This window comes from Pseudomonas sp. (assembly GCF_030698175.1).
Lineage (GTDB): Bacteria > Pseudomonadota > Gammaproteobacteria > Pseudomonadales > Pseudomonadaceae > Aquipseudomonas.
In genome coordinates, this window is the sequence record NZ_JAUYNT010000018.1 from 1 (window position 1) to 115,343 (window position 115,343).

Genomic DNA, 115,343 nt, shown 5'->3' on the forward strand with positions numbered 1-115,343 from the left:
AAGCCTTGTGCGCAGTGATGCGCAAGTATCTGACCGGCGTTTGGGCCTGCATCCAGCAGGGCGAGCGCTTTGATTCCAGCAAACTGTTCAGCAGCATTCACCAAGTGAAAGCTTGACCTCCAACAGAGTATCTACAAAAGCTGCACGCATAACTGCCTTTAAACAGTTGAATGCGGCGCCCGAATCAGCCGCAGCGCGGCAATCACCAAGGCAAACACGGCCAAGCTCGCGGTATAAAGCACCAGGGCCGGCAAGGCCAAAAACAAGCCAATAGCCGCCAAAACCATACCGATTCGAGCGGGGGCAAAGAACCCCAGCACTGCACTCACCAGCGCCGCCCAGGCCAACAGCCGCCAATGAATCATCAGTCCCAAGCCGCTGCGCAGCTGACATTCCCAGCGGCCGGCGGCCTCTGCGGCCTCAGCGCAAATCCCCACCCACTGGCTGTCTTCCATAAAGGCAAAGCGCAAGCCATAACAGGCCGCCAGCCAAAGTGACAACAGCAGCAATAAAAATAATGGCAAACGGCGTGACATAGGACTCTCCAGTAGGCAAAAACGCCGGCCAGCATAACCGCCAACCGTGTCGATGCAAGTAAATGCGCCAGTAAAGCCTGCAGGCCCCGCATGGAGCTGCTATAACGTCGAAAAATATACCCAGCTTGCCAGGCGGTGTGAAAACGTAGCGAGCGAAGGTTAGGCAAGGCAAAAACAGGCGAGGACGCGGAGTTTACGAGTTGTAAATGAGCAGTACTCGCTGCGCTCGCCCTCCGGGCCGCACTGAAGTGCGTTCAGCGGGCAAGCCGCTGTCCGAGCCTGTTTTTAACGCCGCATAACCGAGCGCAGTAGTTTTCACACTGCCTGTAGCGGCCCGTTTTGTGCTTGTGTCGGCGCTAGGCGATGTGAATACTTAGCCACCTCTACCTCTAATGAGATTGCCCCATGCTCCGGCCTCTAAGCCTTGCCGCGCTGCTCGCGGGCCTATCCCTGACTTTGTCAGTGCAGGCCGCCAGCATCGATGCCGCCAGTTACGGTTACCCCATCACCAATGCCTTCGAAGCGACCATTGCCGGCACCCCGCCGGAGCTACGCCCCGCGGTTGCCAACGACGAAGATATCGACCAAGCCGACTACCGGCTCAACCTGCAAGCGGCGCGGGCCGAAAAGATGCCCGATATCTTTTGGAACGTCGAAACCCTGCCTTACCGACTGGCCAAGCAAGAGGGGCCGGCACCGCTGATTTTTATCATTGCCGGCACCGGCGCACAGTTCTCCAGCGGCAAGCCTGAGTTCCTCAAAAAACTCTTCTACGCCGCCGGTTACCATGTGGTGCAACTGTCCTCACCGACCAGTTATGACTTCATCACCGCGGCCTCCCGACGTGCCACACCGGGCATTTCCAGCGATGACGCAGAAGATCTGTACCGGGTGATGGAAGCCATCAAGGCCGCACACAGCGACCTACAAGTCACCAGTTACAACCTGACCGGCTATAGCCTGGGCGCGCTGAATGCGGCGTTTGTCAGCCAGATCGACGACAGCAAGCACAGCTTCAATTTCAAGCGGGTGCTGATGCTTAATCCGCCCGTGGACCTGCTGACCTCGGTCGGCAACCTGGATCGCTTGTCGAGGGTGCAGTTGGACCTGCATGGCAAGCCGCCGTCGTTTGACATGCTGTTTGATCGACTCGCCCATTACTTCAAGGAAAAAGGCCGGATCGAAGTCGATGAAGCGCTGATCTTCGACTTTCAAAACTCCAAGGAGCGCCTGAGCAGCCCGGCGATGGCCTCACTGGTCGGCAGCGCCTTTCGCTTCTCGGTCGCCGACATCGTCTACACCTCAGACCTGATCAATAAACGCGGCCTGATTACCCCGGCAGACATGCAGATCGACTACAGCACTGAGCTGGTGCCCTTCTTCAAGAAGGCCGCCGCCTGTAATTTCCGCTGCTATGCCGAGCAACATTTACTGCCGCTCTGGCAACAACGCAATAACGGCGGCACGCTGGCGCAGCTGGATAAAGAGGTCAGTCTCTATGCGCTGGAAAACTATCTGAAAACCAGCGCAAAAATCTCAGTAATGACCAACGCCGATGACCTGATCCTCGGCCCTGGCGACCTTAGCTTTTTACGCCGTACCTTCGGCGAGCGGCTGACCATCTACCCACTGGGCGGCCATTGCGGCAACCTCGATTACCGCGTCAATACCGACGCCATGCTGGAGTTCTTCCGTGGCTAAGCATTTTTTCCTGAGCGCCCTGCTGCTGGGCAGCAGCTTGGCTAACGCCGCCCAAACCAGCGCACAAGCAAACGACGATGAAGGCTTTACCGCGCCCCTGCAAAGCCTGACGTTTATCCCAGGCTTGGATAACTTTGTCGCTGCCTCGGGCTCGGCCATGGATGTCTATGACCCATTGGAAACCTGGAACCGCGGGGTTTACCAGTTTAACTACCGCCTCGATCAGTGGGTCATGCTGCCAACCGTGCGTGGCTATACCTATGTCACACCTAAGTTTGTGCGCACCGGGGTAAGCAACTTCTTCAGCAACCTGGGCGATCTACCCAGCCTGGGCAACAGCCTGCTGCAATTTAAAGGTGAGCGCGCCATGCGCACCACCGCCCGGCTGATGTTCAACACCATTTTTGGGGTTGCCGGCATCTGGGACCCAGCCACCGCCATGGGCCTGCCAAAAGAGCGCGAAGATTTCGGCCAAACCCTCGGTTACTACGGCGTGCCTGCCGGTGCCTACCTGGTGCTGCCAGTGTACGGGCCGTCAAGCGTGCGAGACACCAGCGGGCTGGTGGTCGACACGCTAGGCGAGCAAAGCGCGAACTTCCTCAATGTCGCCGAAGAGAGCAAGCGACATTTGGAAATCAGCCTGCTGCGCGCCATCGACACGCGCTACACGACGCCCTACCAATATGGCCAGCTGAACACCCCGTTTGAATACTCACGGGTGCGCTACCTCTACACCGAAGTGCGCAAGCTACAGATCGCCGAGTAATCCCCCGCCAATAAAAACGCCGGCCTGATTAGGCTGGCGTTTTTGTGTCCATCACTCACTGCATTCAACCCCACGCTACTCGCTGACCACCAGCGGTGCGGGAGCCAGACTCTCGAGCCCGAGGAAATTCATCAACGCAGTTTTTTGTGCCATCGCATCCTGATACCCCAACTCAATCAGCTCGCTGCAATAGCCCGACTCAAACAACAAATAACTCAGCACCCCTGCACCACTGGCCTTGGTCGCCCCCGGTCCGCGCAAAAATATCCGTAGCGACTTAGGTAATTCATGCCGGTGCCGCGCCGCGATTTGATCCAATGGCTGGCTCGGTGCGATCACCAATACCTCGACCGGTTTCAAACCCAACCCACGCGGATGCAAACCCGAGGGGACCAAGCGACTCATGTGATTGAGCCGTTCCAGCAATTCGATGTCGCCTTCCAAGCTGTCAATAAAGGTGCTGTTCAGAATATGCCCGCTGATTTGCGCCAAACTCGGTGAGCGCGCGATTTTACTGCGCACCACCTCCGGCTGCGGCGCGCCAGACTGCGGATTACCGCTCACCCCCACCACCAACACCCGGGTGGCGCCCAAATGCAACACTGGGCTGATGGGGGCCAATTGGCGCACCGCGCCGTCACCAAAATATTCACGATTGACTTTAACCGGCGGAAAAATCAACGGAATGGCCGTACTGGCCATTAAGTGCTCGAGATTTAAGCGCGTCGGCACCCCAACCCGGCGGTGGCGAAACCAAGGATCGATGGTGGCGCGGCCCTGATAAAAACTCACTGACTGCCCGCTTTCATAGCCAAACGCCGAGACGGCCACCGCCCGCAATTTGCGCCGGGCCACGGCGGCATGAATGCCGGTAAAATCCAGCTCGCGGCCCAGCAACTCACGCAGCGGTGAGTTATCCAGCAGCGCCGCCGGTGCATCGCCGCCCAGACCAAATAGACTGTGGCCGATAAACCGCCCCGCCTGGCGCAGCACCCCTGGCCAGTCCGTGCGATACACCTGATGGCAATGAAAACCTTGCCAAACGGCGGTTAAGCGCCGCACGGCTTCGCTAAAATGCAAGGCCCCACAGGCCAAACCCACCGCATTGATAGCGCCCGCCGAGGTACCCACTATCACCGGAAAGGGATTGCTGGCCGGATCGGGGAGCAAGTCGGCAATCGCCGCCAACACCCCCACTTGATAGGCCGCACGGGCGCCGCCACCGGAAAGAATCAAACCGGTGACCGGCGCTTTGGGGGTAACGGCTTGATTCATGAATGACTCTCAGGGCTTTTTGCTCAGTATAGAAGCCGTCCATCGCCGCGCGCTTGGATAACTGCGAAGCACCGCTATTGCGTCTAACGACGGCGTTTTTTATAGAGTTTCGGCTCGCCAAACGGGCGGGTTTTAAAGCGTCGATGGGCCCACAAGTACTGCTCAGGGCACGCACGCACGGCCTGCTCGATCCACTGATTAATCCGCAGGCAATCAGCCTCTTCACTGACACCCGGAAAATCCTGCAAGGGCGGATGAATCACCAGCTTGTAGCCCGAACCATCGGCCAGACGCTGCTGGGTAAAGGGCACCACCCGCGCCTTGCCCAACCGAGCAAACTTACTGGTGGCCGTGACCGTGGCGGCATTCACCCCAAACAGCGGCAAGAAAATGCTTTGCTTGCGGCCATAGTCTTGGTCTGGCGCATACCAAATCGCCCGCCCGGCCCGCAGCACCTTCAGCATCGAGCGCACATCTTCGCGCTCGATGGCCGTGGCATCCAGATTCTGTCGCTCCCGTCCGCTGCGCTGGACAAAATCGAACAGCGGATTCTTATGCTGGCGGTACATGCCATCAATGGTGTGCAACTGCCCCAACAAATTAGCGCCAATCTCCAGGGTAGTGAAATGCAGCGCCATCAAAATCACCCCCTGCCCCTCGGCGGCGGCTTGCTGTAAATGCTCCAGGCCTTCAACCGTGCCGAGCCTGCGCAAGCGCGGCTTGTACCACCACCAACTCATGGCCATCTCAAAGAACGCGATGCCCATCGAGGCAAAGTTCTCGCGCACCAGGCGCTGCTGCTCCTGCTTGGACAACTGCGGGAAGCACAACTGCAGGTTGCGTTCCACGACCTGCCGGCGCGCCCGCGCAAAGCGATACATTAGCGCCCCCAACAACCGACCCAGCGCCAACAGCCAGGCATAAGGCAATTGCACCAACAACCATAACAACGCCAAACCCAGCCACAGCGGCCAAAAACGCGGATGCAGCAAAGCTCGACTAAAACGAGAGCGTTCCATGAAAAAACCCAAGCCCACAACAAAGTCGCGCATTCTACCTCGGCTTGCGGCTTGCCGACGTTATCGCTATAAGTCCTCGCCTATTTAGTTAGACTAGGGTCTGTTCCCGTTTCACTCGCGGCCGCGCCGGAGCCTGTTTTTGCGCGAGGCAAGGCACGAGGAGCGCGATTTGGTTGTTCCAAATGAGCGACGAGAAACGCCGCCTCGCGCGGGAAATGGCCCCCGCTGTTGTTGCAGGACTTGGCAAGGGAATAACCATTGCCTGCGTCCTGCGCCTAACCGGGGGTCATTTCTCGCGGCAACGCGGCTCGCGATGAAACGGGAGCAGACCCTAATTAGCAGCCCTTCAGCCTTTCTGTGCAGACCATGAGCCAAGCCGACCTCCTCGATCAAGACCCCGTATTTCAGCTCAAAGGCAGCATGCTGGCCATTACCGTGCTGGAGCTGACCCATAACGACCTTGAGCGCCTCGACCGTCAATTGGCCAGCAAGGTCAGCCAGGCGCCGAATTTTTTCAGTAATACGCCACTGGTGCTGGCACTCGACAAGCTGCCCGACGGCGAAGGCGATCTCGATCTCAGCGAGTTGATGACCATCTGTCGCCAACATGGCCTGAGCACCCTGGCCATCCGCGCCAGCCGCGCCGAAGACATCGCCGCCGCGCAAGCCATAGCCCTGCCCGTGCTGCCGCCCTCCGGCGCCCGCGAACGGCCGATTGAACTGGCTGGCGCAAAAGAGCCAGAGAAGCCACCTGAGCCACAATTGCAGCCGAGCAAAATCATCACCACGCCGATTCGCGGCGGCCAACAGGTGTATGCCCAGGGTGGCGATCTGATTGTGCTGGCCCCCGTCAGCGCCGGGGCCGAGCTGCTAGCCGACGGCAATATCCATGTCTACGGCCCGATGCGCGGCCGCGCCTTGGCCGGCATCAAAGGCGACCGCAGCGCACGGATTTTCTGCCAGCAACTTGGCGCCGAATTATTGTCGATTGCCGGCCACTATAAAGTCGCCGAAGACCTGCGTCGCGACCCACTTTGGAGTGAGCCGGTACAGGTCAGCCTGTCGGGTGACGTGTTGAACATCACCCGCCTTTAACGGATACTGCGGCCAATTTTAGAGCCGTATAAAAAACGTTATTCACAGCGTTTTTAAGCGGTTTTCCAGGGACACACGGCAACCACCAAGCCACATTCTGGCTGGCAACGTTACCGTTCAATCGACATTTGGGGTGAAGTACCTTGGCCAAGATCATCGTAGTTACATCCGGCAAGGGTGGCGTGGGCAAAACCACCACCAGCGCCGCCATCGGTACCGGTTTGGCCCTGCGCGGGCACAAAACCGTCATCGTCGACTTCGACGTTGGCCTGCGTAACCTCGACCTGATCATGGGTTGCGAGCGCCGCGTGGTGTATGACTTCGTCAACGTTATCAACGGCGAAGCCACACTGACCCAAGCGCTGATCAAAGATAAGCGTCTGGAAAACCTGTTCGTGCTGGCTGCCAGCCAGACCCGCGACAAAGACGCGCTGACCAAAGAAGGCGTCGGCAAGGTCATCGACGAACTGTCGAAAAATTTCGAATTCGTCATTTGCGACTCACCAGCCGGCATCGAAACCGGTGCCCACCTGGCCATGTACTTCGCCGACGAGGCGATAGTAGTGACCAACCCGGAAGTCTCCTCGGTACGCGACTCGGACCGCATGCTTGGCCTGCTGGCGAGCAAATCGCGGCGCGCCGAGCAAGGCGACACCCCGATCAAAGAGCACCTGCTACTGACCCGCTATAACCCTGAGCGCGTGCTTAAAGGCGAGATGCTTGGCGTCGAAGACGTGGAAGAAATTCTCGCCATTCGTTTGCTCGGCGTAATCCCCGAGTCGCAGGCCGTACTCAAAGCCTCCAACCAAGGCGTACCGGTGATTCTCGACGACCAAAGCGACGCGGGCCAGGCCTACGGCGATGCCGTCGACCGCCTGCTCGGCAAGGAAGTGACCCATCGCTTCGTCGATGTGCAGAAGAAAGGACTCATGCAACGCTTGTTTGGAGTTCGTGAATGAATATTTTTGACTTCTTTCGCGAACGCAAGCCGAAGGAAACCACCGCCTCGCTGGCCAAAGAGCGCTTGTCGATCATCGTTGCCCACGAACGCGGCCAACGCAGCCAGCCGGATTACCTGCCAGCCCTGCAAAAAGAACTGGTTGAGGTGATCCGCAAATACGTCAACATCGATCAGGACCAGGTTCAGGTCGCCCTGGAAAACCAAGGCAGCTGCTCGATTCTTGAGCTGAACATCACCCTGCCTGATCGCTAAGAACAGCCTTTGCAGTGATGCCTGAACAAAATGGCGGCCTTGATGGCCGCCATTTTGTTCCAGCCTCATACACCACCTGTAGGAGCGGATTTATCCGCGAAGCTTTTACAGGCCAAGAGCATCGCGGATAAATCCGCTCCTACCAAAGCCAGCCCAAACGCCCATGCCGCTCACCCAGATTGAAATTCTCCACCAGGACGCCGCCCTGCTGGTCATCAATAAACCAACCTTATTGCTCTCAGTGCCCGGCCGCGCCGATGACAATAAAGATTGCCTAGTGACGCGCCTGCAAGAAAACGGCTATCCCGAGGCACGCATCGTTCATCGACTGGATTGGGAAACCTCCGGCGTTATAGTCCTGGCCCGCGACCCCGACAGCCATCGCGAGTTGTCGCGCCAATTTCACGACCGCGAAACCGAAAAAGCCTACACCGCCTTGTGCTGGGGCGAACCTGCCCAAGACAGCGGCAGCATTGACCTGCCCCTGCGCTACGACCCGCCGACCAAACCACGGCATGTGGTCGATTATGAGTTCGGCAAACACGCCCTGACCCACTGGCAAGTGCTGGAGCGCTGCGGCCATTACAGCCGCGTCGAACTCACGCCCATCACCGGCCGCTCGCACCAACTGCGCGTACACATGCTCTCCATCGGCCACCCACTGCTGGGCGACGGCCTCTACGCTCACCCCGAAGCCCTGGCAGCCTACCCGCGCCTGTGCCTACACGCCCGCATGCTCAGTCTGACCCACCCCACAACGGGCGAACGACTGCGCCTCGAGTGTCCGGCACCGTTTTAGCTAGCGGAAGTGGAGAATGGGGAGTGGGGAGTGGGAAGTACAGCGATGCGGTAAACTGCGGGCATAACAGCCCGGAGTCTCGTATGCGCGATGAGTTGAACCAAGGCCTGATCGATTTCCTCAAGGCCTCACCGACCCCCTTTCATGCCACTGCCAGCCTTGCCCAACGCTTGGAAGCTGCGGGTTATTTGCGCTTGGACGAGCGTCAGAGCTGGGCAATTGAGGCCGGCGGCCGTTACTACGTGACCCGCAATGACTCCTCAATTATTGCCATTCAACTCGGTCTACGCTCGCCCCTTGAGGCTGGCCTGCGTCTGGTTGGCGCCCATACCGACAGCCCGTGTTTGCGGGTTAAACCCAACCCCGAGTTGCAGAGTCAGGGCTTCTGGCAGCTTGGAGTCGAGGTGTATGGCGGCGCGCTGCTGACCCCCTGGTTCGACCGCGACCTGTCGCTGGCCGGGCGGGTGACCTTTCGCCGCGACGGTAAAGTGGAAAGCCAGCTGATCGATTTTCGCAAAGCCATCGCCATCATTCCCAACCTGGCCATTCACCTCAATCGCGAGGCCAATCAGGGCTGGGCGATCAATCCGCAAACCGAGCTGCCGCCGATTCTGGCGCAGATTGCCGGCGATGACGGCGCCGATTTTCGCGCCTTGCTGGCCGAGCAATTGAGCCTTGAGCATGACCTCAACGCCGATGCGGTGCTCGATTACGAACTGAGTTTCTACGATACCCAGAGCGCTGCCGTGATCGGCCTGAACGACGATTTTATTGCCGGCGCCCGCCTGGACAACCTGCTCTCTTGCTTTGCCGGTTTGCAGGCGCTGCTAAATGCCGACAGCGAGCAAAGCTGCGTACTGGTCTGTACCGACCACGAAGAAGTCGGCTCCAGCTCCGCCTGCGGCGCCGACGGCCCGATGCTGGAGCAAGTGCTGCAACGGCTGCTGCCGACCGGTGACGGCTTTGCCCGCTGCCTGCAGAAATCCCTGCTGGTTTCGGCCGATAACGCCCATGCGGTGCACCCCAACTACGCCGATAAGCACGACGCCAACCACGGCCCGAAGCTGAATGCCGGCCCGGTGATCAAGATCAACAGCAACCAGCGTTACGCCACCAACAGCGAAACTGCCGGCTTCTTCCGCCATCTGTGCCTGGAAAACGAGGTGCCGGTGCAGAGTTTCGTCACCCGCAGTGACATGGGTTGCGGCTCGACCATCGGCCCGATCACCGCCAGCCGTTTGGGCGTACCCACCGTCGACATCGGCCTGCCGACTTTCGCCATGCACTCGATCCGCGAACTGGCCGGCAGCCATGACCTGGCCCACCTGGTCAAAGTGCTCAGCGCCTTTTACGCCAGCCCCGAACTGCCATAGCAGCATTCAAGGGCAACTCTTGGCGCAGGCTTCAACGTCAGTGGCGAAGGAAAGATCGATTTGCGGCGGCTTAATCGCCAGCGCTAACAAACCGGAATTACTCCGGCACTTCGACACTGACATGGATGGTGTCGTGGCGCCAAAACTCCAGGTCGCAGTCGATGATCCGGCCGTGCTGGTCACGGTTAACCCGGGTGATGCGCAGCGCCGGGCTGCCGATGGCCAACTTGAGGTTGCTGGCGGCCTCGGATTGCAAGGCTGTCGGCAGAATATCGAAGCGCACCCGACCGTAGTGAATGCCGTACTCACTGGCATACAGGTCGGTCAGCGACAGAGTCAGGTCGAACTCCAGAATCCCCGGGAAATACGCCGGATTCAGATAATGCTCAACGTACAACACCAGGCGCCCATCGATCCGCCGCGCCCGGCGAATCTGGTAAACGCTGGAGAATGCCGGCAACTCCAGCAGCGCGCAGACCTCCACCGACGCCGGCAGCAGCCGCGCGCTCAGCACCTCGGTGGCCGGCAGCCGCTCTTGCTCGCTAACCATCGCATGGAAATGGCTGCGCACCAGCGGGTTATAGGCCAGGCGTGGTGGCGACACGAACCAGCCACGACGCTCCTCCCGGTAGATCAAGCCCTGTGCTTCCAGTTGCCCCAAGGCCTCACGCAAGGTGATACGGGTGGTAGCAAATAATTCGCTGAGCTTGCGTTCGGCGGGCAACTTGCCGCCCTTTGGCAGCAAGCCATGCTCAATTTGCTCCTGCAGAGATCGGCAGATGGCGGTAACGGTTCGCGGCGCATCTTCGCGCATCAACATGACTCCATTCTGGAATAGACCAGCAGCTAAAAATGCCTAATCAACGGCTAATGTGACTATCTTATGCAGGGTAAATGACTGATAGATGACATAAATCATAATTAGCCTAGGCTAGGCCAGCACTGCCCTGAGTCTTCTCGCCAGTCTGGATAAATCTATCACTCAGACGCCACGGCCGGCCGCGGAAGTCGTTCAGCAAGGACGACAAACCGCCGGCTGAAATAATAGCGTCATCTGAAACGCTTAAATTGGCCCATGTATTGCTGATCTAGACCAATCACCCAACCGCAAAGGAGCTTCACATGAAACGCTTGCTACTGGCGTCACTGATGGGAACCGCCATTAGCCTGGCCACTCAGGCCATGGCTAATGATGTGGATATCAAGAGTCTCGAACAAGCGGCGCGCGGCGAAGGCGCGGTCAACAGTGTCGGCATGCCCGACAGCTGGGCCAACTGGAAGGATACCTGGGGCGATTTGGACAAGCTCTACGGCCTCAAACACATGGACACCGACATGAGCTCGGCCCAGGAAATCGCCAAGTTCGCCGCCGAAAAAGACAACGCCAGCGCCGACATCGGTGATGTCGGCGCAGCCTTTGGCCCGATTGCGGTGCAACAAGGCGTGACCCAAGCCTTTAAACCGAGCACCTGGGAGCAGATCCCGGCCTGGGCCAAGGACCCCGATGGCAACTGGATGCTGGCCTACACCGGCTCAATCGCCTTTATCGTCAACAAGCAACTGGTCAAAGACGTGCCGCATTCCTGGGCCGACCTGAAAAAAGGCAAATACAAGGTTGCGATCGGCGACGTCAGCGCCGCGGCGCAAGCGGTAAATGGCGTGCTGGCGGCGGCGATTGCCAACGGTGGCAGCGAGACCAATATTCAACCGGGCCTCGACCTGTTCGCCGAACTGGCCGAGCAAGGCCGCCTGGGCCTGTCTAACCCGACCATCCAGACCCTGGAGAAGGGTGAAGTCGAAGTCGGCATCGTCTGGGACTTCAACGGCCTGAGCTACCGCGACCAGATCGACCCAAGCCGCTTCGAAGTGCTGATTCCATCCGACGGCTCGGTGATTTCCGGCTACACCACCATCATCAACAAATACGCCAAGAACCCCAACGCCGCCAAGTTGGCACGGGAATACATCCTCAGCGACGCCGGCCAGATCAACCTGGCCAAAGGCAATGCCCGGCCGATCCGCGCCGAACACCTGACCCTGCCGGCCGAGGTGCAAGCCAAGTTGCTGCCTAACTCACAGTACGCCAAGGTGCAGCCGATCAAGGACCCCAAGGCCTGGGAAGTCACCGCCAAGGCCTTGCCGCAACTGTGGCAAGAGCACGTCATTATCAATATGCAATAAGCGATCGTAGGATGGGTTGAGCGCAGCGATACCCATCCTACGCATCCATCGAGAAGTCCATGAATCACAACGTCATCCTGGTTATTTTGGATGGCCTGAATTTTCAGGTCGCCCGCCACACCCTGGGCCACCTGCAGGCGTACTGCGCGGCTGGCCGGGCCACCCTGTATCAGTTGCAATGTGAGCTGCCATCGCTGTCGAGGCCGCTGTACGAGTGCATCCTCACCGGCGTAGCGCCAATCGACAGCGGCATCGTGCATAACGATGTGGTGCGCCTGTCCAATCAGCAGAGCATCTTCCATTACGCCCGAAGCGCCGGCCTGACTACCGCGGCGGCGGCCTATCACTGGATCAGCGAGCTGTATAACCGCGCGCCCTTTATCGCCGCCCGCGACCGCCACAGCGACACACCCGAGCTGCCGATCCAGCACGGCCACTTTTACTACGCCGACCACTACCCGGATTCCCACCTGTTCGCCGACGCGGAACACCTGCGCCTGCGCCACAGCCCGAATTTTCTGCTGGTGCATCCAATGAACATCGACGACGCCGGGCATAAATTCGGCCTCGATTCGCCGCAATACCGCAACAGCGCACGCAAGGCCGATTTATTGCTGGCCGAGTACCTGCAGCGCTGGCTGGATGCCGGTTACCAAGTACTGGTGACCGCCGACCACGGCATGAACAACGACCGCTCTCACAGCGGTCTGTTGCCCGAAGAGCGCGAAGTACCGCTGTTCGTGCTGGGCGACGCATTCAGCCACGCTGCCTGCGCCCAGCCCAAACAAACCGAGTTGTGCGGCACCCTCTGCACGCTGCTCGGCGCGGCCCACGACAAACCCCTGTGCAAGGATCTGCTTAAGTGAGTGCCCCACCCTCTGCCGGCAAACGCGGCCGCTGGCTGGCACTGCTGTGTCTGCTGCCCTTCGCGCTGTTTTTTTTGCTGTTTCAGATCGCACCGCTGGTCTGGGTCGCCGTCCACAGCCTGATCAGTGGCGATAGCTGGAGCCTGGCGAACTTTCAGAAAATCTTCGCCTCGCGCTTCTACCTGCAGGCCATCCAGCACAGCCTGCAGATCGCCTTCTGGTCGAGTCTGATCGGCATGTTCTTCGCCATTCTCGGCAGCTATTCGTTGCGCCAGGTCGACTCGAAACTGCGCGACTTCGTCATGGCCTTCTCCAACATGACCAGCAACTTCGCCGGTGTGCCGCTGGCCTTCGCCTTTATCATCCTGCTCGGTTTCAACGGCACCTTGACCCTGTTGCTCAAGCAGTCCGGGGTAATCAGCGACTTCAACCTCTACTCCAAGACCGGCCTGATCGTGCTCTACAGCTACTTTCAGATCCCTCTCGGCGTACTGCTGCTCTACCCGGCCTTCGACGCCCTGCGCGCCGACTGGCGCGAATCCGCCGCCCTGCTCGGCGCCAGCCCCTGGCAGTTCTGGCGGCATATCGGCCTGCCGGTGCTGGCGCCTGCGCTGCTCGGCACCTTCGTGATTTTGCTGGCCAACGCCCTCGGCGCTTACGCCACGGTGTATGCCCTGACCACCGGCAACTTCAACGTGCTGCCGATCCGCATCGCGGCCATGGTCGCCGGCGACATCACCCTCGACCCGAACATGGGCAGCGCCCTGGCCATGGTACTGGTGGGCCTGATGCTGGTGATCACCGCCGCCCAGCAGTGGCTATTGAAGAGGAGCTACCATGTCGCGCACTGATGCCCAACCGGCCGCCCTCTATCACCGCTTGGTGGTCTGGCTGCTGTTCTTGATTTTGCTGCTGCCGCTGGCCGGCACCCTGCTCTATTCGCTGTCGACCAGCTGGTCGGCGACTGTTCTGCCGGACGGCCTGACCTTTAAGTGGTACCTGGCACTGTGGAGCGATAGCCGTTTTCTCGCCGCTTTCGGCCGTTCGCTGCTGATCTGCTGCGCCGCCTTATTGCTAGCGGTAGTGCTGATTCTGCCGCTGCTGTTTGTGGTGCATTACTACTTCCCGAAACTCGACCGACTGATGAACATGCTGATTTTGCTGCCCTTCGCCGTGCCGCCGGTGGTGTCCTCGGTGGGGCTGTTGCAGGTGTATGGCTCGGGGCCGCTGGCGATGGTTGGCACGCCGTGGATTCTGATCGGCTGCTACTTCACCGTGGCGCTGCCCTTTATGTACCGGGCGATCACCAACAACCTGCAGGCGATCAACCTGCCGGACTTGATGGACGCCGCCCACCTGCTGGGCGCCAGCACCTGGCAAGCCGCATGGTTAGTGGTGTTGCCGAATTTGCGCAAGGGCCTGATGGTCTCGCTGTTTCTGTCGTTTTCCTTCCTGTTCGGCGAGTTCGTGTTCGCCAACCTGCTGGTCGGCACCCGCTACGAGACCCTGCAGGTGTACCTGAACAACATGCGCAACAGCAGCGGCCACTTCAACAGCGCCCTGGTGATTTCCTATTTCTTCTTCGTGCTGCTGTTTACCTGGGCCGCCAACCGTTTGAACAAGGACAAGTCATGAGTTTTCTAAGCATTCGCGGGCTGCACAAGCAGTACGCCGCGACGCCGATTTTTACCGACATCAACTGCGAGATCGCCCAGGGCGAGTTTGTCACCCTGCTCGGCCCCTCCGGTTGCGGCAAGTCCACCTTGCTGCGCTGCATCGCCGGCTTAACTGAGGTCAGTGGCGGGCAGATCATCCTCAACGGCCAGGACCTGGTGCCGCTCAGCCCGCAGCAGCGCGGCATCGGCATGGTGTTTCAGAGTTACGCGCTGTTCCCCAATATGACGGTGGCGCAGAACGTGGCCTTCGGTCTGCGCATGCAAAAAATCCCTAAGGACGAAACGGCCCAGCGGGTCGACGACGCCCTGGCCATGGTCGAACTCGGCGCTTTTGCCAGCCGCTACCCGCATCAATTGTCTGGTGGCCAGTGCCAACGGGTGGCCCTGGCCCGCTCGCTGATCACCCGCCCGCGCCTGCTACTGCTCGATGAGCCGCTGTCGGCGCTGGATGCGCGGATTCGCAAACACCTGCGCGAACAGATCCGCAGCATCCAGCGCGAGCTGGGATTGACCACCATTTTCGTCACCCACGACCAGGAAGAAGCGCTGGTGATGTCCGACCGGATCTTCCTGATGAACGTCGGCAAAATCGTCCAGAGCGGCGCCGCCGAAACCCTCTACACCGCCCCCGTCGATGCCTTCGCCGCCGGCTTTATCGGCAACTACAACCTGCTGGACGCAGACGCCGCCAGCCGTTTGTTGCTACGGCCAATCAACAGCCGGGTAGCAATTCGCCCCGAATCGATCCAGCTCGGCCAGACGGGCGCCATCGAGGCGCAGATTCGCAGCCACAGCCTGCTCGGCAATGTGATCCGCTACCGGGTGGAAGCGCGCGGCGTAGAGCTGCTGATCGACGTACTCAACCGTTCGGCCGCCGATCTTTACGCCAATGGCCAGCAGCTCAGCCTGACCATTTCCGCCGATGCAATCCGGGAGGTGGCGTGATGACCCTGGCAATTTTTGATCTCGACGAAACCCTGATCGACGGCGACTGTGCAAGCCTGTGGAGCGCCTATATGGCCAAGCTCGGCTGGGTCGATGGCGAGTCTTTTCTTAAGCGCGACACTGAACTGATGGCGCTGTACTCCGAAGGTTTGCTGGCCATGGAGGACTACATGGCCTTCAGCCTGTCGCCGCTGGTGGGGCGCACCGCTGAGGAAGTCGCCCATGTGGTTGAGCCCTTTGTCGAAGACATTATCGAGCCGTTAATCTACAGCGACGCCTGTAAAACCCTGGCCCAACACCGCGCCGCCGGTGACCGGCTGCTGGTTATTTCCGCCTCTGGGGTGCACCTGGTGGCGCCGATTGCCGAGCGCCTGGGCGTCAAAGAAGTGCTGGCCATCGAGCTGGAAGAACAGCACGGCTGCTACAGCGGCAACACCCAAGGCATCCTCACCTACCGCGACGGCAAGGTAAAACGCCTGCAGGCCTGGCTCGTTGAACAGGGCGAAAGCCTTGACGGCGCCTACTTCTACTCGGACTCGCGCAACGACCTGCCGCTGCTGTCGCAGGTTGACCAGCCACGGGTGGTCAACCCCGATGCAGCCCTAAAAGCCCATGCCGAGCAGGCGGGCTGGCCGATACTGAGCTGGCGCTAAACAGGCCGATTAGCCGCACTGCGACAGCAATCGGTTAGCATGGCGGGGTCTACTTTGTTTTGGCCCCCCTATGTCTTACGCCGTTTCGCCGGTCGGCTTTGTCCGCAGCTGCTTCAAAGAAAAATTCGCCATTCCGCGCCAGCCGCAATTGGCCCCGGCGGCCCGCGGCGTGCTGGAACTGCTCGCGCCCTTCGATCAGCCGCACGCCATTGAGGGCTTGGAACAGGTCAGCCATGTCTGGTTGCTGTTTCTATTCCATGCGGCGCTAGAAGCTCAGCCACGCTTGCGAGTAAGGCCGCCACGTCTGGGCGGCAATCAATCGCTGGGGGTATTTGCCACCCGCTCGACCCACAGGCCCAATGGCATCGGCCAGTCGGTGGTCAAGCTGGACAAGGTCGAGCCGGGACGCCTGTATTTGTCGGGGATTGATTTACTGGATGGCACCCCGGTGCTGGATATCAAACCCTATGTGCCCTACGCCGATTGCTTGCCCAGCGCCGTTAACCAGATCGCCGCCACGCCGCCCGAGCTGATTGCCGTGGATTGGAGCGCTGCGGCCTTAAGCGCCGCCCAACAACACGGGTTGCGCCTGCAAGAGCCGCTGGTGGCGCTGATAGAGCAATGCCTGGCCCAAGACCCGCGCCCGGCCTACCAGCAGCCAACTGCGGAGCGGCGTTATGGCACCCGCCTGTGGGATCTCCAGGTGCGCTGGCACTACCCCGAGCCGACGCGCATCTGCGTGCTGGAAGTGGTAGCGGAATAAGCGCAGGCCATAAACAAGGCTATGTCCCCGTTATGTGTTGCAAAGAACCCTTTCGAGAGAGGGAATTAGCCTTGATACCTGTGCCGTCTGCACCGGCCAATCGCGGATAAATCCGCTCCTACAGGGTTGGCCAGCCGATGAAATTATTACAGGTGCCGGGCTTGTGTAGGAGCGGATTTATCCACGAAGCAAGCGTGAGTACGCTGACCATCCTGCAGGGCCACAAGCGTTCTTTATCCCAAATTCATCTGGGTCGAAAACCAGGGGCTACGGGACTTGCGCTTTGCAACACATAACTGGGAAATAGCCATAAACAAGGGCTATGTCCCAGCTATGTGTTGCAGGCGGCTTTTGGTCGGATGGGTTGAGCTTAGCGATACCCATCGGTTGCCCGCGATGGGTATCGCCGCTACGCGGCTAACCCATCCTACAAATGCCAGACCTTAAGCAGTTAACCACCGGCGGGGATCAACACATAACGGGTACATGCCCATAAACAACTAACCCGCCATCGGCGGGTTGGTTGTTTATGCGAACAGCTTACTTCTCGACGAAGGCCCGTTCGATCAAGTAGTCGCCCGGATCTCCCATGCGCGCCGAAATCTTCAGGCCAAAGGCGTCCAGCACTGCGCTGGTCTCGTCGAGCATGCTTGGGCTGCCGCAGATCATCGCGCGGTCGTCCTGCGGGTTGATCGGTGGCAGGCCGATGTCAGTGAACAACTTGCCACTGCGCATCAAATCGGTCAGGCGACCCATGTTTTCAAACTCTTCACGGGTCACGGTGGGGTAATAGATCAGCTTTTCTTTCAGCGCATCGCCAAAGAACTCGTTCTTCGGCAAGTGCTCGGTGATGAACTCGCGGTAAGCCACTTCGTTCACGTAGCGCACGCCGTGAATCAAGATTACTTTTTCGAAACGCTCGTAGGTTTCTGGGTCTTGGATCACGCTCATAAAAGGTGCCAAGCCAGTACCGGTGCTGAGCAGGTACAGGTGCTTGCCCGGCAGCAAATCGTCAAGCACCAGGGTGCCGGTCGGTTTGCGGCTAACCATCACTTCGTCGCCGGGCTTTAAGTGCTGCAGCTGCGAAGTCAGCGGGCCGTTCTGCACCTTGATGCTGAAGAACTCCAGGTGCTCTTCATAGTTAGGGCTGGCGATGGAGTAGGCACGCATCAGCGGCCGCCCGGTTTCCTGCTGCAGGCCGATCATCACGAACTGACCGTTCTCGAAACGCAGACCAGGGTCACGGGTGGTTTTGAAGCTGAACAGGGTGTCATTCCAGTGATGCACACTGAGTACACGCTCGACGTTCAGGTTGCTCATGCAGCTCTCCTCAATCAATTGCCTGTGCCAGACAGGCACCATTGCGCGCTATTCTACGAGCAGCGACAATATCTGTTAAATGAATTATCAAGATATGGAATATCGGTTATATCGATATGCATTTTACCCTCAGACAACTCCAAGTATTCGTCGCCGCCGCCCAGCAGCAAAGCGTTAGCCGTGCGGCCGAATCCTTAGCACTTTCGCAGTCGGCGGCCAGCAGTTCGCTCAGCGAGTTAGAGCGCCAATCCGGCTGCCAACTGTTTGATCGCGCCGGTAAACGCTTAACCCTGAATTCCCTCGGCCATCAGTTGCTGCCACAAGCGGTGGCGCTGCTCGATCAAGCCAAGGCCGTGGAAGACCTGCTCAATGGCAAGAGCGGCTTCGGCTCCCTGGCGGTCGGCGCCACCCTGACGGTGGGTAATTACCTGGCCACCCTGCTGATTGGCCGTTTTATGCAGCGCCACCCGGAATGCCGGGTGACGCTGCACGTGCAAAACACTCAGCATATAGTGCAACAAGTGGCGCACTACGAAATTGATCTGGGTCTAATCGAAGGTGAATGCCAACACCCGGACATCACGGTCCAGCCCTGGGTTGAAGACCAGCTGGTGGTGTTTTGCGCACCCCAGCATCCGCTGGCCAAATGCGGCGAAGCCAGCATGGCGCAATTGGCGCAGGAAGCCTGGATCATGCGCGAACGCGGCTCGGGCACCCGCCTGACCTTCGACCAAGCCATGCGTCATCACCCGCAAGCGCTGAACATTCGCTTGGAGTTGGAGCACACCGAGGCGATCAAACGCGCCGTCGAGTCGGGCCTGGGCATTGGCTGCATCTCGCGCCTGGCGCTGCAAGACGCCTTTCGGCGTGGCAGCTTGGTGGCGCTGGAAACCCCAGAGTTGGACCTGACCCGGCAGTTTTACTTCATCTGGCACCAGCAAAAATACCAAAGCACCGCGATGCGCGAGTTTGTTCAGCAATGCCAGGCGCTGACGGCCGGGGTCAGCCGCAGCGATGAGATTGTCTTGGCTTCGATCGTTTAGCAGGCCGCTGAAAAACTACTGCGCTAGGCTATGCAGCGTTGAAATCGGCCTAAAAATGCTCATTTACAGCATGTAAACTGCGCTTTTTCGGCCGATTTCGCCTTGCCTAGCCGTCGCTCGCTACGTTTTTCAACGGCCTGCGGCAAATTACGGTAGCAGGATCACTGCCCACACACAGGCAATCAGGCTGAGGGCGACAAACTGCGCGGCGCTGCCCATGTCTTTGGCGTCTTTGGACAGTGGGTGCAGGTCCAGCGAGATACGGTCAATCGCCGCTTCAATCGCCGAGTTGAGCAATTCAACAATCAGCGCCAGCAAGCACACGGCAATCATCAGCGCTCGTTCGCCCCGGCTGACCGAGAAGAAAAACGTCAGGGGGATCAGCACCACATTCAGCAACACCAACTGGCGGAACGCCGCCTCACCGGTGAAGGCGGCACGCAAGCCGGCCATCGAATAACCGCCGGCATTGAGAATCCGCTTCAGACCGGTCTGACCTTTAAATGGCGACATAGTAAAAATAACCAAAAGTTGAGAGGCCGGCAGACTACCGGAAAAAGGCTCAAAAAAGCGTGAAAACCGCCGTCTTAACAGGCCGTTGAAAAATGTAGCGAGCGACGGCTAGGCAAGGCGAAATCAGCCGAAAAAGCGCAGTGTACGAGCTGTACATGAGCATTTGATTCGCTTTGCTCACCCCTCCGGGGCCGCGCTAAAGCGCGTTCAGCCTGTGGCTGTGAGGCTGATTTCAACGCTGCATAGCCGAGCGCAGTAGTTTTTCAACAGCCTGTTAAAGCACCGCAGGGCTGGCAGGTATGGCCTCCAACTGTTGCAACAACAGCGCCGCCTGGGTTCGGGTGCGCACCCCAAGCTTGCGAAACATCGCCGTCACGTGGGCTTTAACCGTCGCCTCGGAAACCCCCAACTGGTAGGCGATCTGCTTATTCAGCAAGCCGTCACAGACCATGGTCAGCACCCGAAACTGCTGCGGCGTCAAACTGGCCAAACCGGCACTGGCAGCCTTCGCCTCGGCCGACAAACTGGCGGCGGCTGAGCTTTGCGCCGGCCACCAGGTATCACCGGCCAGCACCGCATTCACGCCCTGCTGGATGCTTGGCAAGCTGCTGGATTTTGGGATAAAACCACTGGCGCCAAATTCCCGCGCGCGCACCACCACTGCCGCGTCTTCCTGCGCCGACACCATCAATACCGGAATCTGCGGATACTGCCCACGCAGCAACACCAAGCCAGAGAAGCCATAGGCGCCGGGCATATTCAGGTCGAGCAGCACCAGATCCCAATCGGTCTTCTGCGCCAAGCACGCCTCTAATTCGGCGATGCTGGCCGCCTCGACCAAACGCACATCCGGCCCCAAGCCCAGACTCAGGGCTTGCTGCAGGGCGCTGCGAAACAGCGGGTGATCGTCAACGATCAAAATTTCATAAGCGGCCACGGGCATTCCTATTATTTTTGTTAGGCAGTTGTCAGCCAAAAAGCGCTCGCCAGCATGCCGAGCACTGTCGGGGTGGTCAAGTATTCAACTTTAAGGCACAGTCGCAACCTTTGCCCACTGAGTTCTACCATGCCTAACCAAGCCCTGCGTGCCGACCTGTTGATGCTGCTCACCGCCATCATCTGGGGCTCGGCCTTTATCGCCCAACGTCTGGGCATGGACCATATCGGCCCCTTCCTTTACACCGGCCTGCGCTTTGCCCTGGCCGCCCTGGTGCTCTTGCCTTGGGTGCTGCGCCGCCCGAGCGCCGAGCAACCAGCCGCCGAACCCTGGCTCTATCGCGGACTGCTGATCGGTGGTGGCCTGATGGGGCTGGTACTGGCCCTCGGCATCAACCTGCAACAGGTCGGTTTGCTGTTCACCAGCGTCACCAATGCAGGCTTCATCACCGGGCTGTACGTGATTATCGTGCCGCTGATTGGCCTGTTCCTCGGCCATAAAACCGGCCTCGGCTGCTGGCTCGGCGCGAGCCTGGCGGTGGTCGGGATGTTTCTGCTGTGCGTGGGCGACAATTTTCAGGTGGCGTCCGGCGACTGGCTGCAACTGGCCGGCGCCTTCGTCTGGGCGACCCATGTGCTGGTGGTCGGAGTGTTCGCCAAACGCCACGATCCGCTGCGCCTGGCCTTTTTGCAGTTTGCCGTCTGCGCGGTGATTAGCCTGGCCTTGGCCTTGGTGTTTGAACCCATAGTGCTGGCTGCCATTATCGAAGCTGGCCCGGCGATCTTCTACGGCGGCGCCATCGCCGGCGGCATCGGTTACACCCTGCAAGTGGTGGCGCAAAAACACGCCATCGCCTCCCACGCGGCAATCATCTTCTCTCTGGAAGCGGTATTCGCCGCCCTGGCCGGCAGCCTGTTTCTGGATGAAACCCTGCAACTGCGCGGCTATATCGGCTGCACGCTGATGTTTATCGGCATGCTGATTGCCCAGTTGTGGCCAAGGAAAGCTGAGGCAGTAGCGCCTGACGCAGAAATTACTGCCCCCGCCCGATCAACACAGGCATGACCGAAACTGATTAATTACCGACAAGAAGCAGCCCCGATTATCGTTATTGCACTACGACAAAGGACTGCTATCGAGCCATAGTCGACAATCAGTTATGGAAAAGTAACCTGCCACCTTTTTCCATCCGCACGTCACGGTTAACGGAAAGATGGCATGCACATCGTTGCGCGCAAACAATCCTACTCACCTGCTGCGAGTCTGGTTACTGCGGAGGCGACGACCATCACAGCGATCAGTATTAGTACGACACCCGAAATCCGCTCCAGCCAAGGCAAGGCTCGTGAGAAACGATTGAGTACCGCTTTATTTCCAATCACAGCAGCCACCGATACGTCCCAAAGCAGCACTACGCTGAACATCCAGACGCTGTAAATTATCTTCCACTGCTCGCTGGTGTGGGTACTGCTCACCAAAGAGGCAAGACTGACATAGAACAGGGCATTCTTCGGATTCAGTACTCCCGAGAGAAACCCCATACCAACACCGCGCCACCACGAACCGCCCCAAGCAGAATAACGCTCTACACCGCCAGGAATTCTGACGATGGGACTGGTGCCTGCATGGCGGATGAACAGCCAGCCCATGTACAGCAGATACAGACATCCCACGAGCTGTATGGCGACAAACGCCGTACTGTCTGGGCGAAAGACAGATACCCCGCCGAAGGCCGCAACAATAAACACACCGTTTGCCAGCGCAATGCCCAGACATGCCCCAGTTGCCATCTTCCACCCGGAAGCCATTGAGGTGCGAGCAACGAGAAAAAAATCAGGGCCTGGCGAAATCAATGCCAGGAAATGCGCAGCGGCGATAATCAAAAACTGCTGCATGACTGTCCAACCTCCTAGGATGTAATCCATGGAAGTCTGCAAGCAGCCAAAGGTCTTGTATTGAAGAAAATTGCGCGGTGCTATGACCTATAGAGCCCAGGCGTCACACCAGCGTGCGCCTTGAAAACGCGTTGGAAATGGCTTTGGTCGGCAAACCCCAAGCGATAGGCGATATCGGCTAACTCCGCACCTTGACGCAGCCAATCGCGGGCCTGATTGATGCAGAGATTCAGTTGGTAGGCATGGGGCGTCATCCCGATTGACGTGCGGAACGCCCGAATCAACTGATAGCGACTCATGCCGGCCATTCGCGCCAGTTCAACCAGCGACTGCATACCCACCCGGTCGTGCTGCAGGCTATCCATAACGGTCTTAAGCCTGCGGCTGGCGAAGGCTGGCGTCATGGGCAAGGCAATCATGCCCTGACGGCTGCTATCGTAGTCGCCGATGAATTCAATGAGAGCAGTTTCTTTCTCATCCACGCTCGCGCCAGAGAACAAGAAGCTATTGAGTTGGCAAAATCTTAAGTAGGTGGAAATATCGCTGGTCAGCACCACACGCTCCTGTTTCCCGGCGCAGGACTCCAACTTGAGAGCGTCAAGCCATCCGGCATCCAGATGAAGCATCTGATAGCTCCATGCCGTATCGGGCAAGGGATTGCATGAGTGAACGCAAGCCGATGGCACGAACACCAGCGTTCCGGGCCGGATGAGCACCGGACCTCCTACCGCACCAATAAAATTACTTGTGCCTAAGTCAACCGCTCCGATGGAAAAGGTAGGGTGACTGTGCGGTTTGTAACACGCACGGCTATGGCATGCCCGCCGACTCTCTACATAGGGCATAGCTTGGTCACGCCAGAATTCAGTTTTTGTGTCCATGGGCGATGTAGAGCATTCGTTAGTGGTGAAGTAGGCGATGACTATCGCCACATAACCTAACACTGAACCACCACTAATTTCGTGGATGCATCTGACCGTCAACTATTGGCCGATTACAGCCTGTCACGAAAGGCCCGAACTGTAGTCAGCAACTGCATCGACAAATCAGTCCGCCACCACCGACAGATCAGCCGTAACAGCCTGCCCCGCCTGCCCCGCCTGCACAAACACCAAGGCCTTCAAGCCGCTGTCCAGGTTAATGTCGGCAAACTCCGGTGGGTTTTCCAGGCGCTCGGCAAATACCAGGCTCGGCGCTTGCGCCTGCATGCCCTCGATTAAAAACTCGGGGCCGGTGGTCGGGTCGTTGATGCAGGCCAGCACTGTGCCCTGCTCGCTGAGCAAATCGGGCAGACGGCGGAGGATTTTTTGATAGTCCTGAGTCAGGGCGAAGCTGCCCTTTTGAAAAGACGGCGGGTCGATGATGATCAAATCATAGGGGCCGCAACTCTTGACCTTGCCCCAGGACTTGAACAGCTCGTGACCCAAGAAACTCACCCGGCTCAGATCATGCTGATTGAGCCGGTGATTGTCGCGGCCACGGCTGAGCGCCGCGCGGGCCATGTCGAGGTTGACCACATGGCCGGCGCCACCGGCAATTGCCGCCACCGAAAAACCGCAGGTGTAAGCGAATAGATTCAATACCCGCTTGCCCTCGGCCTGGGCTTGCACCCAGCGGCGGCCGTAGCGCATATCCAGAAACAAGCCGTTGTTTTGCTTTTTGCCCAGGTCCAACTTGTAGTGCAGGCCGCCCTCGGTGATCAGCCACTCATCCACTGGCTCACCACACAGAAACTCGGTGCTGCTGTCGGGCAGGTAGCGGTGTTGCAGCAACAGATGTTGCGCGCCACTGCGCTGCCACTGCGGCGACTCGCTAAGGGCCAGCAGCATCTGTTTCAGCGCCAGTAATTCAGGCTCCGCCGGCTGGCGAAACAGGCAGACCAACAGCAGGCCTTGCAGCCAGTCGGCGGTGACATGCTCAAGCCCCGGCCAGCGCTGGCCACGGCCGTGAAACAGGCGACGGGTTTCGTTCGGCGGCGAGCTAAGCGCGCCGACTAATTGCTGCTGCAAGGTGGCGATGGCGTCGGTGTTCATGGCTGCTGCTTACTCATGGGTGAAGCCGATTGGGGCAAATTGCGCAGGGTATTGGCCGGCGATCCGGCAGGTTGCGCCTAGTTCGCTAGCGGCGCACAGAGGGCGCGCAGCCGCTGGTGCGCGGCATCCTCTAGGTCCAGCGGCAGGTAATTTTTGGCATTCAGGTAGTGGGTGGTGAACACCTCCAGATAGGCATCCAAGACCTCGCTGGCATGTTGCTCGCCGGCCAACTCCAGGCACAGCGCCGCCACCTCGCTGGTGCACAGGTGGTCATCGCGCTTGGAGCGGCGCAGGCGATAGCGCGACAGTTGCTCGGGCTGCAGGCTGAGCACCGGCAAGTGGGTTAAATACGGGCTCTTGCGAAACATCTTGCGCGCCTCCGGCCAAGTGGCATCCAGCAAGATAAACAGCGGCCGCTTGCCGGCCACCGGCAGCACTTGGGTGACCACCCGCTCGGGCGCGACAAACTCGCCGGGAAAGACCACGTAGGGCTGCCATTGCGGATCGGCCAGCAAGGCCAGCAACGCCGGATCTACCTCGGTGCGCGACCAGCCAAAGGCGCTGGTGTCAGTCACCAGATCGGCAATCAACCAACCGGTGTTGCTCGGCTTGAGTGGCTCGACGTCATACATGATCAGACACATGCCGGCACTGGTGGGCACTTGCGGGCGCAACGCACAGAGGCAATGGCTGAAGATCACCCGGCAATTCGGGCAACGCGGTGCCCGCGAGCCACGGGCGATAAAGGGTTTGACGCTGCGGGCCAAACGCTCGGCGCGTAAACGAGCCACCGCATGGCTCATGCCGAAACCTGCGAAAGGAGAAAAACGCTCAACATGGCAGCCTGGCCGAATCAAAGGGGCCGGCAGTTTACCAGAGCAGGTGCAAGGCAGCAGGCAAACGGGGGTATTATGCCGGCCCGTCGAACCGCCGCCATTATGGCCGGTCAAAGGACGCAACCTTTCTACGGAGATCCCCATGCACCGCTTATTCGCCCTGTTTGCCTTATGCCTAGTACTGCCAACCACCCAGGCTGCCTCGTTGAAAGACTTCGAGCTGACCAAGATGCTGGAGAAGGTGGCTAAAGAGAGCAGCGTTGGCACGCCACGGGCGGTCAATGAAGACATTCTTGATCAAGGCTATACGGTTGAAGGCAACGAGCTGATCAATTACCTCAGCGTTCGCGAAGGCCACGCTCAGCAGATGCGCACCAATGCGCAGAGCATGCGCAGCCAGCTGACCGCCAGCGTGTGCAGCAACACCGGCTACCGTCAATTACTGGCACGCGGGGCGGTGTTGCGCTACCAGTTCACGGTCTACAAAACCAACCTGCCGGTGGCCATCGAACGTTTCACCAAGAGCGATTGCGGCCTGAAATGATCGCGCTGCAAGATCAGCTTTTGCGTTGAGCCTGCTCGCTGCTGGCTTTGAGCTCGGCGAGCAAGGTTTCGATGTGCCGCGAACGCCGGATGCCACCTTCGAGGCGCCGCAGGCACTCTTCCTCCAGGCTGCTGGCATTACTGCGCGCCGCCTGCTGCAGCAGGCGGTACAGGTCCAGATCAATTTCCAGCGTAAGCTTTGGCATGCGCACTCTCCCTGTCTACTAACGACTTTTTAGTCTGCTGGCGCGGCGCCCCCCCCTAACGGTCGCGCGGCACGCTTAGCGCAAAGCGGCCGGATCACCCTCGCCCTGCACAGCGGCAATTTGCGCCGCAGATAACAGGCTGTCGAGGGGGACATTTCGCAGCTCCGCACAGGCCAGCAAAATATGCGCCCAAGTCGCGCCATTGGCAAACAGCATGCCGGCCTCATCCAGGGTGCCGCCGCGATTGCGATAACCGAGCACCACGCTGTTATTGGCATCCGGCAACAACGGCCACAGATGTCCGCGCGCCACCTCGGGACGCATATGGGTGAGCAACACCCGCAACTTATGGTCGCTGGGGAACAGCTGCTCACAGAGCACCGCACTGGCCAGCGTCGCCGCCTCCCAGTGATCGCGCGGCGCCCGAAAACGTCCCGGTTCCTGGATATACACCAACCGATAGGCATACCCGGCCGCGCGTAAATGCGAGGCGGCGCGGCGCATTTCGGCGAGCTGATAACTGCCGCTGGCCAGCAGCAATAACGGCTCACTACCGGCCAACTGTTCAACCAGCAAGGCGCCATCCACCGCCAATTGCTCGGCTTGCGCCTGGGTAAATACGGCCACCTGCTCACGCTTGGCAATTACCATGCAGGCCAGTTGCCCACGGACCTGGTAGATGCCGGGCAAGCAGGCCAGCACCGAGTTGTGATCGGCCGGGAATAGCACCCGAACCATGTCGCTCATCTCACCGAGCAAGGCTTCGCAAAAAGTGGTGTCTTGATGGGATTGCTGATTCTTGCCGTTTTCCCAGGTATGGGAGGTTGCCACCAAGGGCCAACCGAGCCAACCGGCCGGACGCCCGGCTTGTTTTTGCTGGCGGGCAAAAATCAGGCTCTGGCGCACCGCGCCGAGCATCTTCACGCAGAACGCTTCGTAACTGGCGACCAGGTTCAAGCCACCCTGATTAGCCAGGCAGGCCGACACCACCGCCTCCTCATTGAGCGCGGTGATGATCTTGCCATCCACCGCCTCCAGCTCACTCTCAGGCGCGCAGACCCGATGCTTCAGGGCATGCAGTACGCTGCACAAGCGATTGCTGGCCAGCTCATCGGGATTGCCCACCCGCGGGCGCAGCGCCGGATTGGCCGCGACCAAATCGACAAAGAAGCGATCCAGCGCCGCCATGGGTGAGCAGTCATCATTGCGATAAACCAGCGTCGGCAAGTGCGGCGCCGGCGGATGGCGAGTCGCCAACGGATTGTCCCGCTCCAGGGCGCGGCCAGCGCGGTGCTGCGCAAACAACTGACGCGCCGCCGCCAGCTCTGCCGGCGGTACCCACAGCGGCGCCACATGCTGATTAAACAGTGCCCGCACCGAAGCATCGCTATGCGGATTACCCGGTAATGGCAGGTTGTGCGCGGCATTGCTGCCGGCACCATAAAAGCCAAAACCTTTCAGAGTTTCGGCAATCGCGTAGGGCATCGGCAAGGGGTACTGGAGGATGCCGCCGTGCATTTCGTGCACGCGATGCGTCAAGCGCTGCTCCATCTCCCAGAGTGTGCAGACAAAGGCCGCCGGATCGCGGCCATCGAAAATCAGTGGATCAAAACCACAACCGCGTAAGTGCTGGGCAAAACCTTCAACGCCGGCATGGGTGCCCATTTCGGTGCGCTGCTCGATGCGCCGCCCGTTAGCAATCATCACCGGCAAGGCCAGGCCACAATCTTCGGCGCGCCACCAGCGCGGTATCCAATCGCTGCCGCGCTGCTCCTCTGCCGCGCCATCGGACAAAAACGCCACCAGGGTTTCGCCCGGCAACGGCAAGTGCGCGTACTGCAGTTCGGCAAAGCCGAGATAACCACCCTCGGCAATACCGCCGGCGGTATGCGGATTGACGTGACTGCCCAGCGGCGCCGACGGACTGCCATCCGCGCCTTGGGCGTAACCGTAAAAATCCGTCAGCAGGCGATTCATCCCGGCGCCACCGTCGCCGTAGCGCTGGGCCTGCTCGGGGTGCAAATTGCCGGTTAACAGGTTCAGCGCATCAATCGCCGCCACGCAGTGGCCCTGCCCCATCAACCAGCCACGGGTCTGGCCAGTCAGGGCATTGAGGCCCAGATAACCGGCATAGGCCGGCACCATATTCAATGCACCGCCGGTATGCCCCTGTGGCTCGGGCTTAAAATCCTCGGCGGCCAAAGGCACGCCATCCAGCCGCACTTGCTTGGCGTAGGTCATGTGTACCACCAGCCACAACCCGGTCACGCTTAGCCGGTCGAGGGCCTGCAACAGCTGGTAGACACTGGCCAGACCCGGCTGTTTACCGGCCTGCACCAGCTGATGGGCCAAGCGAAACACCGCCGCCTGCGTCTGCGGACTATGCTCAACGGGGCCGTAGCCCGCCTGCCAACTGGCAAACGCCGGCTCTTGTTGGCCGTGCTCAAGCAACTCGGCCAGACTTGGCAATATCTGCTGCATGTGCGGCGCCTCCAGAATCGCGGTACTGCAGTTTAGGCACAGCCAATTAGCCTTGATGCTGATATGCATCAATACCAAGCAACAGCCTTGGCGCAGTCTGTACAGACACACAACTTTGCGGAGGATCTATGGCCCTGCTCAGCTTTCTCGGTGCGACCCAGCAAGTAACCGGTTCCTGTTACCTGATCGAAACCCGCGACGGCTCCAAGGTGCTGCTCGAATGCGGTATGCGCCAAGGCCACCACGAGGCCGAAGAAGGCAATCGCGCGCCCTTTGCCTTCGACCCCAACAGCCTGAATACCGTGGTGCTCTCCCACGCCCACCTCGACCACAGCGGCTTGTTGCCGCGCCTAGTTGCCGCCGGGTTTCGCGGCCCCATCTTCGCCACCGAGGCCACCTGCGAGCTCTTGGAGTTGATGCTGCTCGACTCGGCCCACCTGCAAGAAAAAGACGCCGAATGGGAAAACAAATGGCGCGCCCGCTCAGGCCAACCGGCCATCACCGCGCTCTACACCGTCGCCGACGTTGAGCAAACCCTAAAACAACTGCGACCGTTGCCTTACGAATGCGAGCAACAGGTTGCCCCCGGTGTGCAGGTTACTTTCCATGAAGCCGGACACATTCTCGGCGCGGCCATCGTTGAGCTATTGATCGAGGATCACCACCTGCAGCGGCGCCTGGTGTTTTCCGGCGACCTGGGCAACACCTGCTCGCCACTGATGCGTGACCCGAGCATTTTGACCAAGGCCGATGTGCTGATGCTGGAATCGACCTACGGCGACCGCGACCATCGTTGCAGTGAGGACACCCTCGATGAGCTAGCTGAAATATTGCAGGCCGCCCATCGCGATGGCGGCAATGTGCTGATCCCTTCCTTTGCCGTTGGCCGCACCCAGGACCTGATCTACTACCTTGGGCGTTTTTATCAGGAAGGCCGCTTACCGCAACAGGTGGTGTTTCTCGACAGCCCGATGGCCATTCGCGCCAACGCGGTTTACTCCCATTACCGCGAGCAACTGGACCCTGCTGATCGTGCCCGCCTGGGCGCCAAAGGCGGCAAACGGGTGGAAGACTGGTTACCGATTTTACGCTGCACCGCCGACGCCGATGAGTCGATGGCGATTAACCGGATTAAAAGTGGCGCGATCATTATTGCCGGCAGCGGCATGTGCACCGGCGGGCGCATTGTCCATCACTTCAAGCACAACCTTTGGCGCCCCGAGTGCCACGTGGTCTTCCCCGGTTTTCAAGCCAAAGGCACCCTGGGCCGCAGCCTCGTCGACGGTGCCAGCAGGGTAAAAGTGCTGCATCAGCCGATTGCCGTGAAAGCCAAAATCCACACCTTGGGTGGCTTCTCGGCCCACGCCGGGCAATCCCAGCTACTAGACTGGGTTAAACACTTCGAGCATCACCCAGAGCTGTACTTGGTACACGGCGAGCTGGAAAAAATGCAGGCACTGCAACAGGTGCTTCACGAGAAGCTGAACTGGATCGCCAACATTGCTGAACCCGGAGAACAAATCGCACTCTGACACTGCGCCAAGATTAGGCGCTACAGGTGGCGACGGGTTCCCTCGCGCTACCGATAGCGCCAGCGCATAAGGAGTAGCTGCATGCCCTATTCACCCGACGATTTTCTATCGCGGCACTTTCAAGCCAGCGGCATCGACCTGAAAGACAAGGTCGAAGAACTGACCAATCTAGCCGTACCTCCCGCCAGCCCAAACTTACCCTTGTACCGTGAAATGCTGATGGCGGTGGCGCGCATGGCGCAAGCCGACCGCAACCGTTGGGACGCCAAGATCATGCTGCAGACCTTGCGCGAAATGGAGTACGCCTTCAGCCGATTGGAGCAGTTTAAACGCCGGCGCAAGGTCACAGTCTTTGGCTCCGCCCGCACCCATCCAGAACACCCTTTGTATGCCCAGGCCCATGAGTTGGGGGCCGCCTTGGCGCGCAACGAACTGATGGTGATCACCGGTGCCGGTGGCGGCATCATGGCCGCCGCCCATGCCGGCGCCGGACGCGAGCACAGCTTAGGGTTCAACATCACCCTGCCGTTTGAACAAGGTGCCAACGCCACAGTCGACGGCAGCGACAATCTGCTGACCTTCCACTTCTTTTTTCTGCGTAAGCTGTTTTTTGTCAAAGAAGCCGATGCGCTGGTGCTCTGTCCCGGCGGTTTTGGCACCCTCGACGAAGCGCTGGAAGTGCTCACCCTGATTCAAACCGGCAAAAGCCCACTGGTGCCGATCGTATTACTCGACCAACCCGGCGGCAACTTCTGGAAAAGTGCGCTGCAATTTATGCACGAACAACTGCAGGCCCATCACTACATCCTGCCCAGCGACCTGCAGCTGATGCGCCTGGTTTACAGCGCCGAAGAGGCGGTGGAGGAAATTGCCCGCTTCTATCGCAACTACCACTCCAGTCGCTGGCTGAATAAAAGTTACGTGGTGCGCATGAATCACCCACTCAACGAAGCGGCCTTGCTGACATTGGACAAAGAATTCAGCGACCTGTGCCTCACCGGCGGTTTTCATCAGCAGCCGGTGTGTGAGTCAGAAAGCGATGAGCCGGAGTTCTGCCACCTGTTGCGCCTGGCCTTTAACTTCAACGCCCGCGACCACGGCCGCCTGCGCGAGCTACTGGACTTTATCAACCTGCCACAGAACTGGGCGCGGAACGCTTAGTCAAATAACAGTTAAGCAATGGCCACCCCTGCACCACCGCGAGCTGACAAGCCTTGCTGAACAGTGGCCGGCTAACAGGCCATTTTTAATGGCTCTGTACCAGTTATGTGTTGAAACCTGTGGGTCGGTTAGGTTGTGCCTAGCAGCCTGTCGACAGGCTGCTAGGACGCGGTAATTCGTAGGGTGGGTTAGGCGCATGACCACGGGCTATTGGCTGATGCTTATTCAGTTGCGCCGTAACCCACCAGATGGAATCGGCCGATTACCGCTTGGTGGGTTACGTGGCGCCCATTTTTCGCAGTTGATGTGCTGACTCTGCTCTGCGCCACTAACCCACCCTACAAAATCGATCTGCAACAGCTCACGAGTACAGAGCCATTTTTAACGCCGTATTGGCAACGCAGGTAATTTTTCAGCGGTCGGTTAATCGTCAATGCCGCGCAACAAACGGCTGATCGAGTCCAGCGGATAGCCGCGATAGGCCAAAAAACGCCCTTGCTGCGCACGCTCCCGCGCATCCAGCGGTAAGTGCCCGGCAAACTTGCGTTGCCACACCTCACGCAGTTGTTCACTCCAATCGATTTCGGCCTCACGCAAGGCTTGCTCAATCACCTCGCGGGGTAAACCGCGCTGAGCCAGATCCTCACGGATGCGCAGCGGTCCTTGGCCGCCGCGGACGCGACTGGCCACGAAGCACTGCAAAAAACGGGTTTCGGACAGCAAGCCCTGCTCAGCCAAACGATCCAGCGCAGCCTCAATCAGCTCATCTGGCGCGCCACGCTGCCGTAACTTGCGGGTCAACTCGACCCGGCCGTGTTCGCGGCGAGCGAGTAGATCCATGGCCACCCGCCGCACCGCGACGGGGGTATCGAGTATCGCCGCCATCGCCTTGATCAGCTGTCGGCGTTGGCCAGTTCATCCACCGCGCTGGTGGCTTTGCCTGGCGTCGCAACGGCCAGCAGCTTGTCGCGAATCAGCTGCTCAACGGTGCGGCCGATCTCTGGATTGTCTTCCAGATACTTGGCCGAGTTCGCCTTGCCTTGACCAATCTTGCTGCCCTGGTAGCTGTACCAGGCGCCAGATTTCTCCAGGAAACCATGCAATACACCGAGGTCGATAATCTCGCCGTTACGGTAGATGCCCTTGCCATAGAGAATCTGGAACTCTGCTTGGCGGAATGGCGGCGCAACCTTGTTTTTTACTACTTTCACGCGGGTTTCGCTGCCGACTACTTCGTCGCCTTCCTTCACCGCGCCGGTGCGGCGAATATCCAAACGCACCGAGGCGTAGAACTTCAGGGCATTACCGCCGGTGGTGGTTTCCGGGCTGCCGAACATCACGCCGATCTTCATGCGGATCTGGTTAATGAAGATCACCAGGCAGTTAGCATTCTTGATGTTGCCGGTAATTTTACGCAGTGCCTGCGACATCAAACGCGCTTGCAGGCCGACGTGAATGTCGCCCATCTCGCCTTCGATTTCAGCTTTGGGCACCAAGGCTGCCACTGAGTCGATCACAATCACATCGACAGCATTGGAGCGCACCAGCATGTCGGTGATTTCCAGTGCTTGCTCACCGGTATCCGGCTGCGACACCAACAAGTCATCGACGTTGACGCCTAATTTGCCGGCGTATTCTGGGTCGAGCGCATGCTCGGCATCGACGAAGGCGCAGGTGCAACCGAGCTTTTGCGCCTCGGCAATCACCGACAGGGTCAAGGTGGTTTTACCCGAGGACTCTGGGCCGTAGATCTCGACGATCCGACCACGTGGCAAACCGCCAATCCCCAAGGCAATATCGAGCCCCAGCGAGCCGGTAGAAATGGCCGGGATGGCCTGACGCTCATGGTCGCCCATGCGCATCACCGCGCCTTTACCGAATTGCTTTTCGATCTGGCCCAGTGCTGCAGCCAAGGCGCGCTTCTTATTCTCGTCCATTGTAATCCTCACGTGATCAAGAGGGCCGGTCGGCCACTAACAACTGTATATGTAGACAGTATTATTCCACAGGGCAAGTCGCACGCCTAGCCCTCCTCGGGTTTTTCTCCAGCCGCCAGTCGAATCAGCCCAAACAAAGCCGCCGCGACTGTTTGCTCGCGCACCGCTTGCCGATCCCCGACAAAGTGCCGGCACTGAGCATACAACTGCTCGCCATCGGCCCAGGCCAGCCACACAGTCCCAACCGGTTTATCGGGCGTGCCACCGTCCGGCCCGGCCACGCCACTCACGGCCACCGCAAACCGCGCGCCGCTCATCGCTTGCGCACCAAGCGCCATGGCGCTCACCACCTCGCAGCTGACGGCGCCAACTTGCGCAAATAGCTCGACGGGCACGCCCAGCTGGCGAGTCTTTTGTTGATTGGAATAGGTCACAAAGCCGGCTTCAAACCACGCCGAACTGCCGGCCACCCGGGTAATGGCCTCGGCAATGCCGCCGCCGGTGCAAGACTCCGCCGTGCTGACCTGGGTTTTTAATACCTGTAACTGCTCGCCCAAGCGAGTGGCCAGTTGGGTTAGCCGATCCATACGCGTCTCCGGGGTTAAAGCTGCAAAGGCGATACCGTACACTAGCGCCTTTTGCACGCAAGGCCCGGCAATGAGTCAGCACGACCTCTCCGCACACACACCCATGATGCAGCAATACTGGCGACTGAAAAGTCAGCACCCTGAGTTGCTGATGTTCTATCGCATGGGCGACTTCTACGAGATTTTTTACGAAGACGCCAAGCGGGCCGCCAAGCTGCTGGACATCACCCTGACCGCACGCGGGCAATCCGCCGGCCAGGCAATTCCGATGTGCGGGATTCCTTATCACGCCGCCGAAGGTTACCTGGCCAAGCTGGTCAAACTCGGCGAGTCGGTGGTGATTTGCGAGCAAATCGGCGACCCCGCCACCAGCAAAGGCCCGGTGGAACGGCAAGTAGTGCGCATCGTTACCCCAGGCACCGTCAGCGATGAGGCGCTGATGGATGAGCGCCGCGACAACTTAATCGCCGCCGTGCTGGGCGATGAGCGACTGTTTGGCTTGGCCGTGCTGGACATCACCAGCGGCAACTTCAGCGTGCTGGAAATTCCCGGCTGGGAAAATCTACTGGCCGAGCTTGAGCGTCTCAATCCGGTCGAACTGCTGATCCCCGATGATTGGCCGCAAGGCTTGCCGGCAGAAAAACGCCGTGGCGTGCGCCGTCGTGCACCTTGGGACTTTGAACGGGACTCGGCGCTTAAAAGCCTCTGCCAGCAGTTTGCCACCCAAGACTTGAAAGGCTTTGGCTGCGAAAACCTGACCCTGGCCATCGGCGCCGCCGGCTGCCTCTTGGCTTATGCCAAGGAAACCCAGCGCACCGCCTTGCCGCACCTGCGCAGCCTGCGCCATGAGCGGCTCGACGATACCGTCATCCTCGATGGCGCCAGCCGGCGTAATCTGGAGCTGGACGTCAACCTGGCCGGCGGGCGCGAGAACACCCTGCAATCGGTGGTCGACCGCTGCCAGACCAGCATGGGCAGTCGCATGCTCAGTCGCTGGCTGAATCGCCCGCTACGCGACCGCGGCGTGCTTGAGGCGCGGCAAGAATCGATTGCCTGCCTGCTGGAGCGCTATCGCTTCGAAACCCTGCAACCGCAGCTGAAAGAAATCGGCGATCTGGAGCGCATACTGGCCCGCATCGGCCTGCGCAACGCCCGCCCCCGCGACTTGGCGCGCCTGCGTGATGCACTGGCCGCGCTGCCAGAGTTACAGCAGGCCATGACCAGCCTGGAAGCGCCAAATTTAAGCGCGCTGGCCCTGACCATAGCCACCTACCCGGAACTGGCCGCACTGCTCGCCAGCGCCATTAACGACAACCCTCCGGCGATTATTCGCGACGGTGGCGTGCTGAAAACCGGCTACGACGCCGAACTCGATGAATATCAGGCCCTCAGTGAAAACGCCGGGCAATTTTTGATCGACCTGGAAGCGCGCGAAAAAGCCCGCACCGGCCTGGCCAACTTGAAAGTCGGCTACAACCGCGTGCACGGCTATTTTATCGAGTTGCCGAGCAAACAGGCCGAATCGGCGCCGGCCGACTATATTCGCCGGCAAACCCTGAAAGGCGCCGAGCGCTTTATCACCCCAGAGCTGAAAGCCTTTGAAGATAAAGCCCTGTCGGCCAAGAGCCGCGCCCTGGCGCGGGAAAAACAACTGTACGACGCCTTGTTGGAGTTGCTGATTGGCCATCTGGGCAGTCTGCAAGACAGCGCCGCTGCGCTCGCCGAGCTGGATGTGCTGAGCAACCTGGGCGAGCGCGCGCTAACCCTGGATCTCAACCGCCCCCGTTTTGTCGATGAACCCTGCATGCGCATCCAGCAAGGCCGCCATCCGGTGGTCGAACAGGTGCTGAGCACGCCCTTTGTGGCCAACGATCTGGCGCTGGATGATGCCACCCGGATGCTGATCATTACCGGGCCGAACATGGGCGGTAAATCCACCTATATGCGCCAAACCGCACTGATTGTGCTGCTGGCACACATCGGTAGCTTCGTGCCGGCGACCAGTTGTGAGCTGTCACTGGTCGACCGCATCTTCACCCGTATCGGCTCCAGCGATGACCTGGCCGGCGGGCGCTCGACCTTTATGGTCGAGATGAGCGAAACCGCCAATATCCTGCATAACGCCAGTGACCGTAGCTTGGTGTTGATGGATGAAGTGGGTCGCGGCACCAGCACCTTCGACGGCCTGTCGCTGGCATGGGCGGCCGCCGAGCAGCTGGCCAAATTGCGCGCTTACACCTTGTTCGCTACCCACTATTTTGAGCTGACCGTGCTGCCGGAAAGCGAGCCGCTGGTGGCTAACGTGCACCTGAACGCCACCGAGCACAACGAGCGGATCATCTTCTTGCACCACGTGCTGCCAGGCCCGGCCAGCCAGAGTTATGGCTTGGCCGTTGCGCAGCTGGCCGGAGTGCCAGGGCCGGTGATACTGCGGGCTCGCGAGCACTTGGCGCGCCTGGAAACCAGCAGCCTGCCCCACGAGATGGCGCAGCAACACGGCAGCACGCCAGCCAAGCCGCTGCAAAGCGATCTTTTTTCCAGCCTGCCGCACCCGATTCTGGATGAATTATCTAAACTCAATCCCGATGATATGAGTCCACGGCGCGCGCTGGAGCTGTTATATACATGGAAGACGCGCATCTAACGCTATTGCCGACAAGCTGTTAGAATCGCGCGCACTTTTATAGATGCTTCGGCCTTTTAGCCTGGTGCCGCGAGCCATCAAATTGCCGAGCTGAGCAGTCCCAAGCAAATTGGGCTGCTTAGCCGTCGCCTGAGGAGAAACCAACCATGACCTTCGTCGTCATCGACAACTGCATCAAGTGCAAATACACCGACTGCGTAGAAGTCTGTCCTGTGGACTGCTTTTATGAAGGCCCGAACTTTTTGGTCATTCACCCAGACGAGTGCATCGACTGCGCGCTTTGCGAGCCAGAGTGCCCTGCCCAGGCAATTTTCTCCGAAGACGAAGTGCCGGAAGAGCAGCAAGAGTTTATTGAGTTGAACCGGGATCTGGCCGAAATCTGGCCCAATATCACCGAGAAGAAAGAAGGCCTGACAGACGCCGAAGAGTGGGATGGCGTCAAAGACAAGCTGCAGTATCTGGAACGCTAGTCACCCAGATCACCAGTTCGATTGCCAAAAGGCCCGCTCTAAGCGGGCCTTTTGCTTTTCTGCGGGCAAAAAAAGGGGCGGGGATTACCCGCCCACTTTTATCCCTACTCCCTTTATCTCCTACTCCATCATCCTGATGAGTCGCATCCTGCAACGTCCTGATCCGCATCCTTGCTGACCTGCACCTGTCCCTTGGCACAGGTGAGATAGTAGCTCGCCTGGCTAAACCAGCAAGCTCACTGAAAACACCTAAACGTCATCATAATAAAACTAATAACCCTTATATATCAGTATGTTATGCAAATAACGATTAAAAACACTCTAGCTTTTTAAGTCCATTACGACCAATACCTACACGACCTGTAAGCAAAGGCTTACACGGCCACACATAAAAAAGTCCCACAATCCAGACTGTGTGAAAACCCTACTGGGAGCTCGCCAAGTGATCGCACCAATGGATGGGTAATTCGTTTTTCAAGAAATACCAAAGCTAACTCCGTAAAAGCAAACGCCCCGAACCAGTCGGGGCGTTTGCTTTTGGACCGCAGGGATGCATATTCACCAGCCTGCGAAGCCTGGCTTGCTTTAATCAAGTGTCCCGTTACTTGAACAAGGACTCACTCGATAAGCCGTTTTTTTCCATGATTTCGCGCAAGCGCTTGAGCGCCTCCACTTGGATTTGCCGAACCCGCTCACGGGTCAGACCAATCTCCCGACCGACTTCTTCCAGCGTGCTGCTTTCATGCCCGCGCAGACCGAAGCGACGCACCACAACTTCGCGTTGTTTTTCGGTTAAATCAGACAACCACTGATCAATGCTCTGAGACAGATCATCATCTTGCAGCAGTTCGCACGGATCGGTTGGGCGCTCATCGGTAAGCGTATCCAGCAAGGTTTTATCCGAATCCGGCCCGAGTGAGACATCGACCGACGATACCCGCTCGTTCAAGCCGAGCATGCGTTTAACCTCGCCTACCGGTTTTTCCAACAGGTTGGCAATTTCTTCGGCTGAGGGTTCGTGGTCGAGCTTTTGTGTCAGCTCGCGGGCGGCACGCAGGTAGACGTTAAGCTCTTTGACCACATGAATCGGCAACCTGATGGTACGGGTCTGATTCATGATGGCGCGCTCGATGGTTTGACGAATCCACCATGTCGCGTAAGTCGAAAAACGAAAACCACGCTCTGGGTCGAATTTCTCCACGGCTCTAATTAAGCCAAGGTTGCCTTCTTCAATTAGATCTAACAGTGAAAGACCGCGATTAATGTAGCGTCGGGCGATTTTCACCACCAAACGCAGATTGCTCTCGATCATCCTTTTACGCCCAGCCGGATCGCCCTTTTGCGCCAAGCGGGCAAAATGCACTTCCTCTTGCGGGGTGAGTAATGGGGAGAAACCAATTTCGTTGAGGTACAGCTGAGTTGCGTCTAGCGCACGGGTGTAATCAATGTATTTGTGTTGTTTGAGTGAGCTTGCCTGTTTGGCTTTTGGACTAGCGAGAGAAAGCTCGGCTTCCTCATCATCGACATCATCGAGAGCGATGCGCTCCTCAAGTTGGAGAACATCATCGTCGACGTCAAACTCCGGCGCTTGTTTTTTTTTGAGTGCCATTTTTATTGTCCTTAGCTGAGTTCGACAACAAGCTCCGGCAGCACCTAACCCCGACATTCAACCAACACTGTTAAGTCGCGTTGGTTTGAACTCAGAGGACGTCCTTGGCAACACCCGAGCTCGGTCCTACTACGCAAAAGTACAAGTCAGCGGCAACTCAACGCTTGGGCAAATATTGCAGCGGATCAACAGGCTTACCTTGACGGCGAATTTCAAAATGTAGCTTCACCCGGTCAGTGCCCGTTGAACCCATTTCAGCAATTACTTGTCCGACTTTGACCTGCTGCCCCTCCCGCACCAATAACCTACGGTTGTGACCGTAAGCACTTACGTAGGTATCACTGTGTTTGATGATTACTAACTCGCCGTAGCCCCGCAATCCACTGCCGGCGTACACCACTGAACCATCAGACGCAGCAGAAACAGGCTCGCCCAATTCCCCGGCCAGATCAATGCCTTTATTCAAACTGCCGTTTGAGGAAAATCGCCCGATCAGCGCACCTTTTGCCGGCCAGGTCCAGCGACCAGTAAAGTTTTTCGCAACGGTGCTAACCGGACTAGACGCTACCGCTGTTGGTGCAGGCTTGCTGGCGACTATCGCCGCGTCATTAGCTCTAACTACCGCCGGCGGTACGCGGTTAGTGGCAGTGCTGGGCCGGCTGTTTTGCGCAACTATCGGAGCCTGATTTGTGCGCCCATCAAAACGAATAACCTGCCCTTTACGAATAACGTAAGGCGCCGCAATCCGGTTGCGCTCGGCCAGGGTCTTCCAATCCCAGCCAAACCGAAAAGCAATCGAGTACAAGGTATCGCCAGGCTGCACAACATATTGGCCAACACTTACCGGTTGGCGGGAGTTCCCAGCACTCTGCGCTCCGGTATTACGGTCGATAACTTGCACGCCACCGGTTCGCGTCGTGTTGCAGGCGCTGAGCGCCACGCACACCAAGCACAGGCTCAGCCAAGCCAAAGCCCGATGCCCTGCCGTACTGCAGACGGCCCGACGGCCGCTCAGTCCAAACATTAGGCCAAAGGTCCGTGCAGCAAAGGCACAAAACGCACCGCGTCCAGTACATGACGGGTGAAGCCCTGTTCCTCACGGACAATCAACAGCAGCTGCTGCTCATCGCCAGCGCCCACCGGGATCACCAAACGTCCGCCCGGTGCTAACTGATCGAGCAATGCTTGCGGCACGTCCGCCGCCGCTGCGGTGACGATAATGCCGTTGTAGGGCGCCAACGCTGGCCATCCTTCCCAGCCATCGCCCCAACGAAACACCACATTGCGCAAGTTCAGCTCCAGCAAACGCTCTTTGGCGCGCTCTTGCAGCGCTTGGATGCGCTCCACCGAAAATACCCGTTCAACCAGTTGCGACAACACCGAAGTTTGATAACCAGAACCGGTGCCGATTTCCAGCACCTTGTCTAAAGGCCCGTCCGCCAGCAGCAATTCAGTCATCCGCCCAACCATATAGGGCTGGGAAATAGTTTGGTTATGGCCAATAGGTAATGCCGTATCTTCGTAGGCGCGATGGGCCAGAGCCTCATCGACGAACAGATGCCGTGGGGTGCGGCGAATAACTTCCAGCACCCGCGGATTCGACAAGCCTTCTTCATACAAGCGCTCAATCAAGCGCTCGCGCGTACGCTGCGACGTCATGCCGATGCCATGGTGTTGCAATTGATCTTTATCCTGGTTTCGCGCGCGCATCAGAGCAACCCCTCCAGCCAGCCTTCCAGCCCGCTAAAGGCCTCAGGAAAAGTACGATCCAATTGCAGCGGGGTAATCGACACATAGCCCTGCATCACCGCATGAAAATCGGTGCCCGGGCCGCCGTCTTCGGCATCGCCAGCCACCGAGATCCAGTAACCTTCCTTGCCGCGCGGATTGACCACTTTAATCGGCGCCGCGGCGCGGGCGCGATGACCAAGACGGGTCAGTTGCACGCCGCGAATACGCTCCAGCGGTAAGTTGGGAATATTGACGTTCAACACGCAGCGCGGCGGCAGATTCAGCTCGGCGTGGGCGGCCACCAGTTTGCGCGCAAAATACGCGGCGGTTGGCAGGTTGTCTGGCTGACGCGACAACAATGAAAAAGCGAAGGCCGGCAGTTGCAAAAAACGCCCTTCCAAGGCCGCCGCCACCGTGCCGGAATAGAGCACATCATCACCGAGATTGGCGCCCAGATTAATCCCCGCCACCACCATCTCCGGCACCGGCTCAAACAAGGCATTCAGGCCCAGGTGCACACAATCGGTGGGCGTGCCATTGAGGCTGATAAAGCCATTGGCCAAGCGTTGCGGATGCAACGGCCGATCCAGCGTCAGCGAACTGCTGGCGCCACTCTTGTCCTGGTCAGGCGCTATCACCACACACTCGGCGTAGTCCGCCAGCGCCGCGTGCAAAGCAGCCAGGCCCGGAGCGGTAACCCCATCATCATTGGAAATCAGAATACGCATTAATTATCCGTCGGTCCCGCAGGCAGCAGATCGACCAGTTCGCGCACCATAGCGGTGGCAAAGCATCCGGCCGGCAGGACGAATTGCAGTTGCAAAATGTCTGGCTCGGGATAATGCCACGTCAAACCGCCGATGGGCAGACGCAGTATGCGTCGTTCGTGCGCCATGCCCGCTTCGACCAACCAGTCGCATAACCCCGGCTCACCTGCCGCCACTGCCTGTTCCAGAATTTGACTGGCACCCGCGGCCGGCGAATCACCGGCGCCCCACAGCGGCCCGGTTGGATGCAGATCGAGAATCGCCAGGCGCGGATCGCTGCACTCGGCTTCGCCTGCGGGGAAAAAACTGCGGCTGTCGGTGAACGCCAGCAAATCGCCAATCTGCGCCTGCTGCCAACTGCCGTCTGCGACCCGGGCGGACAGCACCTGATTGAACAGATAACTGCGCGCCGCCGAGAGCACGCGGGAGCGAATATTGCGTTGTTCTGGCAGCACCTTGGCGATGGCAAAATTGCGCGCCTGGGCCAAGTTACCGCCTTCATAACCAAAGCGCTGAGGGCCGTAATAGTTGGGCACACCCTGGGCGGCGATCTGCTGCAGGCGCGCATCCAGCGCCCCATGATCGGCGTCTAATTGAGTGAGGCGCAGGGTAAAGCCATTGGCCGCATGGGCGCCGCGCTGCAATTTACGCAGGTGCCGCACACTGTTTAAAATCCGCAGGCTGTCGCTTTGCGCAGCCGAGAAATCGGGGTCAGCCTTGCCCGGCAACTGGATGCTGAACCACTGTCGGGTCAAGGCCTGACGGTCCTTCAAACCGGCGTAACTCACGGTGCGCACTTGAACGCCGGCGGCGCGGGCCAGGAGGCGCGCTGCCTCCTCGGTATTCAGGCCGCGTTTTTCCACCCACAACCACAGGTGCTCACCCGTGCCGCTAAGTGGAATATCCAGCACTTCATCGACCTGAAAATCTTCCGCCGTGGCTTTTAATACGGCACGGCCAAGCGGCGCACCATAAGCACAGGGGCCAAGCAACTCAAGCTCGGTCATGCCGCCACCAACAAAGCCACAGCGTGCACGGCGATGCCTTCTTCACGGCCGGTAAAGCCGAGTTTTTCGGTGTCTGTGATAGTGGCGGCCTTGACGTTGACCTGATCCAGCGCAACCTCAAGATCGCTCATGCGCCCACCAGCAAAGCCACAGCGTGCACGGCGATGCCTTCTTCACGGCCGGTAAAACCGAGTTTTTCCGTGGTGGTGGCCTTGACGTTGACCTGATCCAGCTCGACCTCCAGGTCAGCGGCAATCAGTGCACGCATGGCCTCGATATGCGGCGCCATCTTCGGCGCCTGGGCGACTATGGTGCTGTCGACATTACCGACTTTCCAGCCCTTGGCCTTGACCAGCGCAAGCACTCGACGCAGCAACACACGGCTGTCGGCGCCTTTGAATTGCGCATCGGTATCGGGGAAGTGTTTGCCGATATCGCCCAACGCCGCGGCGCCAAGTAAGGCATCGCAGAGCGCGTGCAGCAACACGTCGCCGTCGGAGTGGGCAAGCAAACCAAAGCTGTGGGTGATCTGCACCCCGCCCAGGGTAATAAAAGCCCCTTCGCCGAAGCGGTGCACATCGTAGCCGTGGCCAATGCGTATAGCGTTGCTCATGAAAGTCAGGCCTTGCAGAAGTCAGGCGGCGATTCTACCCGGTTTGACTCCTCGCGAGCGCAGGCCAAGTTAAACCGCGCCCAAACCGGCACGATTTAAGCCTGCGCCCTTAAACTAGAGCCCTTAAGCCTGCAATGCCGCCGCGTGATGACGCAGATGGTCATCGATGAAACTGGCGATAAAGTAGTAGCTATGGTCATAGCCCGGCTGCATGCGCAGCCACAGCTGATGCCCATGCAGGCGCGCCTGTGCTTGCAGCGCCTCGGGTTGCAACTGAGTCAGTAAAAACTCATCGCAATCGCCCTGATCGATCAGCATCGGCAGACGCTCCTGGGCACCGGTCAGCAACGCGCAGGCATCCCATTCGCGCCAACTGTTGCGATTCTCACCCAGATAGCCGCTGAAGGCCTTCTCGCCCCAAGGACAATTGAGCGGATTGCTGATGGGCGCAAAGGCCGACACCGACTGGTAACGCCCAGGGTTGCGCAAGGCGCAGACCAGCGCACCATGGCCGCCCATGGAATGACCGCTGATGCCACGCCGTTGCGACACCGGAAAATGCGCCTCAATCAGCGCCGGCAACTCCTGCACCACATAGTCGTGCATCTGATAATGCTGCGCCCAGGGTTGCTGGGTGGCATTCAAATAAAACCCCGCACCCAGGCCGAAATCCCAGGCGCCCTCGGCATCGTCCGGCACCTCCAGGCCACGCGGGCTAGTGTCCGGCGTAACTAGCACCAAGCCCAACTCGGCCGCCATGCGCTGGGCACCGGCCTTGTGCATAAAGGTCTCATCGGTACAGGTCAGCCCGGATAACCAGTACAGCACCGGCAAGGGCGCGCCCTGCTCGGCCTGGGGCGGCAGGTAAATACTGAAGCGCATATCGCAACCCAGTACCGCCGAGCTATGCCGATAGCGCTTGTGCCAGCCGCCGAAGCTTTTCTGGCAAGACAGATTTTCCAGAGCCATGGCCGCCACCTTAGAAATGAATCACTGTGCGGATGCTCTTGCCTTCGTGCATCAAATCAAACGCCTTATTGATGTCCTCCAACCCCATGGTATGGGTGATAAAGCTGTCCAGCGGAATCTCGCCGCTCTGCGCCTTGGCCACATAGCTGGGCAGTTCGGTACGCCCACGCACACCGCCAAAGGCCGAACCGCGCCAGACCCGACCGGTGACCAGCTGGAACGGTCGGGTGCTGATTTCCTGCCCGGCGCCGGCCACGCCGATGATCACCGACTCGCCCCAGCCCTTGTGCGCGCACTCCAGCGCGGCGCGCATCAGCTGCACATTGCCGACGCATTCAAAGGAATAATCCACGCCGCCATCGGTCAGCTCGACTATGACCTCCTGAATCGGCTTGGCGTAGTCCTTGGGGTTGATGCAATCGGTGGCACCCAACTGCTTGGCAATCTCGAACTTGGCTGGATTGATGTCGATGGCGATGATGCGGCTGGCCTTGGCCATGGTCGCGCCGATGATTGCTGCCAGGCCGATGCCGCCCAGACCGAAGATCGCCACGGTGGCGCCCTCTTCCACCTTGGCGGTATTCAGCACCGCGCCGATCCCGGTGGTGACGCCACAGCCGAGCAGGCAGACCTTCTCCAACGGCGCGTCTTTGGGGATTTTCGCCAGGGAAATTTCCGGCAGCACGGTGTATTCGGAGAACGTCGAGCAGCCCATGTAGTGATAAATCGGCTGACCCTGATAGGAGAAACGGCTGGTGCCGTCCGGCATCACGCCGCGGCCCTGGGTGCTGCGAATCGCCTGGCAGAGGTTAGTCTTGCCGGATTTGCAGAATTTGCACTCGCGACATTCCGCCGTGTACAGCGGAATCACATGATCGCCCACCGCTAGGGAAGTTACACCTTCGCCCACCGCCTCGACTATGCCGCCGCCTTCATGGCCCAAGATGCACGGAAAGATGCCTTCCGAGTCCTCACCCGACAGGGTGTAAGCATCGGTGTGGCACACGCCAGTGGCAACTATGCGCACCAGCACCTCACCGGCCTGGGGCGGCGCCACATCGACCTCAACAATCTGCAAGGGTTGGTTGGCCGCAAAAGCTACGGCAGCACGAGACTTAATCATGAAGCTCTCCAGCAAATTAAGGATGGGACGCAGTGGTTCTAAGCCGCGGCCGCCACCGAGCATTGTCGCCGCAGCCGATTAATCGATAGATTGCTGAGAACGGCATTGACGAACGAGTCCGCGCCAACCGATGCCCAGCGCTATAAATCTTTGCGGCTGAACCAATTAGCGCTGTTGCAACCAGCGCTGCCGCAACCACTCGAGGTCTTCGGGGCGGGTGATTTTCAGATTATCGGCGCGTCCCTCGATCAAGCACGGCGCCTGGCCGGCCCACTCCACGGCAGACGCCTCATCGGTAATCGCCACGTTAGCCACCAAAGCATCCGCCAGCGCATGCTGCAAGGCGGCGCAGCGAAACATCTGCGGCGTATAGGCCTGCCAAACGTCGCTACGGTCGATGGTTGCGGCCACGCGGCCATCGGCGCCGGCACGCTTGAGGGTGTCGCGCACCGGCACCGCCAGCAGCCCACCTACCGGATCGGCGGCCAACTCGCTCAGCAACAGATCCAGATCGGCCCGTGACAAATTCGGCCGTGCGGCGTCGTGCACCAGCACCCAATCATCCTCACTGGCACCCATTTGCGTCAGTTGCAGCAAGCCTTGCAGCACCGAATCGGCACGTTCGGCACCGCCGTCGACACGCTGGATACGGGGATCATGGGCACAGGCCAGGGTTGGCCAGTAGGGATCGTCTGGTGCGAGACACACCACGGCGCCCATTAGGCCCGGGTGCTCGAGAAAGCAATCGAGGCTGTGCTCGATAATGCAGCGTCCGGCCAGTTGCAGATACTGCTTGGGCCGATCGGCCTGCATCCGCGCGCCAATCCCGGCGGCCGGGATCACCAACCAGAAACGCGGACTGTTCATGGCCGACTCACTCGTTGAGTTGATAGAGGGTTTCGCCCTCTTTGAGCATGCCCAACTCATGCCGGGCACGCTCCTCGACCGTTTCCACCCCTTGTTTTAACTCCAGCACTTCGGCCTCAAGGATGCGGTTACGCTCGAGCAAATGTTCGTTTTCACCCTGCTGGGAGACTATTTGCTGCTGCAACTCCTCTACTTGCGCCAAGCTGCCATCGCCCACCCACAGCCGATACTGCAGGCCAGCCAGCAGCAGAATGAGGACGAGAAACAACCAATAAGGACTGCGCATGACGAGAGGCCTCGACAGAAAAAAGGGCGGCTTAAGCCACCCTTTTTATCATTGCCGACTTAGCCGCGAAACTCGGCGCGACCGTTATAAACGGCTTTGGCACCCAGTTGCTCTTCGATGCGCAGCAGACGGTTGTACTTGGAGACGCGGTCAGAGCGGCACAGCGAGCCAGTTTTGATCTGGCCTGCGGCGGTACCCACGGCCAAGTCAGCAATGGTCGAATCTTCAGTTTCGCCGCTGCGATGGGAGATCACTGCGGTGTAGCCGGCCGTTTTGGCCATTTGGATGGCTTCAAGGGTTTCGGTCAGGGTGCCGATCTGGTTGAACTTGATCAGGATCGAGTTGGCGATGGACTCATCGATACCGCGCTTGAGGATTTTGGTGTTGGTGACGAACAAGTCATCACCGACCAACTGCACTTTCTCGCCGATTTTATCGGTCAGCACTTTCCAACCGGCCCAGTCGGACTCGTCCATGCCGTCTTCAACCGAGATGATCGGGTAACGCTCAGTCAAGCCCGCCAGGTAGTCGGCGAAACCCGCGCCGTCGAAGACTTTACCTTCGCCAGCCAGATCGTATTTGCCGTCTTCGAAGAACTCGCTGGCCGCGCAATCCAGCGCCAGGGTTACGTCAGTGCCGAGGGTGTAGCCGGCATTGGCCACTGCTTCACTGATGGCCGCCAGCGCATCTTCGTTGGACGCCAGGTTCGGCGCGAAACCACCTTCATCACCCACCGAAGTGCTCAGGCCGCGAGCTTTAAGCACTGCTTTCAGGTGGTGGAAAATCTCGGTGCCCATGCGCAGGCCTTCCGAGAAGGTCTTGGCGCCTACCGGCTGAACCATGAACTCCTGGATGTCGACGTTGTTATCGGCATGCTCGCCGCCATTGATGATGTTCATCATCGGCACCGGCATCGAGTACTGGCCTGGCGTGCCGTTCAAGTCGGCAATGTGCACATAGAGCTCTACGCCCTTGGCTTGCGCGGCGGCTTTAGCGGCAGCCAGCGATACCGCGAGAATCGCGTTAGCGCCTAGGGAGGCTTTGTTTTCGGTGTCGTCCAGGGCAATCATCGCCTGGTCCAAGGCTTGCTGATCAACCGGGTCTTTACCCAGCAACAGGCTGCGGATCGGGCCATTGATGTTGGCGACTGCTTTCAGTACACCTTTGCCCATATAACGGCTCTTGTCGCCATCACGCAGTTCCAGCGCTTCGCGCGAACCGGTGGAAGCACCGGACGGCGCACAGGCGCTGCCGATGATGCCGTTGTCGAGAATTACGTCAGCTTCCACGGTTGGGTTGCCACGCGAATCAAGTACTTCACGGCCTTTGATGTCGACGATTATTGCCATTGTTATAAGCACTCCAAAATTTGACGAAAACGGCGCTGCAGCAAAGTTGGCGCTACCGTCTGCGGTGAATCAAAACCAAGCAAAGCTACCGAGCCGATTATCTGACTAGCTAGTCAGCATGAATCGGCACGGCACTTTACCGAAGAATTAGCCGTTTAGGCAGTCTCAATCGCAGGAAAACTCTTCACTAAATCATCCAGCTGCTTGAGCTGGCTGAGGAAGGGCTCCAGCTTGTCTAGACGCAAGGCGCAAGGGCCGTCGCACTTGGCGTTATCCGGGTCTGGATGGGCCTCCAGAAACAAACCAGCCAAGCCTTGGCTCATGCCGGCCTTGGCCAGATCGGTGACCTGACCACGGCGGCCACCGGCGCTGTCGCTACGTCCACCAGGCATTTGCAGCGCATGGGTCACGTCGAAAAACACCGGGTAGTTGAACTGCTTCATGATGCCGAAGCCGAGCATGTCTACCACCAGGTTGTTGTAACCAAAGGAGGAGCCGCGCTCGCAGATAATCAGCTGATCATTACCGGCCTCCTCACACTTGGCGAGGATATGCTTCATCTCTTGCGGGGCGAGAAACTGGGCCTTCTTGATGTTGATCACCGCGCCGGTCTTGGCCATGGCCACCACCAGATCGGTCTGCCGCGACAAAAACGCCGGCAACTGAATGATGTCGCACACCGCCGCCACAGCTGCCGCTTGCTCAGGCTCATGCACATCGGTAATCACTGGCACGCCGAAGGTCTTTTTGACTTCTTCGAAGATCTTCATGCCCTCTTCCAGGCCTGGGCCACGGAAGGAGCTGACCGAGGAGCGATTGGCCTTGTCGAAGCTGGCCTTGAACACATAAGGGATACCGAGCTTGTCGGTCACCCGCACATATTCCTCAGCCGCACGCATGGCCAGGTCACGGGACTCGAGCACGTTGATGCCGCCAAACAACACAAAAGGCTTGTCGTTGGCGATGTCGATACTGCCAACCCGAATGGTCTTCTGACTCATGCCTTGCGCGCCTTCTGGGCCAATGCAGCATTAACAAAACCGCTGAACAGCGGATGGCCATCACGCGGCGTCGAGGTGAACTCCGGGTGGAACTGGCAAGCAACAAACCAAGGATGGTTCGGCGCCTCAACCACTTCAACCAGCGAGCCATCGCCCGAACGGCCGGTAACTTTCAGGCCGGCGGCTTGCAGCTCGGCGAGCAAATTATTGTTCACTTCATAGCGATGGCGATGGCGCTCAACAATCACATCTTTGCCGTAGCAGTCATGCACCAGGGAGGTATTTTCGAGCCGGCAATCCTGTGCGCCCAAGCGCATGGTGCCGCCCAAGTCCGAGGCTTCGGTACGAGTTTCCACGCCGCCGCTGGCGTCTGCCCATTCGGTGATCAAACCCACAACCGGATGGCCGCTGGCCTTGTCGAATTCGGTGGAGTTGGCATCGGTCCAGCCCAGCACGTTACGGGCAAACTCGATAACCGCCACCTGCATACCCAGGCAGATGCCCAGGTAGGGAATCTTGTTCTCACGGGCGTATTTAACCGTGGTGATCTTGCCTTCGACGCCGCGCAGACCGAAGCCGCCCGGCACCAAGATGGCATCCACACCTTCCAGCAAGGCGGTGTCTTTATTCTCGATATCTTCCGAGTCGATATAGCGCAAGTTGACCTTGGTACGGCTCTGGATGCCGGCATGACTCATCGCTTCGATCAGCGACTTGTAGGCATCCAGCAGTTCCATGTACTTGCCGACCATGGCAATGGTGACTTCATTTTCTGGATTGAGCTTGGCATCCACCACCCGATCCCACTCGGACAGGTCAGCAGTGCCGCACTCCAGCGCAAAGCGCTCGACGACGAAATCATCCAGCCCCTGGGCGTGCAATACACCTGGGATTTTGTAGATGGTGTCGACGTCTTCCAGGCCGATCACCGCACGCTCTTCAACGTTGGTGAACAGCGCGATTTTGTGCCGCGAGGACATATCAATCGGGTGATCGGAGCGGCAGATCAGCACGTCTGGCTGCAAGCCAATCGAGCGCAACTCTTTAACCGAATGCTGAGTAGGCTTGGTTTTGGTCTCGCCGGCAGTGGCGATGTACGGCACCAACGTCAGGTGGATCAGCATGGCGCGCTTGGCGCCCACTTCCACCCGTAGCTGGCGGATCGCCTCGAGGAACGGCTGCGACTCGATGTCGCCAACAGTGCCGCCGATCTCGACCATGGCCACGTCGGCATCGCCAGCACCCTTGATGATGCGGCGCTTGATTTCGTCGGTGATGTGCGGAATGACCTGAATGGTCGCGCCCAGATAATCACCACGGCGCTCTTTGCGCAGCACGTGTTCGTAAACACGGCCGGTGGTGAAGTTATTGTTCTGGGTCATGGTGGTGCGGATGAACCGCTCATAGTGACCCAGGTCAAGGTCGGTCTCGGCGCCGTCGTGGGTGACGAACACCTCACCGTGCTGAAACGGGCTCATGGTGCCCGGATCGACGTTGATGTAGGGGTCCAGCTTGAGCATGGTGACCTTAAGGCCCCGCGCTTCCAGGATAGCCGCCAGTGAGGCTGAGGCGATGCCTTTGCCCAGTGAGGAAACAACACCGCCCGTGACGAATATGAAGCGCGTCATGAAAAACCCTAGAAGTCTGCGTTTAAGCGGTCAATGCCGCCAGAAAAAGCCTAGCAAGGTCCTAAACCCTGCCGGAAACAAGCACGCTTTTGCCGATTCCAAAGGAGTCAGCAAAAGCTGTAATAAGACGGGAGAGTAGTCTACCGGAAAGGGCCTTTCAGCTCAAACCCTGGTCATTGGTCGGCACCTGCCAGACGAATTGCCAATTGCCGGGCGCGGCAACACTTAACTGCGGCACATTTGCCACCGCCAGTAACTCTTCTCCCTGATACAGCAGCGGCAGACGGTCACGCAAAAACCCTGGCACGCCAGCCTCATTAAGCAAGCGTTTTAGATCGCGCCGCCCACGCCCCGCCAACTGCAGCACCTCGCCGCCCTGGCGATAGCGCACCTGCAATGCTCCCTCAGGGGCCTGCCCCAGCAAGTAAATATGACCGTTGCCGGGTAGTGACAAGCGCGCAGCAGTCGTCAACGGCAGATCAATCGGTGGCAATGGCTGCAACCATGGGCCGGACAACCACCACAACCGGCCGTCGGCTCGTTGCAGCTCACCGCGGGCCAAACGCCAAATCGGCGCGGCATCGACCGCCGCATTTACCAGCGAGGTCCAGCCAGCCCAATGATCGCTGTCGGGCATGGGCGTCAGGGGTGCCAACCAGTGACGCAATAGATTGCGCTGGCGTGCGGCAGATAAGCTCAATAAGGACGTCAAGGGCAAAGATGGCAGCGACAGCCAGGCAAAGCGCGAATCTGGCTGCATTAGGGTCAAGTCGGCCTGTGCCAACTCATCCAGTAAGCCTTGCGCCTCACTCAGATGTGCGGCGCTGCGGGCCATGCTGGCCACGGCTTGCGGCCAGCGCTGGGTGAGCAATGGCAACACTTGCCGGCGCAGAAAGTTGCGGGAAAAGCGCTCGTCGCAATTTGACGGGTCTTCCACCCAGCCCAGCCCATTGCTGCGGGCATAGCCTTCCAGCTCGGCGCGTGACACCGCCAGCAAGGGCCGCACTAAGTGCCCAGCTCCCAGTGGCCGGCTCGCTGGCATGGCCGCCAGGCCACGGGCGCCGGCGCCGCGCAATAAGCGAAACAGCAGGGTTTCGGCTTGATCGTCGCAGTGCTGGGCGGTCAGTAGCACTTCGTCCGCACCGAGCAACTCCGCGAAGGCTGCATAGCGCGCATCACGAGCGGCTTGCTCAAGGCTAGCGCCAGGCTGCACTTGCACTTCATGCTGCAGCAACGGCACCCCGAGTTCGTCACAGACCTGCTGGCAATGCGCCGGCCAAGCCTCAGCTGCCACCTGCAAGCCGTGCTGGATATGAATGGCGCGCAGCGGCGGTAATTGCTGGCGCTGCGCCAAACCAACCAACAGGTGCAGCAGCACCGTGGAATCCAGCCCACCGGAAAACGCCACAGTCCAGACCGGCACGCTGCGCCAGGCGGATAGAGCCACCAGCAATTGGGCTTCTAGGGACATCAGCATTTAACCGCTTGTGAGTAGCCGCACACGTCAAAAAGCCTATAGCCACTGACCCATAACAGCGAACAAGAAAAAATGGCGTACTGCCTGAGCGAGTACGCCATTCGAATCGCTTAGCACTGAAACTTAAGCGATGCCATAACTCATCAGGCGCTCATAACGACGGGCCAGCAGCGCCTTGGTGTCGAGTTTTTTCAGCGCCTGGAGTTGGTGCGCCAGCTCTTTGCGAATCGACTCGGCCACCACTTCCGGGGCGCGATGGGCGCCGCCCAGTGGCTCGCCAATTACCTTGTCGACAATCCCCAAGCCCTTCAAACGCTCGGCGGTAATGCCCATGGCTTCCGCGGCATCCGGGGCTTTATCGGCGGTTTTCCACAGAATCGAGGCGCAACCCTCAGGGGAAATCACCGCGTAGGTCGAATACTGCAGCATGTTCAGACTGTCGCACACGCCAATGGCCAGGGCGCCGCCGGAACCGCCCTCACCGATCACAGTGGCGATAATCGGGGTTTTCAAGCGCGACATCACCCGCAGGTTCCAGGCAATCGCCTCACTCTGCCCGCGCTCTTCGGCATCTATGCCTGGGTAGGCACCCGGAGTGTCGATAAAAGTCAGGATTGGCATCTTGAAGCGCTCGGCCATCTCCATCAGCCGGCAGGCTTTGCGATAGCCCTCGGGACGCGGCATGCCGAAGTTACGGCGGACTTTCTCGCGGATTTCCCGACCTTTCTGGTGGCCGATAATCATTACCGGCTCGTCGTCCAGACGGGCAATCCCGCCAACAATCGCCGGGTCGTCGGAGAAATGCCGATCACCGTGCAGCTCATCAAACTCGCCAAAAATATGGCCGATGTAGTCGAGGGTATAAGGCCGCTGCGGATGGCGCGCCAAGCGGGCAATTTGCCAGCTGGTCAGGTTGCTGAAAATGGTTTCAGTCAGGGTTTGGCTCTTGTCCTGCAGGCGCGCAATTTCATCGCCGATATTCAGTGCGTTGTCATTGCCCACCAGGCGCAAGCCTTCGATTTTGGCTTGTAGGTCGGCAATCGGCTGTTCGAAATCGAGAAAATTCGGGTTCATAAATTTCCATCTGGCGTCGACGGCCACGCGGCCGGGGAGCGGTGTCTGCAAGCGTCTTACCTTAAGGGATCAGACGCGTGCAGGTCGAGAATAAACATTCAGCGCTCAAGCCTAGCTGCAAGCCGTGATACTGGCTGTTAACGCAGCTTAAGCGCCTAAAGTTAGCGATAGTTGAGAAAGACGTTGTCGCGCCCGAACTGGTCACGCAACGCCTGAATCAAGCTATCGGTCGGATCGATTCGCCAGTCATTACCAAACTGCAACACGGCCTTGGCCTCACTGGCGGTGTAGTCCAGGGTGATCGGACACTCACCGCGATGGCGCTCGCACAACTGCCCCAACCAACGCAGCCGATCACCCTGCAAGGCGCTGCTGGCAACTTTAATCCGCAGGCTTTCGGCCAGACCGGTGCGGGCATCTTCCAGGCTCATCACCCGCTTGGCGCGCAAGCGCAGGCCGCCGGAGAAGTCGTCGTTGCTGACCTCGCCCTCCACCACCACCATGGCATCGGTTTGCAGCAAGGCTTGCGCTGCGTTAAACGCCTCGGCAAACAGCGAGGCTTCAATCCGCCCGGAGCGGTCATCGAGGGTGATAAAGCCCATCTTGTCGCCCTTCTTGTTGCGCATCACCCGCAGATTGACGATCAGACCAGCGACGGTCTGATCACCACGAGCCGGCTTCAGGTCGATGATGCGCTGACGGGCAAAGCGGCGGATTTCTCCCTCGTACTCGTCAATCGGGTGACCGGTCAGGTACAGGCCAAGGGTTTCTTTCTCGCCGCGCAAACGCTCCTTTAAAGGCAATTCACGCGCGTTACGGTGCTTGGCGTAAACATCCGCTTCGGCATCGGCGAACACCCCGCCAAACAAATCCATATGGCCGCTGGCATGGCTGCGACTGGTTTGTTCGGCGGCCTGAATCGCCTCCTCCATCGCCGATAACAACACCGCGCGATTGCGGTCGATATTGGCCTGATAGGCTTTTATTTCATCGTAAAAGTACGGCCCCAAGCGATCCAGCGCGCCGCTGCGAATCAAGGCATCGGTGGTGCGTTTGTTGATGCGCTTGAGATCCACCCGTGCGCAGAAATCGAACAAATCCTTGAACGGCCCGGCCTGGCGCGACTCGACTATGGCCTCCACCGGCCCTTCGCCCACACCTTTGATCGCGCCCAGACCGTAAACGATCCGGCCATCGTCATTGACCGTGAACTTGAACTCGGAGCTGTTCACATCCGGCGCATCGAGGCGCAGCTTCATGCTGCGGCATTCCTCGATCAGGGTCACCACCTTGTCGGTGTTGTGCATATCCGCCGACAACACCGCAGCCATAAAGGGCGAAGGATAATGGGCTTTCAGGTAGGCGGTCTGGTAAGACACCAGACCGTAAGCGGCCGAGTGGGATTTGTTAAAACCGTAGCCGGCGAATTTCTCTACCAAGTCAAAGATGTTGCCCGACAGGTTCGGGTCGATGCCATTATTCGAGCAGCCCTCGATGAAACCGCCACGCTGCTTGGCCATCTCCTCGGGCTTTTTCTTACCCATGGCGCGGCGCAGCATATCCGCCTCACCGAGGGTGTAACCAGCCATCACCTGGGCGATCTGCATCACCTGCTCTTGGTACAGGATGATCCCGTAGGTCGGTAGCAGTACCGGTTTTAAGCCTTCGTATTGATAGTCCGAGTGCGGATAGGACAGCTCGGCGCGGCCGTGCTTACGGTTGATAAAGTCATCAACCATGCCCGACTGCAACGGGCCTGGGCGAAACAAGGCCACCAGGGCGATCAGGTCTTCCAGGCAGTCGGGCTTGAGCTTTTTGATCAGCTCTTTCATGCCACGCGACTCGAGCTGGAACACCGCCGTGGTTTCGGCTTTTTGCAGCAAGCTGAAAGTGGCTTTGTCATCCAGCGGGATGAACTCAATCACCAGCGGCGGCTCATCGACCTTGGCGCGCTCGCGGTTAATGGTTTTCAGCGCCCAGTCGATGATGGTCAGGGTGCGCAGGCCGAGGAAGTCGAACTTCACCAGGCCGGCCGCCTCGACGTCATCCTTGTCGAACTGAGTGACCAGGCTGCCGCCTTCGTCATCGCAATAAATCGCCGAAAAGTCGGTCAGCTTGGTCGGCGCGATCACCACGCCGCCGGCGTGTTTGCCGACGTTACGGGTAATGCCCTCAAGCTTCTTGGCCATCTCCCAAATTTCTGCGGCTTCTTCGTCGACCTTAAGAAAGTCGCGTAGCACTTCCTCTTGCTCGAAGGCTTTTTCCAGGGTCATGCCGACTTCGAAGGGAATCATCTTCGACAGTCGATCAGCCAAGCCATAGGACTTGCCCTGCACCCGCGCCACGTCGCGCACCACGGCTTTGGCGGCCATGGTGCCGAAGGTGATGATCTGGCTAACAGCGTTGCGCCCGTAGGTTTGCGCCACGTATTCAATGACCCGATCACGGCCTTCCATGCAGAAGTCGATATCGAAGTCGGGCATCGATACCCGCTCAGGGTTGAGAAAGCGTTCAAACAGCAGGTCGTATTCCAGCGGGTCCAGATCGGTGATCTTCTGCACGTAGGCCACCAAGGAACCGGCACCCGACCCACGGCCGGGACCGACCGGAATGCCGTTGCGCTTGGCCCACTGGATAAAGTCCATCACGATCAGAAAGTAGCCGGGGAAACCCATCTGAATGATGATATCCAGCTCGAAATTCAGGCGATCCTCGTACTCTTTGCGCTTCTCTTCGTAGTTGGGCGTGGTGTCTTTCGGCCACAGCACCGCGAGCCGCTCTTCTAAACCGTCGTGACTGACCTTGCGAAAGAACTCGTCCATGGTCATGCCATCGGGCACCGGAAAGTTCGGCAGAAAGCTCTTGCCCAGCAGCACCTCGATATTGCAACGCTTGGCGATTTCGACGGTGTTTTCCAGCGCCTCGGGCAAGTCGCTGAACAGCTCGAACATTTGCTCGGGGCACTTCAGGTACTGCTGATCGCTGTAAGTACGCTGGCGGCGCGGATCATCCAGCGCCCGCCCCTCACCGATGCAGACGCGGGTTTCGTGGGCCTCGAAATCGGCCTGCTTGATAAAGCGCACATCGTTGGTGGCCACCAAGGCCGCGCCACAGCGCTCGGCCAAGGCCACCGCCAGGTGCAGGTATTCCTCATCATTGACCCGACTGGTGCGCTGCAGCTCCAGATAAAAGCGCTCGGGAAAAGTCGCCTGCCACTCATGCAACGAGTCTTCGGCGCTGGCCAGATTGCCGGCCAGCAAGTTCAGGCCGATTTCACCTTCTTTGGCGCCCGACAGGGCAATCAGGCCTTCGGCCGCCTCCTTGACCCACTGGCGTTCGATGATCACTTCACCGTTGCGCTGGCCTTCGATAAAACCGCGGGAAATCAACTCGGTCAGGTTGCGATAACCCTTGGCGTTCATCACCAGCAGGGTCATGCGGCTCAGCGGGCCGTCTTCTTCTTTGCTCGCCAACCAGACATCGGCGCCACAAATCGGCTTGATACCGCCACCCATGGCGGCTTTATAGAACTTCACCAACGAGCACAGATTGCGCTGATCAGTCACCGCCACCGCCGGCATGCCCGCAGCGGCCGCGGCCTTGACCAAGGGTTTAACCCGCACCAAACCGTCGATCAGAGAAAACTCGGTATGCAAACGCAGGTGAACAAAAGTGGCGGGCATACGCATCCTATATAAAACGCAAAAACGACAAGGCCCGGATTGTACCGGGCCTTGCTGGAAACATCAGCTTGCTAGCTGAAGACTATTAACCTGACCGACATGCCGCTTGGCACGACGCGCTCGGTTTAAAGCTGCTCGAGCAACTTACGCACCGGCGCAAACGAGCGCCGATGAATCGGCGTCGGCCCGAGCCGCTGCAAAGCCTCCAGATGCGCAGGGGTTGGATAGCCTTTGTGGCCGGCGATGCCGTAGCCGGGGTACTGAAGATCGAGCGCTTGCATCTCACGATCACGGCTGACCTTGGCCAGAATCGAGGCCGCGGCAATCGCCGGAACCTGGCTATCGCCCTTAACCACGGCGGCGCTGGGCACATCCAACTGCGGACAACGGTTGCCGTCGATCAGCGCCAACTTGGGCGTAACGCTAAGCCCGGCGACCGCGCGCTGCATGGCCAGCATGGTGGCATGCAGAATATTCAGCTGATCGATTTCCTCGACCTCGGCGCGGGCAATGCACCAGGCCACAGATTTTTCACAGATTTCATCAAACAGCTGCTCACGGCGGACGGCGGTGAGTTTTTTCGAGTCATTCAAACCCAAAATTGGCCGAGCCGGATCGAGAATCACTGCCGCAGTCACCACCGCGCCACAGAGCGGGCCACGGCCGACTTCGTCGACTCCGGCCACCAAGGCTTCGACCAGGGTGAAGTCCAGGCCTAATTGCATGGCTGCCCCGCAATCAGGGCCAGCACGGCATCGGCGGCCTGTATAGAGGCATCCAGGCGCAGGCTAGTGTGGATGGCAGCAAACTCGCGGGTCTGACTGGCGCCATTGGCCAACAACGGCAACAACTGCGCAGCCAAGGCCGCAGGGGTTGCCGCGTCCTGAATCAACTCCGGCACCAACAAGCGACCCGCGAGTAAATTCGGCAACGACAGATACGCACTTTTCACCAACCGCTTAAGAATCCAGTAGGTCAAAGGGGCGACCTTATAGGCGACCACCATTGGCCGCTGACAGAGCAAGGCCTCGAGGGTCGCGGTGCCGGAGGCGATCAATACCGCATCACACGCCGCCAACGCCTCGTGAGACTGGCCATCGAGCAAGGTCAACGGCAAGTTGCGCCCGACCAACAAGGCCTCAAGCTGCTCGCGCCGTTCGGGGCTGGCGCACGGCAATACAAAACGCAGCTCCGGCCGGGCTTGCAGCAATAACTCGGCAGTATCGAGAAACAGGCCGCCGAGCTTGCCTACTTCACCACCACGACTGCCAGGCAACAAGGCCACCAGCGACCCCGACTCGAGCAAGCCGAGGCTCAAACGAGCGGCGCCACGATCAAGCTGCAGGGGAATGGTATTGGCCAGCGGATGCCCGACAAAACGTACCGGCACATGCTGAGCTTGATAAAACTGCGCCTCGAAGGGAAACAGCGTCAGCATCAGGTCGCAACCTTCGCGGATTTTCAGCACCCGTTTCTGCCGCCACGCCCACACCGAGGGGCTGACGTAGTGCACAGTCTTGATTCCGGCACGGCGCAGTTTGAGTTCGATATTGAGGGTGAAATCCGGCGCATCGATGCCAATAAAGACATCTGGTCGCTGCTCAATCAAGGTATTGATTAGGCGTTTTCGCCGCGCCAACAACTCGGGCAGCCGGCCTAATACCTCGACCAGGCCCATCACCGACAGACGCTCCATCGGAAAGTAGGAGCACAGCCCTTGGGCCTCCATGCGCGGACCGCCGACACCGATAAATTCGATCGTCGGATGCTGCGCCCGCAGTGCCTGCATCAAGCCAGCGCCAAGAATGTCGCCAGAGGCCTCACCGGCAACCAAGGCCACCCGCAATGTAGCGGAGCTGTTCAGCGGGTAATACCGCGAGTGGAGGCCTGAACCGAGTCGCGAAACAGCGCCACTTCGGGATACTGCGTAGCCAATTCGCTCATTTCACTCAAGGCTTGCTCGATGGTCAGGCCTTGGCGGTAGACGATCTTGTAGCAGCGCCGTAACGCTTGAATGGCCTCGGCGCTGAAACCACGACGACGCATGCCTTCAAAATTCATGCTGCGCGCTTCGGCCGGGTTACCGACCACGGTGACGAACGCCGGCACATCTTTGCCAATCGCCGTGCCCATGCCGGAGAAGCTATGGGCGCCAATCCGGCAAAACTGATGCACCAGGGTAAAACCGGAGAGAATCGCCCAGTCATCGATTAATACATGACCCGCCAACGCGGTGTTATTGACCAGAATGCAGTGGTTGGCAATCACACTGTCATGACCAATATGAACATAAGCCATGAGCAAATTGTGATCGCCGATGGTGGTCTCTGAACGGTCTTGAATGGTGCCACGGTGAATGGTCACACCTTCGCGAATCACGTTGTGATCGCCAATCACCAGGCGGGTATCTTCACCTTTGTATTTCAAATCTGGGGTGTCTTCACCAACCGAAGAGAACTGATAAATTCGATTGTGCCGACCAATCTTGGTTGGCCCTTTGATAATGACGTGCGGGCCAATAACTGTACCCTCAGCGATCTCCACATCAGGCCCAATGATCGACCAAGGGCCGACCTGAACGTCATCCGCCAGTTTGGCTGACGGATCGATGATGGCGCGAGGGTCAAGCAAACTCATATTTTGCGATCCGCACAGATAATTTCAGCCGAGCAAACACTTTTGCCATCGACAGTGGCCTTACAGGCAAACTTCCAGATGCTGCGCTTGCAGCTAATAAAAGTAGCCTCCAGCACCAGCTGATCGCCCGGCACCACGGGCTGGCGAAAACGCAGTTTGTCAGAACCAACGAAGTAATAGAGCACTCCATCATCAGGCTTAATGCCCATCATTTTGAAACCCAGAATCCCGGCCGCTTGCGCCATGGCTTCAATGATCAGCACACCCGGCATAATCGGAAACTGCGGAAAGTGCCCGGTAAAAAACGGCTCATTGATGCTGACATTTTTGTAAGCACGGATCTGCTTAGCGTCTAGATCCAAATCCACGACCCGATCGACCAGCAAGAACGGATAGCGATGGGGTAAGTATTCACGAATCTGGTTGATGTCCATCATATACGGGGAAGCCTGTAGTAAAAGTTAGTGCCGCGTAACATTCGCGGATCAGGGCTCTGAAGAGTCCTGATCCTTTGCGGTCACGGCTGCCAGACGTTTTTCGAGTTGCTGCAGACGTTTAGCCATGTCATCGAGCTGGCGAAAGCGCGTGGCACTTTTGCGCCATTCGGCCGAAGGCTGCATGGCCGTGCCCGAGGAGTAAGAGCCCGGTTCGGTAATTGAACGGGTGATCATGGTCATGCCGGTAATGAAAACGTTATCGCAAACTTCAATATGACCGACCAACCCCGCTCTGCCCGCGATCATGCAATGCTTGCCGACCTTGCTGCTACCGGAAATACCTGAACCACCGGCCATCGCCGTGTGATCACCGATCTGCACGTTGTGCGCGACCATGATCTGGTTATCCAGCTTCACGCCGTTGCCGATAATGGTATCTGCCAGCGCGCCGCGATCGATGGTGGTATTGGCGCCAACTTCAACGTCGTCGCCCAAGGTGACGCCACCGATCTGGGCAATCTTCTGCCAGATGCCTTTCTCATTGGCAAAACCAAAACCGTCGGCGCCCAACACCGCGCCGGACTGAATCACCACTCGCTTGCCAATACGCACGTCGTGATAAAGGGTCACGCGCGGCGCGAGCCAGCCATCGGCATCGATCTGCGAGCGCGCACCAATAAAGCAATGGGCGCCAATGCTCACGCCGGCGCCAATCTGCGCAGCACTCTCAACCACTACATAAGGGCCAATACTGGCGCTGGCATGCACCTGCGCATCGGCCGCGATGAGCGCGGTCGGGTGCACGCCGGCAGCCGCTACTGGCTTGCGATCAAACAGATGGGACAGCTGCGCGTAAGCCAGATAGGGATTGGCCACCAGCAAGGCGTCGCCGGCGTAGCCTTCGGCATCCGCAGGGGTCAACAGCAAGGCAGCGGCCTGGGTATCGGCAAGGTATTTACGATATTGCGGGTTGGCTAAAAAACTCAGCTGTCCAGCTTGCGCCTCTTGCAAGGTCGCCAGACCGCTGATTTGTTTATCCGCCGCACCGCGCAAGGTTGCGCCCAAGCGTTCGGCCAACTGGCCGAGAGTGAAAACTACCGCGCTCATCATTAACGCTGCTGATTCATGCGCTCAATAACTTGGCGGGTGATGTCGTACTGCGGTTTCACATCAACCACGGCGCCACGCTCGAGTACTAAGTCATAGTTGCCTTGCTTGATAACCTCTTCCACTGCTTTATCAAGCTTTGGTTTCAACTGCTTAAGCATTTCACGATCAGCAATGGCTTTGGCTTCATTCAGCTCTTTAGACTGAAATTGGAAATCGCGGGCTTTTTGCTTGAACTCCAATTCAAGGCGTTCACGCTCGCCTTGCTGCAATTTCTCGCCACCCTTTACCAATTTATCCTGAATGCTTTTAGCGCCACCTTCGAGTGACTTCAACTTGGTCAACTGCGGACCAAATTTCTTCTCGGCGTCTACCGCATAACGCTTGGCAGAGTCCGACTCCAGCAGCGCCATTTGATAGTTCATCACGGCGATTTTCATCTCAGCGAAAGCTGGAGTGGCCATCAAAGCTGCCATGCACAGAACCACTTGAGTCAACTTACGCACTTTGTTACTCCTGCAACGAAACTGTTGTCGTTAGTAAAAATTAAACGTGGATTAAAAGGTTTGGCCGAGCGAGAACTGGAAAATCTGGGTTTCGGCGTTATCCGGTTTCTTGATCGGTGCAGCCAAGCTGAAGCTCAGTGGGCCAAAGCCGGTAATCCAGGTTAGGCCAACACCGGTAGAAATAGCCAAGTCACCAAGATTGGGGGACTCGCATTCGCCCGCCTCATAACCGTCACAGTTGGTCTGGAAGACATTACCGACGTCCAAAAACAACGAGGTTCGTAGCGAGCTCTGATCTTTGATAAAGGGCAGCGGGAACAGCAACTCGGCACCACCTTGAACCAGCACGTTACCGCCGAACGGCAGCGGATCCTGGTCTGGATCGGTGTAGATGCCAGTCGCTGGATTGTAACCATTAACGTTAGCTGGACTGTTTGCCGGCTGGGTTGGATAAGCCCGGCTCGGCGTGCTTCTTGGACCCAGCGAACTGTCCTTGAAACCGCGAACCGAACCAAAACCGCCAGCATAGTAGTTTTCATAGAATGGCAAGCCGTCGCTCGAACCATAGCCATCGCCATAACCCAATTCGGTATGGAGCCGCAGCGTGGTGGCTTGGGTCAGCGGCTTAAACACCTGACCGCGGTAATCCAACTTAAAGAACGACAGGTCGCTGCCCGGCACCGTGGCCTGCAGCACCACGCTTTGCGAGTTGCCACGGGTGGCCAGCACGCCTTTATTCAAGGTTGAATCCGACCAGCCAACTGATGCTTTAAAGTTAGTAAAGCCCTCGCCTTCATTGGCAATAAAATCCTGAATCTGCTGCACGGTATAGCTGCCGCTGCTCAGATCATCCTGCTGCACGGTCAAGCCATAGGTCAGGCGCGATGTATCAGTGATAGGGTAGCCAATGGTTGCGCCAACCCCTTTACTGTCAATCGAATAACTCGATACATCGGTGTTCAGCTCATCATAATCAGTCTTACGGAAGAAGGCGTTGTAGCCCAAGCTGACGCCATCAACAGTCCAGTAGGGATCAACAAAACCAAAGTTCAGCGCACTCTGATACTCACTGCGCGTGACACCAAAGTTAACCTTGTTACCGGTGCCGAGGAAGTTGTTCTGACTGATGGAACCGCCGAGGATCAAACCGGCGTTCTGAGCAAAACCAACGCTGGCGGTAATCGAGCCAGAGGCTTGTTCTTCAACGCTGTAGTTGACGTCAACCAGGTCATCACTACCCGGCACTTTCGGGGTTTCGACGGTAACTTCCTTGAAATAGCCCAAACGTTCTAAACGCACCTTCGACTGATCAATCAGGTAAGTCGAGGCCCAACCGTCTTCCATCTGGCGCATTTCGCGGCGCAGCACTTCGTCTTCAGTCTTGGTGTTACCACGGAAGTTAATCCGGTTAACGTAAGCACGCTTAGCTGGGTCAACCACAAAGGTAATGGCAACCGTATGTTTATCATCATTGGCTTCAGGCAAGCCGTTGACGTTAGCAAAGGTATAACCATCGTTACCCAAGCGGCGAGTCAGCAACTCTGAGGTGGTGGTCATCAGCTTGCGCGAGAACACCTGGCCCGGCTGCACCAGCAGCAACGCCTTCAACTCTTGCTCAGGAACCTTTAAGTCACCGCTGAGCTTGACGTCGCTGACGGTGTATTTATCGCCTTCATCGACGTTAACCGTGATGTAAACGTGTTGTTTGTCTGGGGTGATAGAGACCTGCGTCGAGGTGATATCCATGTGGATATAGCCGCGATCGAGGTAGTAGGAACGCAAGCGCTCCAAGTCGCCGGAGAGTTTTTCCCGCGAGTATTTGTCATCGCTTTTGAAGAACGACAACCAGTTGGTGGTTTTCAGCTCAAACAGGTCACCGAGATCTTCATCGCTGAACACACTGTTGCCGACCACGTTGATGTGTTGAATGGCCGCAACCGAGCCTTCGTTGATATTGATCTTCAGCGCCACGCGATTACGCGGCTGCGGCACCACTTCGGCTTCAATCTCGGCCGAGTAGCGGCCTTGGGATACATATTGGCGATGCAGCTCGTTACGCACACCTTCGAGGGTGGCGCGTTGGAAAATCTCGCCTTCGGCCAGACCCGACTGAGTCAACCCCTTGAGCAGGTCTTCGGTTTTGATCGCCTTGTTACCTTCAATCTCGATACCGGAGATCGATGGCCGTTCGACCACACTAACAATCAGCACATCGCCATCGCGACCGAGCTGGATATCTTGGAAGAAACCGGTTTTAAACAACGCCCGTGTCGCTTCAACCAACTGGCGGTCGTCGACTTTCTCGCCGACGTTAACTGGCAAAGCGCCGAACACGCTGCCAGCGGAAACCCGCTGCAAGCCGTTAACGCGGATATCGGAGACAGTGAAGGACTCAGCGTGAACTTCAGTGATCATCAGTGCGGCGAGCACCGCAGTTAGGAGCAGACGTTTCATGAAGTCCTTTCTTTTATTAACTGACAATAAAAATCTGCTGCAAAAGGCGGCAGATTCAAAACAGGCTAACAGCTTGCGCTTGCGACTTAGAGCCGACCCAGATCGTTTACCAAGGCGAGTAGCATTATGCCGACGATCATACTGATACCGATCTGCATGCCCCACCCTTGCACCCGCTCTGACAAGGGGCGCCCACGAGCCCACTCGACCAAATAAAACAGCAGATGCCCCCCATCCAGCACGGGTATCGGCAATAAGTTCAGCACCCCCAGGCTAATACTCAGATAAGCCAGGAAATTAAGAAAATCCCCGAAACCCGACTGAGCAGAAGCGCCCGCCACTTTAGCAATGGTTATCGGCCCACTCAAGTTTTTTACCGAGAGCTCGCCAATCAGCATCTTTTTCATCGAATTAAGCGTCAGCACACTCATGGTCCAGGTGCGCTGCAAGCCTTCAACCACGGCCTCAGCCGGATTGAAGCGGACTTCTCGGAGCATATCCGCCGGCCACTCGGGGGCCTGCACTCCGGCGCCCAGATAACCACTGCGAGCCTTGTCCTCACCGCGCGCGGCCAGCGTCACCGGCACTTCGATGGTTTGATCGCCGCGCCGCACACTAAACAGCACCCGCTGCGCAGCCAAGCCGCGCACCTGCTCGACGACTTGCTGCCATTGGGTCAGTGGCGCGCCGTTAAGCGCCAACAGCCGATCACCCACTTTAAGCCCGGCCGCCAGGGCTGGACCTTCTGGATCAAATTCGGCCAACACTGGCGCAATTTCTGGGCGCCACGGACGAACCCCCAACGCACTAATTGGATCCGGCTCAGCCACCCCCTGCAACCAGTCGTGCAACTGCAATTGATGAGCGGTTTCTACATTGGAGCCCGCTTCACGCACCAACACCTCAAGGGTGCCGCTCTCGCCCAAGCGCCGCACCAACTGCAGGTTAACCGCCGCCCAGCCGCTGACAGGCTCGCCATCGACTGCAACCAACTCTTGACCGGCGACCAAGCCTGCACTGGCAGCCAAGCTGGCCGGCTCAACAGCACCAATCACCGGGCGCACCTGCTGGCTGCCGAGCATGGCCAGCAACCAGAAAAATACGAAGGCGAGAATAAAGTTTGCCAGCGGCCCAGCCGCCACTATGGCGATGCGCTGCCTCACTGGCTTACGGGTGAAGGCTTGCTCCAACAGCTCCGGCGGCACTTCGCCTTCGCGCTCATCGAGCATCTTCACGTAGCCGCCAAGCGGAATTGCCGCCAGCACGAACTCCGTGCCTTGACGGTCGTGCCAACGCAGCAGCGGCGTACCAAAACCAACCGAGAAGCGCAGAACTTTCACCCCACAGCGGCGCGCCACCCAAAAATGTCCAAATTCATGAATGGTCACCAACACCCCAAGGGCGATCAGGGTGCCGAAAAACATATAGAGCGCACTCATTGACTCTCTCCGAAGCTAGCGTTCATGGCGCTGCAACCATTGCCCTGCAAGTTGACGGGCCTGAGCATCGGCCTGAAAAACGCACTCAAGGCTTTCGACCGCAACTGTCGGCGCAAGATTCAATACTTCGCTGATGACATTGGCGATCTCGGGAAAGCGAATACGCCGCTGCAAGAATGCCTGCACCGCCACCTCATTGGCCGCATTCAGCAGCGCCGGCGCGCTACCGCCGGCGTCGGCCGCATCACGGGCAAGGCGCAAACAGGGGAAGCGCGACTCATCGGGCGCCTGAAAATCCAGCCGTGCGATGGCAAACAAATCCAACGGCGCCACACCCGAATCAATCCGCTCCGGCCACGCCAAGGCATGACTAATGGGGGTGCGCATATCCGGGTTGCCCAACTGCGCCAACACCGAGCCATCCACATAGTCGACCAGCGAATGAATCACGCTTTGCGGATGGATCAACACTTCGATTTGCGCAGGCTTGGCATCGAACAACCAGCAGGCCTCGATCAACTCCAGGCCTTTGTTCATCATGCTGGCGGAGTCGACCGAGATTTTCCGCCCCATCGACCAGTTCGGATGGGCGCAGGCCTGCTCAGGCGTAACGGCCTGCAACTGCTCAAGTGGCGTCTGCCGAAAAGGTCCGCCAGAGGCGGTCAGCAAGATCCGCCGCACCCCGACCTGAATTAAGCCGCGCCCATAATCGCCAGGCAAGCATTGGAAGATCGCATTGTGTTCGCTGTCGATCGGCAGCAAGACCGCGCCACTTTTACGCACCGCCTGCATAAACAAGGCGCCGGACATTACCAAGGCTTCCTTGTTGGCCAGCAGCACTTTTTTGCCTGCCTCGACGGCGGCCAGAGTCGGCTTTAAACCGGCGGCGCCGACAATGGCGGCCATGACCGCATCGACCTCAGGATGGGCAGCCACTTCGCACAAGCCCGCCTCGCCGACCAACACCTCGGTACTTAAGCCAGCGGCCTGTAGCGCGCCTTGCAACTCAAGGGCCACAACAGCAGTAGGCACCACCGCAAAGCGCGGATGGAAACGTCGACACAGAGTTTCTAACTCCAACAGGCGACTAAAACCACTGAGGGCAAACACCTGATAGCGCTCAGGGTGGCGAGCGATGACATCCAGGGTGCTCAGGCCGATCGAGCCCGTAGCCCCCAGCACGCTGATCTGCTGCAGTTGACTCACAACTGACCCCAGCCAACCGCCCAGAGCAGCAGCGCAAAGATTGGAATCGCCGCCGTCAGGCTATCGATCCGATCAAGAATGCCGCCATGCCCGGGCAATAAATTACTGCTGTCTTTAATCCCGGCCTCACGCTTAAACAGGCTTTCGGTCAGATCACCGACCACCGAAACCATCACCAGCAACGCCGTGCAGGCCAGCGCCAGCAACAACTCAGACCCCGACCAGTGGCGATACAAACCAACGCTCAAGGCAATCAACAAACAGGTCAGCAGGCCACCCAACACGCCCTCCCAACTCTTGCCGGGACTGACATGCGGCGCCAACTTACGCTTGCCAAAGGTGCGCCCTGCGAAATAGGCGCCAATATCGGCGCCCCAGACCAACACCATCACCGCGATGATCAAGCCATTACCCAACGGCCACTGCTTGAGCAGCATCAGCCCCTGCCAGGCCGGCAACAGGATCAACAGACCTATCAGCGGCTTGCTCAGCGACCCATGCAAATACGCTTTACTGCGCGGATAACTCACCACTAGCAACGTCGCCAGCAACCACCAAATCAAAGCGGCAAGCAGCAACCAAGGCGCCAACTGCGGTAGCAAATAAAGCACATACAACAAGCCCGCAACCACGGCGCCATAGGCAATCCGCAGAGGCTGTGCGTTAAAGCCAGCCAACTGCGCCCACTCCCAGCCACCCAGGGTCACTACCGCGCCGATAAACAACGCAAACTGCCAGCCATCCAGGAGGAAGAAACCGCCCAAAGCCACCGGCAATAACCACAGCGCAGTAATGATTCGTTGCTTAAGCATTATTGGCGGGCCTCAGCTTGCACTTGCTCGCTCGTTTTACCGAAGCGGCGTTGGCGCGTAGCGTAATCAGCCAGCGCAGCGCGCATGGCATGGTGTTTGAAGTCCGGCCAGAACAGCTCGGAAAAATACAACTCGGCGTAGGCCAACTGCCACAGCAAGAAATTGCTGATCCGGTGTTCGCCACCGGTACGAATACACAGATCCGGCAATGGCAGCCCCGCCGTTACCAACTGCCCTTCAAGCAACTGCGCATCGATTTGCTCAACTTGCAGCGTACCGGCCTGAACCTTGCGTGCCAACGCTTGCGCGGCCTGGACGATATCCCACTGGCCACCGTAGTTGGCCGCTACCTGCAGGACAAACTTACTCGGCCCGGCGGTTTCCGCCTCAGCCGCCAGCATGGCGGCCTGCAACTCCGGATGAAAACGCGAGCGATCGCCAATGATCCGCAGGCTGATTTCATTCTCTTTGAGCTTTTTCGCCTCGCGACGTAATGCCCGCAGAAACAACTCCATCAACGCGCTGACTTCTTCGGCGGGGCGCTGCCAGTTTTCACTGGAGAAGGCGAACAGGGTCAGGACCTCAACACCGGCCTCGGCGCATACCTTGATGACCGCACGCACGGCATCAACGCCGGCTTTATGCCCGGCAACACCGGGCAGCAGACGCTTTTTGGCCCAGCGATTGTTGCCATCCATGATGATCGCAACATGCCGTGGCACAGCAACAGGCACTAAGTTAGTCTTATCCATGACGGTACTGACCGTTAAACGGCCATCAAATCCGCTTCTTTCTGCTTCACGGCCACTTCGATCTCAGCCACAAACTTGTCAGTTAGCTTCTGCACATCATCGGCCGCGCGACGCTCTTCGTCTTCGCTGATATCTTTGTCTTTAACCAGGTCTTTCAACTGGCTCAAGGCATCACGGCGGATATTGCGCACAGCCACACGACCATCTTCCGCCGCATCACGCGCCTGCTTGGTAAAGCCCTTACGGGTTTCTTCCGTCAGCGCCGGCATGGAGATCAGCAGCAACTCGCCCAAGTTGGTCGGATTGAAACCCAGACCGGAACTCTGGATCGCCTTATCGACGGCCGCCAGCATATTGCGCTCGAAAGCCACCACTTGCAGGGTGCGCGAATCCTTGACGGTCACGTTGGCAACCTGATTCAACGGCGTGTCGGCGCCGTAGTAAGGCACCATCACGCCACCCAGAATGCTTGGGTGTGCCTGGCCGGTACGGATACGGCTAAATGCATGGAGCAACGACTCCAGGCTCTTTTGCATACGTTCTTGAGTGTCTTTCTTGATCTCATTGATCATTGCTTGTTCTCCTCAATCAGAGTTCCTTCGGCGCCACCGAGGACGATATTTAACAGCGCGCCGGGCTTGTTCATATTGAACACCCGCAATGGCATGTTGTGGTCACGGCACAGGCAGATAGCAGTCAAATCCATCACGCCGAGCTTGCGATCCAATACTTCGTCGTAGCTCAGGTGATCGAACTTTTCCGCATGCGGGTCTTTGAACGGGTCAGCAGTGTAAACGCCATCCACCTTAGTCGCCTTCAACACCACGTCGGCGTCAATTTCAATGGCGCGCAGGCAGGCAGCAGAGTCGGTGGTGAAAAACGGATTACCGGTGCCGGCGGCAAAGATCACCACTTCACCGGTTTTCAGATGACGCATGGCCTTGCGGCGATCATAGTGATCGGTCACGCCGACCATGCTAATGGCCGACATCACCAGAGCCGGGATGTTCGAACGCTCCAGCGCATCGCGCATGGCCAAGGCGTTCATCACAGTGGCAAGCATGCCCATGTGGTCGCCAGTGACGCGATCCATGCCCGCAGCACTCAGCGCCGCTCCACGAAACAGGTTACCGCCACCGATCACCAAACCGACCTGAACGCCAATGCCGACCAACTGGCCAACTTCCAGCGCCATCCGATCAAGCACCTTAGGATCAATACCGAAGTCTTCCGAGCCCATCAAGGCTTCGCCGCTTAGCTTGAGTAAAATGCGGTTATAGCGCGGTTGACGACCATTGACCTGCTGAGCCATGCGTATTTCTCCTGCGGCGTTTAAAGACTGTGCGCACACGACTGAGCAATGCTCGCCGCGTTTGCGATTATGAACGGTCGCCTGAGCAACGTCAGCAGCACTTTGTGTCTTAACGCAAAAGTGCTGCGCAGCTGCAAGCGAAACTGCCGCCCCTATTTGACAAAGAGGCCGCGCGCGTTAGCGGGCAGCCTCTCTGGGGCGACAGCGGTTAAGCGGTCTTACTTCTGGCTGGCAGCCAGTTGTGCAGCAACTTCAGCGGCGAAGTCAACTTCACCCTTATCAATGCCTTCACCCACGCCGTAGCGGGTGAAAGAAATGATTTCAGCGCCGGCTTTCTTGGCCAAAGCACCAACAGTCAGCTCTGGGTTTTTAACGAAAGGCTGCTCAACCAAGCTGGCTTCAGCGAGGAACTTCTGGATGCGACCAGCAATCATTTTTTCAACGATTTCGGCTGGCTTACCCTTCATTTTGTCTTCGTTCAGGCTCATGAACACAGCCTTCTCGCGAGCAACAGCCTCTTCAGACACTTCGGAAGTGTGCAGGAACTCAGGATTGCTTGCCGCTACGTGCATGGCGATGTCGCGAGCCAGTTCGCTGTCGCCGCCTTTCAGAGAAACGATTACGCCGATCTTGTTGCCGTGCAGGTAAGCGCCCAACACATCGCCTTCAACGCGGGTCAAACGACGGATATTGACGTTCTCGCCAACCTTACCAACCAGTTCAACCCGAGCAGTTTCGCGCGAAGCAACCAGTGGAGCGGCGTCGGTCAGCTTCTCGGCCAGAGCCTGGTCGATGCTGTCGCTAACGAATTTCTTGAAATCGTCCTGCAGGGCCAGGAAGTCAGTCTGCGAGTTCACTTCCATGATCACGGCAGTCTTGTTGTCATCGCTCAACTTAACCGCGATAGCACCTTCGGCAGCCACGTTGCCAGCTTTCTTGGCAGCCTTGATGGCGCCAGACGCGCGCATGTCGTCGATGGCTTTTTCGATGTCGCCGCCGGCCTTGGTCAAGGCCTTTTTGCAATCCATCATGCCTTCGCCGGTGCGCTCGCGCAGTTCTTTAACCATTGCTGCTGTAATTTCTGCCATGTCTAAAATCCTCTTGGATAGGTTTTAACCATTCCACCCGCATAACGGGCGATCAATTCTTTGCTCGCAGTACCGCACTCAATTCGCGAGTCGGCGCAGACAGAGGCCTAAGCCGCAGCCCTCACCACTCACTGATACATCCGAGCACTCAATTCGCGAGTGGCAAAAAGGGGGCTTAGCCCCCTTTTTGCGTACTGACAGACGCTAGGCGTCTTTTACTCAGCCTTCGGCAGCTTCAGCAGCTGGTGCTTGAGCAACAAACTCTTCAGCCAACACTGTGCCGCCATTGGCATTGTTGCGACCACGGATTACCGCGTCAGCCATGGCAACCATGTACAGCTGGATGGCGCGAATGGCGTCATCGTTACCTGGAATGATGTAATCAACACCTTCTGGGCTGCTGTTGGTGTCGACGATGCCGATTACCGGAATGCCCAGCTTGTTGGCTTCGGTGATGGCAATGCGTTCGTGATCAACGTCGATAACGAACAATGCGTCAGGCAGGCCGCCCATGTCCTTGATACCACCAAGGCTGCGATCCAACTTGATCAGATCACGCGAACGCATCAGCGCTTCTTTCTTGGTCAGCTTGGTGAAAGTACCGTCTTGCGACTGAATTTCCAGGTCGCGCAGGCGCTTGATCGAGGCACGAATGGTTTTGTAGTTGGTGAGCATGCCGCCCAACCAACGGTGATCAACGAACGGCGAGCCGCAACGAGCAGCTTCTTCGCGGATGATCTTGCCAGCAGCACGCTTGGTGCCGACGAACATGATTTTGTTTTTGCCCGAAGCCAGTTTCTCAACGAAAGCCAAAGCTTCGTTGAACATAGGCAGGGTTTTTTCCAGGTTGATGATGTGGATCTTGTTACGCGCACCGAAAATGTACTTACCCATTTTCGGGTTCCAGTAACGGGTCTGGTGACCGAAGTGCACACCGGCCTTCAGCATATCGCGCATATTAACGTAGGACATTTTTGTTCCTTAAATTAAATAGGGTTAGGCCTCCACGCATCCCAATGACCAACTTGCAGAGTCTCTCTACAAGCACCCAGGTCACCGTGTCGATACGTGTGTGGGTTTAAGCTCTACCGGCACTGCCCGTAAAGCGGCGCACTTTATATCACAAGATCGACCACGGCGAAACCGCTAAAGGCTATCGATAACTGCCACTGCACTGGGTGGCTCGACCGTCTGGGTCTGTTAGAATCGCGCCTTTGTGTATTGCCTTGCGTCCAGCGCACTGAGAGAGCCCGCATGACCGTCACTATTAAGACGCCAGCTGAAATCGAAAAAATGCGTATTGCCGGCCGCCTCGCCGCCGAAGTACTGGAGATGATCGGCGAGCACGTCAAACCTGGCGTCACCACCGACCAGCTCAATAGCATCTGCCACGACTATATAGTCAACGTGCAACAGGCGATTCCCGCGCCGCTGAACTACAAAGGCTTCCCCAAGTCGATCTGCACCTCGATCAACCATGTGGTGTGCCACGGCATTCCCAACGAGAAGCCGCTGAAAGATGGCGACGTGCTGAACATCGACGTCACCGTGATCAAAGATGGCTACCACGGCGACACCAGCAAGATGTACATGGTCGGCAAGGTCAGCGAGTGGGCCGAGAAGCTCGCACGCGTGACTCAGGAGTGCATGTACAAGGGCATAGAACTGGTAAAGCCGGGCGTACGCCTTGGCGACATTGGTGAAGTGATCCAGAAGCACGCCGAGAAAAATGGCTATTCAGTGGTGCGCGAATACTGCGGCCACGGCATCGGCGCGGTATTCCATGAAGAGCCGCAAGTGCTTCATTACGGCCGCGCCGGCACCGGCATGGAGCTGAAAGAAGGCATGTGCTTCACCATCGAGCCGATGATCAACCAGGGCCGTGCCGAAACCCGCCTGCTTGGCGACGGCTGGACCGCCATCACCAAGGACCGCAAGCTTTCGGCTCAGTGGGAGCACACCATCCTGGTCACCGCCACTGGCTATGAAATCTTCACCTTGCGCCAAGACGACACCCTGCCCCGCAGCTCCTCTGCGCAGAAGCTGGCCTAATCACCGGCCAACCCTGAACGCCATTTCAAGAAGGAACATTGCTGTATGCCGCAGGTGGATCCCGATTTGTTCGACCGCGGTCAGTTCCAGGCTGAATTAGCGCTCAAAGCCAGCCCGATTGGCGCCTTTAAAAAAGCCCTGCGGCAAATCAATGCGGTGCTCGATGAGCGCTTCAAAAATGGCCGGGAAATTCGCCGCCTGATCGAAGATCGTGCCTGGTGCGTTGACCAGATCCTGCGCGAAGCCTGGGCGCGCTTCGACTGGAATCGCGAGGCCGAGATCAGCCTGGTGGCAGTCGGCGGCTATGGCCGTGGTGAGCTGCACCCGCACTCCGACATCGACTTGCTGATTCTGCTCGATAACGAAGACCAGGAGCTGTTTCGCGACTCGATCGAACAATTTCTGATGCTGCTCTGGGACATCGGTCTGGAAGTCGGGCAAAGCGTGCGCTCGGTGGCCGAATGCGCCGAAGAGGCCCGCGCCGACCTTACGATCATCACCAACCTGATGGAAAGCCGCACCATCGCCGGCCCCGAGCACCTGCGCCAGCGCATGCTGGCAGTCACCAGCCCCGAGCAAATGTGGCCGAGCAAGCACTTCTTTCTGGCCAAGCGCGATGAGCAAACCGCCCGCCACGCCAAGTACAACGACACCGAATACAACCTGGAACCCAACGTCAAAGGCTCGCCAGGCGGGCTGCGCGACATCCAGACCATCCTCTGGGTCGCCCGTCGGCAATTTGGCACGCTGAATTTGCACGCCCTGGCCGCCCAAGGCTTTTTGGTGGAGTCCGAGTCGAGCCTCATGTCGGCCTCGCAAGATTTTCTCTGGACGGTGCGCTACGCCCTGCACATGCTCGCCGGGCGCAGTGAAGACCGCCTGCTGTTTGACCATCAGCAGAAAATTGCTGGCTTACTGGGCTTTAGCGATGCCGATGGCAAGCTGGCCGTCGAGCAGTTGATGCAAAAGTATTACCGCGCGGTAATGGCGGTGGCCGAGCTCAACGACCTGATCATGCAGCACTTTGAAGAGGTAATACTGCGTCACTCCGAGAATCTGCCGGCCGAGCCGCTGAACAACCGCTTCCAGGTGCGCAATGGCTTTCTCGAAGTCACCCATCCGGACGTGTTCACCCGCACCCCCTTTGCGATTCTGGAAATCTTCGTGTTGATGGCGCAAACGCCGAATTTGCGCGGTGTGCAAGCCGACACCATTCGCCTGCTGCGAGACAGTCGGCCGCTGATCAACGACGAGTTCCGCCAAGATATTCGCAACACCAGCCTGTTTATCGAGCTGTTCAAGTCCGCCGAGGGCATTCACCGCAGCCTGCGGCGGATGAACCGCTTCGGCATTCTCGGCCGCTATCTGCCGGAGTTTGGCCGTATCGTCGGGCAGATGCAGCACGACCTGTTTCATATCTTCACTGTCGATGCGCACACCCTGAATTTGATCAAGCACCTGCGCAAGCTGGGTAAGCCTGGCGTCAGCGAGAAATTCCCGCTGGCCAGCAAACTAATCGCCACCCTGCCCAAGCCTGAGCTGATTTACCTGGCCGGCCTCTACCATGACATCGGCAAAGGCCGCGGCGGCGACCACTCGGAACTCGGCGCAGTGGATGCCGAGCTGTTCTGTCAGCGCCACCAGCTGCCGGCCTGGGATTCGCGGTTAATCGTCTGGCTGGTGAAAAACCACTTGGTGATGTCGACCACCGCCCAGCGCAAAGACCTCTCCGACCCGCAAGAGATTCACAATTTTGCCCAGCTGGTTGGCGATCAGACCCACCTCGACTATCTGTACGTGCTGACCGTGGCCGACATTAACGCCACCAACCCAACGCTGTGGAACTCCTGGCGCGCCAGCCTGTTGCGCCAGCTCTACACCGAAACCAAGCGGGCACTGCGCCGCGGCCTGGAAAACCCGGTGGACCGTGAAGAGCAAATTCGTCTGACCCAGAACGCCGCCATCGACACCCTGGTGCGCGGCGGCAATGACCAGGACGAAGCCGAACAGCTCTGGTCGCAACTGGGCGATGACTACTTCTTGCGCCACACCGCCACCGATGTGGCTTGGCACACCGAGGCCATCCTGCAGCACCCGGCTGCGGCCGGACCGTTGGTACTGCTGAAGGAAACCACCCAACGCGAGTTTGAAGGCGCCACGCAAATCTTCATTTATGCCCAAGACCAACACGACTTCTTTGCCGTGACCGTGGCCGCCATGGACCAGCTGAACCTGAGCATCCACGACGCCCGGATCATCACTTCATCCAGCCAGTTCACCCTCGACACTTACATAGTGCTGGACGCCGACGGCGGCTCGATCGGTGACAATCCGGCGCGCAGCAAAGAGATCCGCCAGGGCCTGATTGATGCCCTAAAAAACCCCGACGACTACCCGACCATTATCCAACGCCGGGTACCGCGCCAGCTCAAGCACTTCGCCTTCGCCCCGCAAGTCAGCATCCACAACGATGCCCAGCGCCCGGTCACGGTGCTCGAACTGACCGCCCCGGATCGCCCCGGCCTGCTGGCACGGATCGGCAAGATCTTTTTAGACTTCGATCTGTCACTGCAAAATGCCAAAATTGCCACCCTCGGCGAGCGAGTTGAAGACGTGTTCTTTATCACCGATGCCCGCCACCAACCGCTGGCTGATCCCGAGCTGTGCGCCCGCCTGCAGGCCGCGATTACCGCCCAACTATCCGACGCCAACGACTCCAGTACGCCAACGTCGATTCGTATTTAGGAAATTTCAAGCCCGATGAACTCTGCATTCCAACAAGTTCGAAAAGCACCGCACCCTGCAGGCCAACATTCAACCGCTCAACTATTATCCGACGCCAACGATCAATCCGCCGCGCCAACAACAATACGTATTTAGGAAGTTGCAAACCCGATGAACAGTGCGCTCAAGCAGCTCCAACCCTACCCGTTCGAAAAACTCCGCGCCCTACTGGCCGGCGTACAACCGGCCGAGCTGCCGGCGATAGCCCTGTCGATTGGCGAACCCAAGCACCGCTCGCCGGAGTTTGTCGCAAACGCCCTGGCCGCCAACCTCGACCAACTGGCGGTGTATCCAACCACCCTGGGGCTGCCGGCGTTGCGCGAGGCGATTGCCAGCTGGTGCGAGCGGCGCTTCGGCGTACCCGGCGGCTGGCTGGATGCGGCAAAGCACATCTTGCCGGTCAACGGCACCCGCGAAGCCCTGTTCGCCTTTACCCAGACGGTGGTGGAGCGCGGTGACGACGCGCTGGTAGTCAGCCCTAACCCCTTCTATCAAATCTACGAAGGCGCTGCCCTGCTCGCCGGCGCGCAGCCGCACTACCTGCCGTGCCTGGCCGAGCATGGTTTTAACCCGGACTTCGACGCAGTCACTCCGGACGTTTGGCAGCGCTGCCAGATTCTATTTCTCTGCTCGCCGGGCAACCCTACCGGCGCACTGATCCCGCTGGCGACCCTGGAAAAACTGATCGGCTTGGCCGACCAATACGACTTCGTGATTGCGGCGGACGAGTGCTACAGCGAGCTGTACTTCGATGAGAGCACGCCGCCAGCCGGGCTGCTGAGCGCTTGCGTGAGTCTGGGTCGCAGCGATTTCAAACGCTGCGTGGTGTTTCACAGCCTGTCCAAGCGCTCCAACTTGCCAGGCCTGCGCTCGGGCTTCGTGGCCGGCGATGCGAACATCCTGCAAGCCTTTTTGCTCTATCGCACCTACCACGGCTGCGCCATGTCGGTACCGACTCAACTGGCCAGCATCGCCGCCTGGAACGACGAAGACCATGTGCGCGCCAACCGCGACCTGTACCGGGCCAAATATGACACAGTGCTGGATATCCTCAGCCCCGTGCTGGATGTACAACGCCCGGATGGCGGCTTCTATCTGTGGGCCAAGGTGCCCGGCGATGACGCCCAGTTCACCCGTGAGCTGTTCGCCCAGCAGCATGTCACCGTAGTGCCGGGCTCGTACCTGTCGCGCGAAGTCGATGGTTTTAATCCCGGTGCCGGGCGGATTCGTATGGCCCTGGTCGCGCCACTGGCCGACTGCATCGAAGCCGCCCAGCGGATTCGCGCCTATCTGCAGACGGTGCGCCCATGAGCATCACCCTCTACGGCATCAAAGCTTGCGACACCATGAAAAAAGCCCGCACCTGGCTCGATGAGCAAGGCATTAGCTACGTTTTTCACGATTACAAAACGCTCGGTATCGACCAGGCCAACCTGCAGAAATGGTGTGACCAGCACGGTTGGGAGAAAGTCCTTAACCGCAGCGGCACCACCTTTCGCAAGCTCGACGAGGCGCAAAAAACCGACCTCACCCAGGACCGGGCGATTGCCCTGATGCTGGCTCAGCCGTCGATGATCAAGCGCCCAGTGCTGGATCTGGGCGAACGCAGCCTGCTCGGTTTCAAGCCCGACATTTATCAGCAAGCGCTGGTCTAAGAACCGCGCGATGCCCTACGAATTAGCCACAATAAGGAATCAATCCATGTCGCAACACCCCGCCACTCAACAAGTGTTCAGCCTGGCCTTCGGCGTCGGCACCCAAAACCGCCAAGAAAGCTGGCTAGAGGTGTTTTACGCCCAGCCCCTGCTCAATCCAGCCACTGAACTGCTGGCGGCCATAGCACCCTTGCTGGGTTACACCGGCGGCAACCAGGCCATCAGCTTCAGCACCACTCAGGCCATCGAACTCGCCCATCTGCTCAAGCCACTGGATGCCCAGCAAGCCGCACTGCTGACCCGCCTGGCCGAAAGCGAGAAGCCACTGGTGGCGACTATTCTGGCTGAAGACCTGGCGCTGACCTCAACCCCCGAGGCCTACCTCAAGCTGCAGCTTCTCTCCCATCGCCTGGTTAAACCCCACGGCTTGAACCTGACCGGGATCTTCCCGCTACTGCCTAACGTGGCGTGGACCAGCCAAGGCGCCGTGGATTTGGCCGAGCTGGCTGAGCGTCAGCTAGAGGCCCGCCTGAAAGGCAAATTGCTGGAAGTCTTCTCGGTCGACAAGTTCCCGAAAATGACCGACTACGTGGTGCCGAGCGGCGTGCGCATCGCCGATGCTTCCCGCGTGCGCTTGGGCGCTTACGTGGGCGAAGGCACCACCGTGATGCACGAAGGTTTTATCAATTTCAACGCCGGCACCCAAGGCCCGGGCATGATCGAAGGCCGCGTCTCGGCTGGCGTGTTTGTCGGCAAAGGTTCGGATCTGGGCGGCGGCTGCTCGACCATGGGCACCTTGTCGGGTGGCGGCAACCTGGTGATCAGCGTCGGCGAAGGCTGCCTGATCGGCGCCAATGCCGGTATCGGCATCCCGCTGGGTGATCACAACACCGTCGAATCCGGCCTGTACATCACCGCCGGCACCAAGGTGGCGCTGCTGGATGACAAAGGGCAGCTGGTCAAAGTGTTGAAAGCCCGCGAACTGGCCGGCCAGACCGACCTGCTGTTCCGCCGCAACTCGCAAACCGGTGCCGTGGAGTGCAAGACCCACAAGTCGGCCATTGAGCTGAACGAAACCCTGCACGCCCATAACTAATAAGCACTTGTAGGATGGGTTGAGCGCAGCGATACCCATCAACAAGCACCGCCAAGGTAACCTCCGATGCTACTTACCTCGCCTTGGCGTTCTGATTTCCCAGCCCTCGCCGCCTTTGCCGGCGAGGGCCAAACCTATCTGGACAGCGCCGCCACCGCGCAAAAACCGCAGGCGATGATTGCGGCGCTCTGCGACTATTACCAAGGCGGCGCGGCCAATGTGCATCGCGCCCAACATTTGCCCGGCGAGCGGGCTACCCGCGCCTTCGAGCAGGTCCGCGAGCAGCTGGCCAGCTGGCTGAATGCCGGTAGCAGCGAGCAGATCATCTTCACCCGCGGCAGCACCGAGGCGGTGAACCTGCTGACCTATGGCCTGGAGCACGAGTTTCAGGCCGGTGATGAAATCGTCATCAGCGCCCTCGAACACCACGCCAACTTGCTGCCCTGGCAACAGCTGGCACAACGTCGCAACCTGAAACTGCTGGTGCTACCGCTGGATGCCAGCGGCGATATCGACCTAGTCGCCGCCCAGCAATTGATAGGCCCACGCTGCCGGCTGCTGGCGATCAGCCAACTGTCCAATGTGCTCGGCCGCTGGTTGCCGCTGACTGAGTTGCTGGCCTTGGCCAAAGCCCAGGACGCCCTGACCGTGGTCGATGGCGCCCAAGGTGCGGTGCACAGCCAGCCGGATATGCAGGCGCTGGGCTGCGACTTTTACCTGTTCTCCAGCCACAAGCTCTACGGCCCGGACGGCCTCGGCGTGCTCTATGGCCGCGGCGAGGCGTTGCAGCGTCTGCGCCATTGGCAGTTTGGCGGCGAGATGGTGCAGGCCTGCGACTATCAGCAGGCCAGTTTTCGCCCTGCCCCCCTGGGTTTTGAAGCCGGTACACCGCCGATTGCCGCCGTGCTGGGGCTGGGCGCCAGCCTGAGCTACCTGTGCGGTTTGGATGCAATAGCTGTGGCCGCCCATGAAGCGGCGCTGCACCGGCAATTGCTTCACGGCCTTAACTCCCGCGCTGGAATTCAATTACTCGGCACGCCACAGGTGGCGCTGGCCTGCTTCACCGTCGCCGGCGTGCACCACAGCGATCTGGCGCAACTGCTGACCGAACAAGGGATTGCCGTGCGCGCCGGTCAGCACTGCGCCATGCCCCTGCTGGCGAGCCTCGGAGTCAGCGGCGCGCTGCGGGTGTCACTGGCTTTGTACAATGACGGCAACGATCTGGCGCGTTTTTTCAGCGCACTCGATCAAGCCCTGGAGTTGCTGCAATGAGCCTGTCGCCATGAGCCTGCCCGCCGCCGCCGAACAAGCCCTCGCCGCCTTTAGCGCCGCCAGCGGCTGGGAAGCCCGCGCACGGCTGCTGATGCAGTGGGGCGAGCGCCTCGAGCCACTGACGCCGGCGCAATGCAGCAGCGAGCATCTGGTACAGGGTTGCGAAAGCCAGGTGTGGTTGCTGGCCGAACAGCATCAGCAGCACTGGCAGTTTCGCGCCGCCAGCGAGGCCCGCCTGCTGCGCGGCCTGCTGGCGGTGTTATTGGCACGAGTGAATGGCCTGAGCGGTGCAGAGCTGGCTAACGTCAACCTGCTCGACTGGTTTACTCAACTGGGCCTGACCCGCCAGCTCTCGCCGTCGCGCAGTAACGGCTTGCAGGCGGTACTGCGCAGGATGCAAGAGCTAACGGCCACCAGCAGCTAAGTAACAGCGCGCTAAAACCCCGGTTGCCAGCTAGCCCCATCTCCCGCCTCGAAGGCCTCTTGCAGGCGCTGCAAATCACCGTTATCACGCAACTGCTGCAGCCCCGCATCGAATACTTGGCGCAATTTTTCCCCGCGCGGATCTTTACGGAACAACAGGTCCAACGTCTCACGGCTAACCGGGCGCGGGTGAGCCAGCAGCTGCTGCTGTTGCTCAGGGCTGAATGAGCGTTTGAGCATGGCATAACCGACGGCGCGATCTTGCAGGTGCAGGTCAACCCGTCCAGCCAATAACAAACGCATGCCGGCGTCTTCACGGCTATCGGCCTGCACCTTAAAACGCCCGGCGGCGCGCGCACGGTCAAACTCGGCACCGTAGGCATAACCCTTAGTCAAAGCGATCGAGTAAGCCTCTAGATCCCTCAGCTCGCGCCAGTCAAAGGCTTGGTCGCGGCGATGAAAAATAGCCATCTGCGCCCTTACCAGTGGCTCACTGCACAGGCTAAAACTCGCCCGCTCTGGCGTGCAGACATAGGGCATCACCGCATCGATGGAGCCTTTTTGCAGCAAATAGACGTCCCGCGCCCAAGGGTAAAAAAAATACTGCACGCGGTAACCGGCGCGATTGAACACCGTACTAACCAGCCGGCCAAGAGGCCCGGCGTCGTCACGGGCTTGCTCGACGTAGGGCGCCCACTCGCCTGTACCAATCAACACCAGCTGCGGGTCAGATGCCCGCGAGTCAAGCTGCTCCGAGGACTGCGCCAATAAACTCAGGCTCAGCCCGACACAGGCCAGCAACCATGGCCTTGGTTTAATCGCACGCAGTAACAGATCGGTAAGCGCTAACATCGCCTCCACCTCTTCAGCACAAATGCGCAGCGGTAATCCCGCGATCCAACACGCCAAGCGCATGCTCTGAGCTTAGGCAAAAAACCTTGCCACTCATTACCGCTTGGCGGCTAGCCCAAGATTAACTGCGCTCAGATGGCCGCCGCGCGCCGGCCACCAGCTTGTCTACCGCCCGCGCCGCGGCAACCATGCCAAAGCTCGCGGTGACCATCATCACCGCGCCCATGCCACCGGCGCAGTCGAGTCGCACGCCCTGCCCCTCAAAGCGCTTTTGCAGACAGATACTGCCGTCGCCTTTGGGATAGCGCAGTTGTTCGCTGGAGAACACGCAAGGCACGCTGTAATGCCGGCCTGCGGTGCGCGAAAAACCGTATTCACGGCGCAGCTCTGAGCGCACGGCGGATGCCAGCGGGTCATTGAAGGTTTTGTTCAAATCGGCCACCTGAATTTGCGTCGGGTCCAACTGCCCGCCCGCACCACCGGTGGCGATGATCTGAATCTTACGGCGCTTGCACCAGGCAATCAGCGCCGCCTTGGCCGTCACACTGTCGATACAGTCGACCACACAATCGAGGTTCGGCGTGATGTACTCGGCCATGGTCTCGCGGGTAACGAAATCCGCCACCGCATGCACCACACAGGCCGGATTAATCGCCCGCAGGCGCTCGGCCATCACCGTCACTTTAGCCTGACCGACGGCGCCCGTCAGCGCATGGATTTGCCGATTGGTATTGCTGATGCAGACATCATCCAGGTCAAACAGCGAGATCTCGCCCACCCCGGAGCGCGCCAGCGCCTCGGCCACCCAGGAGCCGACACCGCCAATCCCGACCACCGCCACGTGCGCCGCCGCCAGCCGTTCTGCCCCTTCGCGGCCGTACAGTCGCGCCACTCCGGCAAACCGCAGTTCATCAATACTCATGCCCAGCCCTCAAAAATCAGCCGGCATTATAGAGACCAGCGAGGCAATAACACGCCATTAGTCGGTTAATCGCTCGCCGAACAACCCCTGCTTTTAGCTGCAAGCCGCAACGGCCCGCCCCAAGCCCACAACCCACGGCGGCCAGTACGCAGCGCCTCAAGAGCAACCGGGCAAAGCCTGCTTAACTGCCTACTGAGATGTGGCGAGGCATTGCCAGGCAAAATCCACCCAGCGAACTTATTCGCTGTTTGGCAGACCAACAGCCCAGACAATCCGTAACTGCACCGCACCGGCTCAGGCCACAGCTATACAGCCTTAAGAGGTCGCGGTAGGATGCGCGCCGACCGGCAACAGCCGGCACGTCAGGTCATGTGAAAACGTAGCGAGCGAAGGCAAGGCGCAACGCAGCGAAGCGGAGTAACAGCCGCAGGTTGGCCCGCAGGGCAAGCGAAGCGCAGTCAAAACAGGCGAAAAAGCGCAGTTTACAAGCTGTAAATGAGCATTTTGAGCCTGTTTTTAACGCCGCATAACCGAGCGCAGTAGTTTTCACATGACCTGACGCCCCGTTCCACCCTTTGGAACCTTGACTCTATATGCCATCGCGTAAACTTGGACTCAACCTGGTGATTTTCGTCGCTATCGCGGCGTTATTTACCGGTATCTGGGCGCTCTACAACCGGCCGGTCAGCGCACCGGAATGGCCCGAGCAAATTTCCGGCTTCTCATTCTCGCCGTTCCAGCAGAATCAGAACCCGCAAAAGAACATCTACCCCAACGATGAACAGATTCGAGCCGATCTGGAGTTGCTGAGCAAGCAAACCGACAGCATTCGTACCTACTCGACAGAGGGCAGCCTGGCCAACATCCCGCGCCTGGCCGAAGAGTTTGGTTTGCGCGTGACCGTCGGTGCCTGGATCGGCCTCGACCTTGAGCGCAACGAGCGCGAAGTCGCCAAGGTCATTGAACTGGCCAATAACTCACGTAGCGTCGTGCGCGTAGTGGTCGGCAACGAAGCCTTGTTCCGCAAAGAGATTACCCCCGAGGCACTCAGCGTCTACCTTGACCGGGTCCGCGCGGCCGTCAAAGTGCCGGTGACCACCTCTGAGCAATGGCACGTTTGGCAAGAAAACCCGAAACTGGCCAAGCACGTCGACCTGATCGCCGCGCACATCCTGCCGTATTGGGAGTTTGTGCCGATGGAGGACTCGACTGCCTTCGTGCTCGAGCGCGCCAAAGACCTGAAAAAACTCTTCCCGAAAAAACCCCTGCTGCTCTCGGAAGTTGGCTGGCCGAGCAACGGCCGGATGCGCGGCGGTGCCGATGCCTCCCCAGCCGATCAGGCGATTTACCTGCGCACCCTGGTCAGCACCCTGAACGCCAAGGGCTACAACTACTTCGTCATCGAAGCCTTTGACCAGCCCTGGAAAGCCACCGAAGAAGGTTCGGTTGGCGCCTATTGGGGCGTTTACAACGAAGCCCGCCAGCCAAAATTTGCCTTTGAAGGGCCGGTCGTGGCAATCCCACAGTGGCGCGTCCTGGCGATTGGCTCGGTAGTGCTGGCCATGCTCGCCCTGGCCTTGCTGCTGATCGATGGCAGCGCCATGCGCCAACGCGGTCGCACCTTCCTCACCGTGGTGGCCTTTGCCGGCGGCTCGGCGATGGTCTGGATCGGCTACGACTATAGCCAGCAATACAGCACCTGGTTCAGCCTAGTCGTTGGCGGCCTGCTGGGTCTCGGCGCACTGGGAGTATTTATTGTGCTGCTGACGGAGGCCCATGAGCTGGCCGAATCGGTATGGCTGCACGCCCGACGTCGGCCATTTTTGCCGGTCACCACGGACAATGCCTACCGGCCCAAAGTCTCGGTGCACGTGCCCTGCTACAACGAGCCGCCAGAAATGGTCAAACTCACCCTCGACGCCTTGGCCGCGCTGGATTATCCAGACTATGAAGTGCTGGTCATCGACAACAACACCAAAGACCCGGCCGTTTGGGAGCCTGTAGAGGCCTATTGCGCAACCCTCGGCCCGCGCTTTCGCTTCTTCCACGTCGCACCCTTGGAAGGTTTTAAAGGCGGTGCGCTGAACTATGCCCTGGAACGCACCGCGCCAGACGCCGAAGTGATTGCGGTGATCGACTCGGACTACTGTGTCAAGCCGAACTGGCTGAAGCACATGGTGCCGCACTTTGCCGACCCGAAAATTGCCGTGGTGCAATCGCCGCAAGACTATCGCGACGGTAATGAAAGCCGCTTCAAGAAGCTCTGCTACGCCGAATACAAGGGCTTCTTCCACATCGGCATGGTCACCCGTAACGACCGCGACGCGATCATTCAGCACGGCACCATGACCATGACCCGCCGTTCGGTGCTTGATGAGCTGAAATGGGCCGACTGGTGCATCTGTGAAGACGCCGAACTGGGTCTGCGGGTATTCCAGAAGGGCTTATCGGCCGCCTACTTTGAAGACAGCTACGGTCAAGGCGTAATGCCCGACACCTTTATTGACTTCAAAAAGCAACGTTTCCGCTGGGCTTACGGCGCCATCCAGATTATCAAGCGCCACTCCGCCAGCCTGCTGCGCGGCAAAGACACGCAATTGACCCGCGGTCAGCGTTACCACTTCGTGGCGGGCTGGTTGCCGTGGATTGCCGATGGCCTGAATATCTTCTTCACCATTGGTGCGCTGCTGTGGTCGGCGGCGATGATTATCGTGCCGAAACAAGTCGATCCACCGCTGCTGATTTTCGCCATTCCACCCTTGGCGCTGTTTGTGTTCAAGCTGGGCAAGATCTTGTTCCTCTACCGGCGCACCGTTGGCGTTAGCATGGGCCAAGCGTGCGCGGCGGCCATTGCTGGCTTGGCGCTGTCTTACACGATTGCCAAAGCGGTGCTGTATGGCTTTTGCACCACCACCATTCCGTTCTTCCGCACGCCGAAAATGGCCTCTAAACACGGCTTTATGGTGGCCATGGCGGAGGCGCGTGAAGAAGTCTTCATCATGCTGCTGCTCTGGGGCGCGGCGATTGGCATTGGCATAGTGCAAGGCTTGCCGAGCGCGGATGTACAGTTCTGGGTGGCCATGCTCGTGGTGCAATCACTGCCATACTTGGCGGCATTGGTGATGGCGCTGCTGTCGTCAATGCCACCACCGGCAGTCGCAGCACCGCAAGCGGATGAGCAGCAGGCGTAACCCGCCAGCTCAGCGCAACAATCGAAACGGCGGCCTGAAGAGGTCGCCGTTTTGCTTTATGATGACGCCCTTTTCGCCACACCCCTGCGGAGCCGCCATGACTGCCCAGTCCCCTACTCTTTCGCCGACCCTGGCGCTTGCCTGCGAGCTGATCAGCCGCCCTTCGGTCACCCCGCTGGATGCCGACTGTCAGGCGCTGATGATCCGGCGCCTGGAGGCGCTGGGTTTTGCCGTAGAGCCGATGCGCATCGAGGACGTCGACAACTTCTGGGCCCTGCATGGCGGCGACGGCCCGGTACTGTGCTTTGCCGGCCACACCGACGTGGTGCCCACCGGCCCACTAGAGGCTTGGCAATATCAGCCGTTCGACGTGCTGATCGACGAGCAAGGCATGCTTTGCGGGCGTGGCGCGGCGGACATGAAAGGCAGTCTGGCGTCGATGATCATCGCCGTTGAGCGCTTTGTAGCTGAGTATCCTAACCACAAGGGCGCCATCGCCTTTTTGATCACCAGCGACGAAGAAGGCCCGGCCCACCACGGCACCAAAGCCGTGGTCGAACGCCTGAAAGCCCGTAACCAGCGCTTGGACTGGTGCATCGTCGGCGAACCTTCGAGCACCACCCTGATCGGCGACATGGTCAAAAATGGTCGGCGCGGCTCGCTTGGCGCCACCCTAACGGTGCGCGGCCTGCAAGGCCACGTGGCCTATCCGCAGCTGGCCAAGAACCCGATTCATCTGGCCACCCCGGCGCTGACTGAGCTGGCTGCGCAGCACTGGGACGCCGGCAACGCCTTCTTCCCGCCGACCAGTTTCCAGATTTCCAATCTGAACTCCGGCACCGGCGCCACCAACGTGATTCCCGGTGAACTCAAGGCCATCTTCAACTTCCGTTTCTCTACCGAATCGACGGTTGAGGACTTGCAAGAGCGAGTCGCGGCCATTCTCGACAAGCATGGTCTGGACTGGCATATCGACTGGGCCTTGTCCGGCATGCCGTTTCTGACCGAGCCCGGCGCTTTGCTGGACGCGGTATCGAGCAGCATCAAGAGCGTCACCGGCCGCGACACAGTAGCCTCCACCAGTGGCGGCACCTCGGACGGGCGTTTTATCGCCACCATGGGCACCCAAGTAGTCGAGCTGGGGCCAGTCAACGCCACCATCCACCAGGTTAACGAACGGGTATTGGCCAGCGACCTCGAAGTGCTGACCGAGATTTACTATCAGACGCTCGTGCGGCTGCTGGCTTAAGCATGCTGATTTGTCCGATCTGCTCAGAGCCCCTCAGCGTCGTCGCTAACGGCGTCGTCTGCCCGGCCAAACACAGCTTCGACCGCGCCCGTCAGGGCTATCTGAACCTGCTGCCGGTGCAGCACAAGAACAGCCGCGAACCCGGCGACAATGCCGCCATGGTCGAGGCCCGCCGGCGTTTTCTCGACGGCGGGCACTATGCGCCACTGGCCAAGCGTCTGGCCGAACTGGCCGCCAGTTATGCGCCCGCGCGCTGGCTGGATATTGGCTGCGGCGAGGGTTACTACACCCAGCGGCTCGCCGATGCCCTGCCGGCTGCCGACGGCTATGCCCTGGACATCTCCCGCGAGGCGGTCAAACAAGCCTGTAAACGCTCACCTCAGCTAACCTGGCTGGTGGCCAGCATGGCCCGCGTGCCCTTGGCCGATGCCAGTTGTCAGCTGCTGGCCAGCGTGTTCAGCCCGCTCGACTGGCAAGAAGCCAAGCGCCTGCTGGCTCCCGGTGGCGGCTTACTGCGCATGGGCCCGACCCGCGAGCATCTGTACGAACTGCGTCAGCAACTCTATGACGAAGTCCGCGAATACGACGACCAGAAGCACCTGGCCCTGGTGCCCAACGGCATGCAGCTGGCCCACAGCGAAACCCTGAGCTTCAAGCTCAAGCTAGAAACCGCCCAAGCCCGCACCGACCTGCTGTCCATGACCCCCCACGGCTGGCGCGCCAGCGTCGAAAAGCGCAACGCGGTAATCGAGCAGGACTTAGAAGTCACCGTATCGATCCGCTACGATTGGTTTCAGCTCATTGAGAAGTAGATAGTGGGGAGTAGGGAGTGGGGGTTCAGCGTTTGTGCGAAGGTCGGCTTTTGCTCTGACGAAAACCAAAACCCCGCAAATATCAGTCAAGAGCACCCCACTTCCCACTATCCACTTTCCCACTGCCCACTCCCCACTTATGGAACATCAGCATGCGCCAACCTGATATCGAGATTTACCTGAAAGACGCCGAGCACCAGGCCATTGCCGCCTGGCTCACCGAAGCCATCGGGCCGTGCACCGAGTGGCAGAAAAAAGGCCAGACCTACCAGTGCAAAACCGGCAACATCGCCGTCACCTGGCTGCCCAAAGCCGTGGGCAAATGGCACAGTCTGCTGCTCAACAGCAACGCCACACCTTGGGCCGATGACCTCGAATGCGCCCAGGCGGCGTTTGCCGCCCTCAAGGTGGAAATCCGCTGCGCCCCGGGTAGCTGGCAAGAAGAAGAAAGCGACGAACAAGCCGATCGCTGGATGCGCATCAGCACCGATGGCGTCGAAGAAATCACCTGGCACACCGCCTGAAACTGCCTACAGCTTGTCGCAAGTTTGCGGTTTTTTGCCGTTAGACCTGCGATCAGCCACACTAACGCCCCTCCCGAGCAATTGCTCGTTTTACCGACTATTAGCAGACTTCGTATGACTCGTTCCCCGCTCCGCCGTCTGGTGTTTGGCGCCCTGCACCGCTTGCTGTATCTCTGGGTGCGCTCGGAAACCATCAATCAATCGGCTTTCACCCTCAAGCTCGACCACAGCAAGCCGGTGTTTTATGTGCTGCAACTGCCATCGATCAGCGATTTGGCGGTGGTCGACAGCGAATGCCGCAAAGCCGGGCTGCCACGGCCGATTCTGCCCGTAAGTGTCGGCAAGCTGGATGAGCCGAGCGCGTTCTTCTACCTGACCCCGGAAGCCGGCTGGTTAGGCGGTCAGGACAAGCGCGGCGCCTCGCCGACCCTGGTGCGGCTGCTCAACACCCTGAATGCCGACGCCGAACTGGACGCACAAATAGTCCCGGTCAGCGTGTTCTGGGGGCAGTCGCCGGCCAGCGAGTCGAGTCCCTGGAAACTGCTGTTTGCCGACAGCTGGGCGGTTACCGGACGGCTGCGCAAATTCCTGAGCATTTTGATGCTCGGGCGCAAGACCCGCGTACAGTTCTCGGCGCCGATCCAGCTGCGCGAGCTGATCGCCCAAGATAAAGGCCAGGAACGCACCCAGCGGATGGTCCATCGCTTGCTGCGGGTACACTTTCGCAACCAAAAAGCCGCGGTCATCGGCCCGGATATTTCTCACCGGCGCAATTTGGTCAAGGGCCTGATCCACGGCCCCCAGGTGCATCAGGCGATTCTCGACGAAGCCGAACGCAACAAGACCTCGATCGAAAAAGTCGAGGCACAAGCCCTGCGCTACGGCAACGAGATCGCCTCGGACTACGCCTACACCGCCATCCGTTTTCTCGAAGTGGTGCTCAGCTGGTTCTGGAACAAGATTTACGACGGCATCAAGGTCAACCATATCGAGGCGGTGCAAGAGGCCGCCCACGGCCATGAGGTGATCTATGTGCCCTGCCACCGCAGCCATATCGACTACCTGCTGCTGTCTTATTTGTTGTTTCGCAACGGCCTGACCCCGCCGCATATCGCCGCCGGCATCAACCTTAATATGCCGGTGATCGGCAGCCTGCTGCGCCGGGCCGGGGCGTTCTTTATGCGCCGTACCTTCAAGGGCAACCCGCTGTACACCTCGGTGTTCAACGAATACCTGCACACCCTGTTCAGCCGGGGTTTCCCGGTGGAGTACTTCGTCGAAGGCGGACGCTCGCGTACCGGGCGCATGTTGCAACCAAAAACCGGCATGCTGGCGATTACCCTGCGCAGCTTCTTGCGCTCCAACCGCCTGCCGATCGTGTTCGTGCCGGTGTATATCGGTTACGAGCGGGTGCTGGAAGGTCGCACCTATCTCGGCGAACTGCGCGGCGCGAGCAAGAAGAAAGAGTCGATCTTCGACATCTTCAAGGTCATCAACGCCATCCGTAAGCAGCGTTTCGGCAGCGTCTGGGTCAACTTCGGCGAGCCACTGAAACTGGCCGAGTTTCTCGACAGCGAGCAACCCGACTGGCGCAGCCAGCAGTTGGCGCCGCAGTATCGGCCGAGCTGGCTGAACGACACCGCCAATCACCTGGCCGAACGCATCGCCCGCCACCTCAACGAGGCGGCGGCGGTTAACCCGGTCAACTTAGTGGCACTGGCCTTGCTGTCCACCAGCAAACTGGCGCTGGATGAGAAAGCCCTGGCGCGGGTACTCGACCTCTACCTGGCCTTACTGCGCAGCGTGCCCTACTCGCCGCACACCACCTTGCCGGAGGGCGACGGCCAGGCCCTGATCGAATACGTGCAAAGCATGGACCTACTGGCCGCGCAGAAAGATGCACTCGGCAAGATTCTCTATCTGGACGAAAACAACGCCGTCCTGATGACCTATTACCGCAACAACGTGCTGCACATCTTCGCCCTGCCGGCGCTGCTGGCGAGCTTCTTCCAGAGCAACGCGCGGATCAGCCGCGAGCAAATCTTGCGCTACACCCGCGCGCTCTACCCCTACCTGCAGTCGGAGTTGTTTATCCGCTGGAGCCTGGACGAGTTGGACGGCGTGATCGACCAATGGCTGGCGGCTTTTGTCGAGCAAGGGCTGCTGCGCTTTGAAGACGGCGTGTTCCTGCGCCCGGCGCCAAGCTCGCGGCAGTTTGTGCTGCTGACCCTGCTGTCGCGGGCCATCGCCCAGACCCTGCAGCGCTTCTACATGGCCATTGCCCTGGTGCTCAACGCCGGACAAAACGCCCTGAGCGCCGAACAATTGGAAGACCTCTGCACCGTCATGGCCCAGCGCCTGTCAATTCTGCATGGCCTGAATGCCCCGGAATTCTTCGACAAGAGCCTGTTCCGCCACTTCATCCAGACCCTCCTGGATGAAGGCGTACTGCGCCAGGACGAAGCCGGCAAGCTCAGCTACCACGAGCTGCTCGGCGACCTCGCCGAAGGCGCCGCCAAACGGGTGCTGCCGGCCGAAATCCGCCTGTCGATCCGCCAAGTCGCCCTCGACCATAACGACGAAACCGCCGAGCCGTAAAACCCAGCAAGCTTCCCGCAAAAAATCTGCACAAACAAAGAGGCCCATCAATTGATGGGCCTCTTTGTTTGTGCAGGTACTACTTATTGCCAGTTGGCGGCAATCACGCTATCCAATGCCGCATGGTAGTCCGACGACAGACTGGTTTGCCCCGGAGCAGGCGGTGCGAAAGCGGCCATGGCGTTAACCAGGTTAGTCACTTGCGCATCGTTCAGGGCCAAACCATCGCTGGCGAGAATCTGCTCACAACATCGAACATCGGGTTTAGCTAAGGGAGCACCCTGCTCTGAAAAAGCAGGGCTGGGTGGCTTTGGTTCTTGACGTATGGCCGGCTAATGGGCGTCCCCTTTTCCCATTAACCTGGAACTGCCGATCAAGGGCGAATAAATGCTTTATGCGCGGCTCGCTGGCAAGAGCTGGAGCTATAGTTCTCACATGCGCCATGATCCTCCAGTCACGCGTGGGCATCAGGCAGACCTGTCATATTCCATGGACTTACATATTTGGAACCACTCAAGGGGCATGTTATGTCGAGCTACCGGGCAGAGGGTCGGGTGGCGGCCCCAACGCCCCCCCTTCCCGATGCACCTAGCAGCCTCTTTCGGCGTTTTTTTGACCACGTAAAAGAAGCCTACATTCTACTTCCCTTGCTGGCAGTGCTCCTACTGCTGGGTATCTGGGCGGCAGCCCTGTACCTCATCAAGGTTGAGCATGTGCGCGCAGAACGCACCGTGGCGGCGGCGAGCTTGGAAATAGGCTCAACGTACGAAGCGCAGATCTTGCGGGCCATGCGTGAGATTGATCAAACACTCAAACTCGTTAAATACACCTATGAGCTCAAGGGCGAGCGAAACCCGCTGCCGAAGCTGCAGGATAGAGCGCTGTTGCCACCGGCGTTGTTGTTTGACGTCAGTGTTGCCGACGCCAACGGCGCGATCATGGCAAGCACGCGCGCGAACGAGGTGGGCAATAGTGCCGATCAAGATGATCTTCAGGGGCTGCAGCACAACGATGGACTCTGGGTCAGTCGCGCGTGGAAAAGCCCCGTCACGGGAGAGTGGCGGCTGCGCTTTAGTCGCCGACTCGGCGCCTCGGACGGCCCACTCTCCGGCATGGTGATGGTCGAGGTCGATGCGGCTTACTTCGTCAGCAGCTATGACAGCTCGAAATTGGGTGAGCACGGGGTACTCGGTATATTGGGAACCGATGGCGTATTCCGGGTCCGGCGCACCGGGGAAGCGATTTTTGCCGGCGATGTGGTTGATTACGCTGCGCAGGTGCCTGATACCGAGGACGCCCAAGCCGTGCTCTCGGTCAATGGCTGGGACGGCGTGCAGCGTTATACCAGCGCACGGCAACTCTACGATGCCCCCTTGGCGGTGATTGTCGGGTTATCCGCAGAAGAACGGCTCGCTCCGGTTGTCCGGCAAGCCCATAACTATCTGTGGCGGGCAGCGGGCGGTAGTCTGCTGTTGGTGCTCTTGGTCGGGCTGCTCAGCCGCATGAGCTGGCAACTGGCGCAAAGCCGCTTGCGCGCTGCCCAAGCCAAGGTCGCCTATGCGCAAAGCGTCGAATATCTTGCTTATCACGATGGCCTCACGTCGCTGCCCAATCGCAGTCTGTTCAGCAATCTATTGAGCCAGAGCATCAGTGAAGCGCAACGCTATCATCGGCAACTGGCGGTACTGTTTCTTGACCTTGATCGCTTCAAACACATCAACGATACGCTTGGGCATGAAGCGGGAGACCAGTTGCTACAAGAAGTCGCCACCCGACTGCAGTCCTGTCTGCGCGATAGCGATACCGTTGCTCGTTTGGGTGGCGATGAATTCGTGGTGCTGCTGCCGGAGCTGTCCGAGAACAAATATGCGGCGACAGCCGCCCAGAAAATCCTCTCCGCCGTCGCCAAGTCATTCAACCTGCGGGGGCAAGAGTTTCGGGTGACCGCCAGTATCGGCATCAGCCTTTATCCGCAAGATGGTCTGGACGAGCAGACCCTGAAGAAAAACGCCGATATCGCGATGTATCAGGCCAAGCAACAAGGTAAAAACAACTTCCAGTTCTACTCCGAAGAACTGAACGCAAAATCGCTTGAAAGGCTGACGCTGGAGTTAAGTCTGCGGCACGCCTTGGAGCATCAGGAATTCCAGCTTCATTATCAGGCTAAGCAAGATATACGCAGCGGTCGGATTACCGGGGTGGAGGCGCTGTTGCGCTGGGAACATCCCGACCTGGGCCAAGTAGCCCCCATGCAGTTTATCCCTGTGGCAGAAGAAACCGGCTTGATCGTGCTGATCGGCAAATGGGTACTCAAGACAGCTTGCCTGCAGAATGTGGCTTGGCAACAGCAGGGGTTACCGGTTTTGAGTATGGCGGTAAACCTTTCCGAGCGTCAGTTCGCTGACGAGCACTTGTTAACGGACCTGTCCTCGATATTGGAAGAAACAGGTATGCCAGCGAACCTGCTGGAACTGGAAATCGCCGAAAGCATGCTGATGCAAGATATCAAAAGAGCTATGCGGGTACTGACCGGACTTAAACGACTGAATGTCCAGATTGCCATCGATGATTTCGGCATCGGCTATTCTTCGCTATCCACACTCAAACATTTTCCGCTCGACTCCATCAAGATTGATCGTTCATTTATCCGCGACATTACCAGTGCTGTGGAAGACCGGGCATTGACCGACGCGATTATCGCGATGAGCAGGACGCTCAGTCTGACAGTGGTTGCGCAGGGTGTGGAAACAAGAGAACAGGCCGACTTTCTTCGCAATAACACGTGTGACAAATTCCAGGGCTATTATTTTAATAAACCGATACCCGCAGATCAGTTCGAGGCGCTATTACAGGCCCAAGCAGTGGTTGCAGACAGCAGTAACTGAGGGGCCAACACTAATACTCAGGGGGTGTCTGCGGTAAGGACCCTGACACTGTCATCCACATCTTTACTGTCGATATAGCCGATGGCATTGGGGTTCTGCGCGACAAGTTTTTTCACTTCAGCGCTATTTGAAACAGCGCGTGGCGGCTGCCCCCTGCCGGTGAAAATAATTTTCAACCAATGTGCCTTGAGCTGTGCGGCCGACTTGCCGGTGAACTTCATGTAAAACGCATCGCGCTGAGGTGAATCTTCCACCTGGTCGATGGGTATGGCGTGTCCTCCAGTGGGAAAACGACTCGTTTTCCCCAAAAAGATATCGGCCACCTGATTGTTGCTGAGTGTTTGCACCGGGCTGGCGGTGGGCACGACTGCCACGATGTCAGCCATAGTGGCAGCGGTGCAGATGCACAGCGCGAAGCCAATCACGGTCACTGCGGCGCGCTTCACACAAGCCATGAGCAGCCCCATCAGAATACAAAATCGACAGCGAGGCTGAGTATGTTGAACGAGCCTCCCGGTTCGAAGTCCGGCTGGGCATTGATCAATCGACCGGTTGCTCCAGTGTCCAGGCGCGTGTGGTCAAATTGCAGCTTGGCATCCATGTTTTTTGTGAAATCCCAACGCACGCCAACGGAAAGGGTTTGTTGCCCGGCGTTTGATTGCAAAATGGAGTTGAGCGCGCCATTGAGACTCGTTGCGGCCCCGGCCAGGAAGGGAGGCAGTGCGGACGCCGTCAACCCCGCGGTCGAGGATTCACTCTCCGCCCTAGAGCGGGCAAAGGTCACATAGGGTGTGAAAGCGTCAAGCCGATACCCGCCACTGACATACCAGCCGCTGCGCGCAATTAAACCCGAACGAAAGGCGTTTCGCCCCCATTCGCTCATAAGGAACCACTCGCCCGGGTCATAACTGGCACCCACCCCAATGAACTCAATGGGTTCAAGTTTGGGATCGTAGCGGTCCGCTAGGGCGTTTCCTTCTGCACCGAAGTATCTGAAAAAATCGAAAAAGGCGTTGAGCGGTTCTACGCTAACCAGTCCTTTTTGGTAGGCGAAGTGTGTGGTGAAGGCTCCGTACTGGGTCGTGTTGGCAATCCCCCACAGCTCCCTGGCCAGGGCCTTGCCCGCGTTCCCGGGCAGCCGACTGTCACTCTGGCCGTAGTTGCCCTGCACGGTATTGCTCAGCTCACCGACGTAGAACCTGTAGCTGAGGTCCATGCCGTCGAGGTTGCTGACCGGCACCAGGCTATAAACCTCGGTCGGGGGACGCACCCACGCAGTCGTATAACCCACTTTTCGACTATCGGAGTTCAGAAATGCCGGCAGTACGGTGCGACCAATACGCGCACTAAAATCCGGAGTGAACTGATATTTGATATTCGCCCATTCGACATAAGGGCTGTAACTGTTGTCGTAGCGTTGTTCCGAGATGACCTGCAGCACAGCTGAGAGCTGCGGGGTGAAATTGCCGGTGACCTGGACGCCGATCAAACTGTCGACGTCTGCGCTCCAACTACGGGAGTAACCTGGGCCATTGGGCTTGAAAAAACTGGGGGAATAGTCAGCTTTACTCTCGCTGGAATGAACAATGCCCAGAGTGCCAAAGCTTCTCAGTGAAAATATCGACGTGCCCGGCTCATCGGCGCTAGCGATAGCGGTATACAACGCCATCACAGCCAAGGCCACCAGGTTAAGTTTGGGTACCATTCGATTGCGACCTCATCAGGCAAACAGACGCGCCGGGCGTCTTAGCGCGCGGTCCCTAGGTTAAAACTAGCGAATTGGCAGGAAAGCCTGCGGCCACTTGTGTCTATGTTTTGTAATGCGCAAGAACAACTGGATTGCATAAAAGAAATTGTAGACGCCCTTACGCGCTCGGGAATAAACAAAGGGATATATGGATCTGATCCTCCAAGCCAGGCTCCACCAACTCGCCCGTCCAGCGCGCCTGCAACTCCTCGAAGCTCAGCACTTCTGGGCGCTCACCAGTGGGTCGTGGATCAGGGCTTTGCCGTCGTCCAGGCGGGCAATAATAAAAAAGCGACCGTCATGGCTGGCGACAATCGCAGGAAGTGGGGTGTGTTCCAGGCGCTCGACCTTGCCGCGCACAAACTTGGCTTTTAGGCCAAGCTGCTTGGCCGCCAACAACAATTCAGGCTTGGCAAACTGCCGGCCGTTGTCGAGGTATTCGTGGGTGAGCTGCTCGGGCGAGGCCGCCACGTTATGAAAGCGGGCAAGCATGACCAGGCAGGCAAGGCCCGTGTCAGCCTCAGCTTGAATAGCCGATTCTGGGTGTTCGTCGTGCATTAGAGTCCCTTCTTTTACAGCATCCATAGCCGCCGACCGATGATTCGCCAAATAGCATTAACAGGCGAACATGACAGCGAGTCAGGCAAGGGAGAACATCGACGTGCAGGCTATCCCTTGCCTAATAACTAAATCGTATCAATAACATGTGCCGCGCAAACTAAACGCCTTGCTCCCTCGCGGTCAAGGCACCCTCTCAAAAAGGTGATGCGGCGCATGGCTTCGAGCAAGCAGGGCATTAGCTCGATGACAAAGCCATGCACGCTTGCCTGCTCGCCTGCTCGCCTTCTCGGTCAAATCCGGGCTATTACGCGCATACGCACCCGCAGCCCATTCAATCATCCGCCGGCAACCGTCTTGCGGCGCAAGCGCTCGGCTGGCGCGCATGAGCAAGCTGGGCACGATTGAAACCCTTATCGCTTTTAGTCTTAAAGAAAATGACTTATAGGTCAGCATATTTGTTGACCGACAAGTCAATAAACTCTAAATTTGACCTACAGCAATGCTAGAAAACAATAAAAGTGTTCGGAGGTCATTTGTGATTCAGTTTTTACTCAATCAAGAGTTACGCAGCGAGTCGAGCCTTGATTCCAATGTCACGGTGCTCGAGTACTTGCGCAACCATGCCGGCAAGCCCGGCACCAAAGAAGGTTGCGCCTCTGGCGACTGCGGCGCTTGCACCGTGGTGGTCGGCGAGCTGGAGAGCGTCAATGGTCGCGAACGCATCCGCTATCGCAGCCTGAACTCTTGCCTGACCTTCGTCTCATCCCTGCACGGCAAACAGCTGATCAGCGTCGAAGACCTCAAGCACCAAGGCCAATTGCACAGCGTGCAACAGGCGATGGTTGACTGCCACGGCTCGCAGTGCGGCTTTTGTACGCCGGGTTTTGTCATGTCGCTGTTCGCCCTGCAGAAGAATGCCGACGGTCAGGACGACGCCAGCGTGCGCCACGCCAAGACCCATGAAGCGCTGGCAGGCAATCTGTGCCGCTGTACCGGCTACCGGCCGATTCTGGATGCCGCCGAGCAGTCCTGCTGCCAAGCTCAACCGGATCAGTTCGATGCCCGCGAAGCCGCGACCATCGCTCAGCTACAGAGCATCGCCCCGAAGGAAACCGCCGAACTCAACAGTGGCGACAAGCGCTGCCTGGTGCCACTGACCATCGCCGACCTGGCTGACCTTTACAGCTCGCACCCGGAAGCCCGGTTGCTGGCCGGCGGCACCGACCTGGCGCTGGAAGTCACCCAGTTCCACCGCGCCCTGCCGGTGATGATCTATGTCGGCAACGTCGCAGCCCTCAAGCGTATCGACAAGTTCGACGACCGCCTGGAAATCGGCGCGGCTACCTCGCTGACCGATTGCGCGCAAGCTTTGGCCGCCGAATACCCAGATTTCGGCGAGTTGCTGCAGCGCTTCGCCTCGCTGCAAATCCGTAACCAAGGCACCTTGGGCGGCAACATTGGCAACGCCTCACCGATTGGTGATACCCCACCGCTGTTGATCGCTTTGGGCGCGCAACTGGTGCTGCGCAAAGGCGATAGCACCCGCACCCTGCCGCTGGACGAGTACTTCCTCGATTACCGCGTCACCGCGCGGCAAGAAAGCGAGTTCATCGAAAAAATCATCGTGCCGCGCGCCAGCAGCAAACAAAGCTTTCGCGCCTACAAGGTGTCCAAGCGCCTGGACGACGATATTTCCGCCGTCTGCGCCGCCTTTAATCTGCGCATCGAAGCGGGCGTGGTCACCGATGCCCGCGTCGCCTTCGGCGGCATGGCGGCCATCCCCAAGCGTGCCAGTGCCTGCGAGCAAGCCCTGATCGGTTCATCTTGGTATCCGGCCACCATCGAGCGCGCCTGCGCGGCCTTGGCTGATGACTTTATGCCGCTGTCGGATTTCCGCGCCAGCAAGGAATATCGCCAGCTGATCGCGCAAAACCTGCTGCGCAAGTTCTTCCTCGAACTGCAAACCCCTGACCTCGCTACCCGGGTGACTGCTCATGTCTAATCATCACGTTGAAAAAACCCAGGCCGAGCTCGCCGCCCTATTTGCCCAAGGCCTGACCACCGGCGTCGGCCGTAGCGTCAAGCACGACAGCGCCGACAAACATGTGTCCGGCGAAGCCACCTATATCGACGACCGCCTGGAGTTCCCCAACCAGCTGCACGTCTATGCACGCATGAGCGACCGCGCCCACGCCCGCATCATCAGCATCGACACCGCGCCCTGCTACACCATCCCTGGCGTGACCCTGGTGATCACCAGCAAAGATGTGCCGGGACAGTTGGACATCGGTGCCGTGGTGCCGGGTGACCCGTTGCTGGCCGATGGTCTGGTCGAATACGTCGGCCAACCAATTCTCGCGGTAGCCGCCAAAGACCTGGAAACCGCCCGCAAGGCGGCGATGGCGGCGATCATCGAGTTCGAAGACTTAGAACCCGTGCTCGACGTCGAAGTCGCCCTGGCCAAGAAACACTTCGTGCTCGACAGCCATCAACACAAACGCGGCGACTCCGACGCGGCCTTGGCCACTGCGCCGAACCGCCTGCAAGGCAAGTTGCATATTGGCGGTCAGGAGCACTTCTACCTGGAAACCCAGGTGTCCTCGGTGATGCCCACCGAAGACGGCGGCATGCTCGTCTACTGCTCGACCCAGAACCCCACTGAAGTGCAGAAGCTGGTGGCCGAAGTGCTGGGCGTGGCCATGCACAAGATCGTCATCGACATGCGCCGCATGGGCGGTGGTTTCGGCGGCAAGGAAACCCAGGCGGCGGGTCCTGCGTGCATCTGCGCGGTGATCGCGCACCTGACCGGGCGGCCGACCAAGATGCGCCTGCCGCGCGTCGAAGACATGCAGATGACCGGCAAGCGTCACCCGTTCTTCGTCCAGTACGACGTCGGTTTCGATGACAACGGTCGTCTGCACGGCATCCAACTGGAGCTGGCCGGCAACTGCGGCTACTCGCCGGACCTGTCTGGCTCGATCGTCGACCGCGCCATGTTCCACTCCGACAACGCCTACTACCTGGGCGATGCCACCATCAACGGCCATCGCTGCAAGACCAACACCGCCTCCAACACCGCCTACCGTGGTTTCGGCGGCCCGCAGGGGATGGTCGCCATCGAAGAGGTGATGGACGCCATCGCCCGTTCCCTGGGCAAAGACCCGCTGGACGTGCGCAAGGCCAACTACTACGGCAAGACCGAGCGCAACGTCACCCACTACTACCAGACGGTGGAAGACAACCTGCTGGAAGAAATGACCGCTGATCTCGAGGCCAGCAGCGACTACGCCAAGCGCCGCGAGGAAATCATCGCCTTCAATGCCAACAGCCCAGTGCTGAAAAAAGGCCTGGCCCTGACCCCGGTAAAATTTGGCATCAGCTTTACCGCCACCTTCCTCAACCAGGCCGGCGCGCTGATCCACATCTACACCGACGGCAGCATTCACCTGAACCACGGCGGCACCGAGATGGGCCAGGGTCTGAACACCAAGGTCGCGCAGGTGGTGGCCGAAGTCTTCCAAGTGGATATTGAGCGGATTCAGATCACTGCCACCAACACCGACAAGGTGCCCAACACCTCGCCGACTGCCGCCTCCAGCGGTACTGACTTGAACGGTAAAGCCGCGCAAAACGCCGCCGAAATCATCAAGCAGCGCCTGGTGGAATTCGCCGCACGGCACTACCAGGTCACCGAGGCGGATGTCGAGTTCCGCAATGGTCAGGTACGGGTTCGCGATCAATTTCTGTCGTTCGAGGCGCTGATCGCCCAGGCCTATTTCGGCCAGGTGTCGTTGTCCAGCACCGGTTTCTATCGCACCCCGAAGATCTTCTACGACCGCAGCCAAGCGCGCGGTCGGCCGTTCTACTACTACGCCTTCGGCGCCGCCTGCGTCGAGGTGCTGGTCGACACATTGACCGGCGAATACAAGATGCTGCGCACCGACATCCTGCATGACGTCGGCGCCTCGCTGAACCCGGCCATCGACATCGGTCAGGTCGAGGGCGCGTTCGTCCAGGGCATGGGTTGGCTGACCATGGAAGAGCTGGTCTGGAACGCCAAGGGCAAGCTGATGACCAACGGCCCGGCCAGCTACAAGATTCCAGCGGTGGCGGATATGCCGATGGATATGCGGGTCAAATTGGTGGAGAACCGCAAGAACCCGGAAGACACGGTGTTCCACTCCAAGGCCGTCGGCGAGCCGCCGTTTATGCTCGGTATCGCCGCCTGGTGTGCACTCAAGGATGCGGTGGCCAGCATCGCCGACTACCGCGCCCAACCGGCCATCGACGCCCCGGCCACCCCGGAGCGCGTGCTCTGGGGCGTGCAGCAGATGCTGGCGGTGAAAAACAGCGCAGTCGCGGTTACCCAAACCGAGGCAGAACCGGCTTAAACCAAAACCGTAGGGTAGAAAACCGCGAAGCGTTTTCCACCGCCCTGGTGGATGGATAAAGCGTCATCCACCCTACAGCCCACCCTACGGTTGTTACCAACACCAACGGTGCACAACAATGACAAACCACACCGAGCCGAAAACCCAAGCGCCGCAGCCGACTCCGGTGCCCATACTGGACCCTTCGCCGAGCAACTGGCGCCTGCCACGTCCGGGACAACTGCCACCCACTTGGAGGCTGAGTAAATGAACAGCTGGATCAGCGCCCTCGCCGACTTGCAGCAACAGGGTCAAGCCTGCGTGCTGGTGACCATTATCGAGGAACTCGGCTCGACGCCGCGCAATGCCGGCTCGAAAATGCTGGTGACTGCCGAGCGAATTTTCGAAACCATCGGCGGCGGCCATCTGGAACACAAGGCGATGCAGATCGCCCGCGAGATGCTCGCTTCGCGCTGCCAGAACACCCGCCTGGAGCGCTTCAGCCTGGGCGCCAGTCTCGGCCAATGTTGCGGCGGCGCCACCGTGTTGCTGTTCGAACCCATGGGCCAACCCCAGGCGCAAATCGCCGTATTCGGCGCCGGCCATGTCGGTCGCGCCCTGGTGCCACTGCTGGCCAGCTTGCCGTGCAAGGTGCGCTGGATCGATTCGCGGGAAGCCGAATTCCCCGAGTTGATCCCGGCCGGCGTTGAACGGGTGCTGAATGATGAAGTGGTCGATGAAGTCGAGAATATGCCGGCCGGCAGTTACTTTATCGTCATGACCCATAACCATCAGCTGGATTTAGAACTGACGGCGGCGATCCTCAAGCGCAACGATTTCGCCTACTACGGCCTGATCGGCTCGCAGACCAAGCGCGTCAAGTTTGAACACCGGCTGCGCGAGCGCGGCTTTCAACCCGAGGTGGTGCAACGCATGCGCTGCCCCATGGGCTTGAGCGAGGTCAAAGGCAAGTTGCCCATGGAGATTGCCGTGTCGATTGCCGGCGAAGTCATCGCCACCTACAACGCCGCCTTCGGCCAGGAACGCAGCGGCCACACCGCCAGCCAGCGCGAAACCGTAGCCAAACTGCTGCCCAATTCACGGCGTAGTCAGGCCTGAAGAACATTCTCGACGCATACCTGTAGGAGGGGCTTTAGCCGCGATGCTCTTCAAAACCGCCAAGCATCGCGACTAAAGCCCCTCCTACGGACCGCATTCGACGCAGCAGCACTTAACCCTAATTCAACACCTTATCGAGATCACCATGAGCACCAGCACCCACGCTTACCGCGCCGCCATTTTGCACAGCATCGCCGACCCTGCCGTGGTCGGTATCGAGGCGTCCTATGAGTATTTCGACGACGGCGTATTAGTGGTCGAAAACGGCCTGATCAAGGCGGTCGGCCATGCCGTCGACCTGCTGCCCACCCTGCAGGGCGTGGCCATCAGCCAATACCCGAATGCGCTGATTAGCCCAGGCTTTATCGACACTCATATTCACTTTCCCCAGACCGGCATGATCGCCTCCTATGGCGAGCAGCTGCTCGACTGGCTGAACACCTACACCTTCCCCACCGAGCAGCAGTTTGCCGACAAGGCCCATGCCGCCGAAGTGGCCAGCATCTTCCTCAAGGAGCTGCTGCGTAACGGCACCACCACTGCTTTGGTGTTCGGCACCGTGCACAAGCAGTCGGTGGATGCCTTCTTCGAGGCCTGCGAAGTGCTGAACCTGCGGATGATCGCCGGCAAGGTAATGATGGATCGCAATGCCCCGGACTATCTGACCGATACGCCGGAATCCAGCTACGCCGACAGCCGCGAGCTGATCGAGCGCTGGCACGGCAAGGGCCGCCTGCACTACGCCGTGACCCCACGCTTCGCGCCGACCAGCAGCCCCGAGCAACTGAGCTTGGCCGGCGAGCTGTTCCAGCAATATCCAGACCTGTATATGCACACTCACCTGTCGGAGAACCGTCAGGAGATCGAATGGGTCAAGGGCCTGTTCCCCGAGCGCAAGGGTTACCTGGATGTCTATGACCACTACCGGCTGATCGGCCCGCGCGCGGTGTTTGCCCACGGCGTGCACCTGTGCGACGACGAATGCAAGCGTCTGGCCGAGACCGGTTCGGCGGTGGCCTTTTGCCCGACCTCCAACCTGTTCCTCGGCAGCGGCCTGTTCGACCTGCCCAAGCTCGAAGCCCATGGCGTGCGAGTTGGCTTGGGCACCGACGTCGGCGCCGGCACCAGCTTCTCGCAGCTGCAATCGCTGAACGAGGCCTATAAAGTCATGCAGCTGCAGGGCAAGAAACTCGACCCCTTCAAGTCGCTGTACCTGGCCACCCTCGGCGGCGCCCGTGCCCTGTACCTGGACGACAAAATCGGCAACTTCGCACAGGGTAAAGACGCCGACTTCGTGGTGCTCGACTACCAGGCCACACCACTGCTGAGCTACCGCCTGGCCCAAGCCACAACCCTGGCAGAAAAACTCTTCGCCCTGATCATGCTCGGCGACGACCGCGCCATCAAAGAAACCTTCGCCGCCGGCAACTCGGTGCATAAGCGCGATTAAGCCGCGCACAGCCGGGTGGAAAACCACGAAGCGTTTTCCACCTGAACACACCCAGGCTGCCTGGTTTGAACGAGCAGGAAGTTGATCTGCCCGGTTGTTAAGCGCTGCGGGTTTCACCCGCCCTACCTGATTATTCCCAAGCCGACCACCGCTCAGCCTTATAGCAACCGCCGCACCTGCAGAGGCACCTGTCCCGTCCAGCGGCGGAAAGCCCGGTTGAAGGCACTCTGCTCCGAGAAGCCCAACAACAAGGCAATATCGCCCAGACTGAGCGAATGATCGGCGAGGTACTGGCGCGCGAGCTGCTCGCGGGTGCGATCCAATAGCGACTGCCAAGTGATACCCCGCGCATCTAGGCGCCGCTGCAAGGTGCGCACCGAGACGCACAGCTCGCGCGCCACCCGCGGCAAACTCACCGCGCCCTCGGGCAGCAATTTCACCAGTAGCTGCTGCAGCGCCCGGTCAAAGCTGTCGGAATCCGGCAAGGCCAGCAACAGCGCCTGGGCCTGGCGGTCCAAGAGCACGCGCAAGCTAGGGTCGCTGTGCGGCATGGGCATGGCCAGGTAGCTGGCCGGAAAGCGCACCCGCGTGTAGCTGTCAGCGAAGCGCACCGCGCAGCCAAAGAACGCCTCGTAGTGCGCACGCTCTTGCGCCGTCGCTGGCGCCGGATGGACAAAACTGATCAGTGAGGCCGCCGGCGAACTGTCCACCTGGCGGCGCAAAAACGTGATCAACGCCGCCAGCCCCACCGAGTCCGAGAGCTGATTGAACAACGGCGCGTCCTTGGGCCAGCGGATCTCGATGTCCGCCCCGGCCACCACCACCGTCACCAGATCAACGCCATAAAACAACCGCTCATAACGCTGGTAGGCGAGCAGGGCCTCTCCAAGGTTACCGCTGGCGAGTACCACATAACCCATGACGCCGATATGCCGCGGCTGCACCCCGGCGCCAATCGCCAAGCCCGGCGCCAGCACCTGTGGGCGCAGCGCCACGGCCTGCGCCAGCAACTCATTCCAGACGGGCAGCGGGACCATCTCTTCCGGCGCCCAGCGCGCCAGCACCGCGCGAATAGCGGGCGCACTCAGGCCTTCGTGATCGAGCCAGTCGCCGAGCAATTGAGTCCAGGCACCGGTAACGCGAATGACGCTGGTCATGATTTCCCCCATGCCCTGTAGTGACGGCAGTCTGCCTGCGGCGTGGCATAGATTGTCAATAGAACGGCATAAAGGGTCAATCTTCATTAGCCGCCCAGGGCAACAATGACTGCGTCCCCTGCCTCGCCCGCCGACGGGGTGCGCCCTATCCACCCAGGGAAACTGCCATGCAACTGCTCGACCTGCTCACCGAAACCTGGACCCACAGTGGCCTTGCCGAACTCTGGGGCATTCTCGCGCCCTGGTTGGCACTGGATGAACGCCAGCTGATCTTCGCCATCGCCACGCCCTTTTTCATTGGCACCGCGCTGTGGGAATACTCGCGCATCAAGCACGACTCCAAATTAATGGACAGCCGCGAGGCCATCCGCAATTTCATGCTGGGTGCCGGCTACCAGCTCACCGAGCTGTTGTTCGCCGGCGTCCTGGCCTTTCCCCTGTACGCGCTGGCCTATCACTACCGGCTGCTGGATATCCCGCTCAATATCGCCACTGGCCTGCTGCTGGTCGTGCTGGTCGACTTCAGCTTCTACTGGATGCACCGCGCCGAGCACCGGGTGCGCTGGTTCTGGTGCGCCCACGTCACCCACCATTCCAGCGAACGGATGAATTTCTCTACGGCCATGCGCCAGAACGCCACCAATATCTTCAACGGCAACTGGCTGTTTTTCGTGCCGCTGGCCTTGCTCGGTTTCAACCCGGTGTGGATCGGCGTCTGTTTCGCCCTCAACCTGGTCTACCAGTTCTTCGTCCACAGCACCCTGATTCCGAAGCTGCACCCGGCCATCGAGTTCGTCTTCAATACGCCCAGTCACCACCGCGTGCACCACGGCCGCAACCCCGACTATATCGACACCAATTACGCCGGCATCTTCATCGTCTGGGATCGCCTGTTCGGCAGCTTCATCGAAGAGCGCACCCACGAGCCGGTGGAGTACGGCATCAGTCGCCAGGTCCACACCGCCAACCTGCTCCTCAGCTGGACCCATGAATACCTGGACATGCTGCGCGACATGGGCAAACCCGGCCCCTTGAACCAGCGCCTCAAACATCTGTGGATGCCGCCAGAGTGGCCGCGCGCCGAGAACCCCTCAGTGACAGCCAAGAGGGGTGTCAGAGAAAGTTAGCCACGGGCCCTGAGCTGTCCCGGCACCAACAGCCAGGCGGCTGCAGCCGCTCGGCGCAACTCGCAACGTAACGAGCCATAAAAAAGCCTCAAGGCCGAAACCTTGAGGCTTTTTTGTGCGCTGAAAAAAAGCCTGGAGAGCGTGATGCACCAGGGCGAGACCCAGCCAGAGCCGCACCCGGAACTCGCCGCCACCATAGACACGCTGGGGCGCAAGGTGCTCAACATGTCGGGCGCAGAGGTCAAGCTGCGCCTGAACAACCTGGATGCCAAGCTCAACGCTCAGTTCCGGCAGGTTCATCCGCTGCTCGAGCAACTGGAAGACGGCAGCGCCGAGAAAGAGACCCCGCTCGAGAATGCCCAGGAGCTGATCGAGGCTTTCCGCCGTTATGCCCAGACCGCACTGGCGCTGCGCGTGCTGCTGCAGCGCCGCGGCCAGACCCCAAGCGAACTGCGCCTACCCTTCGAGCGCGAAACGCTGGTGCGCCAGCTTCAGGGGCTCACCGAGCGGGAGCAGGCCGCGCGCAGGCAAGTCATCGATGAACTCCAAGCCATGGCCCGTGACCTGGACAGACTGCTGAGCAACCCAGGGCTGAACCCGGCCATGCAGGCGCTGCTAATCCGGCTACGCATGGGCTTGGCCGAAAACCTGGCGCACCTCCTCGGCGGCCAGAGCATCGAGAACCTGCCACTGCCGGTGGAAATGATCGACTTCGGCGAGACCCAGGCCTCAAACCACCCCGCTCGTGCAGATGAAGCCGAGGAGGCCCAGCCCGCAACAACCTCGACGCCTCAGCCCAAAGGCTCTGCCGAGGCCACAGCCGAGGCACGCCGGCGCTTCTGGCCCTCACTCTGGGCCTGGATTAATGCCCCCTGGGGCGTCACCTGGCAAGAGATCCGCTAGAGCAAGCGGCCTTAACCCTGTAGCGACTCGCCCAGTGGATCAATGGCGGTAGAGTCGAGGAATAGGCTAAAGCAGTCCCTTTCTTCCCAAGCCGTAGCAAACAACGAAAAACGCTGTGCTTTTGCTCCAGTAAGCTACAGCCCAACGATGGCGTGGGTTTGCGCGGAGCATTGTGGCAAACAGCGTTGTTTTCACGTTGTACCCTCTGCCGCTCGCGAAACCCGGCCAGCATACCTAAGCTGTTTGCAGTCCAACCTTTGCACGGGTGCTGCCATGGAAATGTCCTTCTCCTCTTTCTGCCATCGCTTTGCCCTGCTCCTGCTCGCCGGCGCTTGGGCGGCCTTGGCAATCGCCGCCTCGCCCGGCGAAACCGCCCAGGACAGCGCGACAGATCTCATCAAGGACGTGATCTTCCAATCCCTGGGGGCCGTCGGCGGCGTCGTCGACACGGTCGACGATCTCGCGCTCGATCCCGTGGTGAGCTATGCGACCACGGCCGACGACGCGCAGACCATCAACAACGAAGCGGCCGACGCGGCCTTCCTGAAACTCCTCGAAGGCAGTATCAACGTCACCTTTCCGGAACTCGGGTTCGCCATCAAGGGCGGCAAGCTGATCGTCGGCGGAACCGCCGCCGCCATCGAGATCGCCTTGAATGAGGTTTATGAATCCGGACGCGACGTGGCGCTGTACCAGACCATCTTCGGTAGCTCAGATGGCCCGGATGTTTTTCTCGGAAATATCGACCAGCTATTCGCGCAGCAATCGTTTTTCGGCGATTTTCTCGCCCGCCGCTCGCCGCCCATCACAGCCGAGACGATCGGCGCACAGGTGCAATCAAAACGCGAGCTGGAGAAGCTCTGGTTCACCTATTACAAGAACACGTTGCAAGGCGGCCCGCTCGGCCTGTCGCCGGCATTGCGCGAGCAGGTGGACAGCAGGCTAAACGAAGCCTGGCCACAGATGCTGGCCTATTGGCAGGCTAAGCGCGCCCAGGTCGTGCTGGCCAATGCGCGTACGGTCTATCACGACCGCCTGCGCACGGCTGTCGAGAAATTGGCCGAGCAGAAGCAGCAGGACCAGGAGCAACAACAAGCCGGCGCCGTGGAAAATGGCGGCGCTACGGAACAACCTGGCGTCGATCAAGAGCAGATCGCCGGCTGGCGCGCGACGCTCGAATGCCTGGAGGAAGGCGCGCGCAAGTACCCGAACTATTGGCAGGATTGCAACGGCAACTGGACCATGCGTTCGCGCGACGTGGAAATCGCCTACTACCGAAATTTATTGCGCCAGGCCGGCGTCGAGACCGGCGGCTCCGCCGCTGCAACGGCCCCGTCCGGTGAAGTGCTAGCCGGTCCGCTCGAGCAGGGCGTCAACCGCTTCGGCGGAGATTATCGCGGCGAGGAAATGTCGAACGCCGATCCGGGACAGTGCCAGGCGCTCTGTCTCAGCGAAGCCCGCTGCATAGCGTTCTCCTATGTTCGCCCCGGCATCCAGGGCGAACATGCCCGCTGCTGGCTCAAGGACAGCGTGCCGGAGCCTTCGGACAACGCCTGTTGCACCTCGGGCACCGTGACGCGCTGACTGTAGCGGTCTAATGATTCCAGATGGCAAAACCCATGCCGCGACGGTCAGGTGCTCGGCGATAGCGCTCTAAACAAGGTGGATTACTGAGTGCGAGGCGTAGCCCCAAGCTGCAGAAGAAGTAAGCCGGCAGGCAGCAAAAATGCTCTGTGGTCGTTAGGGTTGCGAGGAGCTAAGGTGCTGCGATCTTCGTGGGAGGGGCTTTAGCCGCGATGCATTTTGCGCTCTGTGGGCGCGCAGTTTGGCGACGCTGGTCGCGGCTAAAGCCCCTCCTTGCGCTACAGCCCGGTGCAACCCATAACCTGCCTTTTGCCTACTGCAGGCAGGGCTTTTAGCTCGGCGTCTTGCTGGCGCGGCCGATTTTCTTCTTGGTTTGCAGCAGGTGCGAGAACACCGCGTGCAGGTCATCCGAGGCGCTGTCTTCGTCGAGGTTGAGCTTGCTGTCGATGTGATCCATGTGATGCATCATCAAGCTGACCGCCTTGGCCGTGTCGCGCGCCTCGATGGCGTCGATCAGCTGATTGTGTTCATCGTAGGAGCAGTGCGAACGGCTGCCGCTCTCGTACTGGGCGATAATCAAGGATGTCTGCGACACCAGGCTGCGCTGAAAACTAATCAACGGGGTGTTCTTCGCCGCCACGGCCAGTTTCAAATGAAACTCGCCCGAGAGGCGAATACCGGCGCCGCGATCACCGCGCGAGAAGCTCGACTGCTCATCGCTGACCATCTGCCGCAACTCGGCCAGTTGCTCAGCCGTGGCGTGCTCGACTGCCAATTCGGTAATGGCCCGTTCGACCATGCGCCGCGCATAAAAAATCTGCCGGGCTTCCTCGACGCTGGGGCTGGCCACCACGCCGCCGCGGTTCGGCCGCAGCAACACCACGCCTTCGTGGGCCAGACGCGACAGTGCGCGACGAATAATGGTGCGGCTCACGCCAAAAATCTCGCCCAGGGCTTCTTCACTCAGCTTGGTGCCGGGGGCCAGACGCTGCTCGAGAATGGCATCAAAAATATGCGCGTAGACCACATCGTCTTGGGTGCCGCTGCGGGTGTTTTTGCCGGCGCGCGGTTGCTTCTTAAGCGGCTGTAATGATTCGTTCATGCGGGCTCGTATCAAAGAGGACGGCGAAACCAGACTCTACGATCATGCGCCGAGTTACGGACAAAAAAAGCGCAAATGCAGAGGGTAAAAAGACTGACGCATTGTACACAACCAAACCCAAGCACACACCTCACACACAGCCCAGCGTGGCTCGGCAGCGCTGCCAGCAATCCAGCGTGATCAACTTCACGTCCCCGACTCGACTGCCTATCGGACTAAGCCTGCAGAGCGCCAACAAATAAATTGTAACTAGCGCGTTTTTTTAATCGCCAAAAAACGCCACGAACAGCAAAAAACCTCGCCGTGACAGCGCTAAAAACAATTCACACAAATCTCTATCCATCTGTTTTATAAAGCTATTTATTGCTGAGGCCAGTCCCGTTCGGCACTGCTAAGCGCGTGTTTTCACCAGCAGTTGCGGGCCGAATAAACTGCGACAAAATCAAAAACATTAATTGCTTTTTTTGTATACAACCCGATAATCGACTCAGTGAGGTTTGCTGACCTAACAGTCAGAAAACAGCCTGCAGAGCACTCACTCATGCCTTGCCTCAGAGCGCCGCCAAAGCAATACCAGCAGCGTTCAGTGACTAAAAATAAAAGTAATGAGGAGTACCACGCAGTGGAAAGTAGCAAACCAACAAATGCCGCCTATGCCGTGAGCCCACCGGCCACTGGTCTGCTGGAACGCTTGTTCAAGCTGAGCCAACACCGGACCACGGTAAAGATCGAACTGGCTGCCGGCCTGACGACCTTTATCACCATGGCTTACATCATTTTCGTTAACCCCAACATCATGGTCGCCGCCGGCATGGACCATGGCGCAGCCTTCGTTGCTACCTGTTTGGCCGCGGCCTTCGGTTGCTTCCTGATGGGTCTGTATGCCAACTGGCCAGTTGGCCTGGCACCGGGCATGGGCTTGAACGCGTTCTTCAGCTACACCGTGGTTGGCGCCATGGGTTACAACTGGGAAGTGGCACTCGGTGCGGTATTCCTCTCTGGCGTGCTGTTTATGATTCTGACCTTCAGCAAGATTCGCGAATGGCTGCTTAACAGCATCCCGCCAAGCCTGCGTCACGCCATGGGTGCCGGGGTTGGCTTGTTTCTTGGCATCATAGGCCTAAAAGAAGCCGGCATTGTGGTTGCCAGCCCTGCCACCATGATTCACATCGGCGACATGACCGCAGCGGCGCCACTGTTGGCAGGCATCTGCTTTTTGATGATCGCGATATTGGAATACCACCGTGTGTTCGGCGGCATTCTGATCAGCATCCTTACCGTCACTCTGGCGGGCTGGGGCTTGGGCTTGGTCGAGTACCATGGTGTGTTCTCCATGCCGCCAAGCATCGCCCCCACCTTCATGGCCATGGACGTTACCGGCGCACTTAACGTTGGCATGATCAGCGTAATTCTGGCCTTCTTGTTTGTGCACATGTTCGACACCGCCGGCACCCTGATGGGCGTGGCGCAGCGTGCCAACCTGATTGCCGAGAACGGCCACATCGAAAACCTCAGCCAAGCCATGAAAGCTGACAGTACTGCCAGCACCTTCGGCGCCCTGCTCGGTTGCCCACCGGTGACCAGCTATGTCGAAAGCGCCGCCGGCGTTGCCGCGGGTGGCCGTACCGGGCTGACCGCAGTGACCGTTGGCGTGCTGTTTATCGCCGCGATGTTCTTCGCCCCGCTGGCCGGCATGATCCCCGCCTACGCCACCGCCGGCGCACTGATCTATGTAGCGATGCTGATGATGAGCGGCATGGCCCACATCGACTGGGAAGACCACACCAACACCATCCCAGCGATCATCACCGCCATCATGATGCCGCTGACCTTCTCGGTCACCGATGGTCTGGCACTGGGTTTTATCACCTTCGTGGCCATCAAGGTCGGTACTGGCAAGCATAAGGAAATCTCTGCCAGCCTCTATGTACTGGCGGCGATCTGTATTGCCAAGTTCATCTTCCTCTAAGTTTTAACGCAACAAACCACGCCCCAGCGCCTCGGCGCTGGGGCTTTTATGCATCTGGAGTAGGGCTAAATGAGTCTGGAAACCTGGCTGCTGTTTAGCAGCGCCGCACTGATCGTGATTCTGATTCCCGGGCCGCTGTCGCTGCTGATGGTCAGCAACAGCCTGAACTATGGATTGCGTCGTTCGTTACCGGCCTTTCTCGGCGGGGTCAGCGCCTCGCTCTGCCTGCTGAGCGCCTCGGCCCTCGGGCTGGGTGCCCTGCTGCTGAGCAGCGAGCAAGTGTTCAATACGCTGAAGGTTTTCGGCGCGCTCTATCTGTTTTACCTAGCTGGACAAAGCTGGGCGGCATCGCGCCAAGCGATCAAGCCGAGCACTTGCGCTCCAGCGCCAGGCAACCCAAGTTGGCGCACCCTGTTCTGGCAAGCCTTCGGCCTGGGTGCCAGCAACCCCAAGGACATTTTGTTTTTCGCCGCTTTCTTGCCGCAATTTATCAGCAGCGAACGGCCGTTATTGCCGCAGCTACTGCTAATGATCGCCACCTGGCCACTGCTAGACCTCGGCTGCAAACTGTTCTACGGCCTCAGCGCTCAGGCGGCAGCCGGCTACCTGCGCTCGGGTAAGGGGCAGGTCTGGTTCAACCGCGCCAGCGCCACCCTGTTTGCCGGGGCAGCCATGGCGGCACTGCTGAGTCATTGAGCGCAAAACGTAGGATGGGCTTTAGCACGCCTTGGCCCTTATCCAGCACTGCTGGGCTATACAAAATGGGTTCAACCACGCCCCACCCAACAAATCCCAGGCGAAAAAAAGCCCGTAGTGTGCACGGGCAAAAGCTTTCCAAAGGAAGGGGTCACCGGCGCGGCATTAACTGCCGCGGTAGGTGGAATAGCTGTACGGCGAGATCAGCAAGGGCACGTGGTAATGCTCCTGCTCGGCGCTGATGCCAAAACGCAGCACCACCACATCGAGAAAGGCCGGCTCCGGCAACTCTACGCCACGGGCGCGGTAGTAATCGCCGGCATGGAACTGCAGTTGGTAGACGCCACTTATGTAATCAGCGCCCTGCAGCACCGGCGCATCGCAGCGGCCGTCATGGTTGGTCAGTACGCGATTGATCAGCGTCAGTTGCTCGCCCTCAACCCGATACAGCTCGACTTTAATCGCACTGCCCGGGCAGCCGTGGGCGGCGTCCAATACGTGGGTGGTTAAACGTCCCATAGCTTCTGGGCAGCTCGGCTTAACTGTAAAGCGCTGGCTGCCGCGCCTCCTTAAAGATGATTGAGTTCAGTGCGCCACACAGACCAGAGCCCGAGCGCGAACTGAGAATAGCACGACAAATAAATACAGGACAGTTTTTGCATTTTTTGTACACAATATAAATTACCCCATTCCCAGAACCGTTTCTCGCCCCCGCTTTAAGCTCAAGGACTACCGGCAGTGCTTATTAGCCCGCACCGAAAAGCAGCATAGGGGCTCCAGCGGGAATTTACTGAAGGCGAAAGAAGAGAAAAAAGTTAATTTTAGATTTACAAACAACCAAGCATTTTGTATACAATTAACTCAGCACGATCACCCAAGCGCAAACCCTGCTGCCTGCCACGTGATCGCAACACATCTAAGTAAGGAAGACTGCAGTGAGCGCTGACTACCCTCGCGACCTGATCGGTTACGCCAACAACCCACCGCACCCGCATTGGCCCAACGATGCGCGGATAGCCATCTCCTTCGTGCTCAATTATGAGGAAGGCGGCGAACGCAACATCCTGCATGGCGACAAAGAATCCGAGTCATTTCTCTCCGAGATGGTCGCCGCCCAGCCGCTTGCCGGCGCGCGCAACCTGAGCATGGAGTCGCTGTACGAATACGGCAGCCGCAGCGGTGTGTGGCGGATTCTCAAGCTGTTCAAGAAATTCGATATTCCGCTGACCATCTTCGCCGTGGCCATGGCCGCCCAGCGCAATCCCGAGCTGATCCGCGCCATGGCCGCCGCCGGCCACGAGATCTGCAGCCACGGCTACCGCTGGATCGACTACCAGTACATGGATGAGGCCCAAGAGCGCGAGCACATGCTCGAAGCCATCCGCATCCTCACCGAGATCACCGGCGAGCGCCCCCTGGGCTGGTACACCGGGCGCACCGGACCGAATACCCGCCGATTGGTGATGGAGGAAGGTGGCTTTTTATATGACTCCGACACCTATGACGATGACCTGCCCTACTGGGAAACCAACAACCCGACTGGCAACGCCCACCTGGTGATCCCTTACACCCTGGACACCAACGACATGCGTTTCACCCAGGCGCAGGGTTTTAACAGCGGTGACGATTTTTACACCTACCTGAAAGACGCCTTCGACGTGCTCTACGCTGAAGGCGTGGAAGGCGCGCCGAAGATGCTCTCGATCGGCCTGCATTGCCGCCTGATCGGTCGCCCGGCACGCCTCGCCGCGCTGCAACGCTTTATCGAGTATGCGCAAAGCCATCAACAGGTGTGGTTTAGCCGCCGCGTCGATATCGCCCGCCACTGGCAGGCCACTCATCCGTACCAACAGCAGCCTTTCAAACCGGAGAACGCGCAATGAGCCGCTTTCAGACTTTGACCCCGGCGCAACTGCCCCGCGCCGAGTTCGTCGCCGCTTTTGCCGACATTTATGAGCACTCGCCGTGGGTCGCCGAACGGGCTTTTGACCTAGGCCTGGATGACAGCTTGAACACCGTCGACGGCCTCCACCAACGCATGGCCGACCTGCTGCTCAGCGCCGATAAAGTCACCCAACTGGCGCTGATCAATGCTCACCCGGATTTAGCCGGTAAAGCTGCGGTCCAGGGCGAACTGACTGACGCCAGCACCTCGGAGCAATCCGGCGCGGGCATCCACCAATGCACGAGTGAGGAGTTTGCCCGCTTCACCGAGCTGAACGACGCCTACAAGGCCAAGTTCGCGTTTCCCTTCATCATGGCGGTTAAAGGCAGCAATCGGCACCAGATCCTGGCGGCCTTCGAAGAGCGGATTCACAACTCCGCTGAGGTCGAATTCAACCGGGCCCTGGCCGAGATCAACAAGATCGCGCTGTTCCGGCTGCAAACCCTGTAGCTGCGAAACAACCGCCACCTCCCAGCCCCTAATTAAGGCAGTCCAATAATGAAAGCGTACGCCGCACCCTTCGAGAAGTTCGTCAACCTGGCCGATGCCCGTCTGGGCACCAAAGCCATCTCGGTCACCGACGATTGGTTCGCCGACGTCAACCGCCTGTTCCAACCGACCCCTGCGGTGTGGAAAGAAGGCGTGTTCGATGACAACGGTAAATGGATGGATGGCTGGGAGTCGCGCCGCAAGCGCTTCGAAGGTTACGACAGCTGCGTGATTCGCCTCGGCGTGCCGGGCTCGATCAAGGGCGTGGATATAGACACCAGTTTCTTCACCGGCAACTTCCCGCCGTCAGCTTCGCTGGAAGCCTGCTTCGTGGTTGAAGGTGACCCGAGCGATGCCACCGAGTGGACCGAAGTACTGGCCGCCGTTGAGCTGCAAGGCAACAGCCACCACTACCACGTCATCGACAACGCCCAGGCCTTCACCCACCTGCGTTTTAACATCTACCCGGATGGCGGCGTGGCGCGCTTGCGTGTGCACGGCGTGCCGTTCCGCGACTGGAGCAACGTCGGCGACAACGAGCAACTCGATCTGGCCAGCGCCCTGAATGGCGGCCGCGCCCTGGCCTGCTCGGATGAACACTTCGGGCGCATGAGCAACATCCTCAACCCGGGCCGTGGCATCAACATGGGCGACGGCTGGGAAACTGCGCGCCGACGCACCCCAGGCAACGACTGGGTAATTGTCGCCCTCGGCCATCCGGGCGAGATCGAACGCATCGTGGTCGACACCCTGCACTTTAAAGGCAACTACCCAGACAGCTGCTCGATCCAGGCGGCCTTTGTGAAGGGCGGCACCGACAACCAGATCGAAACCCAGAGCCTGTTCTGGCGCGAACTACTGCCCAACCAGAAGCTGCAAATGCACGCCGAGCATGAGTTCAGCGAACAGATCAAAGCCCTCGGCCCGATCACCCACATCCGCGTCAATGTGTTCCCGGATGGCGGTATCAGCCGCTTGCGGCTGTTTGGCAAGGCGAGCAAATAAATGCAAAACCTGTAGGAGCGGCTTTAGCGACCCACATGGATGTGGGAAATGCGGCGAGTCGTCTGGAACGGCTGCCGCCCGCGATGGCTTTTGCAGCCATCGCGGGCAAGCCCGCTCCTACAAAAGCAGTGCATCGACATCCAACGCAACGAATAGAAGACCCACATGCGCACATTGCAGATAGAACCGCTGACCAAAGAAGCCTTTGCCCCTTTCGGTGACGTGATCGAAACCGACGGCAGCGCGCATTTTATGATCAACAACGGTTCCACCCGCCGCTATCACAAATTGGCCACAGTCGAGACGGCGCAGCCGGACGACCAGGCCATCATCAGCATCTTCAGCGCCGAGGCGCTGGATATGCCGTTAACCGTGCGCATGTTGGAGCGTCATCCGCTGGGCAGCCAGGCTTTTATTCCGCTGCTCGGCAACCCCTTTCTGATTGTGGTCGCGCCGGTTGGCGATGCCCCGCAGTCGGAATTAGTCCGGGTCTTCCGTAGTAACGGCAGGCAGGGCGTTAATTACCATCGCGGCGTCTGGCACCACCCGGTGCTGACGATCGAAAAGCGGGATGACTTCCTGGTGGTTGATCGCAGCGGTTCTGGCAACAACTGCGATGAGCATTTCTTTAACGAGGATGAACAGCTTCTCCTCACCCACCAATAAGAGAAGGCCTAAAGCCCTTAACCCGGCGCTAGGTGCAAAGAGGTAACGACTGTGGAAGCACATCTGTTGGAATGGCTGAACCTGAGCATTCGCTGGGTTCATATGATCACCGGCGTGGCCTGGATTGGCGCCTCGTTTTATTTCGTCTGGTTGGAAAACAACCTGAACCGAGTCAACCCGCGCGATGGGCTGGCCGGTGACTTATGGGCGATCCACGGTGGCGGTATCTACCACCTGGAAAAATACAAACTGGCCCCGCCAAGCATGCCGGACAACCTGCATTGGTTTAAATGGGAAGCCTATTTCACCTGGCTGTCGGGTGTTGCCCTGATGCTGGTGGTGTACTACCTCAACCCAAGCCTATACCTGATCGCCCCCGGCAGTGACATGGCCCCCGCCATGGCCATCGCCATCGGCTTCGGCTCAATGATTGCCGGCTACGTGGCCTACCACTTCCTCTGTGATTCGGCCCTGGGCAAGCACCCAGCCCTGCTCGGTGCAGTGCTGTTCATCCTGCTGATCGCGGCGGCTTATGGCTTCAGCACCATCTTCAGCGGCCGCGCGGCCTATCTGCATGTCGGTGCCATCATCGGCACCATCATGGTCGGCAACGTGTTCTTCACCATCATGCCGGCACAACGCGCGCTGGTTAAGGCCATCGAAGACAACACCACCCCCGACCCGGCGCTGCCGGCCAAAGGCTTGCTGCGTTCACGGCACAACAACTACTTCACCCTGCCGGTGCTGTTCATCATGATCAGCAATCACTTCCCGAGCACCTATGGCAGCCAATACAACTGGCTGATTCTGGCCGGGATTGCAGTAATGGCCGTGCTGGTTCGTCATTACTTCAACACCCGACATAACAGCAACAAGTTCGCCTGGACCATCCCGGTTGCTGCCTTAGGGATGATCTGCCTGGCTTTCGTTACCGGCCCAAGCAGCACGCCTGCGGCCGCAGTCGCGGTGGTCAACTCCAACGCCGAAACCTTTAGCCAGGTGAACAAGGTGATCCAGGAGCGCTGCAGCACCTGTCATGCCACCAAGCCGACCAGCCCAATGTTCAGCGCAGCCCCTGGCGGGGTGATGTTTGACACCGCCGAGCAGATCCGCCTGCTGGCCCCGCGCATTCAAGCCCAAGCCGTGGCCACGCAAACCATGCCCCTGGGCAACCTGACGCAGATGACCCAGGCCGAGCGCGACCT

Annotated in this window: 104 protein-coding genes (1 of these 104 running past the window's edge); 48 read left to right on the forward strand and 56 right to left on the reverse strand. The window is 59.0% G+C overall.

Features of this window, described 5'->3' with window-relative positions; genetic code table 11:
- Positions 1 to 158: 158 nt before the first annotated feature.
- The gene (locus Q8R10_RS08920; RefSeq protein ID WP_305652984.1) at positions 159 to 536 is read right to left on the reverse strand and encodes a hypothetical protein; all 378 of its coding nucleotides are present in this window, start codon (positions 534 to 536) and stop codon (positions 159 to 161) included.
- A gap of 405 nt (positions 537 to 941) precedes the next feature.
- Between Q8R10_RS08920 and Q8R10_RS08925 the strand changes: the two genes are divergently transcribed.
- On the forward strand, positions 942 to 2,237 hold the full coding sequence (locus tag Q8R10_RS08925) for a serine/threonine protein kinase (protein WP_305652986.1): 1,296 nt from the start codon (positions 942 to 944) through the stop codon (positions 2,235 to 2,237).
- The gene (locus Q8R10_RS08930) at positions 2,230 to 3,003 is read left to right on the forward strand and encodes a VacJ family lipoprotein (RefSeq protein ID WP_371133306.1); all 774 of its coding nucleotides are present in this window, start codon (positions 2,230 to 2,232) and stop codon (positions 3,001 to 3,003) included. The genes Q8R10_RS08925 and Q8R10_RS08930 overlap by 8 nt, the downstream gene beginning before the upstream one ends.
- 75 nt (positions 3,004 to 3,078) lie before the next feature.
- Here the strand turns inward: Q8R10_RS08930 and Q8R10_RS08935 are convergent, their stop codons facing one another.
- Both Q8R10_RS08935 and Q8R10_RS08940 read right to left on the reverse strand, forming a co-directional pair.
- A complete protein-coding gene (locus Q8R10_RS08935; RefSeq protein WP_305652988.1) occupies positions 3,079 to 4,278 on the reverse strand; it encodes a patatin-like phospholipase family protein in 1,200 nt (399 codons plus the stop codon).
- 83 nt (positions 4,279 to 4,361) lie between these two features.
- Positions 4,362 to 5,297: a lipid A biosynthesis lauroyl acyltransferase gene (locus Q8R10_RS08940; protein ID WP_305652989.1), complete on the reverse strand. Its 936-nt coding sequence runs from the start codon at positions 5,295 to 5,297 to the stop codon at positions 4,362 to 4,364.
- Between the two features lie 366 nt (positions 5,298 to 5,663).
- Here Q8R10_RS08940 and minC point away from each other — a divergent pair, with 366 nt between their 5' ends.
- The 5 genes from minC (at position 5,664) to Q8R10_RS08965 (ending at position 9,777) form a co-directional block, all read left to right on the forward strand.
- Positions 5,664 to 6,392: a septum site-determining protein MinC gene (minC, locus tag Q8R10_RS08945; RefSeq protein WP_305652991.1), complete on the forward strand. Its 729-nt coding sequence runs from the start codon at positions 5,664 to 5,666 to the stop codon at positions 6,390 to 6,392.
- A 143-nt stretch (positions 6,393 to 6,535) separates the two neighbouring features.
- A complete protein-coding gene (gene minD, locus Q8R10_RS08950) occupies positions 6,536 to 7,351 on the forward strand; it encodes a septum site-determining protein MinD (protein ID WP_305652993.1) in 816 nt (271 codons plus the stop codon).
- Entirely contained in the window at positions 7,348 to 7,605 is a 258-nt protein-coding gene (gene minE, locus Q8R10_RS08955; RefSeq protein ID WP_305652995.1) for a cell division topological specificity factor MinE, read from the forward strand. The genes minD and minE overlap by 4 nt, the downstream gene beginning before the upstream one ends.
- Before the next feature lie 163 nt (positions 7,606 to 7,768).
- Positions 7,769 to 8,404, forward strand: coding sequence for an RluA family pseudouridine synthase (locus tag Q8R10_RS08960; protein ID WP_305652997.1), 636 nt, complete (start codon positions 7,769 to 7,771; stop codon positions 8,402 to 8,404).
- 83 nt (positions 8,405 to 8,487) lie between these two features.
- A complete protein-coding gene (locus tag Q8R10_RS08965) occupies positions 8,488 to 9,777 on the forward strand; it encodes a M18 family aminopeptidase (RefSeq protein WP_305652999.1) in 1,290 nt (429 codons plus the stop codon).
- A 97-nt stretch (positions 9,778 to 9,874) separates the two neighbouring features.
- On the opposite strand, the gene Q8R10_RS08970 is transcribed toward Q8R10_RS08965, so the two are convergent.
- Entirely contained in the window at positions 9,875 to 10,591 is a 717-nt protein-coding gene (locus Q8R10_RS08970) for a UTRA domain-containing protein (RefSeq protein WP_305653001.1), read from the reverse strand.
- 308 nt (positions 10,592 to 10,899) lie between these two features.
- Here Q8R10_RS08970 and Q8R10_RS08975 point away from each other — a divergent pair, with 308 nt between their 5' ends.
- From Q8R10_RS08975 to tsaA, 7 genes are all read left to right on the forward strand, one after another.
- Positions 10,900 to 11,958 carry an ABC transporter substrate-binding protein gene (locus Q8R10_RS08975; RefSeq protein ID WP_305653002.1) on the forward strand — a complete coding sequence of 353 codons (1,059 nt, stop codon included), beginning with the start codon at positions 10,900 to 10,902 and terminating at the stop codon, positions 11,956 to 11,958.
- Positions 11,959 to 12,017: 59 nt separating this feature from the next.
- Entirely contained in the window at positions 12,018 to 12,824 is an 807-nt protein-coding gene (locus Q8R10_RS08980; RefSeq protein WP_305653003.1) for an alkaline phosphatase family protein, read from the forward strand.
- The gene (locus Q8R10_RS08985; protein WP_305653004.1) at positions 12,821 to 13,675 is read left to right on the forward strand and encodes an ABC transporter permease subunit; all 855 of its coding nucleotides are present in this window, start codon (positions 12,821 to 12,823) and stop codon (positions 13,673 to 13,675) included. Before Q8R10_RS08980 ends, Q8R10_RS08985 begins: the two co-directional genes overlap by 4 nt.
- Positions 13,662 to 14,459 carry an ABC transporter permease gene (locus Q8R10_RS08990; RefSeq protein WP_305653005.1) on the forward strand — a complete coding sequence of 266 codons (798 nt, stop codon included), beginning with the start codon at positions 13,662 to 13,664 and terminating at the stop codon, positions 14,457 to 14,459. The genes Q8R10_RS08985 and Q8R10_RS08990 overlap by 14 nt, the downstream gene beginning before the upstream one ends.
- A complete protein-coding gene (locus Q8R10_RS08995) occupies positions 14,456 to 15,445 on the forward strand; it encodes an ABC transporter ATP-binding protein (protein WP_305653006.1) in 990 nt (329 codons plus the stop codon). The genes Q8R10_RS08990 and Q8R10_RS08995 overlap by 4 nt, the downstream gene beginning before the upstream one ends.
- Complete coding sequence (locus Q8R10_RS09000) at positions 15,445 to 16,098, forward strand: HAD family phosphatase (RefSeq protein ID WP_305653008.1); 654 nt, start codon at positions 15,445 to 15,447, stop codon at positions 16,096 to 16,098. The genes Q8R10_RS08995 and Q8R10_RS09000 overlap by 1 nt, the downstream gene beginning before the upstream one ends.
- 70 nt (positions 16,099 to 16,168) lie before the next feature.
- The gene (gene tsaA / locus Q8R10_RS09005; protein ID WP_305653010.1) at positions 16,169 to 16,861 is read left to right on the forward strand and encodes a tRNA (N6-threonylcarbamoyladenosine(37)-N6)-methyltransferase TrmO; all 693 of its coding nucleotides are present in this window, start codon (positions 16,169 to 16,171) and stop codon (positions 16,859 to 16,861) included.
- A gap of 540 nt (positions 16,862 to 17,401) precedes the next feature.
- On the opposite strand, the gene fpr is transcribed toward tsaA, so the two are convergent.
- A complete protein-coding gene (gene fpr / locus Q8R10_RS09010; protein WP_305653011.1) occupies positions 17,402 to 18,181 on the reverse strand; it encodes a ferredoxin-NADP reductase in 780 nt (259 codons plus the stop codon).
- A gap of 116 nt (positions 18,182 to 18,297) precedes the next feature.
- Here fpr and Q8R10_RS09015 point away from each other — a divergent pair, with 116 nt between their 5' ends.
- Positions 18,298 to 19,224, forward strand: coding sequence for a LysR family transcriptional regulator (locus tag Q8R10_RS09015; protein WP_305653012.1), 927 nt, complete (start codon positions 18,298 to 18,300; stop codon positions 19,222 to 19,224).
- Between the two features lie 147 nt (positions 19,225 to 19,371).
- Here Q8R10_RS09015 and Q8R10_RS09020 read toward each other — a convergent pair whose 3' ends face one another.
- Both Q8R10_RS09020 and erdR read right to left on the reverse strand, forming a co-directional pair.
- Positions 19,372 to 19,737, reverse strand: coding sequence for a diacylglycerol kinase (locus tag Q8R10_RS09020; protein ID WP_305653014.1), 366 nt, complete (start codon positions 19,735 to 19,737; stop codon positions 19,372 to 19,374).
- Positions 19,738 to 20,011: 274 nt separating this feature from the next.
- Positions 20,012 to 20,674 (reverse strand): response regulator transcription factor ErdR, encoded by a 663-nt coding sequence (erdR, locus tag Q8R10_RS09025; RefSeq protein ID WP_305653016.1) that lies wholly within the window; start codon positions 20,672 to 20,674, stop codon positions 20,012 to 20,014.
- Positions 20,675 to 20,803: 129 nt separating this feature from the next.
- Between erdR and Q8R10_RS09030 the strand changes: the two genes are divergently transcribed.
- Positions 20,804 to 21,739, forward strand: coding sequence for a DMT family transporter (locus Q8R10_RS09030; protein WP_305653017.1), 936 nt, complete (start codon positions 20,804 to 20,806; stop codon positions 21,737 to 21,739).
- A gap of 179 nt (positions 21,740 to 21,918) precedes the next feature.
- On the opposite strand, the gene Q8R10_RS09035 is transcribed toward Q8R10_RS09030, so the two are convergent.
- The 4 genes from Q8R10_RS09035 to Q8R10_RS09050 all read right to left on the reverse strand — a co-directional run bounded on the left by Q8R10_RS09035 (position 21,919) and on the right by Q8R10_RS09050 (position 25,405).
- On the reverse strand, positions 21,919 to 22,569 hold the full coding sequence (locus Q8R10_RS09035; RefSeq protein WP_305653019.1) for a LysE family translocator: 651 nt from the start codon (positions 22,567 to 22,569) through the stop codon (positions 21,919 to 21,921).
- A gap of 80 nt (positions 22,570 to 22,649) precedes the next feature.
- Positions 22,650 to 23,450, reverse strand: a complete 801-nt coding sequence (locus tag Q8R10_RS09040) for an AraC family transcriptional regulator (protein ID WP_305653280.1) — start codon at positions 23,448 to 23,450, stop codon at positions 22,650 to 22,652.
- 165 nt (positions 23,451 to 23,615) lie between these two features.
- A complete protein-coding gene (locus Q8R10_RS09045) occupies positions 23,616 to 24,602 on the reverse strand; it encodes a class I SAM-dependent methyltransferase (protein WP_305653021.1) in 987 nt (328 codons plus the stop codon).
- 77 nt (positions 24,603 to 24,679) lie between these two features.
- Positions 24,680 to 25,405, reverse strand: coding sequence for a tRNA-uridine aminocarboxypropyltransferase (locus Q8R10_RS09050; protein WP_305653023.1), 726 nt, complete (start codon positions 25,403 to 25,405; stop codon positions 24,680 to 24,682).
- 175 nt (positions 25,406 to 25,580) lie between these two features.
- Here Q8R10_RS09050 and Q8R10_RS09055 point away from each other — a divergent pair, with 175 nt between their 5' ends.
- Positions 25,581 to 25,982, forward strand: a complete 402-nt coding sequence (locus tag Q8R10_RS09055; protein ID WP_305653025.1) for a quorum-sensing-regulated virulence factor family protein — start codon at positions 25,581 to 25,583, stop codon at positions 25,980 to 25,982.
- Positions 25,983 to 25,995: 13 nt separating this feature from the next.
- Here Q8R10_RS09055 and Q8R10_RS09060 read toward each other — a convergent pair whose 3' ends face one another.
- Both Q8R10_RS09060 and Q8R10_RS09065 read right to left on the reverse strand, forming a co-directional pair.
- Positions 25,996 to 26,187 carry a hypothetical protein gene (locus tag Q8R10_RS09060; protein ID WP_305653027.1) on the reverse strand — a complete coding sequence of 64 codons (192 nt, stop codon included), beginning with the start codon at positions 26,185 to 26,187 and terminating at the stop codon, positions 25,996 to 25,998.
- A 75-nt stretch (positions 26,188 to 26,262) separates the two neighbouring features.
- Positions 26,263 to 28,668 (reverse strand): xylulose 5-phosphate 3-epimerase, encoded by a 2,406-nt coding sequence (locus Q8R10_RS09065; RefSeq protein WP_305653029.1) that lies wholly within the window; start codon positions 28,666 to 28,668, stop codon positions 26,263 to 26,265.
- Between the two features lie 128 nt (positions 28,669 to 28,796).
- Here Q8R10_RS09065 and Q8R10_RS09070 point away from each other — a divergent pair, with 128 nt between their 5' ends.
- The gene (locus tag Q8R10_RS09070; RefSeq protein ID WP_305653031.1) at positions 28,797 to 30,200 is read left to right on the forward strand and encodes an MBL fold metallo-hydrolase RNA specificity domain-containing protein; all 1,404 of its coding nucleotides are present in this window, start codon (positions 28,797 to 28,799) and stop codon (positions 30,198 to 30,200) included.
- Between the two features lie 81 nt (positions 30,201 to 30,281).
- The gene (locus tag Q8R10_RS09075; protein ID WP_305653033.1) at positions 30,282 to 31,361 is read left to right on the forward strand and encodes an LOG family protein; all 1,080 of its coding nucleotides are present in this window, start codon (positions 30,282 to 30,284) and stop codon (positions 31,359 to 31,361) included.
- Positions 31,362 to 31,784: 423 nt separating this feature from the next.
- Here Q8R10_RS09075 and recX read toward each other — a convergent pair whose 3' ends face one another.
- The 3 genes from recX to Q8R10_RS09090 form a co-directional block, all read right to left on the reverse strand.
- Positions 31,785 to 32,246, reverse strand: a complete 462-nt coding sequence (recX, locus tag Q8R10_RS09080) for a recombination regulator RecX (protein WP_305653035.1) — start codon at positions 32,244 to 32,246, stop codon at positions 31,785 to 31,787.
- An 8-nt stretch (positions 32,247 to 32,254) separates the two neighbouring features.
- A complete protein-coding gene (gene recA, locus Q8R10_RS09085; protein ID WP_305653037.1) occupies positions 32,255 to 33,298 on the reverse strand; it encodes a recombinase RecA in 1,044 nt (347 codons plus the stop codon).
- An 86-nt stretch (positions 33,299 to 33,384) separates the two neighbouring features.
- Positions 33,385 to 33,885, reverse strand: coding sequence for a CinA family protein (locus tag Q8R10_RS09090; RefSeq protein ID WP_305653039.1), 501 nt, complete (start codon positions 33,883 to 33,885; stop codon positions 33,385 to 33,387).
- A gap of 70 nt (positions 33,886 to 33,955) precedes the next feature.
- Between Q8R10_RS09090 and mutS the strand changes: the two genes are divergently transcribed.
- Both mutS and fdxA read left to right on the forward strand, forming a co-directional pair.
- A complete protein-coding gene (gene mutS / locus Q8R10_RS09095; RefSeq protein WP_305653041.1) occupies positions 33,956 to 36,529 on the forward strand; it encodes a DNA mismatch repair protein MutS in 2,574 nt (857 codons plus the stop codon).
- Positions 36,530 to 36,675: 146 nt separating this feature from the next.
- On the forward strand, positions 36,676 to 36,999 hold the full coding sequence (gene fdxA / locus Q8R10_RS09100; RefSeq protein ID WP_305653043.1) for a ferredoxin FdxA: 324 nt from the start codon (positions 36,676 to 36,678) through the stop codon (positions 36,997 to 36,999).
- Between the two features lie 601 nt (positions 37,000 to 37,600).
- Here the strand turns inward: fdxA and rpoS are convergent.
- From rpoS to rpsB, 32 genes are all read right to left on the reverse strand, one after another.
- Positions 37,601 to 38,608 (reverse strand): RNA polymerase sigma factor RpoS, encoded by a 1,008-nt coding sequence (gene rpoS, locus Q8R10_RS09105; protein WP_305653045.1) that lies wholly within the window; start codon positions 38,606 to 38,608, stop codon positions 37,601 to 37,603.
- Between the two features lie 157 nt (positions 38,609 to 38,765).
- Positions 38,766 to 39,632, reverse strand: a complete 867-nt coding sequence (locus Q8R10_RS09110) for a peptidoglycan DD-metalloendopeptidase family protein (RefSeq protein ID WP_305653047.1) — start codon at positions 39,630 to 39,632, stop codon at positions 38,766 to 38,768.
- Positions 39,632 to 40,267, reverse strand: coding sequence for a protein-L-isoaspartate(D-aspartate) O-methyltransferase (locus Q8R10_RS09115; protein ID WP_305653282.1), 636 nt, complete (start codon positions 40,265 to 40,267; stop codon positions 39,632 to 39,634). The genes Q8R10_RS09110 and Q8R10_RS09115 overlap by 1 nt, the downstream gene beginning before the upstream one ends.
- A 50-nt stretch (positions 40,268 to 40,317) precedes the next feature.
- Positions 40,318 to 41,067 (reverse strand): 5'/3'-nucleotidase SurE, encoded by a 750-nt coding sequence (gene surE, locus Q8R10_RS09120; RefSeq protein WP_305653049.1) that lies wholly within the window; start codon positions 41,065 to 41,067, stop codon positions 40,318 to 40,320.
- The gene (truD, locus tag Q8R10_RS09125) at positions 41,067 to 42,113 is read right to left on the reverse strand and encodes a tRNA pseudouridine(13) synthase TruD (RefSeq protein WP_305653051.1); all 1,047 of its coding nucleotides are present in this window, start codon (positions 42,111 to 42,113) and stop codon (positions 41,067 to 41,069) included. Before truD ends, surE begins: the two co-directional genes overlap by 1 nt.
- Positions 42,110 to 42,244 (reverse strand): 2-C-methyl-D-erythritol 2,4-cyclodiphosphate synthase, encoded by a 135-nt coding sequence (locus Q8R10_RS09130; protein WP_371133307.1) that lies wholly within the window; start codon positions 42,242 to 42,244, stop codon positions 42,110 to 42,112. Before Q8R10_RS09130 ends, truD begins: the two co-directional genes overlap by 4 nt.
- Complete coding sequence (gene ispF / locus Q8R10_RS09135; protein WP_305653284.1) at positions 42,241 to 42,714, reverse strand: 2-C-methyl-D-erythritol 2,4-cyclodiphosphate synthase; 474 nt, start codon at positions 42,712 to 42,714, stop codon at positions 42,241 to 42,243. Before ispF ends, Q8R10_RS09130 begins: the two co-directional genes overlap by 4 nt.
- Positions 42,715 to 42,849: 135 nt before the next feature.
- Positions 42,850 to 43,695, reverse strand: a complete 846-nt coding sequence (gene fghA, locus Q8R10_RS09140; protein ID WP_305653053.1) for an S-formylglutathione hydrolase — start codon at positions 43,693 to 43,695, stop codon at positions 42,850 to 42,852.
- 10 nt (positions 43,696 to 43,705) lie between these two features.
- Complete coding sequence (locus Q8R10_RS09145; RefSeq protein ID WP_305653054.1) at positions 43,706 to 44,818, reverse strand: S-(hydroxymethyl)glutathione dehydrogenase/class III alcohol dehydrogenase; 1,113 nt, start codon at positions 44,816 to 44,818, stop codon at positions 43,706 to 43,708.
- A gap of 165 nt (positions 44,819 to 44,983) precedes the next feature.
- Positions 44,984 to 45,685, reverse strand: a complete 702-nt coding sequence (ispD, locus tag Q8R10_RS09150) for a 2-C-methyl-D-erythritol 4-phosphate cytidylyltransferase (protein WP_305653056.1) — start codon at positions 45,683 to 45,685, stop codon at positions 44,984 to 44,986.
- A gap of 7 nt (positions 45,686 to 45,692) precedes the next feature.
- Positions 45,693 to 45,971: a cell division protein FtsB gene (ftsB, locus tag Q8R10_RS09155; RefSeq protein WP_305653057.1), complete on the reverse strand. Its 279-nt coding sequence runs from the start codon at positions 45,969 to 45,971 to the stop codon at positions 45,693 to 45,695.
- Between the two features lie 59 nt (positions 45,972 to 46,030).
- A complete protein-coding gene (gene eno / locus Q8R10_RS09160; protein ID WP_305653059.1) occupies positions 46,031 to 47,320 on the reverse strand; it encodes a phosphopyruvate hydratase in 1,290 nt (429 codons plus the stop codon).
- Between the two features lie 155 nt (positions 47,321 to 47,475).
- On the reverse strand, positions 47,476 to 48,321 hold the full coding sequence (gene kdsA, locus Q8R10_RS09165; protein WP_305653061.1) for a 3-deoxy-8-phosphooctulonate synthase: 846 nt from the start codon (positions 48,319 to 48,321) through the stop codon (positions 47,476 to 47,478).
- Positions 48,318 to 49,949 (reverse strand): CTP synthase, encoded by a 1,632-nt coding sequence (locus Q8R10_RS09170; protein WP_305653063.1) that lies wholly within the window; start codon positions 49,947 to 49,949, stop codon positions 48,318 to 48,320. The genes kdsA and Q8R10_RS09170 overlap by 4 nt, the downstream gene beginning before the upstream one ends.
- Before the next feature lie 157 nt (positions 49,950 to 50,106).
- Positions 50,107 to 51,426, reverse strand: coding sequence for a tRNA lysidine(34) synthetase TilS (gene tilS / locus Q8R10_RS09175; RefSeq protein WP_305653065.1), 1,320 nt, complete (start codon positions 51,424 to 51,426; stop codon positions 50,107 to 50,109).
- A 123-nt stretch (positions 51,427 to 51,549) separates the two neighbouring features.
- The gene (locus Q8R10_RS09180; RefSeq protein ID WP_305653066.1) at positions 51,550 to 52,500 is read right to left on the reverse strand and encodes an acetyl-CoA carboxylase carboxyltransferase subunit alpha; all 951 of its coding nucleotides are present in this window, start codon (positions 52,498 to 52,500) and stop codon (positions 51,550 to 51,552) included.
- A gap of 161 nt (positions 52,501 to 52,661) precedes the next feature.
- On the reverse strand, positions 52,662 to 56,183 hold the full coding sequence (gene dnaE / locus Q8R10_RS09185) for a DNA polymerase III subunit alpha (protein WP_305653068.1): 3,522 nt from the start codon (positions 56,181 to 56,183) through the stop codon (positions 52,662 to 52,664).
- A gap of 125 nt (positions 56,184 to 56,308) precedes the next feature.
- A complete protein-coding gene (gene rnhB, locus Q8R10_RS09190) occupies positions 56,309 to 56,908 on the reverse strand; it encodes a ribonuclease HII (protein ID WP_305653070.1) in 600 nt (199 codons plus the stop codon).
- Entirely contained in the window at positions 56,899 to 58,029 is a 1,131-nt protein-coding gene (gene lpxB / locus Q8R10_RS09195; RefSeq protein ID WP_305653072.1) for a lipid-A-disaccharide synthase, read from the reverse strand. The genes rnhB and lpxB overlap by 10 nt, the downstream gene beginning before the upstream one ends.
- Positions 58,030 to 58,043: 14 nt before the next feature.
- Positions 58,044 to 58,820, reverse strand: coding sequence for an acyl-ACP--UDP-N-acetylglucosamine O-acyltransferase (lpxA, locus tag Q8R10_RS09200; RefSeq protein ID WP_305653075.1), 777 nt, complete (start codon positions 58,818 to 58,820; stop codon positions 58,044 to 58,046).
- Positions 58,817 to 59,257, reverse strand: coding sequence for a 3-hydroxyacyl-ACP dehydratase FabZ (gene fabZ, locus Q8R10_RS09205; protein WP_305653077.1), 441 nt, complete (start codon positions 59,255 to 59,257; stop codon positions 58,817 to 58,819). Before fabZ ends, lpxA begins: the two co-directional genes overlap by 4 nt.
- Before the next feature lie 48 nt (positions 59,258 to 59,305).
- Positions 59,306 to 60,367 (reverse strand): UDP-3-O-(3-hydroxymyristoyl)glucosamine N-acyltransferase, encoded by a 1,062-nt coding sequence (gene lpxD / locus Q8R10_RS09210; protein WP_305653079.1) that lies wholly within the window; start codon positions 60,365 to 60,367, stop codon positions 59,306 to 59,308.
- Positions 60,367 to 60,870, reverse strand: a complete 504-nt coding sequence (locus tag Q8R10_RS09215; protein WP_305653081.1) for an OmpH family outer membrane protein — start codon at positions 60,868 to 60,870, stop codon at positions 60,367 to 60,369. Before Q8R10_RS09215 ends, lpxD begins: the two co-directional genes overlap by 1 nt.
- A 51-nt stretch (positions 60,871 to 60,921) precedes the next feature.
- On the reverse strand, positions 60,922 to 63,324 hold the full coding sequence (bamA, locus tag Q8R10_RS09220; protein ID WP_305653083.1) for an outer membrane protein assembly factor BamA: 2,403 nt from the start codon (positions 63,322 to 63,324) through the stop codon (positions 60,922 to 60,924).
- Positions 63,325 to 63,410: 86 nt separating this feature from the next.
- Complete coding sequence (rseP, locus tag Q8R10_RS09225) at positions 63,411 to 64,763, reverse strand: RIP metalloprotease RseP (RefSeq protein ID WP_305653085.1); 1,353 nt, start codon at positions 64,761 to 64,763, stop codon at positions 63,411 to 63,413.
- A 15-nt stretch (positions 64,764 to 64,778) separates the two neighbouring features.
- Positions 64,779 to 65,969 (reverse strand): 1-deoxy-D-xylulose-5-phosphate reductoisomerase, encoded by a 1,191-nt coding sequence (gene ispC / locus Q8R10_RS09230; RefSeq protein ID WP_305653087.1) that lies wholly within the window; start codon positions 65,967 to 65,969, stop codon positions 64,779 to 64,781.
- Positions 65,966 to 66,781, reverse strand: a complete 816-nt coding sequence (locus Q8R10_RS09235; protein ID WP_305653089.1) for a phosphatidate cytidylyltransferase — start codon at positions 66,779 to 66,781, stop codon at positions 65,966 to 65,968. The genes ispC and Q8R10_RS09235 overlap by 4 nt, the downstream gene beginning before the upstream one ends.
- A complete protein-coding gene (gene uppS, locus Q8R10_RS09240) occupies positions 66,781 to 67,533 on the reverse strand; it encodes a polyprenyl diphosphate synthase (protein WP_305653091.1) in 753 nt (250 codons plus the stop codon). Before uppS ends, Q8R10_RS09235 begins: the two co-directional genes overlap by 1 nt.
- Before the next feature lie 14 nt (positions 67,534 to 67,547).
- A complete protein-coding gene (gene frr / locus Q8R10_RS09245; RefSeq protein ID WP_305653093.1) occupies positions 67,548 to 68,105 on the reverse strand; it encodes a ribosome recycling factor in 558 nt (185 codons plus the stop codon).
- On the reverse strand, positions 68,102 to 68,845 hold the full coding sequence (pyrH, locus tag Q8R10_RS09250; protein WP_305653095.1) for a UMP kinase: 744 nt from the start codon (positions 68,843 to 68,845) through the stop codon (positions 68,102 to 68,104). Before pyrH ends, frr begins: the two co-directional genes overlap by 4 nt.
- Positions 68,846 to 69,063: 218 nt before the next feature.
- Positions 69,064 to 69,933: a translation elongation factor Ts gene (gene tsf / locus Q8R10_RS09255; protein WP_305653097.1), complete on the reverse strand. Its 870-nt coding sequence runs from the start codon at positions 69,931 to 69,933 to the stop codon at positions 69,064 to 69,066.
- 219 nt (positions 69,934 to 70,152) lie between these two features.
- Positions 70,153 to 70,905 (reverse strand): 30S ribosomal protein S2, encoded by a 753-nt coding sequence (gene rpsB / locus Q8R10_RS09260; protein ID WP_305653099.1) that lies wholly within the window; start codon positions 70,903 to 70,905, stop codon positions 70,153 to 70,155.
- A 282-nt stretch (positions 70,906 to 71,187) separates the two neighbouring features.
- On the opposite strand from rpsB, the gene map reads away from it, so the two are divergent.
- From map to Q8R10_RS09295, 7 genes are all read left to right on the forward strand, one after another.
- Complete coding sequence (gene map / locus Q8R10_RS09265; protein ID WP_305653101.1) at positions 71,188 to 71,985, forward strand: type I methionyl aminopeptidase; 798 nt, start codon at positions 71,188 to 71,190, stop codon at positions 71,983 to 71,985.
- A 45-nt stretch (positions 71,986 to 72,030) separates the two neighbouring features.
- A complete protein-coding gene (locus tag Q8R10_RS09270; RefSeq protein ID WP_305653102.1) occupies positions 72,031 to 74,730 on the forward strand; it encodes a [protein-PII] uridylyltransferase in 2,700 nt (899 codons plus the stop codon).
- Between the two features lie 150 nt (positions 74,731 to 74,880).
- Positions 74,881 to 76,080, forward strand: a complete 1,200-nt coding sequence (gene dapC, locus Q8R10_RS09275) for a succinyldiaminopimelate transaminase (RefSeq protein WP_305653104.1) — start codon at positions 74,881 to 74,883, stop codon at positions 76,078 to 76,080.
- Entirely contained in the window at positions 76,077 to 76,424 is a 348-nt protein-coding gene (locus tag Q8R10_RS09280) for an ArsC family reductase (protein ID WP_305653106.1), read from the forward strand. Before dapC ends, Q8R10_RS09280 begins: the two co-directional genes overlap by 4 nt.
- A gap of 46 nt (positions 76,425 to 76,470) precedes the next feature.
- Entirely contained in the window at positions 76,471 to 77,520 is a 1,050-nt protein-coding gene (dapD, locus tag Q8R10_RS09285) for a 2,3,4,5-tetrahydropyridine-2,6-dicarboxylate N-succinyltransferase (protein ID WP_305653108.1), read from the forward strand.
- 66 nt (positions 77,521 to 77,586) lie between these two features.
- The gene (locus tag Q8R10_RS09290; RefSeq protein WP_305653110.1) at positions 77,587 to 78,792 is read left to right on the forward strand and encodes an aminotransferase class V-fold PLP-dependent enzyme; all 1,206 of its coding nucleotides are present in this window, start codon (positions 77,587 to 77,589) and stop codon (positions 78,790 to 78,792) included.
- A 10-nt stretch (positions 78,793 to 78,802) separates the two neighbouring features.
- Entirely contained in the window at positions 78,803 to 79,216 is a 414-nt protein-coding gene (locus tag Q8R10_RS09295) for a SufE family protein (protein ID WP_305653112.1), read from the forward strand.
- An 11-nt stretch (positions 79,217 to 79,227) separates the two neighbouring features.
- Here the strand turns inward: Q8R10_RS09295 and Q8R10_RS09300 are convergent, their stop codons facing one another.
- On the reverse strand, positions 79,228 to 80,067 hold the full coding sequence (locus tag Q8R10_RS09300; RefSeq protein WP_305653114.1) for an ABC transporter substrate-binding protein: 840 nt from the start codon (positions 80,065 to 80,067) through the stop codon (positions 79,228 to 79,230).
- Positions 80,068 to 80,188: 121 nt separating this feature from the next.
- Complete coding sequence (tcdA, locus tag Q8R10_RS09305; RefSeq protein WP_305653116.1) at positions 80,189 to 80,989, reverse strand: tRNA cyclic N6-threonylcarbamoyladenosine(37) synthase TcdA; 801 nt, start codon at positions 80,987 to 80,989, stop codon at positions 80,189 to 80,191.
- 593 nt (positions 80,990 to 81,582) lie between these two features.
- On the opposite strand from tcdA, the gene Q8R10_RS09310 reads away from it, so the two are divergent.
- From Q8R10_RS09310 to Q8R10_RS09335, 6 genes are all read left to right on the forward strand, one after another.
- Positions 81,583 to 84,180 carry a glycosyltransferase gene (locus Q8R10_RS09310; protein WP_305653118.1) on the forward strand — a complete coding sequence of 866 codons (2,598 nt, stop codon included), beginning with the start codon at positions 81,583 to 81,585 and terminating at the stop codon, positions 84,178 to 84,180.
- A gap of 97 nt (positions 84,181 to 84,277) precedes the next feature.
- Entirely contained in the window at positions 84,278 to 85,429 is a 1,152-nt protein-coding gene (gene dapE / locus Q8R10_RS09315) for a succinyl-diaminopimelate desuccinylase (RefSeq protein ID WP_305653120.1), read from the forward strand.
- Positions 85,430 to 85,431: 2 nt separating this feature from the next.
- A complete protein-coding gene (locus Q8R10_RS09320; protein WP_305653122.1) occupies positions 85,432 to 86,241 on the forward strand; it encodes a putative RNA methyltransferase in 810 nt (269 codons plus the stop codon).
- A 152-nt stretch (positions 86,242 to 86,393) separates the two neighbouring features.
- Positions 86,394 to 86,765, forward strand: a complete 372-nt coding sequence (locus Q8R10_RS09325; protein WP_305653124.1) for a hypothetical protein — start codon at positions 86,394 to 86,396, stop codon at positions 86,763 to 86,765.
- A gap of 114 nt (positions 86,766 to 86,879) precedes the next feature.
- Positions 86,880 to 89,363, forward strand: coding sequence for a glycerol-3-phosphate 1-O-acyltransferase PlsB (plsB, locus tag Q8R10_RS09330; protein WP_305653126.1), 2,484 nt, complete (start codon positions 86,880 to 86,882; stop codon positions 89,361 to 89,363).
- A 527-nt stretch (positions 89,364 to 89,890) separates the two neighbouring features.
- A complete protein-coding gene (locus Q8R10_RS09335; RefSeq protein WP_305653128.1) occupies positions 89,891 to 92,248 on the forward strand; it encodes a bifunctional diguanylate cyclase/phosphodiesterase in 2,358 nt (785 codons plus the stop codon).
- Positions 92,249 to 92,265: 17 nt separating this feature from the next.
- Here Q8R10_RS09335 and Q8R10_RS09340 read toward each other — a convergent pair whose 3' ends face one another.
- The 3 genes from Q8R10_RS09340 to Q8R10_RS09350 form a co-directional block, all read right to left on the reverse strand.
- On the reverse strand, positions 92,266 to 92,703 hold the full coding sequence (locus Q8R10_RS09340) for a phosphate ABC transporter substrate-binding protein (protein ID WP_305653130.1): 438 nt from the start codon (positions 92,701 to 92,703) through the stop codon (positions 92,266 to 92,268).
- A gap of 11 nt (positions 92,704 to 92,714) precedes the next feature.
- Entirely contained in the window at positions 92,715 to 93,953 is a 1,239-nt protein-coding gene (locus Q8R10_RS09345; RefSeq protein ID WP_305653131.1) for a hypothetical protein, read from the reverse strand.
- A 258-nt stretch (positions 93,954 to 94,211) separates the two neighbouring features.
- Positions 94,212 to 94,553 carry a cysteine peptidase family C39 domain-containing protein gene (locus Q8R10_RS09350; RefSeq protein WP_305653133.1) on the reverse strand — a complete coding sequence of 114 codons (342 nt, stop codon included), beginning with the start codon at positions 94,551 to 94,553 and terminating at the stop codon, positions 94,212 to 94,214.
- 538 nt (positions 94,554 to 95,091) lie between these two features.
- Here Q8R10_RS09350 and xdhA point away from each other — a divergent pair.
- From xdhA to guaD, 4 genes are all read left to right on the forward strand, one after another.
- A complete protein-coding gene (xdhA, locus tag Q8R10_RS09355) occupies positions 95,092 to 96,558 on the forward strand; it encodes a xanthine dehydrogenase small subunit (RefSeq protein WP_305653135.1) in 1,467 nt (488 codons plus the stop codon).
- A complete protein-coding gene (gene xdhB / locus Q8R10_RS09360) occupies positions 96,551 to 98,947 on the forward strand; it encodes a xanthine dehydrogenase molybdopterin binding subunit (protein ID WP_305653137.1) in 2,397 nt (798 codons plus the stop codon). The genes xdhA and xdhB overlap by 8 nt, the downstream gene beginning before the upstream one ends.
- A gap of 246 nt (positions 98,948 to 99,193) precedes the next feature.
- Positions 99,194 to 100,045 (forward strand): xanthine dehydrogenase accessory protein XdhC, encoded by an 852-nt coding sequence (gene xdhC / locus Q8R10_RS09365; protein WP_305653139.1) that lies wholly within the window; start codon positions 99,194 to 99,196, stop codon positions 100,043 to 100,045.
- 145 nt (positions 100,046 to 100,190) lie between these two features.
- The gene (gene guaD, locus Q8R10_RS09370) at positions 100,191 to 101,495 is read left to right on the forward strand and encodes a guanine deaminase (RefSeq protein WP_305653141.1); all 1,305 of its coding nucleotides are present in this window, start codon (positions 100,191 to 100,193) and stop codon (positions 101,493 to 101,495) included.
- Positions 101,496 to 101,653: 158 nt separating this feature from the next.
- Here guaD and Q8R10_RS09375 read toward each other — a convergent pair whose 3' ends face one another.
- The gene (locus Q8R10_RS09375) at positions 101,654 to 102,652 is read right to left on the reverse strand and encodes an AraC family transcriptional regulator (RefSeq protein ID WP_305653143.1); all 999 of its coding nucleotides are present in this window, start codon (positions 102,650 to 102,652) and stop codon (positions 101,654 to 101,656) included.
- Positions 102,653 to 102,819: 167 nt separating this feature from the next.
- Here Q8R10_RS09375 and Q8R10_RS09380 point away from each other — a divergent pair, with 167 nt between their 5' ends.
- The 3 genes from Q8R10_RS09380 (at position 102,820) to Q8R10_RS09390 (ending at position 106,266) form a co-directional block, all read left to right on the forward strand.
- Positions 102,820 to 103,779, forward strand: coding sequence for a sterol desaturase family protein (locus Q8R10_RS09380; protein ID WP_305653144.1), 960 nt, complete (start codon positions 102,820 to 102,822; stop codon positions 103,777 to 103,779).
- 144 nt (positions 103,780 to 103,923) lie between these two features.
- Positions 103,924 to 104,682, forward strand: a complete 759-nt coding sequence (locus tag Q8R10_RS09385; protein WP_305653145.1) for a hypothetical protein — start codon at positions 103,924 to 103,926, stop codon at positions 104,680 to 104,682.
- Between the two features lie 273 nt (positions 104,683 to 104,955).
- Complete coding sequence (locus tag Q8R10_RS09390) at positions 104,956 to 106,266, forward strand: PAN domain-containing protein (RefSeq protein WP_305653147.1); 1,311 nt, start codon at positions 104,956 to 104,958, stop codon at positions 106,264 to 106,266.
- A 331-nt stretch (positions 106,267 to 106,597) separates the two neighbouring features.
- Here Q8R10_RS09390 and Q8R10_RS09395 read toward each other — a convergent pair whose 3' ends face one another.
- Complete coding sequence (locus tag Q8R10_RS09395; protein ID WP_305653149.1) at positions 106,598 to 107,368, reverse strand: GntR family transcriptional regulator; 771 nt, start codon at positions 107,366 to 107,368, stop codon at positions 106,598 to 106,600.
- Between the two features lie 622 nt (positions 107,369 to 107,990).
- Between Q8R10_RS09395 and Q8R10_RS09400 the strand changes: the two genes are divergently transcribed.
- Together Q8R10_RS09400 and Q8R10_RS09405 are read left to right on the forward strand one after the other, a co-directional pair.
- Entirely contained in the window at positions 107,991 to 109,337 is a 1,347-nt protein-coding gene (locus Q8R10_RS09400; RefSeq protein WP_305653151.1) for an NCS2 family permease, read from the forward strand.
- Positions 109,338 to 109,406: 69 nt separating this feature from the next.
- On the forward strand, positions 109,407 to 110,033 hold the full coding sequence (locus Q8R10_RS09405) for a LysE family translocator (RefSeq protein ID WP_305653153.1): 627 nt from the start codon (positions 109,407 to 109,409) through the stop codon (positions 110,031 to 110,033).
- 165 nt (positions 110,034 to 110,198) lie between these two features.
- On the opposite strand, the gene uraH is transcribed toward Q8R10_RS09405, so the two are convergent.
- A complete protein-coding gene (uraH, locus tag Q8R10_RS09410) occupies positions 110,199 to 110,552 on the reverse strand; it encodes a hydroxyisourate hydrolase (protein ID WP_305653155.1) in 354 nt (117 codons plus the stop codon).
- 416 nt (positions 110,553 to 110,968) lie between these two features.
- Between uraH and puuE the strand changes: the two genes are divergently transcribed.
- The 5 genes from puuE to Q8R10_RS09435 all read left to right on the forward strand — a co-directional run.
- Complete coding sequence (gene puuE / locus Q8R10_RS09415) at positions 110,969 to 111,916, forward strand: allantoinase PuuE (protein WP_305653157.1); 948 nt, start codon at positions 110,969 to 110,971, stop codon at positions 111,914 to 111,916.
- Entirely contained in the window at positions 111,913 to 112,428 is a 516-nt protein-coding gene (gene uraD / locus Q8R10_RS09420) for a 2-oxo-4-hydroxy-4-carboxy-5-ureidoimidazoline decarboxylase (protein WP_305653159.1), read from the forward strand. The genes puuE and uraD overlap by 4 nt, the downstream gene beginning before the upstream one ends.
- Before the next feature lie 48 nt (positions 112,429 to 112,476).
- The gene (alc, locus tag Q8R10_RS09425) at positions 112,477 to 113,472 is read left to right on the forward strand and encodes an allantoicase (protein ID WP_305653161.1); all 996 of its coding nucleotides are present in this window, start codon (positions 112,477 to 112,479) and stop codon (positions 113,470 to 113,472) included.
- Positions 113,473 to 113,637: 165 nt separating this feature from the next.
- On the forward strand, positions 113,638 to 114,138 hold the full coding sequence (locus Q8R10_RS09430) for an ureidoglycolate lyase (RefSeq protein WP_305653163.1): 501 nt from the start codon (positions 113,638 to 113,640) through the stop codon (positions 114,136 to 114,138).
- Positions 114,139 to 114,189: 51 nt separating this feature from the next.
- A protein-coding gene (locus Q8R10_RS09435) for a urate hydroxylase PuuD (RefSeq protein WP_305653164.1) crosses the window boundary here: on the forward strand, positions 114,190 to 115,343 show its 5' portion. The gene runs 40 nt beyond the window's last position; only the first 1,154 of its 1,194 coding nucleotides appear in the window; its start codon is at positions 114,190 to 114,192; the stop codon falls past the right edge of the window.

Excerpts from the sequence above, each read along its gene's own strand:
- lpxA (WP_305653075.1), bottom strand. The coding sequence starts at position 58,820 with ATGAGTTTGCTTGACCCTCGCGCCATCATCGATCCGTCAGCCAAACTG.
- Q8R10_RS09290 (WP_305653110.1), top strand. The coding sequence starts at position 77,587 with ATGCTACTTACCTCGCCTTGGCGTTCTGATTTCCCAGCCCTCGCCGCC.
- minC (WP_305652991.1), top strand. The coding sequence starts at position 5,664 with ATGAGCCAAGCCGACCTCCTCGATCAAGACCCCGTATTTCAGCTCAAA.
- Q8R10_RS09170 (WP_305653063.1), bottom strand. The coding sequence starts at position 49,949 with ATGACGCGCTTCATATTCGTCACGGGCGGTGTTGTTTCCTCACTGGGC.
- surE (WP_305653049.1), bottom strand. The coding sequence starts at position 41,067 with ATGCGTATTCTGATTTCCAATGATGATGGGGTTACCGCTCCGGGCCTG.
- Q8R10_RS09345 (WP_305653131.1), bottom strand. The coding sequence starts at position 93,953 with ATGGTACCCAAACTTAACCTGGTGGCCTTGGCTGTGATGGCGTTGTAT.
- Q8R10_RS09405 (WP_305653153.1), top strand. The coding sequence starts at position 109,407 with ATGAGTCTGGAAACCTGGCTGCTGTTTAGCAGCGCCGCACTGATCGTG.
- bamA (WP_305653083.1), bottom strand. The coding sequence starts at position 63,324 with ATGAAACGTCTGCTCCTAACTGCGGTGCTCGCCGCACTGATGATCACT.
- Q8R10_RS08975 (WP_305653002.1), top strand. The coding sequence starts at position 10,900 with ATGAAACGCTTGCTACTGGCGTCACTGATGGGAACCGCCATTAGCCTG.
- Q8R10_RS09110 (WP_305653047.1), bottom strand. The coding sequence starts at position 39,632 with ATGTTTGGACTGAGCGGCCGTCGGGCCGTCTGCAGTACGGCAGGGCAT.
- Q8R10_RS09385 (WP_305653145.1), top strand. The coding sequence starts at position 103,924 with ATGCACCAGGGCGAGACCCAGCCAGAGCCGCACCCGGAACTCGCCGCC.
- minE (WP_305652995.1), top strand. The coding sequence starts at position 7,348 with ATGAATATTTTTGACTTCTTTCGCGAACGCAAGCCGAAGGAAACCACC.
- Q8R10_RS09045 (WP_305653021.1), bottom strand. The coding sequence starts at position 24,602 with ATGAACACCGACGCCATCGCCACCTTGCAGCAGCAATTAGTCGGCGCG.
- pyrH (WP_305653095.1), bottom strand. The coding sequence starts at position 68,845 with ATGGCTCAGCAGGTCAATGGTCGTCAACCGCGCTATAACCGCATTTTA.
- Q8R10_RS09015 (WP_305653012.1), top strand. The coding sequence starts at position 18,298 with ATGCATTTTACCCTCAGACAACTCCAAGTATTCGTCGCCGCCGCCCAG.
- Q8R10_RS09070 (WP_305653031.1), top strand. The coding sequence starts at position 28,797 with ATGGCCCTGCTCAGCTTTCTCGGTGCGACCCAGCAAGTAACCGGTTCC.
- ispD (WP_305653056.1), bottom strand. The coding sequence starts at position 45,685 with ATGAACAGTCCGCGTTTCTGGTTGGTGATCCCGGCCGCCGGGATTGGC.
- xdhB (WP_305653137.1), top strand. The coding sequence starts at position 96,551 with ATGTCTAATCATCACGTTGAAAAAACCCAGGCCGAGCTCGCCGCCCTA.
- truD (WP_305653051.1), bottom strand. The coding sequence starts at position 42,113 with ATGACCGAGCTTGAGTTGCTTGGCCCCTGTGCTTATGGTGCGCCGCTT.
- Q8R10_RS09000 (WP_305653008.1), top strand. The coding sequence starts at position 15,445 with ATGACCCTGGCAATTTTTGATCTCGACGAAACCCTGATCGACGGCGAC.
- mutS (WP_305653041.1), top strand. The coding sequence starts at position 33,956 with ATGAGTCAGCACGACCTCTCCGCACACACACCCATGATGCAGCAATAC.
- Q8R10_RS09020 (WP_305653014.1), bottom strand. The coding sequence starts at position 19,737 with ATGTCGCCATTTAAAGGTCAGACCGGTCTGAAGCGGATTCTCAATGCC.
- rnhB (WP_305653070.1), bottom strand. The coding sequence starts at position 56,908 with ATGCAATTAGGCCTGGACTTCACCCTGGTCGAAGCCTTGGTGGCCGGA.
- dapD (WP_305653108.1), top strand. The coding sequence starts at position 76,471 with ATGTCGCAACACCCCGCCACTCAACAAGTGTTCAGCCTGGCCTTCGGC.
- Q8R10_RS09050 (WP_305653023.1), bottom strand. The coding sequence starts at position 25,405 with ATGAGCCATGCGGTGGCTCGTTTACGCGCCGAGCGTTTGGCCCGCAGC.
- rpoS (WP_305653045.1), bottom strand. The coding sequence starts at position 38,608 with ATGGCACTCAAAAAAAAACAAGCGCCGGAGTTTGACGTCGACGATGAT.
- Q8R10_RS09180 (WP_305653066.1), bottom strand. The coding sequence starts at position 52,500 with ATGAACCCGAATTTTCTCGATTTCGAACAGCCGATTGCCGACCTACAA.
- Q8R10_RS09395 (WP_305653149.1), bottom strand. The coding sequence starts at position 107,368 with ATGAACGAATCATTACAGCCGCTTAAGAAGCAACCGCGCGCCGGCAAA.
- Q8R10_RS09325 (WP_305653124.1), top strand. The coding sequence starts at position 86,394 with ATGCGCCAACCTGATATCGAGATTTACCTGAAAGACGCCGAGCACCAG.
- Q8R10_RS09030 (WP_305653017.1), top strand. The coding sequence starts at position 20,804 with ATGCCTAACCAAGCCCTGCGTGCCGACCTGTTGATGCTGCTCACCGCC.
- map (WP_305653101.1), top strand. The coding sequence starts at position 71,188 with ATGACCGTCACTATTAAGACGCCAGCTGAAATCGAAAAAATGCGTATT.
- tsaA (WP_305653010.1), top strand. The coding sequence starts at position 16,169 with ATGTCTTACGCCGTTTCGCCGGTCGGCTTTGTCCGCAGCTGCTTCAAA.
- Q8R10_RS09075 (WP_305653033.1), top strand. The coding sequence starts at position 30,282 with ATGCCCTATTCACCCGACGATTTTCTATCGCGGCACTTTCAAGCCAGC.
- fpr (WP_305653011.1), bottom strand. The coding sequence starts at position 18,181 with ATGAGCAACCTGAACGTCGAGCGTGTACTCAGTGTGCATCACTGGAAT.
- guaD (WP_305653141.1), top strand. The coding sequence starts at position 100,191 with ATGAGCACCAGCACCCACGCTTACCGCGCCGCCATTTTGCACAGCATC.
- fabZ (WP_305653077.1), bottom strand. The coding sequence starts at position 59,257 with ATGATGGACATCAACCAGATTCGTGAATACTTACCCCATCGCTATCCG.
- Q8R10_RS09270 (WP_305653102.1), top strand. The coding sequence starts at position 72,031 with ATGCCGCAGGTGGATCCCGATTTGTTCGACCGCGGTCAGTTCCAGGCT.
- alc (WP_305653161.1), top strand. The coding sequence starts at position 112,477 with ATGAAAGCGTACGCCGCACCCTTCGAGAAGTTCGTCAACCTGGCCGAT.
- Q8R10_RS09430 (WP_305653163.1), top strand. The coding sequence starts at position 113,638 with ATGCGCACATTGCAGATAGAACCGCTGACCAAAGAAGCCTTTGCCCCT.
- tcdA (WP_305653116.1), bottom strand. The coding sequence starts at position 80,989 with ATGAGTATTGATGAACTGCGGTTTGCCGGAGTGGCGCGACTGTACGGC.
- tsf (WP_305653097.1), bottom strand. The coding sequence starts at position 69,933 with ATGGCAGAAATTACAGCAGCAATGGTTAAAGAACTGCGCGAGCGCACC.
- uraD (WP_305653159.1), top strand. The coding sequence starts at position 111,913 with ATGAGCCGCTTTCAGACTTTGACCCCGGCGCAACTGCCCCGCGCCGAG.
- fdxA (WP_305653043.1), top strand. The coding sequence starts at position 36,676 with ATGACCTTCGTCGTCATCGACAACTGCATCAAGTGCAAATACACCGAC.
- recX (WP_305653035.1), bottom strand. The coding sequence starts at position 32,246 with ATGGCGGCGATACTCGATACCCCCGTCGCGGTGCGGCGGGTGGCCATG.
- Q8R10_RS08960 (WP_305652997.1), top strand. The coding sequence starts at position 7,769 with ATGCCGCTCACCCAGATTGAAATTCTCCACCAGGACGCCGCCCTGCTG.
- Q8R10_RS09280 (WP_305653106.1), top strand. The coding sequence starts at position 76,077 with ATGAGCATCACCCTCTACGGCATCAAAGCTTGCGACACCATGAAAAAA.
- Q8R10_RS08935 (WP_305652988.1), bottom strand. The coding sequence starts at position 4,278 with ATGAATCAAGCCGTTACCCCCAAAGCGCCGGTCACCGGTTTGATTCTT.
- Q8R10_RS09090 (WP_305653039.1), bottom strand. The coding sequence starts at position 33,885 with ATGGATCGGCTAACCCAACTGGCCACTCGCTTGGGCGAGCAGTTACAG.
- dapC (WP_305653104.1), top strand. The coding sequence starts at position 74,881 with ATGAACAGTGCGCTCAAGCAGCTCCAACCCTACCCGTTCGAAAAACTC.
- Q8R10_RS09380 (WP_305653144.1), top strand. The coding sequence starts at position 102,820 with ATGCAACTGCTCGACCTGCTCACCGAAACCTGGACCCACAGTGGCCTT.
- lpxD (WP_305653079.1), bottom strand. The coding sequence starts at position 60,367 with ATGATGAGCGCGGTAGTTTTCACTCTCGGCCAGTTGGCCGAACGCTTG.
- Q8R10_RS09375 (WP_305653143.1), bottom strand. The coding sequence starts at position 102,652 with ATGACCAGCGTCATTCGCGTTACCGGTGCCTGGACTCAATTGCTCGGC.
- Q8R10_RS09320 (WP_305653122.1), top strand. The coding sequence starts at position 85,432 with ATGCTGATTTGTCCGATCTGCTCAGAGCCCCTCAGCGTCGTCGCTAAC.
- eno (WP_305653059.1), bottom strand. The coding sequence starts at position 47,320 with ATGGCAATAATCGTCGACATCAAAGGCCGTGAAGTACTTGATTCGCGT.
- Q8R10_RS08990 (WP_305653005.1), top strand. The coding sequence starts at position 13,662 with ATGTCGCGCACTGATGCCCAACCGGCCGCCCTCTATCACCGCTTGGTG.
- dnaE (WP_305653068.1), bottom strand. The coding sequence starts at position 56,183 with ATGCCCGCCACTTTTGTTCACCTGCGTTTGCATACCGAGTTTTCTCTG.
- kdsA (WP_305653061.1), bottom strand. The coding sequence starts at position 48,321 with ATGAGTCAGAAGACCATTCGGGTTGGCAGTATCGACATCGCCAACGAC.
- Q8R10_RS09390 (WP_305653147.1), top strand. The coding sequence starts at position 104,956 with ATGGAAATGTCCTTCTCCTCTTTCTGCCATCGCTTTGCCCTGCTCCTG.
- plsB (WP_305653126.1), top strand. The coding sequence starts at position 86,880 with ATGACTCGTTCCCCGCTCCGCCGTCTGGTGTTTGGCGCCCTGCACCGC.
- tilS (WP_305653065.1), bottom strand. The coding sequence starts at position 51,426 with ATGCTGATGTCCCTAGAAGCCCAATTGCTGGTGGCTCTATCCGCCTGG.
- ftsB (WP_305653057.1), bottom strand. The coding sequence starts at position 45,971 with ATGCGCAGTCCTTATTGGTTGTTTCTCGTCCTCATTCTGCTGCTGGCT.
- uraH (WP_305653155.1), bottom strand. The coding sequence starts at position 110,552 with ATGGGACGTTTAACCACCCACGTATTGGACGCCGCCCACGGCTGCCCG.
- uppS (WP_305653091.1), bottom strand. The coding sequence starts at position 67,533 with ATGGATAAGACTAACTTAGTGCCTGTTGCTGTGCCACGGCATGTTGCG.
- Q8R10_RS09310 (WP_305653118.1), top strand. The coding sequence starts at position 81,583 with ATGCCATCGCGTAAACTTGGACTCAACCTGGTGATTTTCGTCGCTATC.
- Q8R10_RS09335 (WP_305653128.1), top strand. The coding sequence starts at position 89,891 with ATGTCGAGCTACCGGGCAGAGGGTCGGGTGGCGGCCCCAACGCCCCCC.
- Q8R10_RS09295 (WP_305653112.1), top strand. The coding sequence starts at position 78,803 with ATGAGCCTGCCCGCCGCCGCCGAACAAGCCCTCGCCGCCTTTAGCGCC.
- Q8R10_RS09340 (WP_305653130.1), bottom strand. The coding sequence starts at position 92,703 with ATGGCTTGTGTGAAGCGCGCCGCAGTGACCGTGATTGGCTTCGCGCTG.
- dapE (WP_305653120.1), top strand. The coding sequence starts at position 84,278 with ATGACTGCCCAGTCCCCTACTCTTTCGCCGACCCTGGCGCTTGCCTGC.
- rpsB (WP_305653099.1), bottom strand. The coding sequence starts at position 70,905 with ATGTCCTACGTTAATATGCGCGATATGCTGAAGGCCGGTGTGCACTTC.
- Q8R10_RS08940 (WP_305652989.1), bottom strand. The coding sequence starts at position 5,297 with ATGGAACGCTCTCGTTTTAGTCGAGCTTTGCTGCATCCGCGTTTTTGG.
- Q8R10_RS09300 (WP_305653114.1), bottom strand. The coding sequence starts at position 80,067 with ATGTTAGCGCTTACCGATCTGTTACTGCGTGCGATTAAACCAAGGCCA.
- fghA (WP_305653053.1), bottom strand. The coding sequence starts at position 43,695 with ATGGCTCTGGAAAATCTGTCTTGCCAGAAAAGCTTCGGCGGCTGGCAC.
- recA (WP_305653037.1), bottom strand. The coding sequence starts at position 33,298 with ATGGACGAGAATAAGAAGCGCGCCTTGGCTGCAGCACTGGGCCAGATC.
- Q8R10_RS08970 (WP_305653001.1), bottom strand. The coding sequence starts at position 10,591 with ATGCGCGAAGATGCGCCGCGAACCGTTACCGCCATCTGCCGATCTCTG.
- Q8R10_RS09115 (WP_305653282.1), bottom strand. The coding sequence starts at position 40,267 with ATGACGTCGCAGCGTACGCGCGAGCGCTTGATTGAGCGCTTGTATGAA.
- frr (WP_305653093.1), bottom strand. The coding sequence starts at position 68,105 with ATGATCAATGAGATCAAGAAAGACACTCAAGAACGTATGCAAAAGAGC.
- Q8R10_RS08925 (WP_305652986.1), top strand. The coding sequence starts at position 942 with ATGCTCCGGCCTCTAAGCCTTGCCGCGCTGCTCGCGGGCCTATCCCTG.
- Q8R10_RS09035 (WP_305653019.1), bottom strand. The coding sequence starts at position 22,569 with ATGCAGCAGTTTTTGATTATCGCCGCTGCGCATTTCCTGGCATTGATT.
- rseP (WP_305653085.1), bottom strand. The coding sequence starts at position 64,763 with ATGAGTGCGCTCTATATGTTTTTCGGCACCCTGATCGCCCTTGGGGTG.
- Q8R10_RS09065 (WP_305653029.1), bottom strand. The coding sequence starts at position 28,668 with ATGCAGCAGATATTGCCAAGTCTGGCCGAGTTGCTTGAGCACGGCCAA.
- Q8R10_RS09145 (WP_305653054.1), bottom strand. The coding sequence starts at position 44,818 with ATGATTAAGTCTCGTGCTGCCGTAGCTTTTGCGGCCAACCAACCCTTG.
- xdhC (WP_305653139.1), top strand. The coding sequence starts at position 99,194 with ATGAACAGCTGGATCAGCGCCCTCGCCGACTTGCAGCAACAGGGTCAA.
- Q8R10_RS08980 (WP_305653003.1), top strand. The coding sequence starts at position 12,018 with ATGAATCACAACGTCATCCTGGTTATTTTGGATGGCCTGAATTTTCAG.
- Q8R10_RS08920 (WP_305652984.1), bottom strand. The coding sequence starts at position 536 with ATGTCACGCCGTTTGCCATTATTTTTATTGCTGCTGTTGTCACTTTGG.
- Q8R10_RS09350 (WP_305653133.1), bottom strand. The coding sequence starts at position 94,553 with ATGCACGACGAACACCCAGAATCGGCTATTCAAGCTGAGGCTGACACG.
- Q8R10_RS08965 (WP_305652999.1), top strand. The coding sequence starts at position 8,488 with ATGCGCGATGAGTTGAACCAAGGCCTGATCGATTTCCTCAAGGCCTCA.
- Q8R10_RS09060 (WP_305653027.1), bottom strand. The coding sequence starts at position 26,187 with ATGCCAAAGCTTACGCTGGAAATTGATCTGGACCTGTACCGCCTGCTG.
- Q8R10_RS09055 (WP_305653025.1), top strand. The coding sequence starts at position 25,581 with ATGCACCGCTTATTCGCCCTGTTTGCCTTATGCCTAGTACTGCCAACC.
- Q8R10_RS09130 (WP_371133307.1), bottom strand. The coding sequence starts at position 42,244 with ATGAGCGATCTTGAGGTTGCGCTGGATCAGGTCAACGTCAAGGCCGCC.
- Q8R10_RS08995 (WP_305653006.1), top strand. The coding sequence starts at position 14,456 with ATGAGTTTTCTAAGCATTCGCGGGCTGCACAAGCAGTACGCCGCGACG.
- Q8R10_RS09235 (WP_305653089.1), bottom strand. The coding sequence starts at position 66,781 with ATGCTTAAGCAACGAATCATTACTGCGCTGTGGTTATTGCCGGTGGCT.
- Q8R10_RS09040 (WP_305653280.1), bottom strand. The coding sequence starts at position 23,450 with ATGGACACAAAAACTGAATTCTGGCGTGACCAAGCTATGCCCTATGTA.